The 112052-nt window shown below is 67.7% G+C and carries 106 protein-coding genes and 1 tRNA gene; 66 read left to right on the top strand and 41 right to left on the bottom strand.

Going from position 1 to position 112052, the window contains the following annotated elements; all coding sequences use genetic code 11:
• Positions 1 to 63: 63 nt before the first annotated feature.
• Positions 64 to 687 carry a PAQR family membrane homeostasis protein TrhA gene (gene trhA / locus DDE13_RS02415; protein WP_235868556.1) on the bottom strand — a complete coding sequence of 208 codons (624 nt, stop codon included), beginning with the start codon at positions 685 to 687 and terminating at the stop codon, positions 64 to 66.
• Between the two features lie 134 nt (positions 688 to 821).
• Entirely contained in the window at positions 822 to 1415 is a 594-nt protein-coding gene (locus DDE13_RS02410) for a DUF1285 domain-containing protein (RefSeq protein WP_111401163.1), read from the bottom strand.
• A gap of 83 nt (positions 1416 to 1498) precedes the next feature.
• On the opposite strand from DDE13_RS02410, the gene DDE13_RS02405 reads away from it, so the two are divergent.
• The 4 genes from DDE13_RS02405 to DDE13_RS02390 are packed head-to-tail and all read left to right on the top strand — an operon-like array spanning position 1499 to position 8275.
• Positions 1499 to 2506 (top strand): AAA family ATPase, encoded by a 1008-nt coding sequence (locus DDE13_RS02405; RefSeq protein ID WP_111401152.1) that lies wholly within the window; start codon positions 1499 to 1501, stop codon positions 2504 to 2506.
• Positions 2503 to 3396: a DUF58 domain-containing protein gene (locus tag DDE13_RS02400; protein WP_235868555.1), complete on the top strand. Its 894-nt coding sequence runs from the start codon at positions 2503 to 2505 to the stop codon at positions 3394 to 3396. Before DDE13_RS02405 ends, DDE13_RS02400 begins: the two co-directional genes overlap by 4 nt.
• The gene (locus DDE13_RS02395) at positions 3396 to 6188 is read left to right on the top strand and encodes a DUF4159 domain-containing protein (RefSeq protein WP_111401151.1); all 2793 of its coding nucleotides are present in this window, start codon (positions 3396 to 3398) and stop codon (positions 6186 to 6188) included. Before DDE13_RS02400 ends, DDE13_RS02395 begins: the two co-directional genes overlap by 1 nt.
• Positions 6188 to 8275, top strand: coding sequence for a hypothetical protein (locus tag DDE13_RS02390; protein ID WP_111401150.1), 2088 nt, complete (start codon positions 6188 to 6190; stop codon positions 8273 to 8275). The genes DDE13_RS02395 and DDE13_RS02390 overlap by 1 nt, the downstream gene beginning before the upstream one ends.
• Before the next feature lie 85 nt (positions 8276 to 8360).
• On the opposite strand, the gene DDE13_RS02385 is transcribed toward DDE13_RS02390, so the two are convergent.
• Both DDE13_RS02385 and DDE13_RS02380 read right to left on the bottom strand, forming a co-directional pair.
• Positions 8361 to 8723 (bottom strand): hypothetical protein, encoded by a 363-nt coding sequence (locus DDE13_RS02385; RefSeq protein WP_111401149.1) that lies wholly within the window; start codon positions 8721 to 8723, stop codon positions 8361 to 8363.
• A gap of 47 nt (positions 8724 to 8770) precedes the next feature.
• The gene (locus tag DDE13_RS02380; protein WP_111401148.1) at positions 8771 to 9469 is read right to left on the bottom strand and encodes a DUF599 domain-containing protein; all 699 of its coding nucleotides are present in this window, start codon (positions 9467 to 9469) and stop codon (positions 8771 to 8773) included.
• Between the two features lie 80 nt (positions 9470 to 9549).
• Between DDE13_RS02380 and DDE13_RS02375 the strand changes: the two genes are divergently transcribed.
• The 5 genes from DDE13_RS02375 to DDE13_RS02355 all read left to right on the top strand — a co-directional run bounded on the left by DDE13_RS02375 (position 9550) and on the right by DDE13_RS02355 (position 14832).
• A complete protein-coding gene (locus DDE13_RS02375; RefSeq protein WP_111401147.1) occupies positions 9550 to 10989 on the top strand; it encodes an FAD-linked oxidase C-terminal domain-containing protein in 1440 nt (479 codons plus the stop codon).
• Positions 10990 to 11012: 23 nt separating this feature from the next.
• Positions 11013 to 12140, top strand: a complete 1128-nt coding sequence (locus DDE13_RS02370; RefSeq protein WP_111401161.1) for an FAD-binding protein — start codon at positions 11013 to 11015, stop codon at positions 12138 to 12140.
• Positions 12141 to 12150: 10 nt separating this feature from the next.
• Positions 12151 to 13449 carry a glycolate oxidase subunit GlcF gene (gene glcF, locus DDE13_RS02365; protein ID WP_111401146.1) on the top strand — a complete coding sequence of 433 codons (1299 nt, stop codon included), beginning with the start codon at positions 12151 to 12153 and terminating at the stop codon, positions 13447 to 13449.
• A gap of 99 nt (positions 13450 to 13548) precedes the next feature.
• Entirely contained in the window at positions 13549 to 14247 is a 699-nt protein-coding gene (locus tag DDE13_RS02360) for a trypsin-like serine peptidase (RefSeq protein ID WP_162630830.1), read from the top strand.
• A gap of 117 nt (positions 14248 to 14364) precedes the next feature.
• Positions 14365 to 14832: an Hsp20 family protein gene (locus DDE13_RS02355; protein WP_111401144.1), complete on the top strand. Its 468-nt coding sequence runs from the start codon at positions 14365 to 14367 to the stop codon at positions 14830 to 14832.
• 79 nt (positions 14833 to 14911) lie between these two features.
• Here the strand turns inward: DDE13_RS02355 and DDE13_RS02350 are convergent, their stop codons facing one another.
• Positions 14912 to 17080 (bottom strand): esterase-like activity of phytase family protein, encoded by a 2169-nt coding sequence (locus DDE13_RS02350; RefSeq protein ID WP_111401143.1) that lies wholly within the window; start codon positions 17078 to 17080, stop codon positions 14912 to 14914.
• A 107-nt stretch (positions 17081 to 17187) separates the two neighbouring features.
• Here DDE13_RS02350 and DDE13_RS02345 point away from each other — a divergent pair, with 107 nt between their 5' ends.
• A complete protein-coding gene (locus DDE13_RS02345; protein WP_111401142.1) occupies positions 17188 to 17985 on the top strand; it encodes an alpha/beta hydrolase in 798 nt (265 codons plus the stop codon).
• A gap of 3 nt (positions 17986 to 17988) precedes the next feature.
• On the opposite strand, the gene DDE13_RS02340 is transcribed toward DDE13_RS02345, so the two are convergent.
• Positions 17989 to 18975, bottom strand: coding sequence for a P1 family peptidase (locus DDE13_RS02340; protein WP_111401141.1), 987 nt, complete (start codon positions 18973 to 18975; stop codon positions 17989 to 17991).
• 90 nt (positions 18976 to 19065) lie between these two features.
• Between DDE13_RS02340 and DDE13_RS02335 the strand changes: the two genes are divergently transcribed.
• From DDE13_RS02335 to DDE13_RS02325, 3 genes are read left to right on the top strand one after another with little or no spacing between them, the layout of a single operon-like run.
• The gene (locus DDE13_RS02335; protein WP_111401140.1) at positions 19066 to 19329 is read left to right on the top strand and encodes a hypothetical protein; all 264 of its coding nucleotides are present in this window, start codon (positions 19066 to 19068) and stop codon (positions 19327 to 19329) included.
• Between the two features lie 9 nt (positions 19330 to 19338).
• On the top strand, positions 19339 to 19995 hold the full coding sequence (locus tag DDE13_RS02330; protein ID WP_111401139.1) for a DUF1523 family protein: 657 nt from the start codon (positions 19339 to 19341) through the stop codon (positions 19993 to 19995).
• Between the two features lie 46 nt (positions 19996 to 20041).
• Positions 20042 to 20356 carry a Dabb family protein gene (locus tag DDE13_RS02325; RefSeq protein WP_111401138.1) on the top strand — a complete coding sequence of 105 codons (315 nt, stop codon included), beginning with the start codon at positions 20042 to 20044 and terminating at the stop codon, positions 20354 to 20356.
• A gap of 26 nt (positions 20357 to 20382) precedes the next feature.
• Here the strand turns inward: DDE13_RS02325 and DDE13_RS02320 are convergent, their stop codons facing one another.
• The 6 genes from DDE13_RS02320 to DDE13_RS02295 form a co-directional block, all read right to left on the bottom strand.
• Positions 20383 to 21561: an ABC transporter permease gene (locus DDE13_RS02320; RefSeq protein WP_111401137.1), complete on the bottom strand. Its 1179-nt coding sequence runs from the start codon at positions 21559 to 21561 to the stop codon at positions 20383 to 20385.
• A 3-nt stretch (positions 21562 to 21564) separates the two neighbouring features.
• On the bottom strand, positions 21565 to 23280 hold the full coding sequence (locus DDE13_RS02315; RefSeq protein WP_111401136.1) for an ABC transporter permease: 1716 nt from the start codon (positions 23278 to 23280) through the stop codon (positions 21565 to 21567).
• Positions 23281 to 23362: 82 nt separating this feature from the next.
• A complete protein-coding gene (locus tag DDE13_RS02310) occupies positions 23363 to 24475 on the bottom strand; it encodes an extracellular solute-binding protein (protein WP_111401135.1) in 1113 nt (370 codons plus the stop codon).
• 125 nt (positions 24476 to 24600) lie between these two features.
• A complete protein-coding gene (locus tag DDE13_RS02305; RefSeq protein ID WP_111401134.1) occupies positions 24601 to 25701 on the bottom strand; it encodes an ABC transporter ATP-binding protein in 1101 nt (366 codons plus the stop codon).
• Positions 25702 to 25908: 207 nt separating this feature from the next.
• A complete protein-coding gene (gene ygfZ, locus DDE13_RS02300) occupies positions 25909 to 26685 on the bottom strand; it encodes a CAF17-like 4Fe-4S cluster assembly/insertion protein YgfZ (RefSeq protein WP_111401133.1) in 777 nt (258 codons plus the stop codon).
• A gap of 52 nt (positions 26686 to 26737) precedes the next feature.
• Entirely contained in the window at positions 26738 to 27373 is a 636-nt protein-coding gene (locus DDE13_RS02295; protein ID WP_235868554.1) for a phosphatase domain-containing protein, read from the bottom strand.
• 192 nt (positions 27374 to 27565) lie between these two features.
• Between DDE13_RS02295 and DDE13_RS02290 the strand changes: the two genes are divergently transcribed.
• Positions 27566 to 28822: a pyridoxal-phosphate-dependent aminotransferase family protein gene (locus tag DDE13_RS02290; RefSeq protein ID WP_111401160.1), complete on the top strand. Its 1257-nt coding sequence runs from the start codon at positions 27566 to 27568 to the stop codon at positions 28820 to 28822.
• Positions 28823 to 28827: 5 nt separating this feature from the next.
• Here DDE13_RS02290 and DDE13_RS02285 read toward each other — a convergent pair whose 3' ends face one another.
• On the bottom strand, positions 28828 to 29940 hold the full coding sequence (locus DDE13_RS02285; protein WP_111401131.1) for a pyridoxal phosphate-dependent aminotransferase: 1113 nt from the start codon (positions 29938 to 29940) through the stop codon (positions 28828 to 28830).
• A 48-nt stretch (positions 29941 to 29988) separates the two neighbouring features.
• On the bottom strand, positions 29989 to 33183 hold the full coding sequence (locus DDE13_RS02280; RefSeq protein WP_111401130.1) for a valine--tRNA ligase: 3195 nt from the start codon (positions 33181 to 33183) through the stop codon (positions 29989 to 29991).
• A gap of 78 nt (positions 33184 to 33261) precedes the next feature.
• On the opposite strand from DDE13_RS02280, the gene DDE13_RS02275 reads away from it, so the two are divergent.
• Positions 33262 to 34353: a DUF2235 domain-containing protein gene (locus DDE13_RS02275; RefSeq protein ID WP_235868553.1), complete on the top strand. Its 1092-nt coding sequence runs from the start codon at positions 33262 to 33264 to the stop codon at positions 34351 to 34353.
• A gap of 151 nt (positions 34354 to 34504) precedes the next feature.
• Here the strand turns inward: DDE13_RS02275 and metF are convergent, their stop codons facing one another.
• Positions 34505 to 35377 (bottom strand): methylenetetrahydrofolate reductase [NAD(P)H], encoded by an 873-nt coding sequence (gene metF, locus DDE13_RS02270; protein WP_111401129.1) that lies wholly within the window; start codon positions 35375 to 35377, stop codon positions 34505 to 34507.
• Positions 35378 to 35471: 94 nt separating this feature from the next.
• Between metF and DDE13_RS02265 the strand changes: the two genes are divergently transcribed.
• Positions 35472 to 36383, top strand: coding sequence for a LysR family transcriptional regulator (locus tag DDE13_RS02265; RefSeq protein WP_111401128.1), 912 nt, complete (start codon positions 35472 to 35474; stop codon positions 36381 to 36383).
• Positions 36384 to 36413: 30 nt separating this feature from the next.
• On the opposite strand, the gene DDE13_RS02260 is transcribed toward DDE13_RS02265, so the two are convergent.
• Positions 36414 to 36743, bottom strand: a complete 330-nt coding sequence (locus DDE13_RS02260) for a high-potential iron-sulfur protein (RefSeq protein ID WP_111401127.1) — start codon at positions 36741 to 36743, stop codon at positions 36414 to 36416.
• Positions 36744 to 36849: 106 nt separating this feature from the next.
• Positions 36850 to 37467 carry an NAD(P)H:quinone oxidoreductase type IV gene (gene wrbA / locus DDE13_RS02255; RefSeq protein WP_111401126.1) on the bottom strand — a complete coding sequence of 206 codons (618 nt, stop codon included), beginning with the start codon at positions 37465 to 37467 and terminating at the stop codon, positions 36850 to 36852.
• A 162-nt stretch (positions 37468 to 37629) separates the two neighbouring features.
• On the opposite strand from wrbA, the gene DDE13_RS02250 reads away from it, so the two are divergent.
• A complete protein-coding gene (locus tag DDE13_RS02250; protein ID WP_111401125.1) occupies positions 37630 to 40002 on the top strand; it encodes a mechanosensitive ion channel family protein in 2373 nt (790 codons plus the stop codon).
• A gap of 127 nt (positions 40003 to 40129) precedes the next feature.
• On the top strand, positions 40130 to 40951 hold the full coding sequence (locus DDE13_RS02245; RefSeq protein WP_111401124.1) for an inositol monophosphatase family protein: 822 nt from the start codon (positions 40130 to 40132) through the stop codon (positions 40949 to 40951).
• Positions 40952 to 41036: 85 nt separating this feature from the next.
• Here the strand turns inward: DDE13_RS02245 and DDE13_RS02240 are convergent, their stop codons facing one another.
• A complete protein-coding gene (locus DDE13_RS02240) occupies positions 41037 to 41822 on the bottom strand; it encodes a rhomboid family intramembrane serine protease (RefSeq protein ID WP_111401123.1) in 786 nt (261 codons plus the stop codon).
• Positions 41823 to 42049: 227 nt separating this feature from the next.
• Here DDE13_RS02240 and DDE13_RS02235 point away from each other — a divergent pair.
• Positions 42050 to 42135 (top strand) — tRNA-Leu (locus tag DDE13_RS02235).
• A 280-nt stretch (positions 42136 to 42415) separates the two neighbouring features.
• Positions 42416 to 43093 (top strand): SDR family oxidoreductase, encoded by a 678-nt coding sequence (locus tag DDE13_RS02230; RefSeq protein ID WP_111401122.1) that lies wholly within the window; start codon positions 42416 to 42418, stop codon positions 43091 to 43093.
• A gap of 32 nt (positions 43094 to 43125) precedes the next feature.
• Here DDE13_RS02230 and cbiB read toward each other — a convergent pair whose 3' ends face one another.
• Genes cbiB through DDE13_RS02215 form a run of 3 tightly spaced genes read right to left on the bottom strand, consistent with a single transcriptional unit; the run spans position 43126 to position 45370 of the window.
• Positions 43126 to 44040 (bottom strand): adenosylcobinamide-phosphate synthase CbiB, encoded by a 915-nt coding sequence (gene cbiB / locus DDE13_RS02225; RefSeq protein WP_111401121.1) that lies wholly within the window; start codon positions 44038 to 44040, stop codon positions 43126 to 43128.
• On the bottom strand, positions 44037 to 44984 hold the full coding sequence (gene cobD / locus DDE13_RS02220) for a threonine-phosphate decarboxylase CobD (protein WP_235868552.1): 948 nt from the start codon (positions 44982 to 44984) through the stop codon (positions 44037 to 44039). The genes cbiB and cobD overlap by 4 nt, the downstream gene beginning before the upstream one ends.
• Complete coding sequence (locus DDE13_RS02215) at positions 44981 to 45370, bottom strand: DUF1636 family protein (protein WP_111401119.1); 390 nt, start codon at positions 45368 to 45370, stop codon at positions 44981 to 44983. Before DDE13_RS02215 ends, cobD begins: the two co-directional genes overlap by 4 nt.
• Positions 45371 to 45504: 134 nt before the next feature.
• On the opposite strand from DDE13_RS02215, the gene DDE13_RS02210 reads away from it, so the two are divergent.
• Positions 45505 to 45864, top strand: coding sequence for a response regulator (locus DDE13_RS02210; protein ID WP_111401118.1), 360 nt, complete (start codon positions 45505 to 45507; stop codon positions 45862 to 45864).
• Here the strand turns inward: DDE13_RS02210 and DDE13_RS02205 are convergent.
• The gene (locus DDE13_RS02205; RefSeq protein ID WP_111401117.1) at positions 45849 to 46835 is read right to left on the bottom strand and encodes a glutathione S-transferase family protein; all 987 of its coding nucleotides are present in this window, start codon (positions 46833 to 46835) and stop codon (positions 45849 to 45851) included. The genes DDE13_RS02210 and DDE13_RS02205 overlap by 16 nt on opposite strands.
• Positions 46836 to 47147: 312 nt before the next feature.
• On the opposite strand from DDE13_RS02205, the gene DDE13_RS02200 reads away from it, so the two are divergent.
• From DDE13_RS02200 to DDE13_RS02160, 9 genes are all read left to right on the top strand, one after another.
• A complete protein-coding gene (locus DDE13_RS02200; RefSeq protein ID WP_111401116.1) occupies positions 47148 to 48266 on the top strand; it encodes a sirohydrochlorin chelatase in 1119 nt (372 codons plus the stop codon).
• A gap of 109 nt (positions 48267 to 48375) precedes the next feature.
• Entirely contained in the window at positions 48376 to 49014 is a 639-nt protein-coding gene (locus tag DDE13_RS02195; protein WP_111401158.1) for a precorrin-8X methylmutase, read from the top strand.
• Complete coding sequence (cbiE, locus tag DDE13_RS02190) at positions 49011 to 50213, top strand: precorrin-6y C5,15-methyltransferase (decarboxylating) subunit CbiE (RefSeq protein ID WP_111401115.1); 1203 nt, start codon at positions 49011 to 49013, stop codon at positions 50211 to 50213. The genes DDE13_RS02195 and cbiE overlap by 4 nt, the downstream gene beginning before the upstream one ends.
• Positions 50210 to 50923 (top strand): precorrin-2 C(20)-methyltransferase, encoded by a 714-nt coding sequence (gene cobI / locus DDE13_RS02185; protein WP_235868551.1) that lies wholly within the window; start codon positions 50210 to 50212, stop codon positions 50921 to 50923. Before cbiE ends, cobI begins: the two co-directional genes overlap by 4 nt.
• The gene (cobJ, locus tag DDE13_RS02180; RefSeq protein ID WP_111401113.1) at positions 50914 to 52713 is read left to right on the top strand and encodes a precorrin-3B C(17)-methyltransferase; all 1800 of its coding nucleotides are present in this window, start codon (positions 50914 to 50916) and stop codon (positions 52711 to 52713) included. The genes cobI and cobJ overlap by 10 nt, the downstream gene beginning before the upstream one ends.
• A 223-nt stretch (positions 52714 to 52936) precedes the next feature.
• A complete protein-coding gene (locus DDE13_RS02175; RefSeq protein ID WP_111401112.1) occupies positions 52937 to 53581 on the top strand; it encodes a glutathione S-transferase family protein in 645 nt (214 codons plus the stop codon).
• A gap of 10 nt (positions 53582 to 53591) precedes the next feature.
• On the top strand, positions 53592 to 54803 hold the full coding sequence (locus tag DDE13_RS02170) for an acetyl-CoA C-acetyltransferase (RefSeq protein ID WP_111401111.1): 1212 nt from the start codon (positions 53592 to 53594) through the stop codon (positions 54801 to 54803).
• 4 nt (positions 54804 to 54807) lie between these two features.
• Positions 54808 to 55284, top strand: a complete 477-nt coding sequence (locus DDE13_RS02165; protein WP_111401110.1) for a cupin domain-containing protein — start codon at positions 54808 to 54810, stop codon at positions 55282 to 55284.
• A gap of 48 nt (positions 55285 to 55332) precedes the next feature.
• Positions 55333 to 57537, top strand: coding sequence for an FAD-dependent oxidoreductase (locus DDE13_RS02160; protein WP_111401109.1), 2205 nt, complete (start codon positions 55333 to 55335; stop codon positions 57535 to 57537).
• Positions 57538 to 57625: 88 nt separating this feature from the next.
• Here the strand turns inward: DDE13_RS02160 and DDE13_RS02155 are convergent, their stop codons facing one another.
• The gene (locus DDE13_RS02155; protein WP_235868550.1) at positions 57626 to 58573 is read right to left on the bottom strand and encodes a DMT family transporter; all 948 of its coding nucleotides are present in this window, start codon (positions 58571 to 58573) and stop codon (positions 57626 to 57628) included.
• A 238-nt stretch (positions 58574 to 58811) separates the two neighbouring features.
• Between DDE13_RS02155 and DDE13_RS02150 the strand changes: the two genes are divergently transcribed.
• On the top strand, positions 58812 to 59747 hold the full coding sequence (locus tag DDE13_RS02150; protein ID WP_111401108.1) for a hypothetical protein: 936 nt from the start codon (positions 58812 to 58814) through the stop codon (positions 59745 to 59747).
• 92 nt (positions 59748 to 59839) lie between these two features.
• Here DDE13_RS02150 and DDE13_RS02145 read toward each other — a convergent pair whose 3' ends face one another.
• Complete coding sequence (locus DDE13_RS02145) at positions 59840 to 60643, bottom strand: VPLPA-CTERM sorting domain-containing protein (protein ID WP_111401107.1); 804 nt, start codon at positions 60641 to 60643, stop codon at positions 59840 to 59842.
• Positions 60644 to 60915: 272 nt separating this feature from the next.
• Between DDE13_RS02145 and yidC the strand changes: the two genes are divergently transcribed.
• Genes yidC through yihA form a run of 4 tightly spaced genes read left to right on the top strand, consistent with a single transcriptional unit; the run spans position 60916 to position 64770 of the window.
• Complete coding sequence (gene yidC / locus DDE13_RS02140; protein ID WP_111401106.1) at positions 60916 to 62727, top strand: membrane protein insertase YidC; 1812 nt, start codon at positions 60916 to 60918, stop codon at positions 62725 to 62727.
• On the top strand, positions 62724 to 63467 hold the full coding sequence (locus DDE13_RS02135; RefSeq protein WP_111401105.1) for an MOSC domain-containing protein: 744 nt from the start codon (positions 62724 to 62726) through the stop codon (positions 63465 to 63467). Before yidC ends, DDE13_RS02135 begins: the two co-directional genes overlap by 4 nt.
• On the top strand, positions 63464 to 64105 hold the full coding sequence (locus tag DDE13_RS23660; RefSeq protein WP_111401104.1) for a CatB-related O-acetyltransferase: 642 nt from the start codon (positions 63464 to 63466) through the stop codon (positions 64103 to 64105). Before DDE13_RS02135 ends, DDE13_RS23660 begins: the two co-directional genes overlap by 4 nt.
• Positions 64102 to 64770 carry a ribosome biogenesis GTP-binding protein YihA/YsxC gene (gene yihA, locus DDE13_RS02125; protein ID WP_111401103.1) on the top strand — a complete coding sequence of 223 codons (669 nt, stop codon included), beginning with the start codon at positions 64102 to 64104 and terminating at the stop codon, positions 64768 to 64770. The genes DDE13_RS23660 and yihA overlap by 4 nt, the downstream gene beginning before the upstream one ends.
• Before the next feature lie 65 nt (positions 64771 to 64835).
• On the opposite strand, the gene DDE13_RS02120 is transcribed toward yihA, so the two are convergent.
• The 3 genes from DDE13_RS02120 to DDE13_RS02110 form a co-directional block, all read right to left on the bottom strand.
• On the bottom strand, positions 64836 to 66614 hold the full coding sequence (locus DDE13_RS02120) for an acyl-CoA dehydrogenase C-terminal domain-containing protein (protein ID WP_111401102.1): 1779 nt from the start codon (positions 66612 to 66614) through the stop codon (positions 64836 to 64838).
• 46 nt (positions 66615 to 66660) lie between these two features.
• Positions 66661 to 67062, bottom strand: coding sequence for a MerR family transcriptional regulator (locus tag DDE13_RS02115; protein ID WP_111401101.1), 402 nt, complete (start codon positions 67060 to 67062; stop codon positions 66661 to 66663).
• Positions 67063 to 67290: 228 nt separating this feature from the next.
• Entirely contained in the window at positions 67291 to 67671 is a 381-nt protein-coding gene (locus DDE13_RS02110) for a MerR family transcriptional regulator (protein ID WP_111401100.1), read from the bottom strand.
• A gap of 157 nt (positions 67672 to 67828) precedes the next feature.
• On the opposite strand from DDE13_RS02110, the gene DDE13_RS02105 reads away from it, so the two are divergent.
• Genes DDE13_RS02105 through DDE13_RS02095 form a run of 3 tightly spaced genes read left to right on the top strand, consistent with a single transcriptional unit; the run spans position 67829 to position 70111 of the window.
• A complete protein-coding gene (locus tag DDE13_RS02105) occupies positions 67829 to 68275 on the top strand; it encodes a PaaI family thioesterase (RefSeq protein WP_111401099.1) in 447 nt (148 codons plus the stop codon).
• Positions 68272 to 68790 (top strand): PaaI family thioesterase, encoded by a 519-nt coding sequence (locus DDE13_RS02100; protein WP_111401098.1) that lies wholly within the window; start codon positions 68272 to 68274, stop codon positions 68788 to 68790. Before DDE13_RS02105 ends, DDE13_RS02100 begins: the two co-directional genes overlap by 4 nt.
• On the top strand, positions 68783 to 70111 hold the full coding sequence (locus DDE13_RS02095) for an MATE family efflux transporter (protein WP_394340277.1): 1329 nt from the start codon (positions 68783 to 68785) through the stop codon (positions 70109 to 70111). The genes DDE13_RS02100 and DDE13_RS02095 overlap by 8 nt, the downstream gene beginning before the upstream one ends.
• Here the strand turns inward: DDE13_RS02095 and DDE13_RS02090 are convergent.
• Positions 70108 to 71166 (bottom strand): quinone-dependent dihydroorotate dehydrogenase, encoded by a 1059-nt coding sequence (locus DDE13_RS02090; RefSeq protein WP_111401096.1) that lies wholly within the window; start codon positions 71164 to 71166, stop codon positions 70108 to 70110. The genes DDE13_RS02095 and DDE13_RS02090 overlap by 4 nt on opposite strands.
• Complete coding sequence (locus tag DDE13_RS02085; RefSeq protein ID WP_111401095.1) at positions 71163 to 71501, bottom strand: DUF952 domain-containing protein; 339 nt, start codon at positions 71499 to 71501, stop codon at positions 71163 to 71165. The genes DDE13_RS02090 and DDE13_RS02085 overlap by 4 nt, the downstream gene beginning before the upstream one ends.
• Before the next feature lie 109 nt (positions 71502 to 71610).
• On the opposite strand from DDE13_RS02085, the gene DDE13_RS02080 reads away from it, so the two are divergent.
• The gene (locus DDE13_RS02080) at positions 71611 to 73170 is read left to right on the top strand and encodes a bifunctional metallophosphatase/5'-nucleotidase (RefSeq protein ID WP_111401094.1); all 1560 of its coding nucleotides are present in this window, start codon (positions 71611 to 71613) and stop codon (positions 73168 to 73170) included.
• Positions 73171 to 73177: 7 nt separating this feature from the next.
• Entirely contained in the window at positions 73178 to 73846 is a 669-nt protein-coding gene (locus DDE13_RS02075; protein ID WP_111401093.1) for an SOS response-associated peptidase, read from the top strand.
• A 4-nt stretch (positions 73847 to 73850) separates the two neighbouring features.
• On the opposite strand, the gene DDE13_RS02070 is transcribed toward DDE13_RS02075, so the two are convergent.
• Positions 73851 to 74243, bottom strand: a complete 393-nt coding sequence (locus DDE13_RS02070; RefSeq protein ID WP_111401092.1) for a RidA family protein — start codon at positions 74241 to 74243, stop codon at positions 73851 to 73853.
• A 233-nt stretch (positions 74244 to 74476) separates the two neighbouring features.
• Between DDE13_RS02070 and DDE13_RS02065 the strand changes: the two genes are divergently transcribed.
• The 15 genes from DDE13_RS02065 to trpB all read left to right on the top strand — a co-directional run bounded on the left by DDE13_RS02065 (position 74477) and on the right by trpB (position 88282).
• Positions 74477 to 75475, top strand: a complete 999-nt coding sequence (locus DDE13_RS02065; RefSeq protein ID WP_111401091.1) for an ABC transporter substrate-binding protein — start codon at positions 74477 to 74479, stop codon at positions 75473 to 75475.
• 65 nt (positions 75476 to 75540) lie between these two features.
• The gene (locus tag DDE13_RS02060) at positions 75541 to 76320 is read left to right on the top strand and encodes an ABC transporter ATP-binding protein (RefSeq protein WP_111401090.1); all 780 of its coding nucleotides are present in this window, start codon (positions 75541 to 75543) and stop codon (positions 76318 to 76320) included.
• Positions 76317 to 77168 carry an ABC transporter permease gene (locus tag DDE13_RS02055; protein ID WP_111401089.1) on the top strand — a complete coding sequence of 284 codons (852 nt, stop codon included), beginning with the start codon at positions 76317 to 76319 and terminating at the stop codon, positions 77166 to 77168. The genes DDE13_RS02060 and DDE13_RS02055 overlap by 4 nt, the downstream gene beginning before the upstream one ends.
• The gene (locus DDE13_RS02050; protein ID WP_111401088.1) at positions 77169 to 78434 is read left to right on the top strand and encodes a cytosine deaminase; all 1266 of its coding nucleotides are present in this window, start codon (positions 77169 to 77171) and stop codon (positions 78432 to 78434) included. It abuts the gene before it with no gap.
• Positions 78431 to 79831 carry an FAD-binding oxidoreductase gene (locus DDE13_RS02045; protein WP_111401087.1) on the top strand — a complete coding sequence of 467 codons (1401 nt, stop codon included), beginning with the start codon at positions 78431 to 78433 and terminating at the stop codon, positions 79829 to 79831. The genes DDE13_RS02050 and DDE13_RS02045 overlap by 4 nt, the downstream gene beginning before the upstream one ends.
• A 68-nt stretch (positions 79832 to 79899) precedes the next feature.
• Positions 79900 to 80478: an NAD(P)H-dependent oxidoreductase gene (locus DDE13_RS02040; protein WP_111401156.1), complete on the top strand. Its 579-nt coding sequence runs from the start codon at positions 79900 to 79902 to the stop codon at positions 80476 to 80478.
• A 3-nt stretch (positions 80479 to 80481) separates the two neighbouring features.
• Entirely contained in the window at positions 80482 to 81108 is a 627-nt protein-coding gene (locus tag DDE13_RS02035) for an NAD(P)H-dependent oxidoreductase (protein WP_111401086.1), read from the top strand.
• Positions 81105 to 82022 carry an isopenicillin N synthase family dioxygenase gene (locus DDE13_RS02030; protein ID WP_111401085.1) on the top strand — a complete coding sequence of 306 codons (918 nt, stop codon included), beginning with the start codon at positions 81105 to 81107 and terminating at the stop codon, positions 82020 to 82022. Before DDE13_RS02035 ends, DDE13_RS02030 begins: the two co-directional genes overlap by 4 nt.
• A complete protein-coding gene (locus DDE13_RS02025) occupies positions 82022 to 82816 on the top strand; it encodes a creatininase family protein (RefSeq protein ID WP_111401084.1) in 795 nt (264 codons plus the stop codon). The genes DDE13_RS02030 and DDE13_RS02025 overlap by 1 nt, the downstream gene beginning before the upstream one ends.
• A 52-nt stretch (positions 82817 to 82868) precedes the next feature.
• Positions 82869 to 83474 carry a (d)CMP kinase gene (locus tag DDE13_RS02020; RefSeq protein WP_111401083.1) on the top strand — a complete coding sequence of 202 codons (606 nt, stop codon included), beginning with the start codon at positions 82869 to 82871 and terminating at the stop codon, positions 83472 to 83474.
• Between the two features lie 198 nt (positions 83475 to 83672).
• Positions 83673 to 85352: a 30S ribosomal protein S1 gene (gene rpsA / locus DDE13_RS02015; RefSeq protein WP_111401082.1), complete on the top strand. Its 1680-nt coding sequence runs from the start codon at positions 83673 to 83675 to the stop codon at positions 85350 to 85352.
• 266 nt (positions 85353 to 85618) lie between these two features.
• Positions 85619 to 85900: an integration host factor subunit beta gene (gene ihfB, locus DDE13_RS02010; RefSeq protein WP_111401081.1), complete on the top strand. Its 282-nt coding sequence runs from the start codon at positions 85619 to 85621 to the stop codon at positions 85898 to 85900.
• A 9-nt stretch (positions 85901 to 85909) separates the two neighbouring features.
• Positions 85910 to 86266 (top strand): LapA family protein, encoded by a 357-nt coding sequence (locus tag DDE13_RS02005; protein WP_111401080.1) that lies wholly within the window; start codon positions 85910 to 85912, stop codon positions 86264 to 86266.
• A gap of 6 nt (positions 86267 to 86272) precedes the next feature.
• Positions 86273 to 86929, top strand: coding sequence for a phosphoribosylanthranilate isomerase (locus DDE13_RS02000; RefSeq protein WP_111401079.1), 657 nt, complete (start codon positions 86273 to 86275; stop codon positions 86927 to 86929).
• A gap of 132 nt (positions 86930 to 87061) precedes the next feature.
• Positions 87062 to 88282, top strand: coding sequence for a tryptophan synthase subunit beta (gene trpB, locus DDE13_RS01995; RefSeq protein ID WP_111401078.1), 1221 nt, complete (start codon positions 87062 to 87064; stop codon positions 88280 to 88282).
• 3 nt (positions 88283 to 88285) lie between these two features.
• On the opposite strand, the gene DDE13_RS01990 is transcribed toward trpB, so the two are convergent.
• Together DDE13_RS01990 and pth are read right to left on the bottom strand one after the other, a co-directional pair.
• Complete coding sequence (locus tag DDE13_RS01990) at positions 88286 to 88663, bottom strand: DUF2237 family protein (protein WP_111401077.1); 378 nt, start codon at positions 88661 to 88663, stop codon at positions 88286 to 88288.
• Between the two features lie 30 nt (positions 88664 to 88693).
• Positions 88694 to 89365, bottom strand: a complete 672-nt coding sequence (gene pth, locus DDE13_RS01985; protein WP_111401076.1) for an aminoacyl-tRNA hydrolase — start codon at positions 89363 to 89365, stop codon at positions 88694 to 88696.
• A gap of 74 nt (positions 89366 to 89439) precedes the next feature.
• On the opposite strand from pth, the gene DDE13_RS01980 reads away from it, so the two are divergent.
• Positions 89440 to 89760 carry an antibiotic biosynthesis monooxygenase family protein gene (locus DDE13_RS01980; RefSeq protein WP_111401155.1) on the top strand — a complete coding sequence of 107 codons (321 nt, stop codon included), beginning with the start codon at positions 89440 to 89442 and terminating at the stop codon, positions 89758 to 89760.
• A gap of 124 nt (positions 89761 to 89884) precedes the next feature.
• Positions 89885 to 90295, top strand: coding sequence for a BrnA antitoxin family protein (locus DDE13_RS01975; RefSeq protein WP_111401075.1), 411 nt, complete (start codon positions 89885 to 89887; stop codon positions 90293 to 90295).
• Between the two features lie 7 nt (positions 90296 to 90302).
• Here the strand turns inward: DDE13_RS01975 and DDE13_RS22745 are convergent, their stop codons facing one another.
• The 3 genes from DDE13_RS22745 to DDE13_RS01965 all read right to left on the bottom strand — a co-directional run bounded on the left by DDE13_RS22745 (position 90303) and on the right by DDE13_RS01965 (position 93867).
• Positions 90303 to 91652: a hypothetical protein gene (locus tag DDE13_RS22745; protein WP_162630829.1), complete on the bottom strand. Its 1350-nt coding sequence runs from the start codon at positions 91650 to 91652 to the stop codon at positions 90303 to 90305.
• Positions 91653 to 91978: 326 nt separating this feature from the next.
• Entirely contained in the window at positions 91979 to 92608 is a 630-nt protein-coding gene (locus DDE13_RS01970; protein WP_111401074.1) for a 50S ribosomal protein L25/general stress protein Ctc, read from the bottom strand.
• An 89-nt stretch (positions 92609 to 92697) separates the two neighbouring features.
• A complete protein-coding gene (locus tag DDE13_RS01965; protein WP_111401073.1) occupies positions 92698 to 93867 on the bottom strand; it encodes an alpha-hydroxy acid oxidase in 1170 nt (389 codons plus the stop codon).
• A 208-nt stretch (positions 93868 to 94075) separates the two neighbouring features.
• Here DDE13_RS01965 and DDE13_RS01960 point away from each other — a divergent pair, with 208 nt between their 5' ends.
• Entirely contained in the window at positions 94076 to 96421 is a 2346-nt protein-coding gene (locus DDE13_RS01960; RefSeq protein WP_235868549.1) for a Tex family protein, read from the top strand.
• A gap of 3 nt (positions 96422 to 96424) precedes the next feature.
• On the opposite strand, the gene DDE13_RS01955 is transcribed toward DDE13_RS01960, so the two are convergent.
• The 4 genes from DDE13_RS01955 to DDE13_RS22740 form a co-directional block, all read right to left on the bottom strand.
• Complete coding sequence (locus DDE13_RS01955; RefSeq protein WP_111401071.1) at positions 96425 to 97651, bottom strand: vWA domain-containing protein; 1227 nt, start codon at positions 97649 to 97651, stop codon at positions 96425 to 96427.
• A complete protein-coding gene (locus DDE13_RS01950) occupies positions 97648 to 98748 on the bottom strand; it encodes an AAA family ATPase (protein ID WP_111401070.1) in 1101 nt (366 codons plus the stop codon). The genes DDE13_RS01955 and DDE13_RS01950 overlap by 4 nt, the downstream gene beginning before the upstream one ends.
• Positions 98745 to 99437 carry a hypothetical protein gene (locus DDE13_RS01945; RefSeq protein ID WP_111401069.1) on the bottom strand — a complete coding sequence of 231 codons (693 nt, stop codon included), beginning with the start codon at positions 99435 to 99437 and terminating at the stop codon, positions 98745 to 98747. The genes DDE13_RS01950 and DDE13_RS01945 overlap by 4 nt, the downstream gene beginning before the upstream one ends.
• A gap of 67 nt (positions 99438 to 99504) precedes the next feature.
• Complete coding sequence (locus DDE13_RS22740) at positions 99505 to 100380, bottom strand: LysR family transcriptional regulator (RefSeq protein ID WP_162630828.1); 876 nt, start codon at positions 100378 to 100380, stop codon at positions 99505 to 99507.
• Between the two features lie 108 nt (positions 100381 to 100488).
• On the opposite strand from DDE13_RS22740, the gene DDE13_RS01930 reads away from it, so the two are divergent.
• The 6 genes from DDE13_RS01930 to DDE13_RS01905 all read left to right on the top strand — a co-directional run bounded on the left by DDE13_RS01930 (position 100489) and on the right by DDE13_RS01905 (position 106447).
• On the top strand, positions 100489 to 101556 hold the full coding sequence (locus tag DDE13_RS01930) for a D-cysteine desulfhydrase (protein ID WP_111401067.1): 1068 nt from the start codon (positions 100489 to 100491) through the stop codon (positions 101554 to 101556).
• Positions 101557 to 101586: 30 nt separating this feature from the next.
• Entirely contained in the window at positions 101587 to 102456 is an 870-nt protein-coding gene (locus tag DDE13_RS01925) for an amino acid ABC transporter substrate-binding protein (RefSeq protein WP_111401066.1), read from the top strand.
• A gap of 60 nt (positions 102457 to 102516) precedes the next feature.
• Positions 102517 to 103233, top strand: a complete 717-nt coding sequence (locus DDE13_RS01920; RefSeq protein ID WP_111401065.1) for an amino acid ABC transporter permease — start codon at positions 102517 to 102519, stop codon at positions 103231 to 103233.
• A complete protein-coding gene (locus DDE13_RS01915; protein ID WP_111401064.1) occupies positions 103233 to 103889 on the top strand; it encodes an amino acid ABC transporter permease in 657 nt (218 codons plus the stop codon). Before DDE13_RS01920 ends, DDE13_RS01915 begins: the two co-directional genes overlap by 1 nt.
• A complete protein-coding gene (locus tag DDE13_RS01910) occupies positions 103886 to 104614 on the top strand; it encodes an amino acid ABC transporter ATP-binding protein (RefSeq protein ID WP_111401063.1) in 729 nt (242 codons plus the stop codon). The genes DDE13_RS01915 and DDE13_RS01910 overlap by 4 nt, the downstream gene beginning before the upstream one ends.
• Before the next feature lie 162 nt (positions 104615 to 104776).
• A complete protein-coding gene (locus DDE13_RS01905; RefSeq protein ID WP_111401062.1) occupies positions 104777 to 106447 on the top strand; it encodes an L-lactate permease in 1671 nt (556 codons plus the stop codon).
• Between the two features lie 21 nt (positions 106448 to 106468).
• Here the strand turns inward: DDE13_RS01905 and DDE13_RS01900 are convergent, their stop codons facing one another.
• The gene (locus DDE13_RS01900) at positions 106469 to 107485 is read right to left on the bottom strand and encodes a 2-hydroxyacid dehydrogenase (RefSeq protein ID WP_328587831.1); all 1017 of its coding nucleotides are present in this window, start codon (positions 107483 to 107485) and stop codon (positions 106469 to 106471) included.
• Positions 107486 to 107640: 155 nt separating this feature from the next.
• Between DDE13_RS01900 and lysA the strand changes: the two genes are divergently transcribed.
• Positions 107641 to 108909, top strand: coding sequence for a diaminopimelate decarboxylase (gene lysA / locus DDE13_RS01895; protein ID WP_111401061.1), 1269 nt, complete (start codon positions 107641 to 107643; stop codon positions 108907 to 108909).
• Positions 108910 to 109074: 165 nt separating this feature from the next.
• The gene (locus tag DDE13_RS01890; RefSeq protein ID WP_111401060.1) at positions 109075 to 111663 is read left to right on the top strand and encodes a TIGR02302 family protein; all 2589 of its coding nucleotides are present in this window, start codon (positions 109075 to 109077) and stop codon (positions 111661 to 111663) included.
• 112 nt (positions 111664 to 111775) lie between these two features.
• Here the strand turns inward: DDE13_RS01890 and DDE13_RS01885 are convergent.
• Positions 111776 to 112052 (bottom strand): hypothetical protein (locus tag DDE13_RS01885; protein ID WP_222626008.1); only part of this gene is annotated, 277 nt, incomplete at its 5' end.

Here is a 112052-nt window from a genome sequence, read left to right as displayed (position 1 = left end):
CTCCGTTTTCGATCTTGAATCAGAAATGAGACCAAACGGGAATCCCTTGATTGCAGACACGGCCTAGAGCGTCGCCGGTGCCACGATGCCCGGCGCGGTCTGGGCCATGTGCAGCGTCACGGCGAAGAACAGAAGCGCGCTCGCGGCCAGCACGAAGCCGTGCCAGATCGCGGTATGGAACGGCAGGCGATCCCACAGGAAAAATGCGGTGCCCAGAGTGTAGATCACGCCGCCCGCCACGATCAGGGCCATCACGACAGGCGACAGCGTGTCGAAAAGCGCCCAGCCCGCCAGCAGTCCGGCCCACCCCATCGCAAGATACAGCGCGAAGCCCGGCCAGCGCGCGCGGCCATGGGCAAACACATGCAATCCGCAGCCCGCGACCGCCGCCCCCCAGAGCCCGGCAACCAGCCCGCTGCCCGCCCCGCCGGACAGCAGCGCAAAAGGCGTGTAGGTGCCTGCGATCTTGAGGTAGATCGCCGAATGGTCGAGCCGCAGCAGGATCGGCTTCCAGCCCGGACGGGGCAGGTGATGATAGGCCGCCGAACAGCCCAGCATCGCCAGCAGGGCCGCACCGTAGATGCCCACCGCCATGAGTGCCGTCACGCTGCCGTGCCAGACGGCAGCGAGGGTGACGAGAACCGGCACGCCGATCAGTGCCGCAAGCAGCCCTGCGGCATGCACCATGGCGTCGCCAAGTGTCTCGGCCCTGCTGGGGGTCGATGCGGTTGGTCCCAAATCGGTCATATGCCCAGGGTAGTCGATTCCATGCGGCGTTGAAACATTGTGGCGCAGGACTGGTGAACGGGTTCCGCGACCGCTCAATCCGCGGGCAGGTCCGCCGCGGGAACGAGCGGGAAGAACGTGCCCCCCGACCACAGGCCGAACCAGTCCGTGCCGTCGCGCGCCACCACGTCCCCGATATCCGCGAGCCGGTAGAACGTTTTGCGGTCGATCCGTGCCTCCAGCCCCGCGCGCACCATGACGTAAGGCACCGCGCCGCCGGTGTCGCGCTTGTGCGCCATTCGGATCGGGTGGTCCGCATCGGCGGTCACCGTGTCGCCCACATGGGTCGTGAAGGTCAGCCGCTGGTCCGCATCGCGGCCCGAAACCGCCACGTCCTGGGCGACAAAGGGTGCATCCTCGACGCGGATGCCCACCTTTTCCACCGGTGTCACGAGGAAGAAGTCATCGCCTTCTCGCTTCAGGATGGACGAGAACAGCCGCACCATCGCCGGGCGCCCGATGGGCGAGCCCATGTAGAACCATGTCCCGTCGCGCCGGATTTCCATGTCGATGTCGCCGCAGAACGGCGGGTTCCACAGGTGGACCGGGGCCGGACCCTTCGCTGCCGCGGCCCGCGCCGAGGCGGCGAGACTGTCGGCGGAGGGTTTCACGATGTTTTGTGCGGCCATGGTTTTCACCATTTGCGGTTTTGCCATTTGCGGCGGACGGGATAGGTTCAAGCCATCGATATATGCATAGCGGAGGCTTTGTCATGGCCCAAGACGGCGACCTCGTGGCCGAAATCGAAGCGCTCGGCGAAAAACTGGCGGAGGCGAAGGGCAGCATCACCCGCCGGTTCATCGGGCAGGAGCGGGTCGTCGATCTGACACTGTCGGCGATGCTGTGCGGCGGTCACGGGCTGCTGATCGGCCTGCCGGGGTTGGGCAAGACCCGCCTGATCGAAACCCTCTCCACGGTCATGGGCATCGACAGCGCGCGCATCCAGTTCACGCCCGACCTGATGCCGGCGGATATCCTTGGGTCCGAGGTGCTGGAAACGGCCACGGACGGGGCGCGCTCGTTTCGCTTCATCCGCGGGCCGGTCTTCACCCAGCTTCTGATGGCGGACGAGATCAACCGCGCCAGCCCGCGCACACAGTCGGCGCTTTTGCAGGCGATGCAGGAAAAGTCGGTGACGATCGCGGGCCAGCCCCATGCGCTCGACCTGCCCTTCCACGTGCTGGCGACCCAGAACCCGATCGAGCAGGAAGGCACCTATCCGCTGCCCGAGGCGCAACTTGACCGGTTCCTCGTGCAGATCGACGTCTTGAACCCGGACCGCGACACGGAACGCGACATCCTTCTGGCCACGACGGGGATCGAGGATGCACAGTCCCATCGCGTCTTCGACGGGCCGAGCCTGCTGGCCGCGCAGACGCTGCTGCGCCGGATGCCCGTGGGGGAATCGGTGGTGGAGACGATCCTCGATCTGGTGCGTGCCTGCCGTCCGGAGAACCCCGAAAGTCCCGCGCTGGTGCGCGAAAGCGTCGCCTGGGGGCCGGGACCGCGTGCTGCGCAGGCGCTGATGCTGACGGTGCGCGCGCAGGCGCTGCTGGAGGGCCGCCTGGTGCCCACCGCCGAGGACGTGGCGCGCATGGCCGTGCCGGTTCTGGTGCACCGGATGCAACTGACCTTTGCCGCAAGGGCACGGGGCGAAGGGCTGCGGCCGCTGATCGAACAGGTCGCGGCCATGGCGACCCGGTCCGAGGCGGCGGCGTGACGGCGGGCGCGGGCGTCTACGACCGCGGCACCCTGCGCCGCGACGGGGAGGCGCTGGCCGCGCCGCTGCCCGCGCTTCTGGCGGATGCCGAGCATCTGGCCTCTACCATGCTGCTTGGGGAACATGGGCGCCGCCGCCCCGGCATGGGCGAGGAATTCTGGCAATACCGCCCCGCTATGGCCAGCGACGAGGCGCGCCTGATCGACTGGCGCCGGTCGGCCCGGTCCGACACCCATTTTATTCGCGAAAAGGAATGGCAGGCGGCGCAGACCGTAGCGATCTGGATCGACCCGGGCCAGTCGATGGATTTCGCCGCCGAAGGCCGCGCGCCCAAGGCCGACCGCGCCAAGCTCCTGTCCATGGCCGTTGCGATCCTGCTGTTGCGCGGGGGCGAACGGGTCGGGTTGACCGGCCATGCCGTGCCGCCCCGGCGCGGCGACGTGCAACTGTTGCGGATCGCCGAGGGCCTGCTGACCCCGACCGCGGCGCGCGAAGATTTCGGCGCGCCGGAAACGACGGGAATGCTGCCCCGGTCGCGCGCGATGTTCGTATCGGATTTCATGGGCCCGCTGGTGGAGGTCGAACAGGCCCTGACCGAAGCCGCGGATATCGGGGTGAAGGGTGTGCTGCTGCAGGTGCTCGATCCCGTGGAAGAGGCGTTTCCCTTCGACGGGCGCACGGTGTTCGAAAGCATGGGCGGCGGCATGCGCCATGAGACTCTGGAGGCTGGTGCGCTGCGTGACCGCTACCTGCACCGGCTGGCCGAGCGCAAGGCGCGGCTGGCGGAGTTGGCGGCGCTGACCGGCTGGCAATGCCTGTGCCACCACACCGGTGACAGCGCGCAGGCGGCGCTCATGTGGCTTTACGGCGCGCTGGAGCGGCGTCGCTGATGTGGACGCTGGGTGCCATCGGGTTCGCCACGCCGTGGCTGCTGGGCGCATTGGCCGCGCTGCCGGTGCTGTGGTTCCTGCTGCGCGTGGTGCCGCCCGCGCCGGTGCGTCGGCGCTTTCCCGGTGTGGTGCTGCTGCTCGGTCTGCGCGATGACGAAACGCAAAGCGACAAGACGCCGTGGTGGCTGCTGTTGCTGCGGATGCTGGCGGTGGCGGCGCTGATCCTGGCCTTCGCCGGGCCGGTCCTGAACCCGCAGGCGCGCGATGGCGGCAGCGGGCCGCTCTTGGTGCTGGTGGATGCCACGTGGGCGGATGCCCCCGACTGGGCGGCGCGGATGGCGCGGGTGGAGCAGGCCGTGACCGATGCCGGCCGGTCCGGGCGTCCGGTCGCCGTGGTCGCGGCGACGGACCTGCCGCCGGGCGGGTCGGTCTTCACGGGGGCCGAGGCCGTTCTGCCCAACCTGCCGCAGCTTGCGCCCGCGCCCCATGCCCCCGACCCGGATGTGCTGGCCGACTGGGCTGCGGGGCTGGAAGGGCGCTTCGCCACGTTGTGGCTGTCGGACGGTCTGGCCCGCGACAGTCGCGCGCCCCTGCTGGCAGCGCTCGAGGATCGCGGACCGGTGCGGGTTGCCGAAACGCCGCGTCCGGTGATGGCCCTGCGCCCGCCGGTACAGGCGGACGGTGCGATCACCCTGACCGGCCTACGCAACCGCACCGGGCTGGAACAGGCGGTGACGGTGGTCGCGCGCGGGCTCGATCCGGCTGGGGTCGAGCGGGACCTGGCCGAGGCGGAACTGGCCTTTGCCGCCGATGCCACGCAGGCCGAAACGGTGCTCGTGCTGCCGCCCGAACTGCGCAACCGGATCACGCGCTTCGCCATCACGGGCGAGTCCTCGGCCGGGGCGGTCAGCCTGACCGACGACGCCCTGCGCCGCCGCGAGGTCGCGCTGATCGCCGGGCGGGACGACCGCGAGGGGCTGCAACTGCTGTCGCCGCTGCATTATCTTGAACAGGCGCTGGCACCGTCCGCCGACCTGATTGACGGCGCGCTCGAAGATATCCTGCTGGCGAACCCCGATGCGATCATTCTGGCCGATGTCGCGCGGCTGGCCGATCCGCAACCGCTTGTCGACTGGGTCGACAGCGGCGGGCTGCTGGTGCGCTTCGCCGGGCCGCGGCTGGCGGCGGCAGAGTCGCCCACGGGCGAAGCCGATCCGCTGCTCCCCGTGCGGCTGCGCGCGGGCGGGCGCAGCGTCGGCGGTGCCATGAGTTGGGGCGAACCCAAGCAACTGGCCCCCTTCCCCGAGGACGGGCCCTTCCGCGGCCTGCCCGTGCCGGATGACGTGTCGGTGTCGGCGCAGGTTCTGGCTGAGCCGGACCCGGAATTGTCCAACCGCACCATCGCGGCCCTTTCCGATGGCACGCCGCTGGTCACGCGGACCCGCATCGGCAGCGGGCAGGTGGTCCTGTTCCACGTCACCGCCAATGCCGAATGGTCCACGCTGCCGCTGTCGGGCCTGTTCGTGCAGATGCTCGACCGGCTGGCGGTGTCGTCGCAGGTGGCGGCGCCCGATCCCGGCGATCTGGCCGGGACCATGTGGCAGCCTGTGCAGGTCATGGATGCCTTCGGGCGCGTGTCGGAAGCCGGGCGGCTGACCGCGGTGCCGGGTGAACGGCTGGCCGCCGGCGTGCCGGGGCCGGACATGCCGCCGGGCGTCTACACGGGCGGCGATCGGCGCATCGCGCTGAACATCGCCGGCCCCGACACGGTGCTCGCTCCCGCCGCATGGCCCTCGCGCATCGCGGTAGAGGGACTTGCGGTGGCGCAGGAAACGCCGCTGGCCGGGGTGCTGCTGGCGCTCGTGCTGATCCTCGTCTGTGCCGATCTTCTGGGGTCGCTTGCGCTGTCGGGCAAGCTGCCACGGCTGTCCGGTCCCGCGCGGCGCGCGGCAGCCGTGGCGCTGGCGATGCTGCTGGTGCCGTTGGGGGCGACCGCGCCGCGCGCGCAGGACGGCGAAACGCGCGACACGGTGCCCGAGGATATCGCCATCGCGGCGACCTCGGACGTGGTGCTGGCCCATGTCATCACTGGCGATGCCCGCGTCGACGAGATCGCGCGCGCCGGGCTCGACGGGCTGTCTCAGGTGCTGTTTTCACGCACATCGATCGAACCGGCGGCACCGCGCGGCGTGAACCTCGAAACCGATGAACTGGCGTTCTACCCGTTCCTCTACTGGCCCGTGACCGATGCCCAGCCGATCCCGTCCGCCGAGGCTTATGCCCGGCTGAACACCTATCTGCGCACCGGGGGCATGATCCTGTTCGACACGCGCGACGCCGACGTGTCCGGGCCGGGGGGCAGTACCGCCACCGGGCGCAAGCTGCAACGGCTGGCCCGGCCGCTCGACATCCCGCCTTTGGAGCCGCTGCCGAACGACCATGTCCTGACGCGGACCTTCTACCTCCTGCAGGATTTTCCGGGTCGCTACACGGGCCGCGACCTGTGGGTCGAGGCCGCCCCGCCCGATGCTGAATTGGTGGAGGGGATGCCGTTCCGCAACCTGAACGACGGGGTGACGCCGGTGGTGATCGGCGGCAACGACTGGGCCGCGGCCTGGGCACTGGACGACCGCGGCGGGCGGATGTTCCCGGTCGGTCGTGGCTATGCCGGGGAGCGGCAGCGCGAACTGGCGTTCCGCTTCGGCGTCAACCTCGTGATGCATGTGCTGACCGGCAACTACAAATCCGACCAGGTGCACGTGCCCGCCCTGCTTGACCGACTGGGGAATTGATGACCCACGAGATCCTTTATGCGCCGCTGGTGCCCCTGCCGCTGCTGATCGCGCTGGCCGTGTTGATGGCGGTCGCCGTCGCCGTCGCGCTGTGGCGCGGGCTGTCGGGCTGGTGGCTGCGGGGTTTCGCGGCGCTGGCGGTGCTTGCGGCGCTCGCCAACCCGTCGCTGCAGTCCGAGGACCGCGATCCGCTAAGCGACATCGTCGTCGCCGTGGTGGACCGCAGTGCCAGCCAGCGGATCGCGGACCGGCCTGCCCAGACTGCTGCGGCCCTCACCTCGCTGGAAGCGGAGGTGGCGCAACTGGCGAACACGGACCTGCGGGTGGTGGAGATGGGCGACGCACCGGACAATGCGGGCAGTCTCGGGATGGCGGCCCTGTCGGGCGCGCTGGCGGATGTGCCCCGGTCGCGGCTGGCGGGCGTGGTGTTCCTGTCGGACGGGCAGTTGCACGACGTGGACGCGGCACCCGACCTGCCCGCGCCGCTGCACCTGCTGCTGAGCGGCCAGCCCGATGACTGGGACCGGCGGCTGATCGTGACCAACGCACCGGCCTATGCCATCCTGGGCGAGCCCGTAACCCTCACCCTGCGGATCGAGGACCAGGGCGCGGTGCCCGCCGATCTGGGCGGCCGCGCGCAGCTCAGCTATTCCGTGGATGGCGAGGAACCGCGCCAGATCACCGTGCCCGTCGGCCGGGATCTGGAGGTGCCCGTGACGCTGCCCCATGGCGGCATGAACGTGATCCAGTTCACCGTGGCCTCGGCGGAGGGCGAACTGACCGACCGCAACAACGCAGCCGTGGTGCGCATCAACGGCGTGCGCGACCGCCTGCGGGTGCTCTTGGTGTCGGGCGAACCCCATGCCGGGGAACGCACATGGCGGAACCTTCTGAAATCCGACAGCAGCGTCGATCTGGTGCATTTCACCATCCTGCGTCCGCCGGAAAAGCAGGACGGCGTGCCGGTGACGGAACTGTCGCTCATCGCCTTTCCCACGCGCGAGCTGTTTCTGGAAAAGATCGACGAGTTCGACCTGATCATCTTCGACCGCTACAAGCGGCGGGGGATCCTGCCGGGCATCTATCTCGACAATATCCGTCAATATGTCGAAGGCGGCGGCGCGGTGCTGGTGGCGGCGGGGCCGGATTATGCGTCGGCGGCGAGCCTCTATCGCTCCCCCCTGTCTGCGGTGCTGCCCGGCGAACCGACGGCGCAGGTACTGGAAACGGGCTACCGGCCAACGATCACGGATCTGGGGCGCAAGCATCCCGTGACGGCGGGACTTGACGAAGGCTACGCGGCGGACCGCGCCGACGAGGGGCCCGACTGGGGCCGCTGGTTCCGGCTGGTGGACGTGGCCCCGACGCCGGAGACCGAAGTCGTGATGGCGGGCACGGACGGACGGCCGCTCCTGCTTCTGGACCGGGTGGGCGAGGGGCGCGTGGCGCTACTGGCGTCGGATCACGCGTGGCTGTGGAACCGCGGGTTCGAAGGCGGCGGGCCGCAACTGGAGTTGCTGCGCCGGCTCGCGCACTGGATGATGAAGGAACCGGAACTGGAGGAAGAGGCGCTGATCGCCGAGGGCGATGGCGACCGGCTGACCATAACCCGCCGCACCCTCGGCGATGGGGTCGAAGGTTTCACCGTGACTGCGCCCGACGGGACCGAGACGACAGTCGCCCCGACCGAGGTGGCACCGGGCCGGTTCGAGGCTGTGCTGGAGGGGCTTGATGTCGGGCTCTACCGCATCGCGGACGGCGACCGGACGACGGTCGCGGCGCTTGGTCCCTCGGCACCGCGCGAATTCGAACAGACCATCGCCAGCGGCGCGGCCATGGACGAGGTAATCGCCGCGACGGGTGGAGGCGTGCGCGCCATGTCCGAGGGAGCGGTCGATGTGCGCCCGGTCCGCGAAGGCCGGCCGGCGGCTGGCCGTGGCTGGATCGGGATCACGCCGCGCGGCGCCTATGAAACCGCGTCGGTGTCGGTGATGCCGCTTCTGCCGGGCTGGATCTGGCTGATCCTCGCCGCCGGTCTGACGGTCGGCGCATGGCTTTGGGAAGGGCGCAAGCGGCACGCGGCCTGAGGAACGTTTCCCGGCCCCGTGCTGCTGTGGCTCGTCCGGATCGCGCAAAGGGCGGGGCGACCGATGTGCCGGTCGCGTGCCAGTCTCAGTCCGGCAGATTGACCGTCACGGTTTCCGTCGCCCAGCCATCGACATTGCAGCGCGCGCGGACCATCACCTGCGTCACGCCCTTCGGGATGACAACGCCGTCCAGCGACCGGGTGAAGGGCTGTTCGTTCACGTGGGGGTGGAACAGTTCGCGGAAACCCAGCCGCCTGCCGTCGGGGGTCAGAATCTCCCACCCGTCGGCGTAGTGGTCCCAGCCCGTGTCCGGGTGGCGGAGGGTCACGTCGATTCTCCAGATATCGCCCTGCCGGTCGGCGCTGACCGCGACAACCTCGGGCGCGTCGGCGACGACCGGCGTGGCAAACAGAAGGGCGACACAAAGAAGCGGGCGTAGAGGTTTCATGGGGTCAAGGTGCCAGCCCGGTCGTGCCACTGCCAGACACAACCGCGTCAGGGGCGCGCGCGCATCAGTGCAGCGCGCGTGAGAGAGTTGAATTCGCGTCGCCACAGCACTGTTGCGGTGATTGCCACCGCGATCAACAGCGCTACCGCCCCCAACAACCAGCCAAGTGACCCCAGCGCGAAATAGACCGATCGCAGCCCGCGGTTGAAGGCCCGCGCCGCGCTGATGTTCAGTTCTGCCGCCTGGTCCACGCGGACCATGGCCACCGGATCGTTGGGATCGTTCGGCACCGCCGCCATGACGACCGAGCAATAGCCGAACACACGGTGCGACCAGACGAATTTCAGGAAGGCGTTGGTGACGAGGAACAGAACGACCGCAAGCTTCGCCTCCCACACGATGGGGGGTGTCTGTTCCAGTGTGAGATCCGACGCCACTTCGGACAGCCGGTCGATATTGGCGATCATCGCCAGAAGGCCGCCCAGCACGAATACCGCCGTGGACGCAAAGAATGCCGTGCTTTGGCGCAATGACGTGATGATGAGCGCGTCATAGACCTTGGGGTCGCGGGTCACGGACTGGCGCATCCATTCGCGCCGGTAGTCGGACATCAGCATCGACACGGACGACCGCTTGCCGAGCCCGCGTTCGATCACGATGGTGATCCCTGCCCAGGTCAGGAAAAGGGCCGCGACCGCCGCGACATCAAGCGGTGTGAGCAGGTGGGGGAGCGACGTGATATCCATGATGCAGCTTTACAGCGCCATTTGAACGGTTGCCATAGCGATCAATTGGTAATATAAAGTGACCAATAGGGGGGATTGCCATGGAAATGCCGAAGCCGAGCGATCTTGTGATCGCTGGAAAGGAAGAGCTTGTCGCGCAGTTGCGTGCCGTGCTTCCGGGCGATGCCGTGATCGACGACCTGGCCGAAACGCGCGCCTATGAATGCGACGGGCTGGCGGCCTATACCTGTCCGCCCATGGCCGTGGTGCTGCCCCGCACCACCGACGAGGTCGCGGCGGTGCTGCGCATCTGCCATGCCGCGAATGTGCCGGTGGTGCCGCGCGGCGCGGGCACGTCGCTGGCGGGCGGGGCGTTGCCCACGGCCGATTGCGTGGTGCTGGGCGTGGCGCGGCTGAACGACATTCTTGAAACGGATCTGCCGAACCGCTTCATCCGGGTGCAGGCGGGTCTGACCAACCTGGCCGTGACCCAGTCGGTGGAGGATGACGGCTTCTTCTACGCGCCCGACCCATCCTCGCAACTGGCCTGCGCCATTGCGGGCAACATCGCCATGAACTCGGGCGGGGCGCATTGCCTGAAATACGGCGTCACCACGAACAACCTGCTGGGCGTGACCATGGTGCTGATGACCGGCGAGGTGGTGGAACTGGGCGGGCCGTTCTGCGATGCGCCGGGGCTCGATCTGCTGGGGCTCGTGTGCGGGTCCGAAGGGCAGTTGGGCGTCGTGACCGAGGCCACGCTGCGCATCCTGCCCAAGCCCGAAGGCGCGCGCCCGGTTCTGCTGGGATTCGACAGCGCCGAGGTGGCGGGCGCCTGCGTGGCCGACATCATCAAGGCCGGCATCCTGCCCGTCGCGATCGAGTTCATGGACCGCCCCTGCATCATCGCCTGCGAGGCCTTCACCGGCGCGGGATATCCCGATTGCGCCGCACTGCTGATCGTGGAGGTCGAGGGTGCGGACGCGGAAATCGACCACCAGCTGGGTCTCATCAAGCAAATCGCGGGCCGCCACAACCCGGTCGAGATGCGTGAAAGCAAGTCGTCCGCGGAAAGCGCCGCGATCTGGCTTGGGCGCAAATCGGCCTTCGGGGCCATGGGGCAGATGGGCGATTACATCTGTCTCGACGGCACGATTCCGGTCAGCGAACTGCCATACGTTCTGAAACGCATCGGCGAGATGGCGCAGGAATACGGGCTGGGGGTCGCCAACGTGTTCCATGCGGGCGACGGCAACATGCACCCGCTGATCCTCTACGATGCCAACAAGCCGGGCGACCTGGCGCTGGCCGAAGGGCTGGGCGCGGACATCCTGAAGCTGTGCGTCGAGGTGGGCGGCTGCCTGACCGGCGAACACGGCGTCGGCATCGAGAAGCGCGACCTTATGAGCACGCAGTTCGCCCCCGACGACCTTGAGGCGCAGATGCTCGTCAAGGACGCGTTTGACCCCAAGTGGCTGCTGAACCCGGCCAAGGTATTCCCGCTGGCATCCAGCGCCGCGCGCCGGGGTGCGGCTGCATGAGCGAGGTGATGGACCAGCCCGCACTGGCCCCCGCGAACGAGGCCGAACTGGCGCAGGCCGTGGCCGCGGCGACCGGGCCGCTGCGGATCGTGGGCGGCGATACGCGCGGCGTGGGCCGCCCGGTCGCGGGGCAGCCGCTGTCCACCGCGCGGCTGTCGGGTATCCGGCTTTACGAGCCGGGCGCGCTGACCCTGGTCGCGGGGGCTGGCACGCCGCTGGCCGAGGTAGAGGCGGCGCTGGCCGCCGAAAGCCAGCGCCTGCCGTTCGAGCCGATGGATCACCGCGCGCTGCTTGGCAGCCACGGACAGCCCACGCTGGGCGGCATGGTTGCCGCCAACGCTTCGGGCCCCGCCCGCATGGTGCGCGGTGCCTGCCGCGACAGCCTGATCGGCGTGCGATTCGTCGATGGGTCCGGGCGCGTGGTGTCCAATGGCGGGCGCGTGATGAAGAACGTTACCGGCTATGACCTCGTAAAGCTGATGGCGGGAAGCTGGGGCACGCTGGGCGTGCTGACCGAGGTGGCCTTCAAGCTGCTGCCCTGTCCGGAAACCGTGGCCGTGCTGCGGCGCGAGGGGCTGGACGATGCGACGGCAATCCGCGCGTTGACCGAAGCGCTTGGCACCCCGTTCGAGGTGACCGGCGCCGCGCATCTACAACGGGGCGAGGGCGGCGCGCCGGTGACGATGATCCGGATCGAAGGCTTCGCGGACTCGGTCGCCTATCGTGCCCGGCAGCTTCAGGCGGCGCTGGCGGAGTTCGGGACGTTCGACCTCGATACCGATCCGGCCCGCGTGGAAGCGGCCTGGGTCCATGTCTGCGACGTGCGGGGCTTTGCCGATGTTCCGGGCGACGTGTGGCACCTATCTACCGTTCCGGGCGATGCGCCAGGGCTGGTGGCGCGGGTGCCGGGCGCACAGGCACAATACGATTGGGGCGGGGGGCGCGTCTGGCTCCTGGTGCCCGACGGCACCGATATCCGCCCGCTTCTTGTGGGCATGTGCGGCCACGCCACCCTGATCCGCGCCAGTGCCGATACGCGCGCCGCGATCCGTTCGTTCCAGCCAGAGGCACCGGGCGTCGCTGCCCTGTCCGACGGCCTGCGCGCCCGGTTCGACCCGCGCGGCATTCTCAATCCCGGCCTGATGGCCTGAGGTCCCCACGATGCAGACGAATTTCACGCCACAACAACTGGCCGATCCCGGCATCGCGCGCGCCAACGAGGTGCTGCGCGCCTGCGTCCATTGCGGGTTCTGCACGGCGACCTGCCCCACCTACCAGGTGCTGGGCGACGAGTTGGACAGCCCGCGCGGGCGCATCTACCTGATCAAGGAGATGCTCGAGAGCGGGCGGCCTGCCGACGAAAAGACCGTCACGCATATCGACCGCTGCCTGTCCTGTCTGGCCTGCATGACGACATGTCCGTCGGGCGTGCATTACATGCATCTCGTGGACGAGGCCCGCGCCTATATCGAGAAGACCTACAAGCGGCCATGGCACGACCGGGCGCTGCGCTGGGTGCTGGCCTTCGTGCTGCCCCATCCCACGCGGTTCCGGCTGGCGCTGCTGGGGGCCAAGATCGCGCGACCCTTCAAGCGGTTGATGCCGGATGCGCGGCTGCGGGCGATGCTGGACATGGCGCCGAAGCAGGTGCCGCCGGTATCGCGCAACGACGATCCGCAGACCTTCGCGGCACAGGGCACGCGCGTGGGCCGCGTGGCTCTGATGACCGGCTGCGCGCAGCGCGCGCTGAACACCGAGATCAACGATGCCACCATCCGCGTGCTGACCCGTGCGGGCATCGAGGTCGTGATCGCCCGCGGCATGGGCTGCTGCGGCGCGCTTGTGCATCACATGGGCCGCGAACACGAGAGCCACGCGGCGGCGAAGAAGAACATCCGCGCCTGGATGGCTGCGCACAAGGCGGACCCGCTGGACGCGATCATCATCAACACCTCGGGCTGCGGCACGACGGTGAAGGACTATGGCCACATGCTGCGCAACGATGCCATGGCGGCGGAAGCGTCAACCGTGTCGGGGCTGGCGAAGGACGTGACGGAATACCTCGCATCGCTGGACCTGCCAGGGCTCGCCGCACCCGAACCGCTGCGCGTGGGCTACCACGCCGCCTGTTCGCTGCAGCACGGGCAAAAGATCAAGGCCGCCCCCAAGGACCTGCTGAAGCGCGCGGGCTTTACCGTTGTCGAACCGAAGGACCCGCATCTGTGCTGCGGCTCGGCGGGCACCTACAACCTGCTACAGCCGGAGATCAGCGGTCAGTTGAAACAACGCAAGGTCGCCACGCTGGAGGCGACGCAGCCGGACCTTATCGCCGCGGGGAATATCGGGTGCATGATGCAGATCGGCAGCGGCACGGCGGTGCCTATCGTGCACACGGTGCAGCTGATCGATTGGGCGACCGGCGGGCCGAAACCGGCCGAGATTGCCGCCCATCGGTCATGACCCCGCGACAGCGGGACTGGGCCGTGCCATAAGCGCGGCATGATCCCTGTTCGTTTCATTGTTGGTGCAGCGTCCCTGGTCTTGCTGATGGTCTGTGCCATGGTGGCCAGCGCGGCCGCGGTGGAACGGCGGATGACCTCGCCCACGGAACAGGCCGCGTGGAACGCCGTCGGGCGGCTCAACGTGACCGGGCACGGATACTGCACCGGCACGCTGATTGCCCCCGATACTGTGCTGACGGCGGCGCATTGTCTTGTGAACCGGCGCACCGGGCGCCTGGTGGATCCGACCGCCGTGCATTTTCTGCCGGGGTATCGTGTTGGCACCTATGCCGCGCACGGCACCGGCATGCGTATCGTCGTCATGCCGGGTTATGACCGGGAACGACAGACGGTGCATCGTGACCTCGCGCTCGTGCAGCTCGACGCGGCGATGCCCGCGGCGATCAACCCGGCGCGGCTCCATGTCGGTGTCCGCACCGACATGCCCTTCACGCTGCTGTCCTATGGGCTGGACAGGTCGCAGATCCTGTCGGCGCAGCGCGATTGCGGGTTCGAGGCCCGCGTGGGTCCACTGATCCGGACGACCTGCGAAGGGCTTCCGGGGGTGTCGGGTGCGCCGCTCTACCAGATGGTGGATGGCGCGCCGGTTCTCGTTGCCGTGGCGTCGTCGATCATCGCGCGGGCCAAGGTGCCCATCCCCAAGGGTCGTGTCCTCGCGGTCGAGGTGTCGCTGGACGCGATCGACCGCCTGCGACGGCAATTGGCGGACCAGCCGACTGAAGCACGATCCCCTTGAAATGCGCCACGGGGTTTCCCACCTCACCGATGCCGGACCGCCAGTCGGGGTCCGGCACGACAAGCGGCTGTCCATGACGGAAGCCGCGACGTGTTATCGCTTTGAGGAGGATGACCCATGCGTAACTTCGATCTTGCCCCGCTCTACCGTGCCACGGTGGGATTCGACCAGATCGCCGACCTGATGGATCGGGTGCTTGCATCCGATGTGCAAGCCCCCAGCTATCCGCCCTACAACATCGAAAAGACCGCTGATGACGCGTGGCGGATCACGATCGCCGTGGCGGGCTTCGGCGCGGACGAGCTGTCCGTTGAAGTGCGGGAAAACGCGCTGATCGTGAGTGGCCGCAAGGCCGAGGACGAGGATGGCAGCCGCGTCTACCTGCATCGCGGGATCGCCACCCGCGCCTTTGACCGGCGGTTCCACCTCGCCGATCATGTGCGCGTGACCGATGCGGCCCATGCCGACGGCCTGCTGCATATCGATCTCGTGCGCGAGGTGCCCGAGGCGCTGAAGCCGCGCCGGATCGAGATTGCCAGCGGCAACGGCAAGGCCATCGACGTTGCCGCCGAACCCGCGGCCTGATCAAAACGGCCCGTGACGGGCAACGCAAAGCCCCCGCCGGTCATCCCGGCGGGGGCGTTTTCTGTTCGGTGGGCGCGGTTCAGCCGTCGATGCGCCCGATGCTGAAGAACATCGTCTCGCCCGAATGGTCGTCCACGCCGTCATTGTCGGTGGACACCCACGCGGTGCCGTCCGACTGGATCGCCAGCCCTTCGACCTTGTCGAGCACGTAACCGCCCGTCGATGTCAGGTCGGGGATCAGGTCGCGCACTTCGGTCTTGGTGACCACGGGCAACGCGCCGCCCAGCGGGGCCGGGGTCATGTCGGACAGGGCCACGCGGTAGATCTTCTTGGTCACCGCCCGGTCGCCAAGCTGGTTGTCCCGCTCGATGATGTAGACATGATCGCCGTGCAGGGTGATTTCCGACAGGCCGACCCAGCCCGTCGCCGGTTCGGTCGTGGGATAGTGCACCGCGCCCCATTCCTCGGTTTCGAGGTTGTAGGCCAGCAGCTTCACGTGGTTCGCCGGGTCGTCGTCGAACGAACGCTGCAGCGCGATCCACAGCGTGTCGCCGACCTTCGCAATGCCTTCGGCGGCCCAGCGGCGTTCCACGGCCATGATCTCCTTCGGGAAGGGGATCGTCGCGGCAATTTCGCCCTCGGCGGTCACGTGGTTGATCGCGTGCAGGATGCCACGATCAAGACGGCCCTCGTTGACGACGTAGAAATTGCCTTCGCCGTCCAGCGTGATGCCTTCCATGTCCATCAGTTGCGCCGGACGTCCGCCGCGCGTCACCGGGATGGCATTGACGATCCGCGCCGGTGTCTGGCTCGGGTCGATGTGGAAGATCGTGGGCTGGAAGCCGTAGAAGCTGTCATTGACCGCCCAGATCGTGCCGTCGCTGTCGGCGACCATGCCGGAATTGGCACCCCAGCCGGTCAGCGTCTCCATCCCTTCGGACGTGAGATGCGGATAGACCGCCGGCGCGTCCTGGTATTCGAAGATCATCACGTGCGAGCGTGCCGCGCCGTCCTCCCCGAGGTCTTCCTCGTTCGCGGTCACCAGCAGGTTGCGCTGCGGGATGGCTACCGCCCCTTCGGGCCCGATGCCCGAGGGCAGAAGCTGCGCCAGCACCGGGTTCGCCGGGTCGCTCAAGTCGTAGACGCCGACGACCGACGACCGCTCTGCAAGCAGGAACACATACGGCGTGTCCCCGAACCTGGCGAATTCCATGCCTTCCGGCTCCACGCCCTTCGCGTCCGAGCGGCGGTCGGGATAGTGGCCGATCTGCACGATGGCATGTTCGAAGGACGCACCACTTTCATGGACGATGGTGCCATCCTTGCGGAACACGGTGAAGCCGCGCGACCCGCCATCCATGTCGCCTTCGTTGGCGGTGACGAAATGGTCGGTGTCGATCCACTGGATGCCATCGGGTTCACGCGGGATGCCCGTGGCGCTTTCGTCGAAAATCAGCGCCGCACGTTCGTCGGTCATGTCGATGTTGTCGAGGTCAACCACACCGGCGGAGAAATGGCTCAGCACCTCGCCCGCGGACGACAGCACCACGATGTGGTTGTTTTCCTGCAGCGTCACGACGATCTCGCCCGCGGGGTTCACGTCCACGAATTCGGGTTCCGGGTCTTCGGGCGCGACCTCGGCCAGACCCGTGACGTCGGCGCGCACCTGCGCGTCGCACTGCATCATGCCGTCTGCATCCAGCGGAATGATCGCCACGTAGCCCGCGGGCATCTGGGGCACGCGGCCATCGCCCGCGTCCTCGTCGCGCTCGTTCTCGATGGCGACCACGACGAAGGAGGCGTCGGGGGCGACGGCGGTGCTGTCGGGCTGGCCGCCCAGATCGCAGCGTCCGGCCTCGGCGCCCGTCGCCATGTCGATATGCAGCAGGTATCCCGACGGATCGGTGAAGCTTTCCGACGTGTTCACGCCCGCGAAAACCGTATTGCCAAGCGCAGACACGGCTGTCGGTTCGCCGTCCAACGCGATGCTGCCCATCGGCTGCGGGTTCGCCGGGTCGGTGATGTCGATCATGCCGATCACGCCCAACGGGCTGTCGGAATAGACCAGCGTCATGCCATCCGCACTGGCCGAGATGATCTCGGACGAGCTGGTGCGGCTGGTATCCGCGCCTTCGGCCATGTTCGCGGCGACCGGGAACGATGCGATGCGATTGAAATTCATCTCCTGCGCGTGGCCGACACCGGCCAGCAATGCGCATGCGGAGGTGAGACAGACGAGACGTGTCATCCGGGACTCCCTGTTGTACAAGCCCTCGGGTGCTGCGCCCGAGGGGTCACAGGCGCATGACAGATTTGTGACGCCAGCATGAAATCGCTGCGTCGAACGGAGGCGCGATGGAACTGGATGCGGCCTATGACAATGCCGGCCATATTGCGGGGGCGGCGGCGTATCCCGACCGCTGGGCAGACGCGGCCACGGAGTGGCGTGCCGTGGAAGCCGCGCTTGGGCGTGCACGGTTGAACCTGCCCTACGGATCCGGTGCGCGGCAGCGATACGACCTGTTCTACCCGGCGGGACGGCCGACGGGGCTGGCCGTCTTCGTTCATGGCGGCTATTGGCGCCGGTTCGGGCGCGAGGACTGGTCCCATTTCGCCGCCGGGTGCACGTCTGCGGGCTGGGCCTGTGCGGTGCCGTCCTACACGCTGGCGCCCGCGGCGCGGGTCGCGGCGATCACGACCGAAATCGCGGCGGCGGTGACGGCGGCGGCGGGACACGTCGCGGGCCCGATATCGCTGGCGGGCCATTCGGCGGGCGGGCATCTGGTGGCACGCATGGCGATGGCGGATGGGCCGCTGCCGGGCGATGTCGCGGCGCGTGTGCAGCGCGTGGTGCCGATTTCGCCGCTGTCCGACCTGCGCCCGCTGTTGCGGACCTCGATGAACACCGACCTGCGGCTTGACGCGGAAGAAGCCGCTGCGGAAAGCCCGGCGCTGGGGAAGAAGTGCGACAGCGTTGCCGTGGCGGTTTGGGTCGGTGCGAATGAACGACCGGCGTTTCTGGACCAGGCGCGTTGGCTGGGCGCGGCGTGGGGCGCGCCGGTGCGGCAGGCGGCGGGGCGCCACCATTTCGACGTGATCGATGCGCTGCGCGACCCGACCAGTGCCATGATTGCTGACCTGCTGGGGGCCTAGGCGTCAGCCATACAGCGCATGCCAGCAAGGTTTGGGATCGCCGGGCGCGGGACTGGCGTGGAACACCGCGCGGGCGATAGCGCGCGACAGGCACAGGGCGGCGGCGTGGCCCAGCTGGAACGGCGTCTCCAGCGGGTCGGGCAGGGGCTGCGCGCCGGTCGCTGCAGCGAACACGAGATCCCCGTCCAGCAAGCTATGGCTCGGCACCAGCGCACGGGCCAGCCCGTCATGGGCGGCGACGGCCAGCCGCGTGGCCTGCGCCTGCGTCAGCGCCGCATCGGTGGCAACGATGGCGATGGTCGTCGCCTGTCCCGGTCCGGCGGACAGGCGCGGCACGTCGGGCGCGGGCGGCGCGGGGCAGGGGCCGCGCCCGCCGAACTCGGCGCCGTGCTCGAATGGGGCGGCCCAGAAATGCGGACCTGTCCCCACCGTGGCACTGCCAAGCGCGTTGACCGCCACCAGCGCGCCCAGCGTGATGTCCCCGACCAAGATGGATGCCGACCCGATCCCGCCTTTCAGCGTGCCGGTCATTGCCCCCATGCCCGCGCCTGCGCTGCCCAGCGTGACCTCCGCCCCGGCGGCATCCAGCGCCGCCCGCCCCAGTGCGGCATAGGGATTGGCGTCCCACGACTTGTCGCCGCCATTGAGCAGGTCGAACAGGATCGCCCCCGGCACGATCGGCACGCGCTGATCGCCCACCGCGAAGCCGCGGCCCGCGGCGCGCAGACCCGCGCGCACCCCGTCGGCAGCGGCAAGCCCGTAAGCCGACCCGCCCGCCAGCACCAGTGCATCGGCCTGCTGCACCAGCCTGTCCGGAGCCAGAAGGTCGGTTTCGGTGGTGCCCGGCGCCCCGCCCATGACATGCACGGCGGCGGTGAAAGGCGCATCGCCCACCAGCACCGTGACGCCGGATTTCAGGTGCGCATCCTGCGCCTGTCCGACCGCCACGCCGGGAACGTCGGTGATGAGGTTGCGGGGGCCGGGGCGCATGGAGCGAGCCTGCTGCGTCCACCGCGGTGCGTCAAGCAGGGCTTTGTCCCGCGCCCCGCAGCCCCTAGATGTGGGTGAAAGGAGACCCCGATGGCCTTCGTGCGCCTCATACTTCTGCTGCTGATCCCGCTCGCGGTGATCTACGCCAGTCTGCTGGCGTGGCTCTGCGCGCGCCGCCGCGATCGGCTGGAAGAGGATTTCAACCCGGCGGCATCCCCGACGGAGCGACGGGCATTTGTGCAGGCCGGCGTTCGCGCCTATGCTGCGCGCATACGCGGGCGTCTGGCCGCGGTCGTTTTCGGGATACCGATCTTCGGCCTCATCGGATACGTGCTTGTCACGAACGGGATATAGAGGGCGCTCATGGCCTATGTGAAATGGACTTTCATCGCGCTTGTGGCCCTGCTGGCGGCGGGCTTCCTGCATTACACCCTGCCCCGGCACAACGTCATGCGCATCGTCGAGACCGAGGTGCGCCGCGTGGAAGTACCTGCGGGATCGCTGTTCTGGGGCGGGTCCGAACCGGGCGACAGCACCGGCAACCGGGACGTGAAGTTCATCAGCGGCGTGACCGAGAGCGGCACCGCCATCGTGTTCCGCAACGAGGACACGGGCTGGGGGTGGCCGCCGTATTACAAGTTCGATTCCGCCGATCTTCAGGCGCGGGCCGCCGACAGCGTGTCGTCGCGCGAGGCGCCGGAATGGATGCTCGTGCGCTACTACGGCTGGCGGAGCAACCTGTTCTCGATCTTTCCCAACGCGCTGGCGATAAGCCCCGCGACAGGACCGGACATGCGGGTGATCCCGTGGTTCAACATCGTGGTCCTGTCGGCGCTTGCGGCACTGGTGATATTCGTTCGCATGGCGCTGAAGCGCTTCTGGCGCAACCGGGTCGATCCGGTCGTCGCGCGTGTTGCGGAAGGGTTCGACAATGCGGACGATGCCGCCGATGCCGCGCATGCAAGGTTCCGTGGGACACGGCAGAAGTTCCGCGAATGGTGGACGGAAACGTTCGGGTGACGTGCACCCGCCCATTGCGCCCGTTCCGCCACCGAAAGGGCGCGGCATGATTCGCCATATCGTGCTGGTCAAGTTCAAGCCCCAGACGGCGGAATCCGAGATCACGGCGATCCTTGATGGCTTGGCTGCGCTGGTTTCAGCCCTGCCGGGCGCGCGCGGCTTCAGCGGGGGGCGTTCCGAAAGTCCCGAAGGCATGGAACGCGGTTACACGCACGGCTTCGTCATCGATTTCGACGGCTGGGCGGATCTCGAGACCTATGCGACCGATGCAACACATCGCGCGCTTGGCGCCCGGCTCGCCGAGAATGCGGTGGACGGACGCAACGGCATTCTCGTGATGGATATCGACATCGCAGGATGAGTGACGCGCCCTCGGGGCGCGCGGCGTCAGCCCGGTGACATGCCCCGCAGTTTCTCGGACCGCCGCCGCAGCAGTTCCAGCGTCGTCAGCAGCGCGATGGACAGGCACACGAGAATCGTCGCAACCGCAAGGATCGTCGGGCTGATCTGTTCGCGCAGGCCGATGAACATCTGCCACGGCAGGGTCTTCTGGCTGGCGGAGCCCACGAACAGCACCACCACAACCTCGTCGAAGGACGTGATGAACGCGAAAAGCCCGCCCGAGATCACGCCGGGCAGGATCAGCGGCATCTGCACCCGGAAGAATGTCGTCACCGGGTTCGCCCCCATGTTCGCCGCCGCGCGGGTCAGGGACCGGTCGAATCCCACGAGCGTCGCCGTGACGGTGATGATGACGAAGGGGATGCCCAACGCGGCATGGGCCAGCACGACCCCGACATAGGTCCCCTGTAAACCGATGCGGCTGTAGAAAAAATACATCCCCGCCGCCGAGATGATGAGCGGCACGATCATCGGCGAGATCAGGATCGCCATGATCGCCTGCCGGAAGGGCACGTGTTCCGAACTCAGGCCGATGGCGGCGAGCGTGCCGAAGGATACCGCCAGCAGCGTCGCCACCGGCGCGATGGTCAGCGAGTTGCGCAAGGCCGCCTGCCAATCGCTGTTGCCGAAGAAATCCTCGTAATGCTTCAGCGAATAGCCCGCGGGGTCGAGCGACAGCATGGCGGGCGTGAAGGTGAAGAAGTTCTCGGCATTGAAGCTGAGCGGCATGACCACCACGATGGGCGCGATCAGGAAGAAGAAGATCAGCCCGCAGATCACGCGGAAGGCGTAATGCCACAGCACCTCGCCCGGTGTCAGATAGGGCGGCAGGCCCGCCCGGTACCGTCCATCCGCGATCCACAGCGGGAACCAGCCGAAGAAGGCGCCGAACGCGGCCCCGACGATCAGCCCCATCGTGCCGCCGACCAGCAGCCCGACCAGGGCGGAGGACGCGGCTATGCCCCAGCGCATCGTGCGGCGCGGCAGCGGTGCCTGCATCAGCCCCCAGGCCAGCGCGGCCCCGAGGGCCGCACCCAGCAAGATACCCAGCAGCCCCGACCCCTGCGCCGTGCCGACGAACAGCCCCGCGAAAGCGGCTGCGGCGGCGGTGACCGGCCCGGTGAAGGAAAAGGGCTGCGGTTTGAGTTGGATCAGCGTCGCCATGGTTCAGCCCCCGAGCTTCACGTTGTCGATGCCCACGATGCGATCGTAAGCCCAGTAGAGAATCAGCACTGCCCCCAGCAGGATCGACCCGAGCGCCGCCGCCAGACCCCAGTTGAGCGAGCTGGAGATGTGATAGGCGATCCGGTTGGAAATGAACGTCCCCGAGGTGCCGCCGACGATCTCCGGCGTGATGTAGTAGCCGATGGCGAGAATGAACACGAGGATCGAGCCAGCGCCGATCCCCGGCACCGATTGCGGGAAATAGACCCGCCAGAAGGCAGTGAAGGGCGTGGCCCCCAGCGACTTCGCGGCACGCAGGTAGCTGGGCGGGATCGTCTGCATCACGGAATAGAGCGGCAGGATCATGAACGGCAGCAGGATATGGGTCATCGCCACGATGGTGCCGAACTGGTTGTTGATCATGATGAGCCGGCTTTCGTCGCCCACGACCCCGAGCCATACGAGAATGTCGTTGATGACGCCCTGCTGTTGCAGCATCACCTTCCACGCGCTGGTACGCACCAGAAGCGATGTCCAGAACGGCAACAGCACGAGGATCATCAGCAGGTTGGCGGTCCGCATGGGCAGGTTCGCCAGAAGCCACGCGATGGGATAACCGAGCAGGATGCAGCTTCCCGTGATCATGAGCGACATGAACATCGTGCGCTTGAACAGGATGCCGTAGATCCGTTCGTCTTCGGGCTGCATGCTGACGCCTTCGGCGTTCAACTGCATGTCCACGGCATTCAGGAAATAGCCCGAGGTGTAGCTGGGCGAGTAGACCTTGATCGTGGCCCAGATGTCCGGATTGCCCCAGCCGGCGTCCACCTCGATGAAACGGTCGCGGATGGAGACGGGCTGGAATTGATCGAGCATCCGCTTCGTTTCGAGAAGCAAGTCGGATTGTGGCCCGTCATAGGCTCCCAGGTCCGCTTCCGACACGTTGAGAAGGTCTTGGTAAAGGCGCAGGTAGAACAGGCTCCAGGGCTCTTCGTCGCCGACAACGGCGCTATTCTCCACGCGAACGTATTCGGCCCAGTCACGGAAGATCGCAGCGGCGCTTGGCAGCAGCTCGCCGATACCGGGATTGAGCCGGATGGGTTGGTCATAAGTCGCGCCGCCGCCGAAGGGACCGACGGGGTTCTCCTCGCGCCAGGCGCGGGCTGCCGCGAAATAGTCGGGGTCCGTCATCAGCGCAGCGAGCGTGCCGGGTTCGACCCAGCGCGGGTCCAAAGCTTCGAAGTTGTCCAGATAGGGCGCGGCGACATCGTCGATGTTGCGTCCGGTCTGCCGGAAGATCGACGACATGCCCGACTGTTCATAGTTCAGGCGGCTGCCCAGACGGGTATGTGTGTTGGCCGCCACGGCCAGCGTCAGGTCCGTCAGAAGCGCGCGATAGGTGTCCTCGGACGGCAGGTCGCCGCTGTCGGACTCCCACCCCTGCAATTCAGCGGTCGTGCGGGGCAGGGTCTGCGACACGATCTGGTTTTCGACCGACCGGAACAGCATGTCGGCGATGGGGGCCACGAACGTTACGAGGATGAATACCAAGAGCGGCGCAACCAGCATCAGTGCCCGCAGTTTCTGTGCCCTGAGCGCCCGCCGCAGACTGGCCTTCAGTGGTGTTCCGTCCGAGGCAAGAACCGGGCCGGTATCGGCCGCTTCGGCCCGCCGGTCGGCCCGTGTCGTCCCGGTGTTCGTGTCGATTGCGTCGGCCATGCTGTCCCCGCCTGTTCAGTCGCAGCGTCCTGCCGGACGCAAGGCAGGAAAGGGGCCTAATGGCCCCTTTCCGGTCGTGTCGTTACTGCACCAGCCAGGACTGGAACTTCGCGTCGATGTCGTCGCGATAATCCGCCCAGAACGTGTAGTTGTAGAGCAGCGTGTTCTCCGAGTTCGCCGGATCGGTCGGCATGTGCGGCCCCATGGCGATGCCCAGTTCCGCATGCTCGCCCACCAGCGGTGCCGAGGATGCCCGTGCCGGACCGTAGGAGATGTACGCCGCCTGGTCCGCAAGGCGCTGTGTGTCAGTGGCGAAGCGCACGAAATCGACCACGCGGTTCAACGCTGCCGGTTCCAGCCCCGCGGGGATGATCCAACCGTCAAGGTCGAACACCTGCATGTCCCACAGCATCTCGAAGGGCTGGTCCTGTTCCTCGATCGCCGAGAACCAGCGTCCGTTATAGGACGAGCCCATCACGATCTCACCATCGGCCAGAAGCTGCGGCGGCTCGGCGGCGGCCGACCACCACACGACTTCGTCCTTGATCGTGTCCAGCTTGGCGAGCGCACGGTCCTGCCCTTCGGGCGTGCCGAGCACGTCGTAGATTTCGTCCTTGGCCACGCCATCGCAATAGAGCGCCCATTCCATGTTGTTGATCGGGCGGCGTTCCAGCGTGCGCTTGCCGGGATAGGTTTCCAGGTCGAACATCGCGCAGATGGAGGTCGGCGCGGGCGCGCCTTCGGGCAGCAGATCCGGGCGATAGGCCGCGGTCGTCGAATAGACGATCTGCGGAATGAAGCAGTCGGACACGATCAGGTCGCCGAAATCCTCGGACGCGGGCGTGCCGTCATCGCCGGGCACCAGCAACTGATCCGGGTTGTATTCGAGCGCGAGCCCTTCGTCGCACAGACGAATGGCATCGGAGGCCACGACGTCCACGAGATCCCAGGTGATGTTGCCAGCCTCGTTCATGGCGCGCAGCTTGGCCACGGCCTCGTTCGAGGATTCGTCCCAGGTCACGCTCACATCCGGATTCATCTCCAGATAGGGCTTCACATAGGCTTCGTTCTGGCTGTTCTGATAAGCCCCGCCCCATGACACGATGGTCATGTCGGTGCTCATCTCCTGCGCGAGCGCTGGCGTCATCGCCAGGGCCATCGCCGTGCCAGTCATCAGGAAGGATGCGGCTTTCATTTGGTTTTCCCCTGTCTTTTCCCGTGATTTTAAGTGCGACGGGTGGGGCCACGGGTCTTGCCCGGCCCGCCGGTATCCGCGTGCGCCCATGGTGTCGGGCGGCATCGCGCAGTCCGCGCAGACGATCAGGCGTCGAGCGCGCGGCAATCTTCGGGCAGCCAGCCGATTTCGATCTGGGTGCCCGGTTTCAGCCGTGGCTGGTCGGGCGCGTTGCGGGTCTTCACGATGAAGTCGTCGCGGCCCGCCACCCTCAGCCGTGTCCTGAAGATATCGCCCATGTAGATGAATTCCAGTACTTCGGCCTTGAGCGTGTGCGCATCGGGGCTGAGCCGTTCGCGATTCGTCTCGACCCGCTCGGGGCGGATCGACACCAGCGTGCGCTCGCCGACCTCCGACACGTTGACCGGCTTGCAGTCGATGATCTCGCCGCCGTCCAGTTCCACGGTGGCAAGCCCGTTGCGGATTTCCTTGACCGTTCCGGCCAGCGTGTTGTTCTCGCCGATGAACTGCGCGACGAAGCTGTTCTGAGGGCTTTCATACAGCTCGTCGGGTGCTGCGAGTTGCTGGATGCGCCCGTCATCGAACACCGCCACCCGGTCCGACATGGTCAGCGCTTCGGTCTGGTCGTGAGTCACGTAGACCACGGTGATGCCGAGGTCATGGGCCAGCCGCGTGATTTCGAACTGCAATGTTTCGCGCAACTGCTTGTCGAGCGCGCCGAGCGGTTCGTCCATCAGCACAAGTTCGGGTTCGAACACCAGCGCGCGGGCCAGCGCGATGCGCTGCTGCTGTCCGCCCGACAATTGCGCGGGGCGGCGACCGCCGAAATCGCCCATCTGCACCATGTCGAGCGCGCGCTTGATCTTCGCTTCGCGGTCGGACTTGCCCATCTTGCGCACTTCCAGCGGAAAGGACAGGTTTTCGGCCACGGTCATGTGCGGGAACAGCGCGTAGTTCTGGAATACCATCCCGATGCCGCGCTTGTGCGGCGGAATGTTGTTGATGGGCTGCCCGTCCAGCCGTATCTCGCCCGTGGTGGCGGTTTCGAATCCGGCCAGCATCATCAGGCAAGTCGTCTTTCCCGAACCCGACGGCCCGAGCATCGTGAGAAACTCGCCCTTCGGCATCGACAGGTTCAGGTCCTTCACGACGAGGCTTTCACCGTCGTAGCTTTTCTGCACGCGTTCGAATTCGACGAACGCGGCGTTGCTCTGGTCCTGCGGCACGCAAGGCTCCCTGTGTGTCTATTTTGTTACACACATGAAAACCCGTGCGTGGCAAAATCGCAACCGCTTAGCGGCATAATTCGCCAAAATGCGACATCCGCGCCAAAAATACGCCGTCGCCACGGAAAATCCGTGCACGCGGCGCGGTGTTTGCGCACGAAACGAAACGCCGATGCATGCGAATCGCGACGCGGGTCCATTGTGTTTTCAGCCTTGGGTTGCAGGCTCCGCCAGCCGCAGCGTGGCCGATCCGGCGGACATCGGGCCAGCGGCGCGGTCGAACCGCAAATGCGCCAGCCCGAAGCCACCGGCCTGCGTAAAGAGCGTGCCGATGGTGCGTCCGGCGTCGTCCGCCACCGGCGTGCCCACGGGCGCGCCGCCCGTCACCGCGACCCGCACCAGGCCCTTGCGCAGTTCGGTCTTGTGGCGCATCCGCGCCGTGACCTCCTGACCGACATAGCATCCCTTGCGGAAATCGACGCCGTGGAGCCGGTCGAACCCGGCCTCGAGGATGAAGGTCCGGTCGGGGACAAGTTCCACGCCGGTTTCGGGCACCACGTGGTCCACCCGCAGCGCGTTCCATTCGGCCGGATCGATCCCGCCCGCTGGTCCGTCGCCATAGGCCCGCCAGCCAAGCGCGGGATGACGCGGATCGGCCACGGCCCCGGCGGGCATCTCTCCCAGACCCTGGGTCACCGTCAGACCCGCATCCGCGATCCGCACGTCAGCGCGCAGCTTGTACATCGACAGCCGCTTCGCCAGTCCGGCGGCCAGCGGTTTGGCCACGTCCAGCAGGATTGCGTCATCCGCATCCACGAGGAAGAAATCCGCCAGGTACTTGCCCTGCGGCGTCAGCATCGCCGTCCAGACCGCACCCGCCGAAAGCCGGTCCACATCGCTGGTCACCAGCCCCTGCAGGAACTTCGCCCGGTCCGCACCGGTGATGCGCAGCACGTGGCGGGGGGGCAGGACGGGATCGGTCATGGGAAGGCTCCTTTCCGGACCGATATAAGCGATTGCCCGCGCGGCGAAAGGGTCAGCCGCGGCGCGCGTCCCAGCTTGCCGTCAGGGCGTCGTGGTCATATCGGGTTGCGAACCAGTGCTCCAGCGACATCGGTTCTTGTGCCATCTCGGCCTCGTAGACGTCGAAGACGTGGTCGAGCACGCCCGTATCGGTCGATGCCAGATGCATGTATTTCCAGTGCAACTGCCGCCGCGCCTCGGCCACCGGGCGGCCTTCGATCACCGCCAGATAGATCGCCGCGGCAAAGCCCGCGCGGTCCGCACCGGACTTGCAATGGAGCACGAAGGGGCGTTCCACACTGCGCATCAGCGCGATCAGTTCGAGGATGTTGTCCCGCGGGACCAGCTTGCGCGCGCTCAGCGTGATGTTGTGCAGGGTCAGCCCGAGCTTCGCACAGGCCTCCTGCTCGAACAGGAAGGGGCTTTGCTGTACCGCACCGCGCAGGTTGATGACGCTGCGGATCCCCATGCGCTGGTAACGCTTCAGCCGCCGGGGGGAGGGCTGGTTCGACCGCCAGACGCCGGGTGCGATCTCGAACAGGTTCCACCACACGATCCGCAGGAAAGCATGGTCCAGAAGCTGGAAATGCCACCACGCCCGGCGCCGCGCGCGCGGCGTGGCGATGCTCCGGCCGTAGCGGTCGCGCAAGGCGTGTTCTATCGTTCGGAATCGGGACTTGAGCGACAAGACAGCGGCACCGGGCAGCGGGTTTCAGGTCCGCAGCATGTAGCCGCGTCGGCACCCTTACGCAATCGCGCCCGCGCCCGCGCTGCCACGTTGACCGCGCGCCGTTGCTGATCTAACTCGGCTCGGTTGTCGCCTCTTGCATGGATGCTGCCGATGTCGCTGTCCCAGGGTCGCCCCTATCTCGCCATTCCCGGCCCGTCGGTGATGCCCGATCGTGTGTTGCAGGCCATGCACCGCGCCGCACCCAACATCTACGAGGGCGCATTGCCCGACATGGTGGCTTCGCTGATCCCGGATCTGAAGGCCGTGGCGCGGACCGCGGGCGATGTCGCCATCTACATCGCCAACGGCCACGGTGTGTGGGAGGCCGCGCTGGCCAACACCCTGTCCCGAGGCGACAAGGTGCTGGTGCTGTCCACCGGCCATTTCGCGCTTGGCTGGGCCGCCGTCGCGCGGCAGCTTGGCGCGGATTTGGAGGTGATGGAGTTCGGCCACCGCGCGCCCGTGGACCCGGCGCAGGTTGCGGACCGTTTGCGCGCCGATGCGCGCCACGAAATCCGCGCGGTGCTGTGCGTCCAGGTGGACACGGCCACGAGCGTGCGCAACGATGTAGCTGCCCTGCGCGCAGCGCTCGATGCAGCGGGGCATCCGGCGCTCTTCATGGTCGATTGCATCGCCTGCCTTGCCTGCGACGAGTTCCGGATGGACGACTGGGGCGTGGACGTGATGGTCGCCGCCAGCCAGAAGGGGCTGATGACGCCGCCGGGGCTCGGGTTCGTGTTCTTCGGGCCGAAGGCTGCGGCGGCGCGGGTGTGCGCGGATTGCGTCACCGCCTATTGGGACTGGACCGCGCGGGCCGACCCGGCGGTGTTCTACCAGTATTTCTACGGCACCGCGCCGACCCACCACCTGTTCGCGCTGCGCGAGGCGCTGACCATGCTGGTGCATGAAGAGGGGATCGATGCGGCAATTGCCCGCCACGCGGTGCTGGCCCGCGCAGTCTGGGCGGCCTTCGCGGCATGGGAGGCACCGGGCGGCGTGTCGTTGAACATCGCCGATCCGGCGTGCCGGTCGCACGCGGTCACGGCGCTGCGTTGCACCGCGCCCGATGGCACGCGCCTGCGCGACTGGATGGCCGACGAGGCCGGGGTGACGCTCGGGATCGGGCTGGGCATGGCCCCGCTCGGCAGTCCCGACTGGCACGGGTTCTTCCGCATCGCCCATATGGGCCATCTGAATCCGCACATGGTGCTGGGCGCGTTGGCGTCGGTGCAGGCGGGGATGGCGGCGTTGGGGATACCGCATCGCAGTGGCGGGCTGGACGCCGCGACCGCCGTGATCGCGGATGCCACCCGGCCGGATCAGTCCCGGCCCGAGGCTGCCGAAACCGGCGCGCGCTGCGCCGGCTGATAAGATCAGCCCCCGTCGATCTCGCGCAAAGTCTCGCCGAGCGCCGCGTCGAACAGGGCATGGTCCTCGGGCAGGCCGCAACTGACGCGGATGCAGCGGTCGAGCGGGGCGACGCCGGGCATCCGCACGAACACGCCGCGCCCCTGTAGCCCGGCCAGCACGGCGCGCGCCCGGTCACCGTCGCCGCCACAGTCGATGGCGACGAAATTGGTGGCCGAGGGCAGGGTGCGCAGGCCGTGGGCGGTAGCGATCTCCGACAACTCCGCCCGCGCGGCGGCGACGCGGGTCTTGACATGGTGCAGCCATTCGACGTCGCGCAGGGATGCAAGACCGGCGGCCTGGGCGATCCGCGTCACGCCGAAATGGTCCCGGATGCGGTCGAACATGGCGATGGTGGACGGCGCGCCGATGGCATAGGCAAGCCGAAGCCCAGCCAGCCCATGCGCCTTGGAAAAGGTGCGAAAGCGGATCACCCGCGGGTCTGACGTGTCGAACAATGGTTCCGCGCCTGCGGGGGCGAGTTCGATATACGCCTCGTCCAGCGCGAGCATGCAGTCGTCGGGCAATGCGGCGATCATCCTGGCGATGGTGGCGGCGCTGTGCCAGCTGCCCATCGGGTTGTCGGGGTTGGCGATATAGACCAGTTTCGCGCGCGTTTCCCGGGCCTTGGCGATCAGCGCGTCGGGGTCTTCGTGGTCACCGGCATACGGCACCTTGTGGAGCGCGCCGCCATTGGCCGCGACGTGATAGGTAAAGGTCGGATAGGCCCCGTCGGAGGTCACGACCGGGTCGCCCGGCTCCACCAGAAGCCGCACCAGAAGGCCCAGAAGCCCGTCGATGCCGCTGCCCATGACGATGGCCTCGGCGTCGATATTGTGCAGTTTCGCAAGGGCTTGCCGCAGGTCGTAACTTTCGGCGTCGCCATACATCCACGCATCAGGGGCGGCCTGCACCATCGCCTCGACCGCGCGGGGGGAGGGGCCGAAGCGGGATTCGTTGGCCCCCAGCCGCGCGGCGAAGGGGCGGCCCATGCGGCGTTCGAGCGTGTCGGAGCCGACGAAAGGGACGGTCGCGGGCAGGGCCGCCACCGTCCGCGTGAAGCGGGGCGCGCGTGTCATGCCCCTTGCCTGCCACGGAAAAGCCGTTTCAGGCAAGGGGTTTGCGCGTCACGCAAGGCGAGCCAGCCGGTCATGGGCGGCGCGCAGCTTGGCGTCCTCGTCTTCCTTCTGGGCCAGCAGTTCGCGGGTCTCATGGATCACGTCCTCCGGGGCGCTTTCGACGAATTTGGGATTGTTCAGCCGCCCGCGCAGGCCGCCCATGTCCTTGGCCAGTTTGCCCAATGTCTTGTCGAGCCGGGCGAGTTCCTCGGCCACGTCGATCACGTCCGAAAGGGGCAGCGCGAAGGTGCCGCCATCGACCGGGATCGTCACGGCACCCTTCGGCAAGTCACTGACAATACTGCGTTCCGTGACACGGGCGAGGCGCAGGATCAGGGATTCGTTGCGGGTCCAGGCGGCGTCCCCGGCGGCGTCGAGATCGAGCTGCAGGAGCGGCAGTTTCGCCCCGGCGGGGACGTGCATCTGGGCGCGGAGGGAGCGGATGGATTCGATCAGGCCGATCACCCAGCCCATCTCGCGATCCGCTTTTTCGTTCGCGATATCAGCGGGTTGCAGGTCCGGCCAGTCCTCGTGGCACAGAAGGTTCGCGCGGTCGCCGGTGAGGGACCACAATTCCTCGGTGATGAAGGGCATGAACGGGTGCAACAGGACCATGCAGCGTTCGAGAACGAAGCGCATGGTGCGGCGGGTTTCCGCAACGATGTCAGCATCTTCCGAGGCGAGAAGCGGCTTGGCGAATTCGACATACCAGTCGCAGACCCGGCCCCAGACGAAGCCGTAAAGCGCGCCCGCCGCGTCGTTGAAGCGGAAGGCGTCGAGGGCGGTATCGACCTCGGCCCGTGTCCGGGCAAGCTCGCCCAATATCCAGCGGTTGGCCGTCTGGGCGGTGTCGGACTCGCGTATGACTCCCGTATGACTTTCATATGACTCGACGTCAGCGCCGAACACGCCGTTCATTTCCGCGAAGCGCACGGCATTCCACAGCTTGGTGCCGAAATTGCGGTAGCCCGCGATGCGGTCTTTCGACAGCTTCAGGTCGCGCCCCATGGCGGCCATGGCGGCGAGGGTGAAGCGGACGGCGTCGGCGCCGTATTCATCGATCAGGTCCAGCGGGTCGAGCACGTTGCCGAGCGACTTGGACATCTTCTTGCCCTTCTCGTCGCGCACGAGCGCGTGGACATAGACGGTGTCGAAGGGGCGTTGGCCGACGATCGCGTATTGCATCATCATCATTCGGGCGACCCAGAAGAAGATGATGTCGAAGCCGGTGACGAGCACGGAGGTGGGGAAGTAGCGTTTGAGTTCGTCGGTATCCTCGGGCCAGCCCAGCGTGCCGATGGGCCAGAGGCCGGAGGAGAACCACGTGTCGAGGACGTCGGGGTCGCGCCAGACCGGGTAAACCAGCCGTGTCGGGTCCTGGTTCAGATTGTAGTCCGCGATGGACGCCGCGAGCCGTTCGATGGCGGTTTCCCGGTCCGCGACCTCGATCACGCGCGCGGCGTGCAGGGGCGCGGGCAGGGCGGCGAGGTCGGCGTGGAACTTCGAAGCGACCCCGTCGAGACCTTCCGCGCAATGGTGGGTCGGGTCGGCATGGTTGAACGCGCCGCTCGCGAGCAGGCGCATCAGTTCGACCTCGTCCAGCGCGTTGTCGCCTTCGTCGTCGCGGAAGCCCGTGGCCCAGACGTCCAGACCATACCACACCGGGATTTGATGCCCCCACCAGAGTTGGCGGGAGATGCACCACGGCTCGATATTCTCCAGCCAGTGGAAATAGGTCTTGGCATCGCGTTCCGGCAGGATCTGCACCTCGCCCGACCGAACCGCGTCGATGGCGGGGCCGACAATCCGTTCGGCGTCCACGAACCATTGGTCGGTGAGCATGGGTTCGATGACGACCTTGGACCGGTCGCCGAAGGGCTGCATGATCGGTTTCGACTCGACCAGCGGGACGAGGGTGTTGTCCTGTTCCTCGCCGCCCTCTTCCGGCGCGGCCGGGGCCTTGGCCTTTGGCCCGAGCCGGGGGTCGCCCGGCGGGACCATGACGGCCAGCCCTTCGGCGGTGATTTCCGCGACGACCTTGTCGCGGGCGTCAAAACGGTCCAGCCCGCGCAGGTGGTCGGGGACGAGATTGATCGCATCCACCTCTGCCTCGGTCAGGGTGCGCTGGCCTTGCGCCACCTCCATGGCGATGGCGGCGGCCTCGGCATAGGGCGCGCCGTCGTCGCGCATCCGGCCCGCGGTGTCCATCAGCCGGTAGCAGGGGATGCCGCCGCGCTTGGCCACCGCGTAGTCGTTGAAGTCATGCGCGCCGGTGATCTTGACGGCCCCCGAGCCGAAATCGGGGTCGGGGTAGTCGTCGGTGATGATCGGGATGAGGCGGCGATGTTCCTTCGGCCCCACGGGGATCTCGCACAGCTTGCCCACGATGGGGGCGTAGCGCGCGTCGCCGGGATGGACCGCGACGGCCCCGTCGCCCAGCATGGTTTCGGGGCGCGTGGTGGCGATGGAGATATAGTCGCGGGTTTCGCGCAGGGTGACGTTCCCGTCCTCGTCCTTTTCGATGTAGTCATAGGTTTCGCCACCGGCGAGCGGGTAGCGGAAGTGCCACATGTGGCCGGGCACCTCGGTATTCTCGACTTCCAGATCGCTGATCGCGGTCTCGAAGTGGGGATCCCAGTTCACCAGCCGCTTGCCGCGGTAGATCAGGCCCTTGTCGTACATCTCCACGAACACCCGGATCACGGCGTCGTGGAAGTTCTGCCCGCCGGGCGTGCCCTCGGTGTCGCCCGGGGCACCGGCCATGGTGAACGCCTCGCGCGACCAGTCGCAGGAGGCGCCGAGCCGCTTGAGCTGCTGGCGGATATTGCCGCTGGAGCGGGCCTTTTGCTGCCACACGAGATCGAGGAAGGCATCACGGGTGAAATCGGTGCGGCGCTTGCCCTGCTTGGCGAGATCCCGTTCGACGACCATTTGCGTGGCGATCCCTGCGTGGTCCGTGCCCGGCTGCCAGAGCGTGTCGTGCCCGCGCATCCGGTGCCAGCGGGTCAGGATGTCCTGAAGCGTGTTGTTGAACGCGTGGCCCATGTGCAGCGCGCCGGTGACGTTGGGCGGCGGGATCACGATGGAGAAGGTGTCGGCCCCCGGCTTGGCGTTCGCGCCCGCCGCGAAGGCGTTCGCGGTGTCCCAGCGGGCTGCGATGCGGGCTTCGGCCTCGGCCGGGGTAAAGGTCTTGTCCATCGCCATGGTGTATGGGTCCGTCCTGATCCAAGCGGTTTGCGGTGGCATAGCGAATGCGCGGGGCGAGGCCAAGTGCGCGGGGGCGTGATCGCGCGCGTCCCGCGCGACGGCGTGATCGCGCGTGTGGGGCGGTTCGTGGCAGGATGGGGGCGGAGGGATGCGATGCGCGATCTGGTGGTGATCCTTGACGGCACGCTCGGGCGGCTCGACATGCGCGGGCTGACCCATGCGGGGCGGATCGCGCGGTTGCTGGCGAGGACGGATGCGGAGGTGTTCTATGAAGAAGGCGGCCAGTGGCAGGGCTGGCGCGACCTTGGCCCGGTGCTGACGGGGCGGGGGATCAACGGGCGCATCCGGCGGGCTTATGGGTTCCTGGCGGAGCGGTACCGGCCCGGCGACCGGGTGTTTCTGCTGGGCTATTCGCGGGGCGCCTATGCGGTGCGGTCGCTGGCAGGGCTGATCGACCGGATCGGGCTCTTGAAGCCGCGCCGGGCGAGCGGGCCGATGATCGAGCAGTTGTACCGGCTGTATCAGGGTGACCCGGACGGGCCGCGGGCGCGGGCCTTTACGCGGCGCTTCTGCGTGGCGGAGGCGGAGATCACGGCGGTGGGCGTGTTCGATACGGTCAAGGCGCTGGGCGTGCGGCTGCCGGGGCTGGCGGGCTGGACGGAGAAGGCGCACGCGTTTCATTCGCACCAGTTGGGCGACCGGGTGCGGCACGGGTTCCACGCGCTGGCGCTGGACGAGACGCGGGTGGCCTTCGCGCCGGTGCTGTGGGACTGCCCGCCGGGCTGGCGGGGGCATGTGGAACAGGTGTGGTTCCGGGGCAGCCACGGCGATGTGGGCGGGCAGCTTGTGGGCTGGGACGCGGCAAGGCCGCTGGCCAATATCCCGCTGGTCTGGATGCTGGGGCGGCTGGAGGGCTGCGGGATGCCGCTGCCCGCGGGCTGGCGGGCCGGGCTGCCCTGCGATGCGACGGCGCCGGGGCGGGGCAACTGGCGCGGCTGGGGCGCGGCCTTTGCGCTGCGCCGGCGGCGGGTGATCGGTGCGGACATGTCCGAGTTCGTGCACCCGTCGGCGGTGGATCACCCCTGGGCGGCGGGTCTGCCCGTGCTGGGCGGCGGCGTCGCGGGGGGTGGCGGTGCGACGACGGGGGCGGTGCCGGAGGGGGTGTAGGCGCAGACCCTGGCCGGGGCTGTGCGCCATGGGCCGGCGTCGGGCCGCACGCGTTGGGCGGCCCGGGTGGCCGCGCGTTCGGGCCGGACACGAAAACGGCCAGCCTGTTGTGGCTGGCCGTTGTCAGAAGCGTTCGCGCCGTCGCGGCGGGTCAGGCCACCTGTTCGAGCGTGGGGACGGCGCCGGGCACGCCGAGCGCGTGGCACACGTCGCGGGTCAGGTGCGGCTTGTTGAGCGTGTAGAAATGCAGCCGGTCGACGCCGCCGTCCATCAATTCGCTGCACAGTTCGGTGCACATGGCGACCGACAGGTCTTTTTCGCGCCCGTCGCGGATGGCCTTGTCATAGGCTTCGTCCACCTCGGGCGGGATGACGGTGCCGCAGGCGACGGCGAACTTGCGCACGCCCTTCCAGTTGTCGATGGGCACGATGCCGGGGATGATCGGCGCGGTGATGCCCGCCGCGGCACAGCGGTCGCGGAAGCGGAAGAAGGTTTCGGCCCCGAAGAAGAACTGGGTGATCGCGGAATGGGCGCCCGCGTCGAGCTTGCGCTTGAGGTAGTCCACATCGGCGGTGTCCGACGCGGCTTCCGGGTGGCGGTCGGGATAGGCGCCGACGCGCAGGGTGAACTTGCCGGTGGCGGCCAGCGCCTCGATCAGTTCGACGGAATTGTTGAAGCCATCGGGATGGGGGGTGAAGCCGCCCGACCCCTTGGGCGGATCGCCGCGCAGGGCGACGATTTCGGTCACGCCCGCGGCGGCATAGGCATCGGCAATGGCGAGGGTTTCTTCGCGGGTCGCGTCCACGCAGGTCAGGTGCGCGGCGACGTTCAGGCCGTAATTCTTGTGGATGGCTTCCACGGCTTCATGGGTCAGCTTGCGGGTGGTGCCGCCCGCGCCGTAGGTTACCGACACGAAATCGGGCGACAGGGGTGCCAGCGCCCGGACGGTTTCCGACAGCTTGAAGGATGCGTCCAGCGTCTTGGGCGGAAAGAATTCGAACGAAATGCGCGGGGCACGGGTCATTGTCACGGTCCTTCTGGCTTGACGGACCTCATGCCACGTCTTGCATCAACCGACAATTTCATAATCTTCAAGAAGATCATGAAGGAATCGCGGGATGTACCTGGAACTGAAGCACCTGCGCGCCGTGCGCGCGATCCATGACGCGGGCGGGCTGGCGCGCGCGGCGGAGCGGCTGAACCTGACGCAATCGGCCTTGTCCCACCAGATCAAGGGGTTGGAGGACATGGCGGGGGTCGAGTTGTTCATCCGCCGCGCCAAGCCCATGCGCCTGTCGCCGTCCGGGCAGAAGCTGTTGCGGCTGGCGGAGCGGGTGCTGCCGGAGGTGGAGGCCGTCGAGGACGACCTGCGCGGGGACGAATCCGGGCGGTCGGGACGGCTGCATATCGCTATCGAGTGTCACGCCTGTTTCGACTGGCTGCTGCCCGTGCTCGAATCGTTCCGCCGGACCTGGCCCGATATCGACGTGGATATCCGCCCTGGCCTGAGTTTCGGGGCGCTGCCCGCGCTGGCACGGGAGGATGTGGACGCGGTCGTGTCGTCCGACCCGGCCAACCTTGACGGGATCACCTTTTCGCCGCTGTTCGATTACGACGCGGTGTTCGTGTCGTCCTCGGCGCATCCGCTGGCGGGGCGGGATTTCGTGACGGCGGAGGATTTCCGGGACCAGACGCTGATCACCTATCCGGTGGACCGCGAGCGGCTGGACGTGTTCAGCCAGTTGCTGATGCCCGCGGGCGTCGCGCCGCGCGCGATCCGGCAGGTGGAACTGACCGCGGTGATCCTGATGCTGGTGGCGTCGAACCGGGGGGTTTCGGTTCTGCCCGATTGGGTGGTGCGGTCGGCGCGGGGCAACCCGGATTATGCCGTGCTGCCATTGACGGAACACGGTGTGACCCGGCGTTTGTACGCCGCAACGCGCAGCGCGGATGCGGCCAAGCCCTTTGTCGCGCAGTTCCTGCGGCTGGCGCGCACGGAGCCGGTGAAACTGCAACGTGCGGCGGAATGACCCGCCGCCCGTCTAAACCCTGACCTTTTGTCAGTTGCGGCCGCGCGCGTAGGCACTGCACCACCCGTTGGCGTTCACTTCGATGTTGCGGAACTGGGGGTGCCGACAGCCGCCCCATTCGCTGTCGCCGCCCTGCCAGAAGGTGCAATTGGAACACGCCGATCCGTCGCGGAACCGCGGATGGTCGACGCCGCCGCTTGCATCGTTGACATAGTCGAGCGCGTGCCCGTCTTCGGCGCGCTCCTGCGCAGCGGCGGGCCCCGCGTTGGCGATGGCCATCCCGGCGACAGGCGCGGCCGCCCACAACGCCGTCATGCGGCGCAGGAAAGCGCGGCGGGTCCGGTCGGTCTTGGTCTGCATTGGCTCGGGTCTCCCTTGGCTATGTGCGCCGCAGAAGCTAGGCGTCCGGCCGCCGCGATCAATTCACGCAAGGGCGGCGCCACGCGTGACGTGGCGCCAACCGAGATCAGGCCGCCTTGTCCGCGGCGTCCGCGGTGACAAGCTTTGCCGTCACATCCACCAGCCGGCGTGCCTGGTGGGCCAGCGCGGCGCGGGTGGCGTCGTCCACCTTGCCCGCGATGGCCGAGGTGCCGTAGGGGTTGCCGCCCGCCGCCGTCACCGCGTCATCGGTGAAGCCGGGTGCCACGACAAAGGTGCCCCAGTGCATGAAGGTCTGGTAGAGCGACAGCAGCGTGCTTTCGTGCCCCGAATGAGGGTGCGACGCGCTGGTGGCCGCGGTCACAGTCTTGTTCGCCAGCTTGCCCTGGAACCACAGCCCGCCGAGCGTGTCTATGAAGGCGCGCACCTGGCTGGGCATGCCGCCGAACCGCGTGGGCGCGATGAAGAAATAGCCGTCGGCCCAGTCCATGTCGTCGGCGGACGCTTCGGGGATATGGGCGGACTTCTGCTGCTGGTCCTTCCACGCGTCCTGCGTGTCGATGACCGATTGCGGCGCCGTTTCGGGGATGCGGCGCAGGAGCACGTCGGCCCCGGCGGCGCGGGCGGCTTCGGCGGCGGCCTCGGCCATCTGATGGTTGGTGCCGTAGGTGGAGTAGAAGGCGATGGTGAGCTTCGGCTTGGTCATGGTCCTGTATCCCTTGATTGGTCTGTGCGTGCACATATGGGATGGGCGCCCCCTTGTCCTGTGCGCTGCCGCAAGTGTCATGTGCGCCGCCGGCAGGGGTTGGACCGATGCGGACCGCGCGCTAGGAAGGGTGCGGGCGCGGACAGGGCAGGAGATCGGGGCATGACGACTGGGCGCGGCATCGCCGCAAGACTGGCGGCGGTTTTCTGGCTGGTCTGCGCGGGCGCGCTGGCGCATGCCCAGACGGCGGACAGGGACCCGATGTCCTGGTCGGGCGACTGGCAGACATTCTGGCGCAACGGGCTGGCAACGATGACCCTGCGCCAGGATGGCGCGACGGTGACCGGCAGTTTCAGCCCCGGCGAGGGCCGTGTGGAGGCGCAGGCCGACGGGGCGCTGCTGCGCGGCACGTGGCGCAGCACGGGCGGTGCGGGCGATTTCGTCTTCGCGCTGTCGGATGACGGCGAGACCTTCACCGGGCGCTTCGGCAACGGCGAATACTGGAACGGCGCGCGCAGCGGGGCGCGGGCGGCCTTTCCCGGCCTGCCGATCCGCAGGGGCACCCCGCGCGAGTTGTTCACGTCGCTGCTGCTACGGGCCAATGCCGCGACCTTCGAGGGCAACGCGGCGGCCCTGCGCGAAGCCGCGCGCCTGCTGACCTATGCCGAGGACCCGGCATCGGAGGATGGCGGGAGCGACAGCGCCCGGCGGCAGTACCTGTGGGACATCATGAACCTGTCCACGTTTCGCGCGACCGACGTGCCGGAGGCCCCGGATGCGGAGGGGGGCGACACCGCGGTCTTCACCATCTCACCTCTGGGCAGCGACGAAACCTTCGACGTGGTCTTCCGGCAGGGGATATTCGGCTGGAGCCTCGAGGTGCCGCCGCTTGGCGTGCTGGAGGACACGCGGGCGCGGTTCCTCGACAGTCTCGGGGCGACCAGCATGGCCAATTTCCAGACGCTGAACGCCTCGAGCCCGCGCGAGACCCTGTTCACCTTTCTGTCCGCGACGGAGGACTGGCGTGACGGCGGGCGGGAACGGGCGCTGGCGGTGATGGACCTGTCGCGCATTCCCGAACGGCTGCGCAGCGTCGAGGGCGACCTGCTGGCCGATTACCTGTGGGCGGTCATCAACCGGGTCGGGTTCATCCTGCGCCAAGAGGTGCCCAACCTGGCGGACCAGCAGGAACCGTATGTCTTCTACGCGCACCCGGTCGGCAACGTGGTGATCGAGCCGCAGTTCGATCCGGGGTCGGAGACGGTCACGTGGCGGTTCAGCAGCGATACGATGGCGCAGGTGCCGGGGCTGTACCTGGCGATGCAATCGCTGCCGGTGGCGCAGGGGCTGGAGGGCCGGCGCCCGCTGTCGGATTTCTTCGTCCTGCGCGAAGCGATCCGCGACACGGCGCCGACGCTTCTGACCCGGCGCGCGGGGCTGGAGTTGTGGCAATGGGCGGCGATCGGGCTGACGGTCATCCTTGCCGGGGTCGCGGCGTATCTTGCGCGGCGCATCGTGCCCTGGGTGGTCGGCCGGGCCTTGCGGCTTCAGGCCGGGCAGGGCGGGCCGGGCGCGGGCGGGCTGGCGCGGCCCGCCGGGGCGTTCGTCTTCCTGCTGATCCTGCTGCTGACCTATACGCGGCTGGGGCTGGCGCAGTCCGGGTCGGGCATGATCGGGCGGCTGGTCGCCGTCGCGGTCGTTATCGCCGCAGCGGCCGTGGTGTTCCGGCTGGTCGGCCTGGTCGGTTTCGCGCTGCGACGTGCGGCGAAGACACAGCGGTCCGGGCTGGACGAGATCGTCACCTCGCTGCTGATCGGCCTCGTCAAGCTGATCGTGGTCGTGATCGCGATCATCCTGGCCGCCGACGTGGTGGGGCTGCCTTATGAAGGGGTTCTCACGGGTCTTGGCGTGGGCGGCGTCGCGCTTGCCTTTGCCGCGCGCGACACGGTGTCGAACCTGCTGTCGGGGGCGATCCTGCTGGCGGACCGCCCGTTCAAGCGCGACGATTTGGTGGTGGTGGACGGGACATTCGCCATCATCGACGAGGTCGGGCTTCGGTCCACCAAGCTGCGCACGCTGGACGACGCGGTGCTGGTGTTGCCCAATTCGCACCTGTCGGACAAGGCTATCGAGAACTGGGGCAAGCGGCGGCGGCGGCGCACGATCATCACCATGGGTCTGACCTATGACACGACCGCCGACAAGCTGGACGCGTTCTGCAAGCAGGCGGCCAATGTCTATCGCGCGCAGGTCTGGACGGATGACAGCGAGGTCTATGTCGGCGTGGACCGGTTCGCCGACAGCGCGATCGAGGTGAAGATGATCGGGTTCTACCTCGTGACCGCGTTCGATCGGCAGGTGGAGGCGCAGCACAACCTGATCCTCGATCTCGTGCGGCTGGCGGAGCGGCTGGGCGTGTCCTTCGCCTTTCCGACGCGCATGGTGCACATGGCGCCGCCGCCGCCGGGGGCGTCCCCGGTGCTGTCAGGGCCGGATGTGCCGGATGCGCCGGGTGCCGCCCCCGCGGCCGACTGAGCGACCTGCCGCCGCGGCGGGCGGGGCGCCCTTGGCAAGCCGGAGGACGGCGCGTATACGCGCGGGCTGAACAAGGGGTGCGCTGCGGCTGTCGGCTTGCGCGCGCCCCGAACAAGGAGCACGAGCGATGCAGGGCAGCGCCAACCTGAACATCATGATCAAGGCCGCCCGCCGCGCGGGCCGGTCGCTGGTCAAGGATTTCCGCGAGGTCGAGAACCTTCAGGCGACGATGAAGGGCCCCGGCGATTTCGTGTCGAAGGCCGACATCGCGTCCGAGGCGATCCTGAAGGAAGACCTGATGGGCGCGCGCCCGTCCTATGGCTGGCTGGCCGAGGAAAGCGACGAGATCGCGGGACAGGACCCGACGCGCCGCTGGATCGTCGATCCGCTGGACGGCACGACGAACTTCCTGCACGGGATGCCGCACTGGTCGGTGTCCATCGCGCTGGAACACAAGGGCGAGGTCGTCGCGGGCGTGGTGTTCGACCCGGCCAAGGACGAGATGTTCTATGCCGAGAAGGGCAAGGGCGCGTGGCTGAACAACAGCCAGAGGCTGCGCGTGTCGGGTCGCGCGAAGATGGTCGAGGCGGTGTTCGCCACGGGCATCCCCTTTGCCGGGATCCCGAATCTGCCGGCAGCCCTGCAGGATCTCGCGCGGCTGATGCCGCAATGCGCGGGGATGCGGCGCTGGGGCGTTGCCTCGCTCGATCTGTCCTACGTGGCGGCGGGCCGGTTCGACGGCTACTGGGAACGGTCGATCCCGCCGTGGGACATTGCCGCCGGGCTGGTGATCGTGCGCGAGGCGGGCGGCTTCGTCATGCCGGTCCACGAAGGGCGCGAGATGCTGGACGGGGGCGGCGTGATCGCGGTGAACGACCCGCTGTCGAAGCCCTTCATGAACACGATCCGCAACATCGACGAGACGCGCCCGAAGGTCCTGCCGGTCTAGGGTGCGTGGCGCGGCTGGGGTAGCCGCGCTTGCAACCTTCGGCCGGGCGCGGGCGATCCCCCGATGGCGTCTGCATTCCGGCGCGCTAGCGACGGCGGCGGATGGTCGGCACGGCGCCCGGCGCCTTGCGCGTGCGCGGCACGGGCGGCACGTCGGAGCGGATGAACCGGTAGCGCGCAGGTGCATGGGCCGGTGCGCCACGGGTGCGGCGCCAGAAATCCGGTCCGCCCTGCCGCCACCAGTGCGGCGCCATCAGCGCGATGCCCGCGACGAAGCCGCCCGCATGGGCCCAATAGGCGACCCCGCCCGTTGCGGCGTCCGCGGCGGTCCCCCCCGCGATCTGCATGGCGAACCACAGCCCCAGCATCATCCAGGCCGGCACCGGCAGAATGCGCACGATCACGATGAGGAAGATCAGGATATCGATGCGCGCGCGCGGGAACATCAGCAGGTAGCCGCCCATCACCCCCGCGATGGCCCCCGAGGCGCCGACGACCGGAATGTCAGACGCGGGATCGGCCAGTACCTGGATCGCTCCGGCACCAAGCCCCGCGGCAAGGTAGAAAAGCGCATAGCGCCCGTGACCCAGCTGGTCCTCGACATTGTCGCCGAAGATCCACAGGAACAGCAAGTTGCCCAGAAGGTGCATCAGCCCGCCATGCAGGAACATGGAGGTCAGAAGCCCGCCCAGCTTGCTGCCCGCGGTGATGTTTTCGGGGATGATCGCGTAGCCGTCATAGAGAGCCATGAGCGCGCGCTCGTCGGCATAGAGCGGCAGCATCGCCGCGAACACGGCCATGTTGAGCGCGATGAGCGCGTGGTTCACCCATGGCCGTCGCGTGGCCGGGTTGTGGTCGCGGATGGGGATCATCGCCTTCAGGTGCGCCGGGCGCGCGCGGGGGTCAAGTGCGGCGGAGCGTTTTTCGCCTCGGCGGTGCCATGGGTCGTCGTGGGCGCAGGGTGAACCGGGAGACGGGGGTTACCCGGTGACGGGAGCGATCCGAAATTCAGTTCCCTCCCCCGGTGCGCGAATTGTTTTCGCCGCCACGGGGCGATAGGGAGATTCCGGTGGTCCGCATGGGCCACCCGACGCGTCGTGCGGGCGTGGTGGAATGGTAGACACATGGCACTTAAAATGCCTGGGCCGAAAGGCCGTGCCGGTTCGAGTCCGGCCGCCCGCACCAGCGCATCACCCGCGGCCCGGCGCGTCATGGGGGATGGAAGCGGCGTTCGCGCGGCGGATCGGCGGTTCCGTCCTCATGGTCCATCGGTCGGCGCGTGGCCCGGCCATCGCCGGTGGATTCGGGCGAATGCGGCGGGCGGTCCGGGGCCGTCACGTGCGTACCCGGCGATATCAACTGCGGGGGCGTGTCCTGTTCTGCCGGTGCGGACGCGATACAGGGGCGGGGGTGGATCGCGTCGTTCGGGTGCTTACGTGCATGGCAGACCCAACAGGAGCATCCCATGACCGATCGCAAGACACTCTTCATCACCGGCGCGTCCAGCGGCATCGGTGCGGCCACGGCGCGCGCGGCGGTGGCGGCGGGCTGGAATGTCGGGCTGATGGCCCGGTCCGCGGACAAGCTGGACAAGCTGCACGCCGAACTGGGCGAGGCGAGCCATGTGGTCCCCGGTGACGCCACCGACCTTGCCGCGCAGCAGGGCGCCATCGCCGCCACCGCGGAGCGTTTCGGGGGCCTGCACGCGGCCTTCGCCAACGCGGGCACGGGCCTTGAGACGCCCGGCACGGAGAACGGCGACCCGGAGGAGTGGCGCAGGCTCATCGACCTGAACATCATGGCGCTGCTCTACACCGCGAAGGCGAGCCTGTCAGAGTTGCGCAAGACGCGTGGCCACCTTGTGCTGACCGGGTCGGTGGCGGGCAAGATCCATATTCCCGGCTCGATCTACGGCGCGTCGAAGTGGTTCGTGCACGGCTATGGCGGAAACATGGCGCAGGAGATGCGCGAATGGGGCGGGCGCTGCACCGTCGTGGCGCCCGGCATGGTGGACACGCCATTCTTTTCCGAACCCAAGCCGGACAAGCTGAAGCCCGAGGACGTGGCGGATGCCGTCATGTTCGCGCTGAACCAGCCGGAGCGGGCGAACGTGCCGGAAGTCACGGTGATGCCGACCGGCTGAGATGCCTGCCGGCGCGCCGGCAGGCGGCGGGGCTAGACCGCAGCCGCAACGGCCATGCAGGCCAGCAGCACGGCCCAGCCGCGCCACAGCGCGTCGGCAGCAGCATCGATGTCGGCGGCACCGGCCATGCGGTTGCCATCCGGCCAGACCCAGGGGAAATCCCGCAGGGTTCCATCGTAGCTGCGCGGCCCGGCCAGCGCCACGTCCAGCCCCTGCGCCATGGCGGCCTCGGGCCAGCCCGCGTTGGGCGACCGGTGCAGGCGCGCGTCACGGGCCAGCAGCGCCCATCCTGGCCAGCGCCCGAAGGCGGCGCACAGGATCAGCGCCGACAGCCGCGCGGGCACCCAGTTCAGAAGGTCGTCGAAGCGCGCCGCCGCCCAGCCGAACTGTTCGAGCGCGGGCGTGCGATAGCCGATCATGCTGTCGGCGGTGTTCGTGATCTTGTAGACCATCAGCCCCGGCAGCCCCGCCAGCAGGAACCAGAAGGCCGGTGCCACAACTCCGTCCGAGAAATTCTCGGCCGCGCTTTCGATGGCCGCGCGGCTGATCGCGGGACCGTCCATGTCGCGCGTGTCGCGGCCCACGATGCGGGCGACGGCGGTGCGGCCCTCGGGCACCGACCGGCGCAGGGCGGTGGCCACATCGCGCACGTGATCGACAAGGCTGCGCTGCGCCAGCAGGATCGCGCCTGCCACGATCTCCACGGCCCAGCCCATGGGCAGACCGGCGAGGATCCGGCCCGTCAGCCAGGCCCCGGCCACCAGCAGGGCCATGGCGCCGATGCCGCGCACGCGCCGGGCCGGGCCATGGTTTAGCCGCCGTTCCAGTGCGCCCACGGCCCGGCCCATCAGGACAGCGGGATGGGGCAGCCGCCGCCAGAGCGCGTCGGGCTCGCCCACTACCGCGTCGAGCAGCAGCGCCAGCAGGACGATCAGCGCACCGCTCATGCCAGTCCGTCCAACCGTGCCCAGTCACCGGGGCCGGGAAGACCCAGCCGCAGCCAGCGGGTGGAGTATGGGAAGACGCGCGACCAGATGCGGCGCGCGGCGAGCCGGGCCTGCCAGCGCGCCGCGTCGTCCGTGTCGTAAAGCCGGAACAGCGCGGTGCCGCCCAGAACCTGCGCCCCCGCCGACGACATGATCCCGTCGAGCCGCGCCGCATCGGTGACCAGCCGCGCGCGGGTCGCCGCCGCCCAGCCCGCATCCCGTAGCGCCGCGGTGCCGATCGCCAGCGCGGGGCCGGATACCGGCCATGGCCCCAGCGTCTCGGCCAGTCTTGCCAGAAGCGCCGGGTCGCCGATGGCGAAGCCGAGCCGCAGGCCTGCCAGCCCCCAGAACTTGCCGAAGCTCTTGAGCACGATCGTGCCGGGCCGGTCCGCCATGGCGACGAGCGAGGCGCCCGGCATCACGTCGCAGAAGCTTTCATCGATCACCGTCAGCCGCGCGGCGGGCAGCGCATCGGCTGTCCAGAACCGACCATCGGGATTGTTCGGATGCACGACGACCGTGGCATCGCCCGTGCCTGTCGGCTGCACGGTCCAGCCCTGCGCGGCAAAGGCCGCGGCGTGTTCGTTGTAGGTTGGCCCCGGGATCGTGACGCGCCCTGCCGCGGCCAGCGCGGGAATGCGCGCGATCAGGGCCGAGGCGCCGGGGGCGGCAAGTAGACCCGCGCCGTCGGGCACCGCCCAGGCGGTGCGCGCGGCATCCGTCAACGCACGGGCTGCGGCGGCGTCGGGCAGCGTGGTCCAGGTGTCGGGGGGCAGCGCGGGGACAGGGTAGGGCACCGGATTGATCCCCGTGGACAGGTCGAGCCAGTCGGCCCGCGTGCCGCCGAAACGCGCCGCCGCGGCATCGATCCCGCCGCCATGGTCGCGTGTGCCCCCCGTGGTCACGGCTTGGGCAGGGGCGGATGGCGGGTGACGAAATGGCCCTTGATCGCGGCGGGCCATGTGCGGAACGGCACCTGCCCCGTGTCGCTGTCGGCATGCAGGGCGGCATAGGTCACGATGCCTTCCGCCGCCTCGGGCGTGGGGTCGAACCGGCCGAGCGTATAGGCGATCTTGCCCGCGGCCTGGATGGCCACGTTGCAGGCCCCGGCACAGCCCATCAGGCAACCATGGCGCCGCACGGTCACGCCGGTCCTGTTTGCCGCAGCGGCCTCCACCAGTGCCGCGAGCCGTTCGCCATCGGTGGGACCGTGTCCGGCCTGCCAGCCGTCGCGCTTGCATGTGTCGCAGACGGTAACCACCGTGGCGGTGTCTTCGCGCGGTTCGGTCATGGGCGGAATACCGCCGGCGCGGGCATGTCCGGGGTCTGCATTAACGCTTTTTCCACAGGTCTTAACGCAATCTTAGGCATTGGGGCCGATTCATCGCTGCTACCATTGCGCGATGCATCTATTTGGACCGTTGAATGACTTTGCTGATCGTCGAAAGCAACCCGCATCTGGCCGCATTGTGGCAGCGCCATGTCCTGCGCCACGGGCGCGCGGTCATCACCGCCCACGGGCAGGCCGAGGCGGTGGCCGCGCTGCGTGGGGGCGGCATCGCCATCGTGATCCTGAACGTGGTCCTGGCCGAGGGCAGCGCCTTCGCCGTGGCCGACTATGCCAGCTATCGCTGCCCCGGCGTGCGGGTGCTGTTCGTTACCTCGGCCAGCTTCTTCTCGGACGGGTCGATCTTCAATCACGTGGCCAATGCCTGCGCCTTCGTGCCGGTCACCACGCCCCCCGCCGACCTGGCGGCGATGGTGGAGCATTACGCGGTCAGGTGATCACGCCCGTGCGGTGCCGCAAGGTCCAAAACCGGCCCCACCGGAACGATCCGGTGCGGGTTTATGGTGTCGTGGCTGTAGTGATAGTGGCGCATGAAATGGTCGAAATGCACCGTGTCCGCGACGCCGGGCCATTGATACAGTTCGCGCGTGTAGGCCCAGAGATGCGGGTAATCCACGATCCGCCGGCGGTTGCACTTGAAATGCCCGTGATAGACCGCATCGAAGCGGATCAGCGTGGGGAACAGCCGCCAGTCGGCCTCGGTCACGCGCGGTCCCGCGATGTAGCGTTGGTGCGCAAGGCGGTCTTCCAGCCAGTCGAGCGTCTCGAAAAGCGGCCCGACGGCATCTTCATAGGCCGCCTGCGTCGTGGCGAAACCGGACTTGTAGACCCCGTTGTTCACCGTGTCGTAGACGCGCGCATTCACGCTGTCGATCTCGTCCAGCAGTTCGGCAGGGGCATAGTCGTCCGTGTTTCCGGTGATCCCGTCGAAGGCGCTGTTGAACATCCGGATGATCTCGGCGCTCTCGTTCGACACGATGGTGTTCTGCGCCGTATCATAGAGGATCGGCACGGTCGCGCGGCCAGACACGTTGGGATCGGTGTCGATATAGACCTCGCGCAGGAAATCGCGGCCCGCGAGGCTGTCGCCTGTGGCGCCGGGGAAATCGGTGGAAAAGGTCCAGCCGTCGCCCAGCATGTCGGGATGAACCACGGACACGCCGATATGATCCTCCAGCCCCTTGAGTGCGCGGAAGATCAGCGTGCGATGTGCCCAGGGGCAGGCGTAGCTGACATAGAGGTGATAGCGCCCGCTTTCCGCCTTGAACCCTCCCGCCCCACTGGGTCCGGCCGCGCCGTCGGGCGTGACCCAGTTGCGGAACTTAGACGTGTCGCGCTTGAATGCGCCACCCGTGGCCTTGGTGTCATACCACTGGTCCTTCCAGACCCCGTTGACGAGCAGTCCCATGATCTTCTCCTCTGTTTGAACTGATGTAGCGTACCGGTCCCGCGCATGCGTCCCCGATGGCGGCGCATGGCCCCTGCGCCTGCGCACAGCCCGGGGGCGGCCCATGGCGGGCGCGCGGCATCCCGATTGGCGATTGCACCGCGGGGCGCGGCTGATATACCGCCCGGGACGACGCCATCCGGCCAGAAAGGTTGGCAGCATTCGCATCCCGACCCAATCCGGGGGGATGCCGCTGCATCGTCGGGACCGCGGGAAATGCCTTTCCCGCGCGCCTCAACCCGCTGGCCGCCCGAGAACGGAGAGCCACGCGCCATGCACGACATTTCCCACAAGGCGGGTCACAAGACGGGCGTGATGATCTGCGGCCATGGTTCGCGTAGCCAGTCGGCCGTAGATGAATTCGCCACACTGGCGCAGAAGCTTCCGGCCTATCTGCCGCCCGACTGGCTATGTGATTACGGCTATCTGGAGTTTGCCAATCCCGTGATCCGCGACGGGCTGGACCGGCTGCGCGACGCGGGCTGCACGCGGATCCTTGCGGTGCCGGGGATGCTGTTCGCCGCGATGCATGCGAAGAACGACATCCCCACGGTGCTGAACACCTATGCCGCCCGGCATGGCATCGACGTGCATTACGGGCGCGAACTGGGCGTTGATCCCAAGATGATCGCCGCCGCGAGCGCGCGGATCGATGCCGCCGAGGCGCAGGCCAACGCGGCAAGCGGCGCGGTGGACCGGCACGATACCTGTCTTGTCGTGATCGGGCGCGGCGCGTCGGACCCGGATGCCAACGGCAACGTGTCCAAGATCGCGCGGATGCTGTGGGAAGGGATGGGCTTCGGCTGGTGCGAAGTGGGATACTCCGGCGTGACCTTTCCGCTGGTGGAGCCCTGCCTGACCCATGTCGCGAAGCTCGGCTACAAGCGTGTGATCGTCTTCCCGTATTTCCTGTTCTCGGGCATCCTGATCGACCGGATCTACGGTTTCACCGACCGGGTCGCCGCCGCGCATCCCGATCTGGAATTCGTCAAGGCCGGGTATCTTGGCGATCATCCCAAGGTGCTGGAAACCTTCGCGGAACGTGTGACCGAACAGGTGGGCGAGGTGCCGCCGCCCAACTGTGCGATGTGCAAGTACCGCACGCAGGTGCTGGGCTTCGAGGCCGAGGTCGGGGCGGTGCAGGAAAGCCATCACCACCATGTGGAGGGGCAGGGCGCGTCGGCGCCCGGGTCCAACGTGGCTGACTGCGCGTTGTGCGATACGTTCTGCACCGGGGAGTGCCGGCTGGACCATGCGGGTCACGCGCATCATCATCACCACGAACATGCCCACGGGAATGGCCACGACCACGGGCATCACCACCACCATCATGCGCCGTATCCCCATGCCGATCACCCGCACGGCCCCGAAAGCGCGCGGCGCAAGCGGTGAGCGCGCAGGGTGCGCGTCGGGCAGTGGCGCCGGTTGCGGCGGTGGTTGCCCCCGGCGGGGATATTTGCGGACGGAAGATGGCCGGCGCGTGCGCCTGGGACGGGGCATGATGCGCCCCTATGAACGCGACCCGGCGGCGATCTATGCCCAAAGCTTCGCCACCGTGCGGGCCGAGGCGCGGCTGGGACGGTTTGCCCCCGCGATGCAGGCGGTCGCGATCCGGCTGATCCATGCCTGCGGGATGATCGACGTGGCCGACCGGCTGGCGTTCTCGCCCGGTGCGGCGGAGGCCGGGCGCGCGGCCCTGTCCGCGGGCGCGCCGGTGCTCTGCGATTGCGAGATGGTCGCGGCCGGGGTGATCCGCCGCGCGCTGCCCGCGGAAAACCCGGTGATCGTCACGCTGAACGACCCGCGCGTGCCCGGGCTGGCGCGCGAACTGGGCACCACGCGGTCGGCGGCGGCGGTGGAACTGTGGCGCGACCGGATGGCGGGCAGCGTCGTCGCCATCGGCAACGCGCCCACGGCGCTGTTTCACCTGCTGGAAGCGCTGGAGGCGGGTGCCCCGCCGCCTGCGGTGATCCTCGGCTTTCCCGTGGGCTTCGTGGGTGCCGCGGAATCCAAGGCAGAACTGGCTGCGCGCCCCCGCGGCGCGGGCTTCATCGCGCTGCGGGGGCGGCGCGGGGGGTCGGCCATGGCGGCGGCGGCGGTCAACGCGCTGGCCGCGGGCCTGCCGGGGGAGGCCGGATGACGGCCCCGTGGCTCGACATCATCGGGATGGGCGATGACGGGCGCGAAAGCCTGCTGCCCGCCGCGCGCGACCGGCTGGCGGCGGCGGAGGTCGTGATCGCCTCCGCCCGGCTGCACGACCGGTTGCCCGACCTGGCCGCGGAGCGGATCGCCTGGCCCACGCCCTTCGACGCGCTGATCGACCGGCTGCGCGATTTGCGCGGGCGGCGGGTGGCGGTGCTCGCGACGGGTGACCCGCTGTGGTTTTCCGTGGGTGCGCGGATTGCGCAGGCGTTCGATCTGTCCGAGCTGCGCATCCACCCGCAGGTTTCCGCGTTCCAGCTGGCCTGTGCGCGGCTGGGCTGGCCGATGTCCGAGGTGGAAACCCTGACAGCCCATGGCCGCGCGCCCGAACGCATCCTGCCCTTTGTCGCCCGCGGCGCGCGGCTGCTGGTGCTGACCGCGGATTCCGGCACGCCGGCGCGGGTGGCCCGGCTGCTGACGGATCGTGGCTATGGCGCGTCGGTGCTGACCGTTCTGGCGCATATGGGCGGGGCGGACGAGGCCCGGGTGACGGGCCTGGCGTCGGGCTGGGACCGGGCGGTGCCGGATTTCCATGTGCTCGCGGTGGAATGCGTGGCGGATGCGGATGCCCAGATCACCAGCCGCGCGCCGGGGCTGCCGGACGACCTCTTCCAGCATGACGGCAAGATCACAAAGCGCGAGGTGCGCGCGATCACGCTGGCCAAGTTGATGCCCCAGCGCGGGGCGCTTCTGTGGGATATCGGTGCGGGTTGCGGGTCGGTCGGGATCGAATGGATGCGCGCCGCGACGGACGCCCGCGCCATCGGGATCGAGACGCGGGAGGACCGCCGCGACATGGCGCAGGAGAACGCGCTCGCGCTGGGGGTGCCCGATTTCGACATGGTACTGGGGCGCGCGCCCGACGTGCTGGCCGATCTGCCGCCGCCCGAAGCTGTGTTCATCGGGGGCGGGCTGTCGGACGCGGTGGCCGATGCGGCGCTGGCGGCGCTGAAGCCGCTCGGGCGGCTGGTGGCCAACGCGGTGACGCTGGAAAGCGAGGGCGTGCTGGCAGGGCTGCACGCGCGGCTGGGCGGCGAGTTGACCCGGATCGCCGTGGCCCGCGCGCGGCCCGTGGGCGGCATGACCGGCTGGGGGCCGCTGATGCCTGTGACGCAATGGAGCCTGATCAAGCAATGACCGCCCCAACCACCGGAACGATGTACGGCGTGGGTCTGGGACCGGGTGATCCGGACCTGATCACGCGGCGGGCGGCGCGTCTGATCGAAAGGGCCGCAGTGCTGGCCTATCCGACGCTGGCCGGGGCAGCCAGCTTCGCGCGGTCCATCGCTGCCGACCTGATCGCGCCCGGCACACGGGAAATCGTGATCGACCTGCCCATGACCACCGATCGCGCGCCTGCGCAGGCGGCCTATGACAAGGGGGCCGCGGCCATCGCGGCGGAACTGGACGCGGGCGCTGACGTGGTCGTGCTGTGCGAGGGCGATCCTTTCTTTTATGGCTCGTTCATGTATCTCCATGCCCGACTCGCGCCGCGATACCGGGTAGAGATCGTGCCGGGTGTGACCTCGGTCACCGCATGTGCCGCGCGGGCGGGCCTGCCGCTGGCGGCGCGGAACGAGGCGCTGACGGTGCTGCCGGGGCCGCTGCCCGACGACGCGCTGCTGGAGCGGTTGCGGGGGGCCGACACGCTGGTCCTGATGAAGGTGGGCCGCCATCTGCCCCGGCTGCGCGCACTGCTGGCCGCCGAAGGGCTGGCCGACCGTGCGGTCTATGTCGAACGCGCGAGCCTGCCGTCCGAACGGGTGCTGCCGCTGGCCGACGCGCCGGACGCGGCCCCCTATTTTTCCATGATCCTCGTGACCAAGGGGGCCGATCCGTGGCTGTGACACCCGTCGTCGTCTGCATCAATCGCGCGGGGTTCGCCGTGGCGCGCCGCGTGGCCGACCATCTGGGCGTGGCCCTGCACGGGCGGGCGAGCCGGGTGGAGGGCTGCGACGTGACGTTTCCCGACGCGCTGGTGCATGTGCGCGACCTGTTCGCCGCAGGGGTGCCGGTGGTGGGCGTCTGCGCCAGCGGCATCCTGATCCGGGCGGTGGCGCCGCTTTTGTCCGACAAGCGCGGCGAGCCGCCGGTGGTGGCGGTGTCCGACGATGGCGCGGTCGTGGTACCGCTTCTGGGCGGGCATCGCGGGGCGAACCGGCTGGCGCGGGATATCGCGGCGGCACTTGGCGGGGCGGCGGCTGTGACCACGGCGGGCGACGTGGCGCTTGGCGTTGCGTTGGACGAACCGCCCGTTGGCTACCGGCTGGCCAACCCCGATGATGCGAAAGGCGTCATGGCGGCGCTTCTGACCGGCACGGGCGCGCGGCTGCGGGGCGACGCGATCTTCGATCTGCCGGACGACCCGGCGGGCGGTGTCGAGATTGCCGTGACCGAGGGGCCCGAGACGGGCGGCGCGACGCGGCTCGTGTATCATCCGCAGCGCCACGCGCTTGGCGTGGGCTGCGCACGGGGCTGCCCGCCGGACGAACTGGCGGCGCTGGTCGCCGGCACGCTGGCCGAGGCCGGGATCGCGCCGGGGGCCTTGGCGGCAGTCGGCTCGCTCGACCTGAAGGCCGACGAAGGGGCGGTGACGGCGCTCGCGGCATCGCTGGGCGTGCCCTTGCGGTTGTTTACGGCGGCACAGCTTGAGACACAGGCGGGGCGACTGGAGACACCCTCCGACGTGGTCTTCGCCGAGGTCGGCTGCCACGGCGTGTCCGAAGGCGCGGCGCTGGCACTGGCGGGGGACGATGGGGCGCTGGTCGTGGCCAAGCGCAAGACGGCGAACGCCACCTGCGCGGTTGCCCGCGCGCCTGTACCGCTGGCGGGACCGCTGCCGGGGCGCGCGCGGGGCCGTGTCTCGCTGGTGGGGATCGGGCCGGGGGCGTCCGCGTGGCGCACGCCGGAGGCGAGCCGGCTGGTGGCCGAGGCGGATGAACTGGTGGGCTACGGGCTTTACATCGACCTGCTGGGGCCGCTGGCGGCAGGCAAGCCACGTGCCGATTTTCCGCTGGGCGGGGAGGAGGACCGCTGCCGCCATGCGCTGGAACGCGCCGCGACGGGCCGTGACGTGGCACTGATCTGTTCGGGCGACGCGGGGATATACGCCATGGGCGCGCTGGTGTGGGAACTGATCGCACGCGGTGATGGCCATGGCGGTGTCAGCGATGCTGCACGGCGGGTCGAGGTCGTCAGCGCGCCGGGCGTGTCGGCGCTGCAGGCGGCGGCGGCGCGGGCAGGGGCCCCGCTGGGGCATGATTTCTGCGCGATATCCCTGTCGGACCTGCTGACGCCGCGCGACGACATCGTGAAGCGCCTGCACGCGGCGGCGGCGGGCGATTTCGTGATCGCCTTCTACAACCCTGTGTCGCGGCGGCGCCGAACCTTGCTGGCTGAAGCGCGGGAGATCCTGCTGGGCCATCGCCCCGCCGAGACTCCGGTGCTGCTGGCCAGTTCGCTGGGGCGGCCTGAGGAAGCACTGGTCTGGCGCACGCTCGAAACGCTGGCGGTGGACGAGGTCGACATGCTGACCGTGGTGCTGATCGGATCGAGCCAGTCGCGCATGGTGACCACGGGCGACGGGCCGCGCATGTTCACGCCGCGCGGGTATGCCCGGAAGCTGGCCGAAGCCTGAGTCCGATTTGAAGCGGGGTGACCGAAAGGCCCCGCCTGCGGCGGGACACGATACTGCGCGCCCGCAGTGTGCGTGCGCGCGCGGCCCGCTACGCGGACCGGGCCAGTGCGTGCCGACGGAGATCGGGACGCAACGTCGAGTCTGACGCCCCTTGTGATGCGCCCCCCGCGTGGCCCAGATAGGTGATGACGGGGCAGGCACGCCCCGCTGGGGGGGACATGCCATGACCATCGAACTGCACTGCTTCGGGGAATCTGGAAACGCCTACAAGGCGGCGCTGCCGCTGTCGCTGTCGGGGCTCGACTGGCGGCCTGTCTTCGTCGATTTCTTCAACGGCGCCGCGCGGACGCCGGAATTCCGGGCGCTGAACCCGATGGGGGAGGTGCCCGTGATGGTCGATGGCGATGTCGTCCTGACCCAGTCGGGGGTGATCCAGCTTTACGTCACGGAGCGGTCGGGAGAGTTCGGCGGCGACACCGATGCGGACCGGCGCGAGGTGCTGCGCTGGATGTTCTGGGACAATCACAAATTGTCATCTCTGGCGGGCAACACCCGGTTCCTGATGAATTTCCTGCCGCCCGAGAAACGCCCCGCCGAGGTTATCGCCTTCCAGCAGAATCGCCTGCGGGCCAGTTACGACACGCTGGAGACGCATCTCGACGGGCGCGACTGGGTTGTGGGCGACGGTCCCACCCACGCCGATTTCTGCTGCTGCGGGTATCTTTATTACCCCGAGGATTTCGGCTTCGACCGGGGCGAGTGGCCCCGGATCGCCACGTGGCTCGACCGGATCGCGGACCTGCCCGGCTGGCGCCACCCCTATGACCTGATGCCGCCCGCCCGGGCGGAAAACCAACGCAACGCCTGAGGACACCCCCATGACCGAAGCCTATATCTACGACGCCGTGCGGACGCCGCGGGGCAAGGGCCGCAGCGATGGCACCTTGCATGAAGTCACGTCGCTGCGCCTGTCCGCGCTAGCGCTGGACGCGATCCGCGACCGCAACGGGCTGGACACGACGCTGATCGAGGACGTCATTTGGGGCAATGTCACCCAGGTCGGCGAACAGGGCGGGTGTCTTGCGCGGTCCGCCGTGCTGGCGTCGGGCTTTGATGAACGCGTGCCGGGTCTGTCGATCAACCGCTTCTGCGCGTCGGGCATGGAGGCGGTGAACCTGGCCGCCAACCAGGTGCGCGCGGGTGCGGGGCAGGCCTATGTCGCGGGCGGGGTCGAGATGATGAGCCGGGTGCCCATGGGCAGCGACGGGGCCGCCATCGCTGTGGACCCGAGTCTTGCCATGAAAGCCTATTTCGTGCCGCAGGGGATTTCCGCCGACATCATCGCCACGGAATACGGGTTTTCCCGTGACGACGCCGATGCGTTGGCCGTGGAAAGCCAGCGCCGGGCGAAGGCCGCGTGGGATGACGGACGGTTCGATCGCTCGGTGATCCCGGTGCGCGACGTGAACGGCGTGCCGATCCTGGCGCGCGACGAATATCTGCGCCCCGAGACGGACATGCAGAGCCTCGGCAGCCTCAAGCCCGCCTTCAAGGACATGGGCGAGACGATGCCCGGCTTCGATGCGGTCGCGCTGATGAAGTACCCGCATCTGGAGCGGATCAACCACATCCACCACGCGGGCAATTCGTCGGGCATCGTGGACGGGGCGGCGGCAGTGCTGATCGGCGACAAGGCGTTCGGGGAGGCCGCTGGCCTGAAGCCGCGCGCGCGTATCCGGTCCACCGCCAAGATCGGCACCGATCCGACGATCATGCTGACCGGGCCGGTGCCGGTGACGGAAAAGATCCTGCGCGACAGCGGGATGGCCATCGGCGATATCGATCTCTTCGAGGTGAACGAGGCCTTCGCGGCGGTCGTCCTGCGTTTCATGCAGGCGTTCGACGCGGACCCGGCGAAGGTCAACGTCAACGGTGGAGCGATCGCCATGGGCCACCCGCTGGGGGCGACGGGCGCCATCATCATCGGCACGCTGCTGGACGAGATGGAGCGGGCGGACAAGGAAATCGGCCTTGCCACGCTCTGCATCGCGTCCGGTATGGGGGCCGCGACGATCATCGAGCGGGTCTGACGCCATGCCGAAGATCGACCTCGCCAGCCTGCCGGTGCGGACCGGCTCCATCTATCCCGCGCCCTATGCGGCACAGATGGCTGGTCGATCCTCGCTCCGGCTGGGGCAGGCGGGCGGGTTGACTCAGTTCGGCGTCAATCTTGTCACGCTGGAACCCGGCGCGCGGTCGTCGATGCGTCACTGGCACCGGCACGAGGACGAGTTCGTGATGGTGACCGAAGGCGCGCTGGTGCTGGTCGAGGACGCGGGCGAAATCCCGATGGGTCCGGGCGATTGCGCGGCCTTTCCGGCCGGGGTCGCCAACGGCCATTGCCTTGTGAACCGGTCGGATACGCTGGCACGGTTTCTTGTCGTCGGCACCAAGGCCCCGCGCGAGGAAGCGACCTATTCCGACATCGACCTGAAGGTAACGCTGGCGGATGGCGGCGCGACCTTCACCCGCAAGGATGGAACCCCCTACCGCGACGGCGACGACGGCTGAGCGCGGACCCGAACCACGACGCCGGGCCACCCGGCAGGGAGACGAGACATGACCGATTTCACATACGATCTGCACGACGACGGCGTGGCCGTCATCATTTGGGACGTGCCGAACAAGTCCATGAACGTGATGAGCCGCGATGGGTTCGCTGAGCTTGACGCCTGCATCGACCGCGCGCTTGGCGACGATACCGTCAAGGGCGTGGTCATCACGTCTGGAAAGGACAGTTTCGCGGGTGGTATGGATCTGAACATCATCGCGCGGATGCGGGCCGAGGCGGGGGATGACCCGGCGGGCGGGCTGTTGGCCGGACTGATGCAGATCCACGGCATCCTGCGCAAGATCGAACGCGCGGGCATGGACCCCAAGACGCTGAAGGGCGGCAAACCCATCGCGGCGGCGCTGCCGGGCACGGCGCTGGGGATCGGGTATGAGCTGCCGCTCGCCTGTCATCGCATCTTCGCCGCGGACAACCCGAAGGCCAAGATCGGGCTGCCCGAGATCATGGTGGGCATCTTCCCCGGCGCGGGCGGCACGACGCGCGTGTCGCGCAAGCTGGGCGCGATGGCGGCGGCACCCTTTTTGCTGGAGGGCAAGCTGAGCGACCCGAAGAAGGCGCAGCAGGCCGGGCTGATCGACGAGGTCGTGGCCCCCGATGAGTTGCTGGACAAGGCCAAGGCGTGGGTGCTGTCCGCCACCGACAAGGACATCGTGAAGCCCTGGGACCAGAAGGGGTTCAAGTATCCGGGCGGTGCGCCCTACCACCCGGCAGGGTTCATGACCTTCGTGGGTGCGTCGGCCATGGTGCACGGCAAGACCAAGGGGGTGTACCCCGCGGCCAAGGCGCTGCTGTCGGCGGTGTACGAAGGCGCGCTTGTCCCGTTCGATACCGCGCTGAAGATCGAGGCGCGATGGTTCACGTCCGTCCTGCTGAACCCGTCGTCATCGGCGATGATCCGGTCGCTGTTCATCAACAAGGAAGCGCTTGAAAAGGGTGCCAACCGGCCCGAAGCGCCTGACCAGAAGGTGCGCAAGCTGGGCGTGATCGGCGCGGGCATGATGGGTGCGGGCATCGCCTATGTCTCGGCCAATGCGGGGATCGAGGTCGTGCTGATCGACAGGGATCAGGCTGCCGCCGACAAGGGCCGCGCCCATGCCGCGGGGCTGCTCGACAAGGGCGTGTCGCGCCGCAAGATCACCGAGGCGCAGAAGGCGGAGGTGCTGGGCCGCATCACCGCCACGCCGGACTATGCCGCGCTCGACGGCTGCGACCTTGTGGTGGAAGCGGTGTTCGAAGACCCGAAGGTCAAGGCCGAGACGACCGCCAAGGCCGAGGCACACCTGCCGCAGGACGCGATCTTCGCCACCAACACGTCGACGCTGCCGATCACCGAACTGGCCAAGGCCAGCCGCTCCGCCGAACAGTTCATCGGTATCCATTTCTTCAGTCCGGTCGACAAGATGATGCTGGTGGAGATCATCAAGGGTGCGCAGACGGGCGACCGGGCGGTGGCCAAGGCGCTGGATTTCGTGCGCCAGATCCGCAAGACGCCCATCGTGGTGAACGATGCGCGCTACTTCTATGCCAACCGCTGCATCCTGCCCTACACCAACGAAGGCATCCGGATGCTGCGCGACGGCGTGGCGCCCGCGCTGATCGAGAACGCGGCGAAGCTGGTGGGCATGCCACTGGGGCCGCTGCAACTGACCGACGAAGTGTCGATCGACCTCGGCGCCAAGATCGCGCGGGCGACGAAGGCGGCCATGGGCGACGCCTATCCGGACGACGCGGTGGATGAGGTTGTGTTCTGGCTCGAGGGCGAGGGGCGCTTGGGGCGCAAGGCCAATGCGGGTTTCTACGCCTATGACGAAAAGGGCAAGCGCGAGGGGCTTTGGGCCGGGCTGACCAAGCGCTATCCGATCGCCGATGCCCAGCCCGAACTGGCGGACGTTCAGCACCGGCTGCTGATGGCGCAGGTGCTGGAGGCCGTGCGCGCCTTTGAGGACGGCGTGCTGATGGACATCCGAGAAGGGGATGTGGCGGCGATCCTCGGCTGGGGTTTCGCGCCGTGGTCGGGCGGGCCGTTCGGCTGGCTCGACATCATCGGGGCGGCGAAGGCCGTGGAAATCTGCGATGGGCTGGAGGCTACCTATGGCGCGCGGTTCAAGGCACCGGACCTGCTGCGCGATATCGCGGCCAAAGGCGACAGCTTCTACGGGCGCTTCGGCCCGGCGTCGCAGGACGCGGCCTGATCTTCAGGCGGGGGCGAATGTGCCCCCGCCACCCGGTTTCACGTGTCCCGAACGCGCGAATCCCGTGCTCGGCTTTGCGCGGCATTCGTCAGCCCTCCGGCACTGGCGCGGGTGGTTCCGGGCTGCGCAGCGCGATCACGGCGCCCGACCCGAGGATGAGCGCGATTCCGGCGGCGGCCAGCCCGTCGATCCCGTTGCCCAGCAACAGCCAGCCCCAGAGCACCGCGAAAACCAGGAGCGCGTATTCGAAGACGGCGTTCGTGGAGGCCTCGCCCAGCTGGTAGGCGCGGATGATGAAACCGACCGCCACCATCGAGAACACGGCCTGCGCCACCGTCCAGGCCCAGGCCACCGGCGCCATGTCGCCCCAAAGCCGCATTGCCCAGCCTGCGGCACCGTCGGGCACAGGCTGGGGAAACAGCGCCAGCCAGGCCAGCCCACCGATGCCCCACAGTCCCATGGCCACGAAGAACCCCGCCAACAGCGTGGGTGCGCTTTCGGCGGCGCACCAGCGCCGGGTCGCCAGTTGCGCCAGCGCGTAGAGGAACCCCGCCAGCACCGGCAGCACAGTCAGCACGCCTATGGACCCCGCATCGGGGCGCAGCACCATCAGCACGCCCGCGAAGCCCGCGGCGACCGCGGCCAGCCGTGCTGCGCCCACCCGTTCGCCATAAATGAACATGGAAATCAGCACGATGAACATCGGCGCGGTAAAGAGCCCCGCCACCGCCTGCGCGATGGGCAGCACGGCCAGCGCCGCGAAATAGATCATCAGCCCGGCGGACAGCACGGCGCTGCGTGCCGCGACCCGCGCCCAACTGACCGGGCGCAGCCGCCAGCCCGCGGCGCGCGCGATCCCCGCCAGCATCGCCATCGCCATCGCCGACCGGATCACCTGGAACTGCCAGAGCCCGGTGGTGTCGGCAATCACCACGACATAATTGTCCACGAGCCCCATCAGCGCCATCGCCGTCAGGATCAGGGCGGCGGCAAGCTGCGGGCGGGCGGTCTGCAATGCAAGGCCGGGAACGCGCATGGCACCGTTAGGGCCTGCCAGCGCGTTCCCGTCAAGTCGCCGCGCGGGACCATGCCAGCCGCCGCCCCGCGTCGCACGCGCCGTTCCCTTGCGGATGTCGCTGCCCGCACCGCTGCGCTCGGACCCTGACCGGTTTCGAATGCCGCGCTACGGGCGCGCGTTTGCCTGATTGTGCCGCATCGGGTGCTGGCCTAGGGTGCGTCCAGTCAAGAAACCAGAGCAGGCCGAAATCCGTCCGATGACGGTGCTATCCAAGTATCAGCGGCTCGAATGTCCGGGCATCTGGCACCCCGCGGCGGATGCCCAGCGGCAGGACGTGTCCGTGTCGCTCGGCAAGGCGTCGCTGATCATCATGGATGCGAACGACACGGCGCTGGCGCACTGGTCTCTTCCGGCCGTGGAGCGGACGAACCCCGGCGTGCGGCCCGCGCTGTACCGGCCCGGTGCGGATGCGGACGAATTGCTGGAACTCGACGACGACACGATGATCGACGCGATCCGCACCGTCGGGCGGGCGCTGGGGCGCGCGCGGGCGCGGCCGGGCCGGGTGCGGCGCGCGGTGCTTGGGCTGAGCCTGCTGGCGCTGGCGGGGCTGGGCGTCTGGTGGCTGCCGGATGCGCTGACGCGGCATACCGCGTCGCTGATGCCCGCGGGGCTGCGCGGCGAGATCGGCCAGCGGCTCTTGCGGGAGATCGAACCCTATGCGGGGAGGCCGTGCACAGGGCGGGCGGGACTGGCGGCATTGTCGGCGCTGAACGACCGCATCCTGCCGGGCGAGGGGTGGTCGATCGTCGTGCTGCCGGGCGGACCTGCGGCCAGCGCCCATCTGCCGGGGCGGATGATCCTGTTGCGCCGCGACACGCTGGAAGAGGCGCGCGACCCCGCCGCGCTGGCGGATGTCGTGCTGCTGGAAGCCGCGCGGCTTCGGGCGCACGATCCCATGCAGGACATGATGGCCGAGGCCGGACTCGTGGCGACCTTTGCGCTGCTGACCCGCGGCGCAGTGTCGGCCGAGACGTTGCGCGCCCATGCGGGGCGGGTGCTGGTTGGCGATCCTGTGACGCTGCCTGCCGGGACGCTGGCGGCGGAACGTGCCCGTGCGGGACTGGATGGCACCGACCCAGTGCTGAACGACCCGGCGTGGCTGCGGTTGCAGGGCATCTGCGAGGGTTGAACGAAGATGCGGGCGCAGTCGCCTGCGCCCGCAAGGGTAGCATTCTTGGATCCGGAGTGCGCCGCCGCGTTACGCGCGGCGGCGATGCCGTGTCAGGCGGTCGTGCGGCGGCGGCGCAGCGCGGCCAGGCCGGCGATCGCGCCGACCAGCAGGCCGCCCGCGGCAGGCACCGGTACGGGCGCCGTGTAGGTGACGAGGTTCTGGCTGCCGCCCGCGGTCAGGAAGCTGACACGGTTCCCGGCGAGACGGGTCCATTCACCGTTGCCCGCGTCGCCGTCAAGCTGGTCGAGCCAGCCCTGCGCCAGCGCGAAGACGCCCGCCGAGTTGTCGTCGAAAGTGGTCGACACGTCGCTGTCGTTGAAGCTCAGGAACGTACCGCCGGGCAGGTTCTCGAAGCTGCGCGCAGTCACGTCGAAGGCGTCGCCCGACGGGCTGGAGATGTCGCCGTAGCCGATCTTCCACAGGGCAAGCTGCGTCGCCGCGTGATGCTGTGCGCCCTGCGACGGGTCGAACGCCGTGCCCAGCAGTGTCGCCATCAGTTCGCGGCGGTCGCCGCCGAACAGGCTGTTGTCCTCGGTATAGCTCACCGGCGTCGAGGTGTTGGTCGTGATCGACTGGGTCACCTCGATGCAGAACGCGATGAAGTCCTCGTAGGGATCACCGCTGCCGGTTTCACGCCGGGACAGGTGGAAGGACCCGGCGGTCGTGCTCACGACATCCTGAAGCGTCGGATTGGCCGTGCTGATCTGGCCGGAGACGGATTTCACCCCCGTCCCGTCATTGCTGATGTTCGCGCGCTGCTGGAGCACGTCGAACGTGGCTGCGAACCCGGCTGCGGGCACGACTGTAAGGACAAGCGCCGCCGCAAAGGCGCGCCCGGTATGAATGGCAAACATTGTACAAAACTCCTGCAACTGGACCCGACGGGGTCCGATGATCTCTTGATGGCCCCGGTGCGGTCATGCGCGCCGCTCGGGAAACCGGCTCCTCCGGACACGGTGTTGTTACCACCCGCGCCGGGAGCGGAGCCATTTGATTCAAGATCGAAGGTTAATCGGTTAACTCCGACGCGGCGGCGCAGGCCGGGTTGCGCAGGGGGAAAACCGCTTGACCTTCCATGCCTGCGCCTGTTGAACGGCGACCATTCCCTTCCCTGCCGGTGTGAGACATGGACGACCAAAACAAGAACCTGATCCTGGCGACCGCACTCAGCTTTCTGGTCATTCTCGTCTGGTTCCTGCTGTTCCCGCCCGAGCCGCCCGTGGAGACTGCGGATGCCCCGCCCGCACAGGTCATGGAGGAGGGGGGCGACGCGTCGGCGCTGCTGCCGCCGGCTGCCCCCGGCGCCACGCAGGCCGCGCCGACGGGAGGTGCGACCGCACTGGCCGAGACAGAGCGGCTGAGCATCGACACGCCCGAGCTTGCAGGCAGCATCGCGCTGACCGGCGGGCGGATCGATGACCTGTCGCTGTCCAAGTATTACGAAACCCTCGATGACGACAGCCCGCATGTCCGTCTGCTGGCCCCGGTCGGCGGGGCTGGGGCGTATTACGCATTGTATGGCTGGGCCCCTGGCGGCGCGCTCGGATACGCGGACGTGCCCGGCGCAGAGACCCCGTGGCAGATCGAGAGCGGCGAGTCGCTGACCATCGGCAGCCCCGTTACGCTGCGCTGGGAGAACGGGTCCGGCCTGATCTTCCGCCGCACGCTCAGCGTGGACGACAAGTTCATGCTGACCGTGACGCAAAGCGTCGAGAACACCACTGGCGAAGAGGTCCGGCTGGCCCCCTACGGCATCGTCGCGCGGCATGGCCAGCCCGATACGGTGAACTTCTTCATCCTGCACGAGGGCGTGGTGCGCATGTCCGACGGCACCCTGCAGGAGATAGACTACAAGAGCATGCCGGACATGGATCCGAATCCCGCCGAGGGCGCGGTGACGGAGATCATCGACGTGACCGAGAACGGCTGGATCGGCTTCACCGACAAGTACTGGATGACCACGCTGGCGCCGATGCCGGGACAGTCCTTCCGGTCGGTGGCGAAATACGTCCCCGGCGCGAACATCTTCCAGACGGAGGCGCGGCTTCCGACGCAGGTCGTGGCGCCGGGCACGACCGCGCAGGTGGAAACCTATCTCTTCGCGGGCGCCAAGGAATGGGAAACCATCCGTGGTTACGAACGCGATCTGGGCATCGACCGCTTCATCGACAGCATCGACTGGGGCTGGTTCTTCTTCCTCACGAAGCCGATCTTCTGGCTGCTGCACGAACTGAACGCGTTGATCGGCAACATGGGCTGGTCGATCATCCTGCTCACGCTCATCATCAAGGCGGTGCTGCTGCCGCTGGCGTGGAAATCCTATGCCTCCATGGCGAAGATGAAGGAACTGCAGCCGCAGATGGAGGCGCTCAAGGAGCGTTGCGGCGACGACAAGCAGAAGATGCAGCAGGAGATGATGGCGCTCTACAAGGCGGAAAAGGTGAACCCCGCCGCGGGCTGCCTGCCGATCCTCTTGCAGATCCCGATCTTCTTCTCGCTCTACAAGGTGATCTTCGTCACGATCGAATTGCGGCACGCGCCGTGGTTCGGCTGGATCCGTGACCTGTCCGCGCCGGATCCGTCGTCGATCCTGAACCTGTTCGGCTTGCTGCCCTTCGCGCCGCCGGACCCGGGGTCGATCCTTGCAATCGTGTCGCTTGGCATCCTGCCGATCCTGCTGGGCATCTCCATGTGGCTCCAGCAGAAGCTGAACCCGGCACCCACCGACCCGACGCAGGCGATGATCTTCGCATGGATGCCGTGGGTGTTCATGTTCATGCTGGGCACCTTTGCCAGCGGGCTCGTGCTCTACTGGATCGCGAACAACGTCATCACCTTCGCGCAGCAGTACTACATCATGCGCAGCCACGGGTATAAGCCGGACGTGTTCGGCAACATCAAGTCCGGGGTGAAGAAGACCCGCAGCAAGGACACATGACGGCGCGGCTGGCCGCGATCTGGCGCCACCCGGTCAAGGGGATCGGGGCGGAGGCGCTGGGCGGGGCGGCGTTGGCCCCGGATCGCCCGGTGCCGGGAGATCGCGCATGGGCGCTGCTGCGCGAGGGTGTGGCGGCAACGGGCGGCTGGCAGTCTTGCTCCGGGTTCCTGCGCGGGGCAAACGGGCCGTCGCTGATGGCTGTCACCGCCCGCACCCTGCCAGACGGGCTGGAATTGACTCATCCCGACCGTCCGCTCCTGCGTTTCGATCCGGAGACCGAGGGCGCACGGCTGGCGGACTGGGTCGCGCCGCTCTGGCCCGATGGCCTGCCGCGTCCCGCGGGGCTCGTGCGCGCACCCGAGGCGGGCATGACCGACATGGACTATCCGTCCGTGTCCGTGCTGAACACCGCGTCGCTGGATGCGCTTGCCCGTGCACTGGATCTGCCCGCACTCGACCAGCGGCGGTTCCGGGGCAACCTTTGGGTCGAAGGCTGGGATGCCTGGGCCGAGTTCGACCTGCTGGGGCGACGCATCGCCGTGGGCGACGCGGTGCTGGAGATCGTCGAGCGTAATACACGCTGCCTTGCGACCCATGCCAACCCCGACACCGGGGAGCGCGACGCCAACATCCTTCCGACGCTTTCCGCGCAATGGGGCCACCGGGATTTCGGCGTCTATGCCCGCGTGGTGCAGGGCGGCGACATCGCGCCCGGCGTACATGTCACCTTGCTGCCATGACCGGTCCGGATCCCGCCGCGCTGCATCCGCTGGCCGTGACCGACCAGCTCGTGTTCCTCAAGCCGCTGGCCGAGGGACGGGCGAATGTCACGGTCGGTGACTACAGCTATTACGACGACCCGGACGGGGCCACGGCCTTCTTCGACCGCAACGTGCGGTATCATTTCGACTTCGTGGGCGACCGGCTCGTCATCGGGCCGTTCTGCGCGATCGGGCGCGGCGTCCAGATCATCATGAACGGCGCGACCCACGCGATGGGCGGTTTTTCGACCTTTCCGTTCAACATCTTCGGCCATGGCTGGGAAGACGGCTTCGACCCGGCCACATGGGAAGCGGAGAACCGCGGCGACACGGTGATCGGCCCGGATGTCTGGATCGGGACGGAGGCGATGATCCTGCCCGGCGTCACCATCGGCGCAGGGGCCATCGTCGCCGCGCGCGCGGTCGTGACGGGCGATGTGCCGTCCTACGCCGTGGTCGGCGGCAACCCAGCGCGCGTGCTGCGGCAACGCTTCGACGCGGACACCGTGGCGCGGCTTCTGGCGGTGGCGTGGTGGGACTGGCCGCGGGACAGGCTGGCGCGGAACCTTGATGCCGTGCGCGGGGCGGATATCGGCGCGCTGGAGACCGCCACATGACCGCGCTGCCCTTTCCGCTTACCCCTGATCCCGACGACGCCACGCGCGAAGCCGGGCGGCGGTTCTTCGCGGCGGAAACGACCTTCGTGAAGGGGGTCGTGGCCATGTCGGGCCTGCCGCCCGCTGACCGGGTGGAGGTGTGCTTCGCGGGTCGGTCGAACGTGGGCAAGTCGTCGCTGATCAACGCGCTGACCGGGCGCAAGGCGCTGGCGCGGGCGTCGAATACGCCCGGCCGCACGCAGGAGATCAATTTCTTCGAACGCGGCCCGCTCTATATCGTGGATTTGCCGGGTTACGGCTTTGCCAATGCACCCGTGGCCGTAGTCGAGAAATGGCAACGGCTCCTCAAGTCGTATCTGGCCGGGCGCGTAACACTCCGCCGGGCCTTCGTGCTGATCGACAGCCGCCACGGGGTGAAAGCCGTGGACGAGGAAATCATGGCCCGGCTCGACAGTGCGGCGGTGACGTTCCAGTGCGTGCTGACCAAGGCCGACAAGATCAAGGCGTCCGAACAGGACAAGGTGCTTGACCAGGTGCGCGGCGCGCTGGTGCGGCACCCGGCCGCCTTTCCGGAACTGCTGCTGACATCGTCGGATACGGGCGACGGGATCGCGACGCTGCGCAGTACGATCCTTGGCCTGATCGACCCCGCCGATCTGGCCTGACGCTGCCAAGGACGCACCGGCGCCCCGGGCTTGACCCGGGGCCTCCTGGTATCCCTGTGGCGGATTTAGAACTGTGCGGCGTCCAGCGCCATCACCGTGTCGCCGCCGGATTCGATCCGCGCACGGTGCAACGCCGTGGCAGGCAGTTGCCGTGCCATGTAGTAGCGCCCGGTCGTCAGCTTGGCCTTCAGGAAATCCGCATCCCCTTGCCCCGCATCCAGCATGGCCTGCGCGGTCTTCGCCATCCGCGCCCACATCAGGCCGAGGCAGACATGGCCGAACAGGTGCATGAAATCGTAGCTGCCCGACAGCGCGTCGTTGGGCTTCTTCATGCCGGACTGCATGAAGAACATGCCCGCCGCCTGAAGATCCTTGGACGCGGCCTTCAGCGGGTCGAGGAAATCGGCCTTCAACGCCGCCTCGCCTTCGTTCTCCTTGAGGAAGGTCTTCACCATCTCGAAGAACGCCATCACCGCTTTTCCACCATCGGCCGGCAGCTTGCGGCCCACCAGATCGAGCGATTGCACCCCGTTCGTGCCCTCGTAGATCATGGTGATCCGCGCATCGCGCACGAACTGCTCCAGCCCCCAGTCGCGGGTGAAGCCCGATCCGCCCAGCGTCTGCTGCGCGAGCACGGTCGTCTCGTACCCCTTGTCGGTGAGGAAGCCCTTGATGACCGGCGTCAGCAGGGAAATCATCGCCTCGGCGTCCGCGTCGCCCTTGCGGTGGGCCTCGTCGATCAGGGTGGCACCCCACAGCGCGAAGGCCCGCGCCCCTTCGACGAAGCTTTTCTGGTGCATCAGGTTCCGGCGCACGTCCGGGTGCACGATGATGGGGTCCGCGGGGCCATTCGGGTTCTTGGTGCCGGTCACGTCGCGGCCCTGCAGGCGATCCTGCGCGAAGGCGGCGGCGTTCTGATAGGCGACGACCCCCTGCGCATAGCCTTGCAGGCCCACGCCGATCCGCGCTTCGTTCATCATGGTGAACATCGCGCGCATGCCCTTGTGCAACTCGCCCACGAGGAACCCGGTGGCCCCATCGTAGTTCATCACGCAGGTGGCGTTGCCGTGGATGCCCATCTTGTGCTCGAGCCCGCCGCAGGACACGGCGTTGCGGTCGCCGAGGCTGCCGTCGTCGTTCACGAGGAATTTGGGCACGATGAACAGGCTGATGCCCTTCACGCCCTCGGGGCCGCCGGGCACCTTGGCCAGCACGAGATGGACGATGTTGTCCACCATGTCGTGCTCGCCCGCCGAGATCCAGATCTTCGACCCGGTGATGCGGTAGTTTCCATCGTCCTGCGGCTCGGCCTTGGTGCGGATCAGGCCCAGATCGGTGCCGCATTGCGGCTCGGTCAGGTTCATGGTGCCGCCCCACTTGCCCGCGATCATGTTGGGCAGGTAGGTCCGTTTCTGGTCGTCAGACCCGTGCGCGGCGATGGCCGAATAGGCGCCGTGGGTCAGCCCCCAGAACATGTTGAGCGCCATGTTCGCGGACACGAACATCTCGCCCACCGCCGTCGCCAGCACATAGGGCATGCCTTGCCCGCCATATTCGGGATCTGCATCCAGCCCGATCCAGCCGCCTTCGGCCACCTGGTCATAGGCGGCCTTGAATCCCGTGGGCGTGCGCACAACGCCGTTTTCCAGTGTGCACCCTTCGGTGTCACCCACGGGGTTCAGCGGCGCCAGCACGCCTTCGGCCAGCTTGCCCGCTTCTTCCAGAACGGCGGCGGTCGTGTCGCGGTCCAGTTCGTCATAGCCGGGCGTGTCGGACCCTTCGAGCCCGAGCACATCCTGCAGCACGAATTGAAGATCGTCGGTCGGGGCGGTGTAGATCGGCATCGCGTGCTCTCTCCCATGAACGTCACCGCCCCGGGAATGGAGCGGGTTATTCCGCCGCGTTTCGCGCGGCTTCGATTTCCGCCAGCTGCGCCCGCCCGGATTCGAGCTGGACCTGCAATTCCGCGATCGCCTCGTCCAGCGCCGCACGCTGGGCGATCATCCGCTCCAGGTGCCGCTCCCCGATCGTGCAGGCTTCACGAAGCTGCGGGTGCGGGTCCCCGTCCGGACGATAGAGATCGAGGATCTGGCGAATTTCCTCCAGGCTCAGACCAAACCGCTTTCCACGCAGAATGAGCTTCAGCCGCGCGCGGTCACGCCGGGTGAACAGACGTTTCTGTCCCTGCCTGATCGGGCTGAGCAGCTCCTTGGCTTCGTAGAAGCGAAGCGTCCTCGGCGTCACTTCGAACGCGTCGCACATTTCGCGGATGGTCATCGTTTCAGTCATCATCGGTTCCGTCGGTCTCGGGTTCGGGGACCGCCAACCTCGGGATGGCGGTGAGATACACCAGCTTTGACGTGCACGTAATCAAGACGTGGCGTCACGGCCAGAGAGTTCGGGCACATGTAATCGATTTGACGCCGGGGGAAAGCGAGGTTCCTTCATTTCAAGAAAAAATGAGCGGCGGATCGCTTGCGCGCTGTGCGCGCGAACGCCGATGCCCGGCGGGCGTTCAGGTCAGTCCAGCGAGCGCGCTACGCTGTCGCGCAGATCCTGAAGATCGGCAATGGCCGCCTCCAGCTGCGCCTTCTGCTCGTCCAGCACCACCAGTTGCCGGTCGGCGAGCTTGATCCATTCAGCCATCTGCGCGGCGGTGCCGGTCTTGTCGTAGATGAGCAGCCACTGGCGGATTTCCTCCAGGCTGAAGCCGAACCGCCGCCCGCGCATGATGAGCTTCATCCGCGCCACCTCGCGCGGGGTATAGTACCGCGACCGGCCTTCCTTTTCGGGTTGCAGCAGCTCGATGTACTCGTAGTAGCGCAGCGTGCGCGGGGTCACGTCGAACGCCGCGCACATTTCCTTGAAGGTCAGGCGCTCCGATGCCTTGTCCGCAGTCATGGCTCACTCCTGCCCATCTCGTGGGCGGAAAGGAAACCGCAAATCGGCGTCCCGGTCAACGCATCCGGCGCCACGTGCCGGCAGTTTCCGGCGCGGCCCCCTCTGGACGTTGCGTCCTCCTCGGGTCAAGAAGGGGCACAGCAATGAAAGTCCCGCCATGACGGATGCGGATACCGAAGCGCGGATCGCCGCCGTGCGCGCCTTCATCACCGATCTGCCCTATGCCCGCGCGCTCGGGCTCGATATGCTTGGCGTCGGTGCGGGCTGGGCGGAGCTCGCGTTGCCCTACCGTGCCGATCTGGTGGGCGATCCGGCAACCGGCGTGATGCATGGCGGTGCGGTGTCGGCGCTGATGGACACGACCTGCGGCGGCGCGGTGATGAGCCATCCGGATGCGGGCGTGGCCACCGCGACGCTCGATCTGCGCATCGACTACATGCGCGGGGCGCAGCCGGGGCAGACCGTGCGCGCTCGGGCCGAATGCATCCGCGTGACCCGCACCATCGCCTTCGTCCGGGCGACGGCCCATGACGATGATCCCGACACGCCCATCGCCACCGCCGCGGGGGCCTTCACCGTGTCCCGTCCGGAGGGCGACGGATGACCGGCCGCACCCGCCCCGAACCGATGCAGGTGGTCAAGCAGCGGCGCGACGCGACGCTGGCCGCACTTGTGGGGCGGGTGCCCTTTATCGGCACGCTGGGCGTGGTGTTCGAACGCCGCGGGGACGAACTGACCGCGATCCTGCCCTTCCGCGAGACGCTGATCGGCAACCCGGTGCTCCCCGCGCTCCATGGCGGTGCGACCGCGGGCTTCCTGGAAGTCGCGGCACTGGTGGAACTGACATGGTCGGGGCTCTGGCCCGAGATCGAAAGCGGGCGCCTGACACCCGAGCAGGTGGCGCAGGACAACCGCCTGCGGATGCCCAAGACGGTGGACTTCACCGTCGATTTCCTGCGCTCGGGCCTGCCGCGCGATGCCTATGCGCGGGCGCGGGTGAACCGGTCCGGGCGGCGCTATGCCAGCGTCCATGTCGAGGGCTGGCAGGACAATCGCAACCGCCTGTTCGCTCAAGCGACCGGCCATTTCGTGATGCCGGAGCCGCCTGTCCGTGACTGATCTTGCCGCCGGACCCGTGCGGCTGTCGCACCGCCGGGTGCTGCATATCGCGCTGCCCATCGTTCTGTCGAACGCCACCGTCCCGATCCTCGGGCTCGTGGATACGGGCGTCGTGGGCCAGATGGGTGAGGCCGCGCCCATCGGGGCCGTGGGGCTGGGTGCCGTCTTCCTGACCGCCGTCTACTGGGTGTTCGGCTTCCTGCGCATGGGCATGACAGGGCTTGCGGCGCAGGCCCGTGGCGCGGGCGATGACGCGGAGGTCGCCGCCTTGCTGGCGCGCGGGCTGATGCTGGCGGGGTTTGGCGGTGCCGCGCTGATCGCGGGGCAATGGCTGCTGTTCTCGGGGGCCTTCGCACTGGCGCCCGCGTCGGACGAGGTCGAAACGCTGGCCCGTGCCTATATGGGGTTGCGCATCTGGTCCGCCCCGGCGGCCATCGGGATCTTCGCCGTCACCGGCTGGCTGATCGCGCAGGAACGCACGCGCGCGGTGCTGGTGATCCAGCTGGCCATGAACGGGCTTAACATCGGGCTGGACCTTCTGTTCGTGCCGGTCATGGGCTGGGGGGTCGAGGGCGTGGCGGCGGCCACCCTGATCGCGGAGTGGTCCGGGCTGGCGCTGGGGCTCTGGTTCTGCCGCGACGCGCTGGGGATGCCAGCCTTCCGCGACTGGCCGCGGGTTTTGGACCGCGCGCGGCTGGTGCATCTGGCGCAGGTCAACGGCGACATCCTGATCCGGTCGCTGCTGCTGGAGGCGGTGTTCCTGTCCTTCCTGTTCCTTGCCGCCGGGTTCGGGGATGTGCGGCTTGCGGCGAACCAGGTGCTGCTGCAGTTCATGTATGTCACCGCCTATGCGCTGGACGGCTTCGCCTTTTCGGCAGAGGCGCTGGTGGGTCAGGCCATGGGCGCGCGGGCGCGGTCAGACCTGCGGCGGGCGGCGCTGCTCACGGGGATATGGGGCATCGGCAGCGGTGCTGCGCTGGCGCTCGCCTTCGCGGTCGGGGGCGGGGCGCTGATCGACCTGCTGACCACGTCCGAGCCGGTGCGCGACGCCGCGCGCGCCTACCTGTCATGGATGGTCGCGGTGCCCGTGATCGGGGCGGTGGCCTGGATGCTCGATGGCGTCTTCATCGGTGCGACCCGGACAGCCGACATGCGCAACATGATGATCCTGAGCACGCTGGTCTATGCCGTGGCGGCGGCGCTGCTGGTGCCCGCCTTCGGCAATCACGGGCTCTGGGCTGCGTTCATCGTGAGCTTCGTTGCGCGCGGCGCGACGCTGGCGGCGCGATACCCGGCGCTGGAGCGGCAGGCCGAAGCCTAGAGCCAGTCGTCGCGGCCCGTGCCCACCGCGTCTGCCACGGTGGCATAGCCGTCGCGGGCCAGCAGGTCGTCGAGGCCCCGCGCGATCCGCGGCACCAGCGACAGTCCGTGATAGACCAGCGCGGAATAGAGCTGCACCGCCGACGCGCCCGCGCGGATCTTCGCATAGGCCTGTTCGGCGCTGCCCACGCCGCCCACGCCGATCAGCGGCAGCCTGCCGCCCGTCAGCTGCGACAGGCGCGCAAGCACGCGGGTGGAGCGGTCGAACAGCGGTGCGCCCGACAGCCCGCCCGTCTCATGCGCGTGCCGGCTGGTCAGCCCGTCGCGCGCAATGGTGGTGTTGGTGGCCACGATCCCGTCGATGGCGCTGGCCAAAGCAACCTCGGCGATATCGGCAAGCTCTGCATCGGTCAGGTCGGGCGCGATCTTGACAAAAACGGGTATGCGGCGGTCGAGCCGTGCGCGTGCGTCCATCACCCCGGTCAGAAGCGCCCAGAGCGCCGCGCGGCCCTGCAGGTCGCGCAGGTTCTCGGTGTTGGGCGAAGACACGTTGACGGTCACATAATCGACGAAGGGTCCGCAGGTCTCCAGCACCTCGACGTAGTCCTGCGCGCGGTCGGCGCTGTCCTTGTTCGCGCCAAGGTTCAGTCCCATCACGAAGCCCTTCGGCCTGTCACGCAGGCGTGTCGCCATGGCCGCGGCCCCCGCGCCGTTCAGCCCGAAGCGGTTGATGACGGCCTCGTCCTCGGCCAGCCGGAACAGGCGGGGCTTCGGGTTTCCGGGCTGCGGGCGCGGTGTCACGCCTCCCAATTCGGCGAAGCCGAACCCCGCCCGCGTGATCGGCGCCATGGCGCGCCCGGTCTTGTCGAAGCCCGCCGCCAGCCCGACGGGGTTGGGCAGGTCCAGCCCCGCCAGCCGCGTGCGCAGCCGGTCGGATGTGACGGGGCCGGGCAGCGGAACCATGCCCCGCGCCAGCGCCGCCAGCGCCATGTCATGAGCGCGCTCCGGGTCCATGCGGTGCAGCAGCGCCAGCCCGATCCGCTCTGCGACGTTCATGGCAACATGGGGAACGCGTGGCTGCCGTCCGGGCCGACGGGCAGCGGTGCGGTCCATGCCACTTCGTCCCGGCGCAGGCGGCGATAGAGATGCGGAAAGAGCGCACCGCCGCGCGACGGCTCCCATCGCAGATCGTCGCCCAGTGCATCGGTCTCGACGGCGGCGAGCACCAGCCCCTCGACCCCGGCGAAATGCTTCGCCGCCGTCTCGGCAGCTTGCGTGCCGGTGGAGAAATGGATGAACCCGTCATCGATGTCGATGGGCGCGCCAGCGGTGTCGCCTGCGCTGTCGAGGGCGGACCATTCCGCCGCACGGAAAATCTTGTAGATCAGCATGCCGCCATCTGACCCGAACGGCGCGGACCGTCAAGCGCACGGCGTTTGCAGCCTGTCCGTTTCGTGCCATGCTCGCCTTGGCCTTGTTTGCCCCCACACGGAGTAACCCATGAAAACATGCCTGTTCGCCACCACCGCGCTGATCGCCGTCACCACCGCCGCACAGGCGGATTTCGATCTCACGATCCTGCACACGAACGATTTCCATGCGCGGTTCGAGCCGATCAGTGCGTATGACAGCGGCTGTTCAGCCGAGGACAACGCGGCGGGCGAGTGTTTCGGCGGATCGGCCCGTCTTGCCAGCGCGATCGCGGAGGCGCGTGCGCGCGCAGGTGCATCAATCCTCGTGGATGGTGGCGACCAGTTCCAGGGCACGCTGTTTTACACCTATTACAAGGGCAAGGCCGCGGCCGAGATGATGAACCGGCTCGGCTATGACGCGATGACGGTGGGAAACCACGAATTCGACGACGGCCCCGAGGTGCTGCGCGGTTTCATGGACGCGGTCGATTTCCCGGTGCTGATGTCGAATGCGGATGTCTCGGCCGAGCCCACGCTGGCCGATGTGCTGATGAAATCCACCGTGATCGAGCGTGGCGGAGAACGGATCGGTCTGATCGGCCTGACGCCCGAGGATACCGACGAACTGGCAAGCCCCGGCCCGAATGTTACTTTCACGGCGCCGGCCCCGGCCGTCCAGACCGAGGTGGACCGGCTGGAAGCCGACGGGGTGAACAAGATCATCGTGCTGAGCCATTCGGGCTATCGCGTCGATCTCGCCATCGCGGAAGAGGTTACCGGGGTGGACGTGATCGTCGGCGGCCACTCCAACACGTATCTGTCGAACACCGCGGAGGACGCGGTCGGGCCGTACCCGACAATGGTCGGCGATACGGCCATCGTGCAGGCCTATGCCTATGGCAAGTTCCTTGGCGAACTGGTCGTGAGCTTCGACGATGCCGGGCGGGTGGTGTCTGCGGTGGGCGATCCGCTCATCATGGATGCTGCCGTGGTCGAGAACGAGGCCGTGAAGGCGCGCATCGCGGAACTCGCCATGCCGCTGGCGGAAATCCGGCAGCGCGTCGTGGCCGAGACCGCGGCGCCGATCGAAGGCGACCGCAGCGTGTGCCGCGCAATGGAATGCGAGATGGGCAACCTTGTCGCCGATGCGATGCTGGCGCGTGTGGCCGATCAGGGGATCGCCATCGCCATCGTCAATTCCGGCGGTCTTCGCGCGTCCATCCCGTCGGGCGAGGTCACCATGGGCGACGTGCTTACCGTGCTGCCGTTCCAGAACACGCTGTCTACCTTTCAGGTAACGGGCGCGACGATTCTGGCCGCTCTGGAAAACGGCGTGAGTCAGGTCGAGGAGGGCGCCGGCCGCTTCCCGCAGGTCGCGGGCCTGCGCTTTGCCGTGGATCTGTCGCAGCCCGTCGGATCCCGCGTGTCGGATGTGACGGTGGGCGGCGAACCGCTGGATCCCGACCGCGTCTATGGCGCCGTGTCGAACAACTTCGTCCGCAATGGCGGTGACGGGTACGCGATGTTCGTCGACGCGATGAACGCTTACGACTTCGGTCCCGACCTCGCGGATGTGACGGCGGAATACCTTGCCGAGAATGCGCCCTACCAGCCCTATACCGACGGGCGCATCCGCATGGTGCAATGATCCGGCCATGTGCGGGCGGTTCGCGATCACCCTGCCGGTGGACGCCATGGCGCGGCTGTTCGATGCCGCGCCCGACAACGATCTGCCCGTGCCGCCTGACTACAACGTCTGTCCGACCGTGCCGATCCATGTGGTGCGGTCGGGCCCCGCGGGGCGGCGGCTGTCGGCGCTGCGCTGGGGCCTGATACCGCACTGGTACAAGACCCCGAACGATGGCCCGTTGCTGATCAACGCGCGGGCCGAGACCATCGCGGACAAGCCCGCCTTTCGTGCTGCCGCGCGGGAACGGCGCTGCCTGATCCCCGCGACGGGTTTCTATGAATGGACCAAGGACGAAGCGGGCAACCGTCTGCCATGGTTCATCGCCCGCGCGGACGGCGCCCCGCTGGTCATGGCGGGCGTCTGGCAGGACTGGTCCGGGGCGGATGGCACGCATCTGGCCACCTGCGCCATCGTCACGACGGCTGCGAACCCGGCCATGGCCGAACTGCACCACCGGATGCCGGTCATCCTCGACCCTGCCGATTGGCCGCTCTGGCTGGGGGAGGCCGGGAAGGGGGCCGCGCGGCTGATGCAGGCCGCGCCCGAGGATGCGCTGGTCTGGCACCGGGTCGGCACGGCAGTCAATTCCAACCGCGCGACCGGCCCGGACCTGATCGAACCGCTGGCGGCGTGAACCCTCAGCCGGGAAGGGCGGCGAGCATCTCGATCTCCACCACGAATTCGGGCTTGGTGAAGCCCGACACGATCATCAGGGTTGAGGCAGGCAGCACGGGCACCCCGTCAAGCCACGCGTCGCGGGCCGCCATGTATCCCGCCATATGCGCGCGGTCGGTGACATAGGCGTTCAGCCGCACGACATGTTCCCGGCCGCCGCCCGCCTCCGCCAGCAGCGCGTCGAGATTGCCGAAGCAAATCCCGGCCTGCGCCTGTGCATCCGGGGGCACCGTACCATCGGCCGCGAGCCCCAGTTGGCCGGACGTGGCCAGAAGCCGCATCCCCGGCGGCAGCATGACGCCGTGCGAATAGCGGGCGAAGGGCGGGGCGATGCTGGTGGGGGCTAGCGAAATCATGGCGGCTCCTGTTGCGAGGTTTCCTGATAGCCCCGATCTGTTCGTCCGGGCTGGGAAACGCCGAATTTCCGGGCAAGGATACGAAGGTCCGCTCATATTGCGGGCATACTTGCCTGGTCTTGCCTGAATTTTGCGCAAATCGACACCGGTACCATGGCTCAACGCGGTTGTGTCTTTGCCATCGGGCCGCGTCTCGGGAAGGTCTGCGCACAACAGGGCGCACGGAGACGACAATGACCAAGACCTTCCTTTGCACGACTGCACTCGGGCTGGCTCTGGCGGGCGCTGCGACGGCGCAGAACGCCAGCGTCGTGTTTGGTACCAATTGGCTTGCCCAGGCAGAGCATGGCGGTTTCTATCAGTCCGTGGCGGACGGCACGTATGCCGAATGCGGGCTCGACGTGGAAATCGTGTCGGGCGGCCCGCAGGTGAACAACCGCGCGCTGATGCTTGCCGGTCGGATCGATTACCACATGGGCGGCGACATGCTGCAGGCGTTCAACGCGGTGAAGGAAGGCATTCCGGTGGTGATGGTCGCGGCGACCTTCCAGAAGCACCCGCAGGTCATCATCTCCCATCCCGGCGAGGCGGACAGCTGGGAGGAATTGAAGGACCTGACGCTGCTGATCGGCGACAACGGATTCACGAGCTACTACCAGTGGATGATTTCCGAATGGGGCTTCACGGTGGAACAGCGCCAGCCCTACACGTTCAACCCCGCGCCGTTCCTTGCGGACAAGCGGATGGGGATGCAGGGTTACCTGTCGTCAGAGCCTTACGTCATCATCCAGGAAGGCGGCTTCACCCCGAATGTGTTCCTGATCGCCGATGCGGGCTTCACCAGCTACGCCACCACGATCGAGACGATGGCCGACACGATCGCCGACAAGCCCGAGGAAGTGAAATGCTTCGTCGAGGGGTCGATCAAGGGCTGGTACAACTATCTCTACGGCGACAACGCTGCGGCCAATGCGATGATCCTCGAAGCCAACCCGGACATGACGCAGGACAAGATCGACTATGCCATCGAACGGATGCTGGCCGAGGGGATCGTGGACAGCGGCGATGCGCTTGAAATGGGGATCGGCGCCATCAACCCTGACGTGGTCGCGGATTTCTACGGCAAGATGGTGGCCGCGGGCGTGATCGAGGACGGGATCGACATTGCCGCCTCCTACACGATCGAGTTCGTGAACCAGGGACTCGGAATGGACCTGAAGCCCGCCAACTGATTTTCCGGATTATCGAGCAGCCGGGGGCCAGCGTGCCCCCGGACATTTTCGTGCGAAGGAATGCGATGACCCAGCCGCCGATTTTCGACCGGGCCCCCGTGATGACCCTGCAAGGGATCAACAAGACCTTCGCGGGCGGGGTCACGGCACTGGACGGGCTGACCATGTCGGTCAACGCGGGCGATTTCATCTCTCTGCTCGGCCCGTCCGGCTGCGGCAAGTCCACGGCCCTGCGCATCATGGCCGGACTGACCCAGCCCACGGCGGGGCGAATGGAATGGCATGGCGGGCAGCAGGCGGGCGATCTGGGCGTCGTGTTCCAGGAAGCGACTCTGATGCCCTGGGCCACCGTGGCCGACAATGTCTGGCTGCCCTTCCGCCTGCGCGGGCAGACATACAACGCCGTGAAGGACGAAGTGCTGGAAGTGCTGCGGCTGGTGGGGTTGGAGAAGTTCCAGACCGCCTATCCGCGTGAATTGTCGGGCGGCATGCGGATGCGCGTGTCCATCGCGCGGGCGATGGTGACGCGGCCGCGGCTGATCCTGATGGACGAGCCTTTCGCCGCGCTGGACGAGATCACGCGGTTCAAGCTGAACAACGATCTTCTGGCGCTGAAGGACCGGATCGGCTGCACCGTGGTCTTCGTCACCCATTCGGTGTTCGAAAGCGTGTTCCTGTCGGACCGGATCGTCGTGATGGCCGCGCGGCCCGGCCGCGTGGTGCGCGAACTGTCGGTCGATGCGCCCTATCCGCGGGACGAGGAATTCCGGACATCAGCCGACTATGCCGCCCATTGCCGCGCGGCGTCGGATGCCCTGCACACCGCCATGGAAGCCGCCGCATGACCATGGCCGACCGCGCCCCCGCCCTTCTGGACGCCGAGGAATCGCGGCGGCAGGCCCGCGCGCGGGCCGAGCGGATCGCCAGATGGGCGCTGCCGCTGGTGATGCTGCTGGGTACGCTGTGGCTGTGGGACCGGATCGTCGCGTGGAACGAGATCCCCCATTACATCCTGCCCGGTCCTGGGCGCGTGTGGGACAGCCTGACCGGCGACTGGGCGATGCTGTGGGAAGCGGCACTTCTGACGGGCAAGATCACCCTGATGGCGCTTGCGCTTGCGGTGGCGGGCGGTGCGGGGCTCGCGATCCTGTTCAACCAGTCCAAGCTGCTGGAACTGTCGCTCTACCCCTATGCGGTGATCCTTCAGGTCACGCCCGTGGTGTCCATCGCGCCGCTGATCTTCATCTATGTCGAAAGCAAGACCGCAGGGATGCTGCTATGTGCGTGGATCGTAGCGTTCTTCCCGGTGCTGTCGTCGACGACGCTGGGGCTGAATTCCGTCGATCACAACCTGCGCGATCTCTTCCGCATCTACGGTGCCACGCGCTGGCAGAAGCTGTGGCTGCTGCAACTGCCCTCGGCACTGCCGTATTTCCTTGGCGGTCTCAAGATCGCGGGCGGGCTGTCACTGATCGGCGCGGTGGTGGCTGAACTGGTCGCCGGCACGGGTGGCGTAGGGGCAGGGCTCGCCGCGCGGATACAGGAGGCCGGGTACCGGCTGAACATCGCGCGGATGTTCGCGGCGCTGTCGATGATCGCCGCCATGGGCGTGGTGATCTTCGCGGCGCTGTCGCTGCTGGCGCATCTTCTGCTACGCAAGTGGCACGACAGTGCCATCAAGCGAGAGACCTGAATGGATTTCCGTGCCCTGCCCAGCGGCGACTATACCCTTGCCAACGTGACCGTGCCCGCCTGCCTGCTGGGGCAGGAGGGCGATCTGGTCCGCACCGAGATATCGGTGGTCGATGGCCGGATCGGCCCGCCGCAGGCCGTGGCGGTGGACATGGCGGGCGCGATGGTCCTGCCGTGCTTCACCGACATGCACACCCATCTTGACAAGGGGCATATCTGGGGCCGTGCGCCGAACCCGGACGGCACTTTCATGGGGGCGCTGAACACCGTCGCCGCGGACCGTGCCACGAACTGGTCGGCCGAGGACGTGCGCAAGCGGATGGATTTTTCGCTGCGCTGCGCTTTTGCCCATGGCACGCGGGCGGTGCGCACGCATCTCGACAGCCTGCAGCCGCAGGACGCGATCTCGTGGCCCGTGTTCCGCGAGTTGCGGGACGACTGGGCCGGGCGGATCGACCTGCAAGGCGTGTGCCTTGTCGGCTGTGATGCGGCGGACATGGACGGCGCGTTCCGCGCCACCGCCGATCTTGTGGCGGAGTCGGGGGGTGTGCTGGGCATGGTGACATATCCCGTGCCGGACCTTCGCGTGCGGCTGGAGGGCCTCTTCCGCCTCGCCGCCGACCGGGGGCTTGCGGCCGATTTCCACGTGGACGAGACGATGGACCCTGCCAGCGAAACCCTGCGCATGATTGCCGAGGTCGCGCTGGACATGGGCTTCGACGCACCCATCACCGTGGGCCACCTGTGTTCGCTGTCCACGCAAGAAGAGGACCGTGCGCTCGACACGCTCGATCTGGTGGCGCGCGCGGGTTTGAACATCGTGTCGCTGCCCATGTGCAACCTCTACCTGCAGGACCGGCAGGCCGGGCGCACCCCGCGCGGGCGCGGCATCACGCTGGTGCAGGAAGCGCGCGCCCGCGGCATCAACGTCAGCTTTGCGTCGGACAATACCCGCGATCCGTTCTACGCCTATGGCGACATGGACATGATTGAGGTGATGCGCGAGGCCACCCGGATCGGGCATCTCGACCACGGACGCCCCGACTGGGTGGAGGCGTTCACGGTGAACCCGGCCCGCGCCTGCGGTTTCGACGTGCCGTCGCTGAATATTGGTGCGCCGGCCGATCTGGTGATCTGCCGCGCCCGAAGCTGGACCGAATTTTTCGCCCGCCCGCAAGCCGACCGGATCGTGCTGCGCGCCGGGCAGCAGATCGACCGCACCCTGCCGGATTACGCCGAGCTTGACCCGCTGATGAGGACCGCATGAAACCCAACGTCGCCGCGGCCAAGGCCGCCCTGTCGCATCTGGACATCGAACAGAAGGACAGCGCCATCAAGGCGAAGTCGCGGGATTTCTTCTGGTATTCGCCGGTGCTGAAGGACCGGCTGGATCATGTCGTGGCCGATTTTGTCGTTTCGCCCCGCACGGAGGCCGAGGTGATCGAGGTGCTGCGCGTGTGCTACGCCCATGACGTGCCGGTCACGACCCGCGGCGCGGGGACGGGCAATTACGGGCAGGCCATGCCGCTGGCGGGTGGCTGCGTGATGCACCTGCACCACATGAACGCAGTAAAGGAAATCCATCCGGGCCGGGTGATCGTGGAACCGGGCTGCCTGCTGAAAGACGTGGACGCCGCGACCCGTGCTGACAGCGGGCAGGAATTGCGCATGTTCTCCTCCACTTGGGCGACGGCGTCCATCGGCGGGTTCATCGCGGGCGGTTCTGGCGGCGTAGGCTCCTGCACTTGGGGCTCTCTGCGTGATCTGGGCAACATCATCCGCCTGCGCGTGGTGACGATGGAAGAGGAACCGCGCGTGCTCGACTTCCGCGGCGAGGAACTGGCGCGCGTCAGCCATGCCTATGGCACCAACGGGATCATCACGGAGTTGGAACTGCCGCTCGCCCCCGCATATGACTGGGTCGAGATGTTCGTGGCCTTCGACGATTTCATGCCCGCCGCGACCTTCGCGGAGGAATTGGCGAACCAGGACGGCATCCTCATCAAGCTCGCCAGCGTCTACGAGGCCCCCATAGCGCATGACTATTTCCAGCGGGTCCGCCCCCATGTGACCGAGGGCCAGACGCTCGTGGGGCTGATGGTCGCGCCCCATTCGATGGACGGGTTCGAGACCTTCCTGAACCGCCGTCCGCAGGCGTCGCTGATCTATCGCTCCGATGCCAGTACATGGGGCCGGACGCCCGGCGCGGTGTTCGAATACGGCTGGAACCACACGACCCTGCGGGCGCTCAAGGTTGATCCGGACATCACGTATCTTCAGGTGCGCTACGGCTTTCCCGAGCATCTGAAGCTCGTCGAGAAGATCCGCGATGAATTGAGCCCCGAGGTACTCCAGCATCTCGAGGTTCTGCGCGAGAACGGCAAGGTCATGTTCGCGGGGCTGAGCCTTGTGAAATTCACCACCGAGGCACGGCTGGACGAGATCGTGAAGATGCACGAGGACGCGGGCGCGATGATCTTCAACCCGCATCGCTACACGCTGGAAGAAGGCGGGCGGCAGACCGTTGATGACCGGCAGTTGCGCTTCAAGCAGGAGGCCGATCCGAAGGGCCTGCTGAACCCCGGCAAGATGATCGCCTGGGACGATCCCGACTGGGGCTATGACCGGATGTATGCCTATCCGAAACTGCAGGCGGCGGAATAGCGGCGCGGGAGAGATTTCATGCCTCCGGCGGGGATATTCGCGGACAGAAGATGTGCGGGCCGGGCGCAATGACCCGCGCGCTGGTCCTGTTCGCGCATCCATGCGCCGAAAGCTTCTCGGCTGCGCTTCACGGGCGGGTGGTGGACACGCTGACCGCGCGCGGCTGGGACGTGGACGATTGCGACCTGAACGCCGAGGGGTTCCAGCCCGTGCTGACCGAGGCCGAGCGGCGCGGCTATCACGACCCCGGCAACATCGCCCCGGTGCAGGACTACGTCGACCGGCTGCGTGCGGCGGAGGCGCTCGTGATGGTGTTCCCGGTGTGGAATTTCGGCTACCCGGCGATCCTGAAAGGGTTCCTCGACCGGGTCTTCCTGCCGGGCGTGTCGTTCCGGCTGGAGGACGGCAAGGTGCGCCCGAACCTGACGCATATCCGCAAGCTGGCCGCCGTGACGACCTATGGCGGCACGCGGCTGCGGGCGCTGCTGGTAGGCGACCCGCCGCGGCGCTGCGTGACGCGCGCGGTCTGGCATGTGTGCCGCCCCGACCGGATGCGGTACCTGGCGCTCTACGACATGAACCGGGCGGATGACGCGGTGCGGGCCGGGTTCCTCGACCGTGTAGACCGCGAAATGAAAGTGTTGTGACCGATGCGTGCCCTTGTGATCTATTGCCATCCCAACCCTGAAAGCTTCACGGCGGCCGTGCGCGATACCGTTGTGTCCGGGCTTGAACGCGGCGGGGCCAAGGTGCGGGTTATCGACCTCTATGGCGAGCGGTTCGAGGCCAGCCTGAGCGCCGCGGAACTGGCGGATTACGAGGACGAGGCGGTGAACTGCGCCCCCGTGCAAGCGCATGTGGATGCCTTGATGTGGTGCGATACGCTGGTCTTCGTCTATCCCACATGGTGGTACGGGCTGCCCGCGCGGCTGAAAGGGTGGCTCGACCGGGTGCTGGTGCCGGGCGTCGCGTTCCTGATGCCGGACGCGGATCACGCAGACATTCGCCCCGGTTTGACGAATGTCACGGCGATCGCGGCCTACACGACATGCGGAGCGTCGCGCTGGCTGACGGCGCTGGTCGGCGCACCCGGCAGGCGGACTTTGCTGCGCGGCGTGAGGGCGATCTGCGCGCGGCGCTGCCGGACAAGTTTCGCGGCCCACTACCTGATGGACAGCTCGACCCCCGAAAGCCGGGCCGCCCATCTGCGAACCGTGGCGGCGCGGGTGGACCGACTGGTGAGCATACCTGCACAGCGCGAAGAGGCCACGGCATGATCCCGGTCCTCGACTTCCGGCGGTTTGGCACGGACCCGGACGGGTTCGTGCGCGATCTGGGTGCTGCCTGCCGCGAGACCGGTTTCTTCCTGCTGACCGGGCATTGCATCGCGCCCGGCTTGACCGCCGATGTGTTCACGCAGGCTGATCGGTTCTTCGCGCAGCCGGACGACGCCAAGGCGCCGCTGTCCATCCTGAAGGATGGGTCGAACCGGGGCTGGGTGCCGCAGGGGGCGGAAAAGCTCGACGACACCGGCGCGCGGGCCGACCGGAAGGAGGCGTTTAACATCGGGCTCGACCTTGCCGCAGACGATCCGCGCGTGCTGCGGGGGGAGCCGTTCCGCGCGCCCAATCGCTGGCCCGACCTGCCCGGCTTCGCGGACACGATGCGCGCCTATTTCGATGCCTGCCTGTCGCTGGGGGCTGAACTGCATCGCGCTTTCGCCCGCGATCTCGGGCTGGCGGAGGATCATTTCGCCCTCCATTTCCGCGCGCCGATGGCGACGCTGCGGCTGTTGCACTACCCGCCCGCCAGCGGTGCCGAAGACGAGATCGGCGCGGGCGTGCACACCGATTACGGGTCGATCACGCTTCTGACGACCGATGGCGAGCCGGGTCTGCAGGTGCGTGCGCGCGGGGGCGACTGGACGGACGTGCCCCATGTGCCCGGTGCCTATGTCGTGAATATCGGCGATTGCCTGATGCGCTGGACCAACGATATCTACGTGTCCACCCCGCACCGGGTGCTGCCGCCCCGGAACCGTCGCCGGTCGGTGGCGTTCTTCCTCGACCCGGACCCGGACGCGGTGATCGCGGCACTGCCGGGCACGGGTGTGCCGAAATACCCGCCTGTGACGGGCGCAGATTACCTGCGCGGGCGGCTCGCTGCGACCTACAAGATGGGGGACGCGTGATGGTAAGGCGACTGGACTGGGCGGAGTATCGCACGACCGAGTTCGACGGGATCGACCCGGAACGGGTGATCGCGGTGCTGCCGACGGCGGCGATCGAACAGCACGGGCCGCATCTGCCGGTGGGCACGGACACGATGATCGCCACGGGGATGCTGAACGTACTGCGCGCGCGCTGCCCCGATGATCTGGACCTGCGCATCCTGCCCGTGCAGGCGGTGGGCAAGTCGAACGAACACCTGCACGCGCCGGGCACCCTGACCCTGACCGCCGAGACGGCCCTGAAGGCCTGGGTGGAGATCGGCCTGTCCGTCGCGCGGGCGGGCGTGCGCAAGATCGCCATCGTCAACAGCCATGGCGGGAATCTCGACCTCGTGTCGATCCTGTCGCGGGAATTGCGGGTGCGCGCCGGGATGCTGGCGGTAAAATGCCAATGGGGCAGCTTCGGCCATCCCGACGGCATGTTCCCGGCGGACGAACTGCGCTTCGGCATCCATGGCGGGGATGTGGAAACCTCGCTCATGCTGGCGTTCCGGCCCGACACGGTGGACATGGGCGCGGCGCTGAACAACCGGTCGAGCGCGCAGGATGGCGGCATATCGCCCATCGGCCCGGTCAGCTACGGCTGGATCTCGTCGGACCTGAACCCGGTCGGGACGGTGGGGGATGCGTCCATCGCCACGCCGGACAAGGGCCATGACACGGCCGTGCATCAGGTTGACGGGTTCGTGGCGCTCTTGCGGCAGATACGCGACACGCCACTGGCGGGGCTGGTGCCGGTGCGGCCCGAATTCTGATTGCGCCGCCGCGTCGGCCTTGCGATGACCGGTCACGGCAAAGGGGGCGGGCATGGCAATCACGGTGGCGATCGATGGACCGGCTGCGGCAGGCAAGGGCACCATTGCGCGTGCAGTGGCGGCGCGGTTCGGCCTTGGCTATCTCGACACCGGTCTGTTGTATCGGGCAACCGGGGCCAAGGTGGCAGAGGGCATGGACCCCGTCGCAGCCGCCGAAAGCCTGACCGAAACAGACCTGGCCCGCGGTGACCTGCGCAGCTCGGCGGCCGGACAGGCCGCAAGCCGGGTTGCGGCCATGGCCGACGTGCGGGCTGCCCTCGTCGCGTTCCAGCGCGACTTCGCCCGGCGCGACGGCGGTGCCGTGCTGGACGGGCGGGATATCGGTACGGTGATCTGCCCGGCGGCCGAGGTGAAACTGTTCGTGACGGCCAGCGACGCGGTGCGTGCCCAACGGCGCTGGCGCGAACTGGCCGACCCGGATCTGACGATCGACGCGGTGCTTGACGACCTGCGTGCGCGCGACCGGCGGGACAGCGACCGTGCCGCCGCGCCCCTGCGTCCGGCGGAAGGTGCGGTGATCATCGACACGTCCGAAATGGATATCGACGCGGCCGTCGCGGCCGCCGCCGCCCATGTGCAGGCCGCTCTGGCGCGATAAGGCTTGCCCGGACAGGTCGGAGCCGTTATAGCGCGCAGCGTCAACACGGCGTCAAGCCGGAATCGGAACATGCGGGCAGGGTCGGCACTTCACCGGCCCTTTGCGTTTTTCCGGATGCCGGGTGACGGCACGACCAATCCAAGACCGGCGGAGACAACCGCCCGGCCAGCAAATCGAACCCAAGGAACCCTAAGACATATGTCGCAAAACACATCCATGGAAGAATTCGAAGCCCTTCTGCAGGAGAGCTTCGAAATCGACACGCCCGACGAGGGGTCTGTCGTCAAGGGCCGCGTGATCGCCATCGAGGCGGGCCAGGCCATCATCGACGTCGGCTACAAGATGGAAGGCCGTGTCGATCTGAAGGAATTCGCATCCCCCGGCGAGGCGCCCGATATCGGCGTCGGCGACGAGGTCGAGGTCTACCTGCGCCAGGTCGAAAACGCCCGCGGCGAGGCCGTGATCTCCCGCGAGATGGCCCGCCGCGAAGCCGCTTGGGATCATCTCGAAAAGGCCTATGCCGACGAAAACCGTGTCGAGGGCGCGATCTTCGGCCGCGTCAAGGGCGGTTTCACCGTCGATCTCGGCGGTGCCGTGGCCTTCCTGCCCGGTTCCCAGGTCGACGTACGCCCCGTGCGCGACGCCGGCCCGCTGATGGGGCTCAAGCAGCCGTTCCAGATCCTCAAGATGGATCGCCGTCGCGGCAACATCGTCGTGTCGCGCCGTGCGATCCTGGAAGAATCGCGTGCCGAACAGCGCGCCGAGGTCATCGGCAAGCTGAACGAAGGCGACACCGTGGACGGCGTGGTCAAGAACATCACCGAATACGGGGCCTTTGTGGATCTGGGCGGTGTGGACGGCCTGCTGCACGTCACCGACATGGCATGGCGCCGCGTGAACCACCCGTCCGAGATCCTCGCGATCGGCGAGACGGTCAAGGTGCAGGTCATCAAGGTCAACAAGGAAACCCACCGCATCAGCCTCGGCATGAAGCAGCTGCAGGAAGATCCTTGGGAAACGGTGCAGCACAAGTTCCCGCTGGAATCGGTGCATACCGGCCGCGTGACCAACATCACCGATTACGGTGCCTTCGTGGAACTGGAAGCGGGTGTCGAGGGTCTCGTGCACGTGTCCGAGATGTCCTGGACCAAGAAGAACGTGCATCCCGGCAAGATCGTGTCCACCAGCCAGGAAGTGCAGGTCATGGTCCTCGAGATCGACCCGGCCAAGCGCCGCGTGTCGCTCGGGCTCAAGCAGTGCATGCGCAACCCGTGGGAAGTCTTCGAAGAGAAGTATCCCGTGGGCACCGTCGTCGAAGGCGAGGTCAAGAACATCACCGAATTCGGCATGTTCATCGGTCTCGACGAAGACATCGACGGCATGGTGCACCTGTCCGACCTGACATGGGAAGGCCGTGGCGAGGATGTCATCGGCAACTACCACAAGGGTGAGATGGTCAAGGCCGTCGTCACCGAGATCGACGCCGAGAAGGAACGCATCTCGCTGTCGATCAAGGCACTGGACGGCGACCCCTTCACCGAAGCGACGAGCGGCGTGAAGCGCGGTTCCATCGTGACGGTGGAAGTCACGGCGATCGAAGATGGCGGGATCGAGGTGTCCTATGATGGCGCCAAGTCCTTCATCCGCCGCAGCGACCTGAGCCGGGACCGCGCCGAACAGCGCCCCGAGCGGTTCCAGGTCGGCGACAAGGTCGACGTGCGCGTGACCAATATCGACCCCAAGACCCGGCGTCTGGGCCTATCGATCAAGGCGCGCGAGATCGCCGAGGAAAAGGAAGCCGTGGAACAGTACGGCTCGTCCGACAGCGGCGCGTCGCTGGGCGACATCCTGGGTGCGGCGCTGCGCAACAACGACTGATCGCGCGGCGGTTCCGTTACGGGAACATGGGGCGCGTCCTGCGGGGCGCGCCCTTTTTCATCGCGAATCGATGCGGGCTGGCGGCTCGCTGTACTACGGCGCGTCCACCCTGACCCGCGAAAGGCGCGCCCGTGGCTGGAAAATGGGCGAAGCCCTGCGCGAAATGCCGGCCCGTTCGCATTTATGCTTCTCAAATCAGGCCGCTAACCTGTAGAGTGATGATAACCTTCACGACAAGAAGAAGGGGCCACGGAAGGGATGCTGCCATGATCCGCTCGGAACTCATCCAGAAGATCGCCGACGAGAACCCGCACCTGTACCAGCGGGACGTGGAGCGCATCGTCAACACCATATTCGAAGAGATCGTGGAGGCGATGGCCCGCGGCGACCGGGTCGAGCTGCGCGGCTTCGGGGCTTTTTCGGTCAAGAAGCGGGATGCGCGCGTGGGGCGCAACCCGCGCACAGGCGATGCCGTCGAGGTCGAGGAAAAACACGTTCCGTTCTTCAAGACCGGCAAGCTTCTGCGCGACCGGCTCAACGGCAAGTAAGAGGTTCCCATGCGTTTCGTCACCTATCTCGTGCTCGCGCTCATCGCCATCGCGCTGGTCATCGTGGGCTTCGCAAATCGCAGCGTCGTGACGCTGACGCTTCTTCCGGCCGATCTCGTGCCCTTCACGAAGTACAATTTCTCGATCGACGTGCCGCTCTATGCGGTGGTGTTCGGCGGTATCGCGGTGGGGATCCTGCTCGGGTTCTTCTGGGAATGGATGCGGGAGTACAAGCATCGCTCCGAAGCCGTGGCGCAACGCCGCGAGCGCGCAATGCTGGCCAAGGAGGTCGAGAAGCTGAAATCCGACCGCAACGAGGGCAAGGACGAGGTGCTCGCCCTACTCGAAGACGGGCGCCCGACCTGACCTGCCATGCGTGACGATGTGCGGGTCAAGATATGCGGTCTGACCCGGCCCGGGGACGTGGCGGTGGCCGTTGCCGCGGGTGCGTCCTATGTCGGCTTCGTGTTCTTTCCGAAATCGCCGCGGCATCTGTCGGTGGACGCGGCGTCGGTGCTTGCGGATGGGGTGCCGCCGGGCGTGGCCAAGGTCGCGCTGACTGTCGATGTGGATGATGCGGGGCTGGACACTCTGCTTGCACGCGTGCCGGTCGATATCCTGCAGCTCCATGGCAACGAGACGCCGGACCGCGTGCGCGAGGTTCAAGCCCGCAGCAGGCTGCCGGTGATGAAGGCTGTGGGCGTGGCCGATGCCAGGGATCTGCGCGCGCTCGACGCCTATGCGCAGGTGGCGGACATGCTGCTCGTGGATGCGAAACCGCCCAAGGGCGCGGCGCTGCCCGGCGGCAACGGTCTGGCCTTCGACTGGCGCCTGATCGCAGGCCGCCGCTGGCCGGTGCCCTGGATGCTTGCGGGCGGGCTCGATGCGACCAACGTGGTCGAGGCGGTGCGACTCACGGGCGCGCGGCAGGTCGACGTATCCTCGGGGGTGGAAAGTGCGCCGGGGCATAAGGACGGCAAGAAGATTGCCGCGTTCTTGAGGGCGGCTTCGGGGTGCGGGACGTCGTGAACCGTCCGGGGCTTGTCCCCACGTCCACGCCGCGCACGCGTTTTCATGGCTGATGGCCAGGCCCGCGCTGTCACGCTTTACGCCCGCCCGCTGTCGCGGTATCGACGGGCTTCAGCGCCAGGAGGTTTTCCGATGCCCGACGATCTGATCAACAGCTTCATGAGCGGACCCGATGACAAGGGCCGTTTCGGTGATTTCGGCGGGCGTTTCGTCAGCGAAACGCTGATGCCGTTGATCCTCGAACTTGAAGAGCAGTACGAGCACGCCAAGACCGACCAGAGTTTCTGGGACGAGATGAAGGATCTCTGGACCCATTATGTCGGGCGACCTTCGCCGCTCTATTTCGCGCAGCGACTGACCGACTATTGCGGTGGGGCGAAAATCTATCTCAAGCGTGACGAGTTGAACCACACCGGCGCGCACAAGATCAACAATGTGCTGGGCCAGATTCTGCTGGCGCGGCGCATGGGCAAGACCCGGATCATCGCCGAAACCGGCGCGGGCCAGCACGGCGTGGCGACGGCAACGGTCTGCGCCAAGTTCGGACTTGAATGCATCGTTTACATGGGCGCCCACGACGTGGAGCGTCAGTCGCCCAACGTGTTCCGGATGAAGCTGCTGGGGGCCAAGGTCGTTCCGGTCACATCCGGGCGCGGCACGCTGAAGGATGCCATGAACGACGCTCTGCGCGATTGGGTGACCAATGTGCGCGACACGTTCTACTGCATCGGCACGGTGGCGGGGCCGCATCCCTACCCGGCGATGGTGCGCGACTTCCAGTCCATCATCGGCAAGGAAGCGAAGGAACAGATGCAGGCTGCTGAAGGTCGTTTGCCGGATACTCTCGTCGCGGCGATCGGCGGCGGCTCGAACGCGATGGGTCTGTTCTATCCATTCCTCGATGACCGAAGCGTGAACATCATCGGCGTCGAGGCCGGCGGCCATGGTGTCGACGACCGCATGGAGCATTGCGCGAGCCTGACCGGTGGCCGCCCCGGCGTCTTGCACGGCAACCGCACCTACCTTTTGCAGGACCGCGACGGGCAGATCCTCGAAGGCCACTCGATCTCGGCCGGGCTGGACTATCCGGGGATCGGGCCGGAGCATGCGTGGCTGCACGAGATCGGCCGAGCGAAATACGTCTGGATCACCGACCGGGAAGCACTGGACGCATTCCAGGTCTGCTGCGCGCAGGAAGGGATCATCCCCGCACTGGAGCCTAGCCACGCGCTGGCCCATGTGCTGAAGATCGCGCCCGAATTGCCTGCGGATCACCTCATTTGCATGAACATGTGCGGGCGTGGCGACAAGGACATCTTCACCGTGGCGAAGGCGCTCGGGACCGATATCTGAAACTCAGCTGTCGGTGCGGGCGTACTGCGTCAGCACCGACAGCGGCACGATGTCGAGGGCACGTTCGTGCGTCGCTTCGAGATTCACCTCGGGCGCGCAGCCGTCGTCGTGGGCCTGCAAGAAGCGCCCGGCGCAAAGACACCAGCGGTCGCCGGGTTTGAGTCCGGGAAAGCCGAATTCGGGCCGCGGGGTCGAAAGATCGTTGCCGACGTATTTCGAGAAGGCGAGGAACTCGGCGGTCATGATGGCGCAGACCGTGTGGCTGCCGCGGTCGGCGGGGCCGGTGTCACAGCAGCCATTGCGGAAAAATCCGGTCATCGGCGCTGTCGAACAGGGCTGGAGCGGATCGCCGTTCACGTTGATCGATGGCAGCTTGGACATGGGAACTCCTTGTCTTTCCAGAAGGATAGCCTACCGGAACCGATCGGCAAGCCGTTGTAGCGGTGAGCGGTCGTCGGGCGCTGGCGCTGGTGCGGGTTCGGGCTTGGCCGCAGGGGCGGTTCCGGTGGATGGGCGGGGCGGATTGGTTTTGAGGGCTACGGTGTTTTGGAAACGGGGGAAATCGCCGGCGGCGAGGTCGGGGGCGCCTTGGGCGATTCCGCGCAGGAGATCGTCGAGCCAGTCGTCGGATTTCGCAAAGTTTCCAAGCACGTAGGGCGACACGGCGTCCTTGTGGCCGGGGTGGCCGATGCCCAAGCGGACGCGAGTGAAATCGGGGCCGAGATGGGACTGGATGGAGCGCAGGCCGTTGTGGCCGGCGTGGCCGCCGCCTTTTTTCACTTTCAGCTTGCCGGGGGCGATGTCGAGCTCGTCGTGGAAGACGATGATATCATTGACGGAAATCTTGAAAAACTTGGCACATTCGGCGACGGATTGGCCGGAGAGGTTCATGAAGGTCTGGGGTTTCAGGAGAAGGGTTTTCGTGCCACGCAAGCTGCCTTCTGACAGTAAGCCGTTGAATTTGCTGCGGAACGGCGCGAAGCCGTGGTCTTCGGCGATGCGGTCCACGGCCATGAAGCCGATATTGTGGCGGGTTTTGGCGTATTGGGGGCCGGGGTTTCCGAGGCCGACGAGCAGGCGCATGGGGACTCCGTAGGCTGGAAGTTGTTGATTTACCGCCTAAATCTGACAGGATGCGACGGGCTATGGAGGGCAGTATGTATCTGACGATGAACCGGTTCAAGGTGGTCCCCGGACAGGAGGACGCGTTCGAGGACATGTGGGTCCAGCGCGACAGCCATCTGCGGCAAGTGCCTGGATTCAAAGCGTTTCACCTACTGAAAGGGGAGGTGAAGGACGGCTATCGGCTCTATGCGTCGCACACGGCGTGGGCGTCGGAGGCGGAGTTCCGGGCCTGGACCAAGTCGGAGGCGTTCCGGGCGGCCCATGCGGGCGCAAATACCAACAAGAACATGTATTTAGGCGCGCCGGAGCTGGAGATTTTCGAGACCGTGCAAGAGATTTCCGCCGACGACTGATCGGATCATATGACTCGCATATGAATTCCATATGACTCCCATAGGACCGCTGCGCGCGGGTCCGTAGGGGCGCGTTAACCGTGTCGGGGCAGGGTGGACACCGACCGAGACACCGGAGATTGCCATGCCCCGCCGCGCGCCGACGAAAACCCCGACCCGCAACCTGCACCGCACCGCCCCGGAGCCGGGCCAGACCAAGGCGGCGCGGCTGGCGTTCGAGCGGCTGATGGGGGAGGTGCGGGACCTGGAAGCCGACGACCTGCTGCCGTTCTGGATCGACAAGCACATCCCGCAGGCGTGGGACACGCTGGAGCGGGACGTGGACGTGACGGAGAAGAAAGTGCGGGTGACGCTGCTGCTGGACGAGAGCGTCGCCAAGTTCTATCGCGGGATGGGACAGGGATACCAGGCGCGGATCAACCGGGTGCTGGCGACCTTCGCCCAGATGCGAATCGCGCAGGTGAACGTGGCCGAGGCGCGGATCGCGAAGTTCCGGGCGGAGGAGCGGGAAAGGTTGAGGGCGGAGGGGGAGTAAACCAGACTTAAAGTTCGCCTAGTCTCAAATCTCTAATAATACGATGGTGCCAAATTCGATTGAGGCCGTCATTTGTTACAGTGAGGTCAGCCAAGGTTAGCATAAAACACGTCGCCTCTAAGGCTAAAATTGCGCCGTTACAATCCTTAAAGGAATCTTTCCCAGAAACATCGAGGACGCTATGCGCGGCATCGCCGCGAAGCCGTCGCCCTCTAACGATGTGCCTCACAATTAATTCTGGATTGATCGGCGCTGAAGTTTTTTTCCACGCGAGTGAAACAAGCCTTTCGACTTGGCTGCGGAACGTTTCATTGGCTATTTTGCTAAGGCTAGATTTAATGCGGTCATTTAGACTTGGGTCTATCCTTGCGGCTACATTACTTGCTGCTTCAACTATTTCGTTGAGCTGAGCAGCTTCGAGCGAAGCTTCTGGGCGGGCATTTGGTAGATTTTCGAACCATTTGAAGGCTGACAACAGCCGCTCACCACTCACTTCCTGTGACTTTGCGAGGCAACTAAACATGTTGCCGTAAGCTTTCATCCAATCTTGCCTCCGTGAAATCCAAGCAGTCAAGGAACGGGTTAGAGCATTTAGTTCTTCTTGGTCAAAAGATAGAAAGGGGCTGCTGTAGTTTTGGTGCTGATCGGGTTGCAATTGTTCAAATTGCCATTCGCCCATCACATAGAAAAAATAATCGCGCGCGGCAGCCTGTGGTGTTTCTTGCTCGCGGGTTATGTGGCTTATTCCAATCCTAGCTGGTTTAATGCGGCGCCCTAACGAAATTGAGAAGAAAGATACCAAGAGGAAAACGTGTTCGGAGATGGAGTGTATGCTTTGCCCTCTATCAAATTCCATCTCTATGCGGGGAACTTCGACTACTTCTGCGCCTGAGTGGCTTGCAGAAACGGTGCAATATGCTCTGGTGGTTAGACCGGCAGAGCTTAGTGTGAAGATGTCATCATTGTTGATACCTGTTGCGCCTGTTGTCCTGTGATTTAACAAGATGCGAGTTTCGGGCAAATCAAAGGCAATACGCCTGATAGTCATCTTTTCTGTCCATCGTCCTTCTCCGATTAGGGATAGGTTCGACATGATTCGAGAAAATTGCACTCCTGCATGATTGAATTGGGAGCGCGTTCGAGCCTGAGAGAAGACTTCGAAAGAATCGTATAAAGAGATAGTATCAAGGTGTTCAGTTAGCGCGAAAATTGGCTCAGAAATTTTAAGTGGAGCTTTTGCGCCAAAGCGACAAATGTCAAGTTGAGTTCCAAAGTCTGTGTGAGTGATTGTCCCTCTTTCTATTTTTGTGTCAAAATTTGCTTCGCACTGTAGAGTGCTGCCCTCGGGAAAATGCATGGCCCGTGCTCCTCATGGATCCTCGTTTTTTATCGGGTTGCGACTCCATGGGCCAGTGTGTTCCCGGGCCAACGGCCCGGGTCGCGCCCGACCCGCCCCCCAGGGCGGGCGCGAGCGCCCACCCTCGGGCCGGGCGCGACCCTGATGGTGTGCGCCGGGGGCGATGGCAGGGCGTGTTGCGGCGGGATGATGCGGGCGATGGGCCGGGGGCAGGCGGCGGGCAGGCTTTGGCGTTATCGAACGCGGTTCGGTCTGTCGGATACGCACACAAAAAACGGGGCCCGAAGGCCCCGTTCTGTCGTCGCGTCCGCGGCGGTGGGCCGGGATCAGGCCTCGGCTTCGGCCTCGGTGTCTTCGTCCTCGTCCGTGTCGGCGCCGGCGCCCAGCACGGTCGGGGCGGCGATGTTCGCGATCACGAAGTCGCGGTCGATGGTCGGCTTCGCGCCCGCGGGCAGGGGAATGTCCGAGATCGTCAGCGTGTCACCGATCACCGATTTCGAGATGTCGAGCGTGATCTTTTCGGGGATCTCGCCCGCGGTCACGACCAGTTCCACCTCGGGGCGGATGGTGTTCAGCATGCCGCCCTTCTTGAGGCCCGGGCAGACCTCGGCCCCGACGATCTCCACCGGGATGAAGAGGTTGATCTTGGTGTGCCGGCGCAGGCGCATGAAGTCCACGTGGGTCGGCAGATCCTTGACCACGTCGCGTTCCACGGCGCGGCAGATCACGCGCACGTCCTCCTGCCCTTCGACCTTGAGGTTGAAGAGTGTGGAGAGGAAGCGGCCCTGTTTCAGCCGCTTGATGAGCGCGTTGTAGGGGAGCTGGATCGGGAGCGGGTCCTTGTCGCCCCCGTAGACGATGCCGGGCACGAAATGTGCGCGGCGCGTTGCACGGGCGGCCCCCTTGCCCGTCCCCGTGCGTGGTTCGGCGTGAAGATCCGGGATCTCGCCTGCCATGATGTTTCTCCTAGCTATGGGCATCCTCCAAGGGTGTATGCCCGGTTGAAGCGGTGCCCTTACAGGGGAACGGCGCGGAAGGGAAGGGGTCAGTTGGCGGACCAGCGGCCCGGGAAGTCCTCGGGGATGAGGAGGATGTCGCGGCCCACGTCGTTGATGTCGCGGTGGCCGCAGAGGGCCATGGTGGTGTCGAGTTCGCGGTGGAGGGTTTGCAGCGCGGTGGTGACGCCCTGCTGGCCCATGGCGCCGAGCCCGTAGACCCAGGCGCGGCCGATCATGGTGCCGTGGGCGCCGAGGGCGCGGGCCTTGAGGATGTCCTGCCCGGTGCGGATGCCGCTGTCGAAGAGGATTTCCATGCGGTCGCCGACGGCGTCGAGGATGGCGGGGAGCGCGCGGAGCGAGGAGATGGTGCCGTCGAGCTGCCGTCCGCCGTGGTTGGAGACGACGATGGCGTCGGCCCCGAGATCGGCGGCGCGGCGGGCGTCGTCGGGGTCCATGATGCCCTTGAGGATGACCTTGCCGCCCCACATGTCCATGAGCTGTTTCACGCGGGTCCAGTCGAGGGCGTGGTCGAAGGCCTCCGCCGTCCATGAGGAGAGGGAGCCGGGGTCGGTGACGCCCTTGGCGTGGCCCACGACATTGCCGAAGGTGCGGCGTTTCGTTTGCAGCATGCCGAGGCCCCAGCCGATCTTGGTGGCCATGTTGGCGATGGAGGCGGGGGTGAGTTTGGGCGGGGCGGAGAGGCCGTTCTTGATGTCGCGGTGGCGCTGGCCCTGCACCTGGAGGTCGAGGGTGATGACGATGGCGGAGCAGCCGGCGTCGCGGGCGCGGCCCATGAGCCGTTCCATGAAGTCGTCGTCCTTGAGGGTGTAGACCTGGAACCAGAAGGGTTTCTTGGTGTTCTTGGCCACGTCCTCGATCGAGCAGATGGAGAGGGTGGAGAGGGTGAAGGGGACGCCGAATTTCTCGGCGGCGCGGGCGGCGAGGATTTCCCCGTCGGCGTGCTGCATGCCGGTGAGTCCCACGGGGGCGAGGGCTGTGGGCATGGCGACGGGTTCGCCGATCATGGTGGTGGCGGTGGTGCGGTTGGTCATGTCCACCGCGACGCGCTGCTTGAAGTAGAGCTTGTCGAAATCGGTGGTGTTCTCGCGGAAGGTCTGTTCCGTCCAGCTTCCGGTTTCGCAATAGTCGTAGAACATCTTGGGCACGCGGCGCCGGTAGATTGTCTTGAGATCGTCGATGCAGGTGATCTTGGGCATGGCAGCTCCCCCCGGATTGGTTGGCATGGCTTACCAATCGCCCCCGTGGCGCGCAATGCGGCGCGGTGCGCGGGACGGGCAACGCGACGGGACCGCGGGACCGCAGCGCGGGGCCCCTGCGGCCCCCCTTTCGCGCGGCGCGGTGCGGGGCTATCACCGGGGTCCGTGCATGACAGGGCCAGCCGGGGCCAGACGGGAGACGCCGCACTTGACCCAGACCGCCACCCAGACCGCAACGCCGATCATCCGCCGCATCGCCGCCGACATCTCCGCCCGGCCCGAGCAGGTGGCGGCAGCCATCGACCTGCTGGACGGGGGCGCGACCGTGCCCTTCGTCGCGCGCTACCGCAAGGAGGCGACCGGGGGGCTCGATGACACGCAGTTGCGCAATCTGTCCGACCGGCTGTCCTATCTGCGCGAACTGGAGGCGCGGCGGGCGGTCATCCTGGGGTCGATCAAGGAGCAGGGCAAGCTGACCGACGCGCTGTCACGTGCCATCGCGGCGGCCGACACCAAGGCGACGCTGGAGGACATCTATCTGCCGTTCAAGCCCAAGCGCCGCACCAAGGCGATGATCGCCCGCGAGCGGGGGCTGGACGGGCTGCTGCAGGCGATCATGGCCGACCGCGCGGCGCGCCCCGAGGCGCTGGCCGCCGGGTATCTGGGTGACGAGGTGCCCGACACGAAGGCCGCGCTGGAGGGCGCGCGCGACATCCTGACCGAGATGCTGGCCGAGAACGCCGACCTGCTGGGCCGGCTGCGCGGGTTCATGCAGGCCGAAGCGTTCGTCGTCGCCCGCGTGCAGAAGGGCAAGGAAGAGGCCGGGGCGAAGTATTCCGACTATTTCGACCACCGCGAAAAATGGGCCAGTATCGCGTCGCACCGGGCGCTGGCGATCCTGCGCGCCGCGAAGGAAGAGGTGCTGACCGTCGATATCGCGCCCGACCCCGACACCGGCGTGCCGCGCGCCGTGGGCATGGTGGAGGCTGCCATCGGCATTCCCGGACGCGGCCCCGGCGACGACTGGCTGCGCGGAGTCGCGGCCTGGGCGTGGCGCGTGAAGCTGAGCCTGACGATGTATACCGACCTGATGGGCGATCTGCGCAAGCGCGCCCATGAAGAAGCCATCGCCGTCTTTGCCCGCAACCTGAAGGATCTGCTGCTGGCCGCACCGGCGGGGGCGAAGCCGACGCTGGGGCTCGATCCCGGTATCCGCACGGGGGTAAAGGGGGCAGTCGTGGACGGCACCGGCAAGCTGGTGGCGACCGCGACGCTCTATCCGTTCCAGCCGAAGAACGATCTGCGCGGGGCGCAGGCGGCGATCCTCGATCTGGTGGCGCGGCACGGGGTGGCTTTGATCGCCATCGGCAACGGCACCGCGAGCCGCGAGACGGAGCGGCTGGTGGCGGACACGCTGAAGGCGCTGCCCGCCGGCACGGCGCGGCCCGCGAGCGTCGTGGTGTCGGAGGCGGGCGCATCGGTCTATTCGGCGTCGGAACTGGCGGCGCGGGAATTCCCCGATCTCGACGTGTCGCTGCGGGGGGCCGTGTCCATCGCGCGGCGCCTGCAGGATCCGCTGGCGGAACTGGTGAAGATCACGCCGCAATCCATCGGGGTGGGGCAATACCAGCATGACGTGGACCAGCGGCGGCTGGCTCAGGCGCTGGATGCCGTGGTCGAGGATGCGGTGAACGCGGTCGGGGTCGATCTGAACATGGCCTCTGCGCCCTTGCTGGCGCGGGTGGCGGGGCTGGGCCCGTCGTTGGCGCAGGCCATTGTCGTGCAGCGCGATGCGCAGGGGCCGTTCGGGTCGCGCAAGGCGCTGTTGAAGGTGCCCGGTCTGGGGCCCAAGGCGTTCGAGCAATGCGCGGGCTTCCTGCGGCTGCGCGACAGTGTCGAGCCGCTGGACGCGACATCTGTCCACCCCGAAGCCTATGTCGTGGCGCGGCGGATCGTGAAGGCCTGCGGCAAGGATATCCGCGCGATCATGGGGTCGGGGGATGCCCTGCGCGGGCTGCGGGCAGAGGATTTCGTGGACGACCGGTTCGGGCTGCCCACGGTGCGTGACATCCTGTCGGAACTGGAAAAGCCGGGCCGCGACCCGCGCCCGGCCTTCGTGACCGCGAAATTCGCGGACGGGGTGGACGACATCAAGGATCTGCGGCCGGGGATGCTGCTGGAGGGCACGGTGACGAACGTGGCGGCCTTCGGGGCCTTCGTCGACATCGGGGTGCACCAGGACGGGCTGGTGCATGTCAGCCAGCTGGCGGACCGGTTCGTGAAGGACCCGCACGAGGTGGTGAAGGCCGGGCAGGTCGTGAAGGTGCGCGTGACCGAGGTGGACGTGCCGCGAAAGCGCATCGGGTTGAGCATGCGCAAGGATGGCGGTGCGGCGCGGGACGGCAGCGCGCAGGCGCCGCGCGGTGGTGCGAAGGCTGCGGCGCACCCCGCGTCGGGCAAGGGCGGCGGGCGGGCGGTCCCGGCGAAGGACTCGCAGGACAGCCCCGGTGCGCTGGGTGCGGCGTTGCGCGACGCGATGCGGGGCAAGCGCTAGCCGTCAGGCCGGGACCGCGTCGCCGATGCGCAGGGTCCGGCCCCATGGGGGCGTTTCGGTGGCCCGCGGCACGGCCCAGAGCACCGGGAAGCGCGGGCGCGGCGGCAGGGGCGCGTCGAGATCGGTGAGGATCACGGCGATGGAGGGGGCGATGCGCGCCGCACGGGCGAAGAGATCGGCATAGTCGGTGCCGCCGCCGGTGCGCCATGGCAGGTCCTGCAGGCTGTTCCAGCGGTCGGGGTCGAGCCTAGTTTCCTGGAACACTTCGGTGTCGAAGGCCATCAGATGCGTCTCCGCCCCGGTGCGGCGGGCGATGGCGCGGGCCTCGGTCGTGAACAGGCGCAGGGTCTGCGGGTCGATGGACGACGAGGTGTCGAGCCCCACGACGATGCGCGGGCGGTGGTCCATGCGCTGGGTGCCGGGTTCGAAGACCGGGGTGGGGCCGCCATGGCGCGCGGCTGCGTCGATGCGCGCGATCCATGCGCCGGACGGGCGGCGCCAGCTTTGCCTTGGGCGGTCGGTCAGGGCGCGCGCCAGAAGCCCGCGCAGGTGGATTTCCCACGGGGTGCTGTCGGGGGCGAGGTCCGCGAGGAACGCACCGAGCCGCCCGATGCCGGTGCCTGCCTTGCGGCCCGCTTCGAGGGCGCGCAGGACGTGGTTGCGCCAGTCGGCGGTGGACTGGGCGCGGCCCTCGTCCGGCGTGCCCGCGGCAAGATCGACGGAGAAGCCGCGGGTCTTGCCCCAGTCGCGCAGGCGTTGGGCGCGCTTGGGGTCCGCGTGCAGCGCCATGGCGAGCCGGTCCGTGTCCCAGCGTTCGAGCGCCTCGACCGCGCTGCGGGCTTCGATCCCGGCTTGATCCAGCAGTTCGGTGAGCGTCACGGCGGGGCGGGGGATCGCGTGACCCGCGAGGATCAGGGTTTCGTTGACGATGCCGTCGGCGGCCAGCCCGAAAAGCGACGGGTCGACGCTGTCGCCCAGCCGTTCGGCCAGCGCCGCCTGCCGGTCGGAATGGCGCAGGGCGACGTGCAGGACGTGGTGCGCCACCAGCCCGACCTGTTCGGGCAGGCCGAGGCTGTCGAAGCCGGGGCCGATGGTGATCGTGTCGCCTGCCGTGCGCGTCGCGCCGTCGCCGTCGCGGATGCGGCACCAGAGCGCGAGGACGGCGAGGGCCGGGTCGACTTCGCCGAGATGGGCCAGCGCGCGGGTGGCCCGGTGCGCGGGGGCGGTCACGGCAGGCCCGCGGCCTGCCGGTCGGCGGCGTAGTCCGCATAGGCGGGGGATGCCGCGAAGGCGTCTTCCCAGCCGTTGTCCAGCGCGCGGGCGATCAGCAGTTCGAACCCGAAGCTGGCGAGTTCCGCCATGGGCAGGCCCGCATGGCTGGCGCCAAGGTGGCGCAGGTCGGCCATGATCTCGATGGTGGCGGGGAGCGTGTCGCGTGTGACCCCGCCGACGAGACCGTAGACGAGCGCGGTCAGCCCGTGCAGCGTGCGCGGGGTGAGGCGCGCGCGGTCCGCGCGGGGGGCGGCCAGCAGGGCGTCGATCTGCACGGTCGCCGCGATTTCATCCGCCAGCAGCGCGAATTCCGCCGCCGGGGCCTCGCCCACCGTGCCCGCCACCATGACCTGCCGCAAGGCGCGGTCGGGGACGGCGTGCAGGATGGCGCTGACGCGGGTCCAGGATCGCGGTGTGCAGGCGATGGTCTGGCCCCGGCGGAGCGCATCCTCGGTCGTGTCGAGAAGGTCGGGGCGCGTGCGGATGAAGGCCGCCACGGTAGGGTGGATGCCCGCCGGGACCGCGTAGTGTTTCAACCAGTCGTCGGCGCTGGCCTGCACGTTCATGTGGATCAGCCGGTCGCTGAGCGCGGTGCCCATGTCATGGGCGATGGCGCCGTCCTCCACCCTGTTGCCCGCGGCGACGATCATGACGCTGTCGGGCAGGCGGTGGCGCCCGACGCGCCGTTCCTGCAGAAGGCCATAGACGGTGGGTTGCAGGGTCGGCGACGCGGCGGTCAGTTCGTCGAGGAACAGGATCGCGGGCGCGTCGGTGTCGGGCAGATCCTCGGGGCGGTACCAGACCGTTTTCGCGCTGTCGTGGTCGTAATAGGGCAGGCCGCGCAGGTCCTGCGGTTCGATGGTCGTCAGGCGCAGGTCGAACAATTGCGCGCCGATGCGGGTGGCGAGGGTCTGGACCACTTCCGTCTTGCCGACGCCGGGACGGCCATGGAGCATCCATGACGCGGTGAGCTGGCCTGCGCGCTGGGCGTCCCACCCAGCGGTCAGCACGCGCAGCGCCTCGCCCGCCGACACGGTGGTGGCGTTGACGGTCATGACGCGGCTGCCGCGCGCTGGTCGAGCCGGGCGGCGAGGCGGGCATGGGCGGAGACGGCGCGCGCCTGTTGGGTGATGTCGCGCAGGTAGGTGCTGTCGCTGTGGTTCACGGCCAGAAGGTCGCGCTCGGTGAAATCGGCGTCGAACAGCCCTTCGGCCAGAACGGCGCGGTCGTCCGCGTCGAGCGGCAGGACGCGTGGCTTGGGGTGATCCGCCTGCACCGACACGAGCGTCAGGGGCGCGATGCGGGCCAGTTCGGACTGCTCCACCACCAGCCGCAATTCCCCTTCGGCCATGTCATGGCGGGCGGCGATGCGGCGCAGGCAGGCGCGGGCGCGGAAGGCCAGCGTGTCAAGCCGCCGGGCGGCCTCGTCCGCGCCGACGGCCCGGCTGCGTGCGGCGGCGGAGAGGCGCAGCAGCTTGAGTTCCACAACGGCGACCGTGATGACCATGAGCGCGGGGGCCTGCATGACCTGCGTGGCAAGATCGCGGACCATTAGCGGTGCCACGATGAAGGGCAGCAGTTCCGCCGTGTAGCGCAACGGCTGGATTTCGACCGCGAGCCGCAGCCAGAGACCCGCCCCCGCCCCGCGCGGCACGGGCATCACCCGGCCGAGGAATTTCTTCGGCAGGCTGCGCGTATCGAGGATGCCGGGATTGGCAAGGGTGTCGTGGGTGACGATCAGCATGGGGACAGCATGGGCGCTCCGGTCTGTGCGGGGAAGGTAGCACCGGGGGGCAGGGCGGCAAACCGGGTCACAGGCGGGCGAGCAGGCGCCGCGCCTCGGCGTTGCCATCGGCGTGGAACAGGCTGACATCGAGCCCGATCTGCCCGTAGATCGCGCTCAGATTGACCAGATCCCCCGATGCGATCTGCGCCACGCACATGCTGTGCGGCACCCATGCGACGCCGAGGCCCGCCTCGGCCAGCCGCAGGGCGGCGACGCTGAACGCGGTTTCCACGGCCACCCGCCCGCCATGATCCGCCAGCGCGGCCTCGGCCCCGTGACGCTGCACGAGTCGGGCGAAATGGCTGTCGGGCGGATAGGCGATCACCGGGAAGGGACCGGCCAGGCGGCCATCCGGCCCCAGCCGATGGCGCAGCGCGCCGCCGCAGACGGGCACCAGCGTGTCGCGCATCCATGTGCGGCGCACGATGGTGTCGTCGAAGGGCAGGGGCGGGAAACCGCGCGCTTCATAGATCATGAGGATGTCCGCGTCGCCGCGCACGAAGAAGGACAGGCAGTCCTCGCGGTTCATGGTGCGCAGGCGGGTGGTCAGGTCCGGCTCTAGCCGGTGCAGGGCGGCGAGCGCGTCGGGCGTGATCCGCGCGGCGAGCGCGTGCTGGGTCACGAGCACCAGCCGCCCGCCCGTGGTGCCGTCGCGCAGGCGTGCGCGCAAGCCTTCGATGCGCTGGAGCGTCGCGCGGATTTCGGCGGCATTGGCGGCCAGCGCGGGGTGCAGGCCGATCCGGTTGGCGTCGCGGTCCAGAAGGGGGATGCCCACCCAGTCCTCGAAGCTGCGGATGCGGCGGGAAAAGGCGGGTTGCGTGACGTTGCGCCGGGCCGCGGCGCGGCTGAGGCTGCCTTCTTCCAGCAGGGTCAGGACGTCGTCCAGAAGTCGGGTATCCATGGCTTCACCCATACGAACGGTATGAGCGGTCAAAGATAGAAGCATTATCGCGCGGGCACCAGCGCTGCTAGGGGTCGGGAAACGCCCCTGAAGGAAAGGCCACGCACCATGAGTGCCGTTCGTCACGCCCCTGCCGCCCAAACCCCGATCAAGGACCGCTGCGACGCCGTCCGGCGCAAGCTGGAAGGGTTCCCGCGCGTGTCGCTGGCGCATCTGCCGACCCCGCTGGAGCCGATGGACCGGCTGAGCGCGCATCTGGGCGGGCCGCGCATCTGGGTCAAGCGCGACGACTGCACCGGGCTGTCGGGCGGCGGCAACAAGACCCGCAAGCTGGAATTCCTGATGGCCGACGCGCTGGCGCAGCGGGCCGATTGCGTCGTCACCCAAGGTGCCACGCAGTCGAACCACGCGCGCCAAACCGCGGCGGCGGCGGCGAAGCTGGGGCTCGCGTGCCATATCCTGCTGGAGGACCGGACAGGCTATACCGACCCGGCCTATACCGACAACGGCAACGTGCTGCTGGACCGGCTGCACGGGGCCACGGTGGATCGCCGCCCCGGCGGGGCCGACATGGCCGCCGAGATGGAGACCTTTGCCGAGAGCCTGCGCGCTGAAGGGCATCGCCCCTACATCATCCCCGGCGGCGGGTCGAACCCGGTGGGCGCGCTGGGCTATGTCAATTGTGCGGTGGAACTGCTGACGCAGGCCGACGCGATGGGCGTCGATATCGACCTGCTGGTGCACGCCACGGGCAGTTCCGGCACGCAGGCGGGGCTGGTGGCCGGGCTTGCGGCCGCGGAATCGGACCTCGACCTTTTGGGGATCGGTGTGCGCGCGCCGCAGGAAAAGCAGGAAAAGATGGTCCATGACCTTGCGCGCCGCACGATGGACCATCTGGGCGCGGGTTTCGAGATCCCGCGCGACCGGGTGCGGGCGAATTGCGACTATGTCGGCCCGGGCTACGGCCTGCCGACCGACGCGATGCAGGAGGCCGTCCGGCTTCTGGCGCGGTTCGAAGGACTGCTGTTCGACCCGGTCTATTCCGGCAAGGGGCTGGCGGGGCTGATCGATCTCGTCCAGCGCGGCGAATTCGGGGACGCGCGCAACGTCGTGTTCCTGCATACTGGCGGCAGTGCGGCATTGTTCGGGTATCCCGACCTGTTCACCGCCGCCTGAAAAAAACCTAACCAACGACAGGAGAGAGACATGACGCAACTGAGACATGCCCTTGCCGCCGCGGCGGCCATCGCGACGCTCGGCACCGCAGCCGCGGCGCAGGACATCACGCAAGGCCGGCTTGCCGCCATCGCCGAACGCGGCAGCATCGTGCTGGGGCACCGCGAAAGCTCCGTGCCGTTCGCGTATCTCGACGAGAACCAGACCCCCATCGGCTACAGCATCGACCTGTGCATGAAGGTCGTGGAGGCGGTCGAGGAGACGCTGGGCACGGATCTGGAGGTGCGTTTCGTGCCGGTCACGCCGCAGACGCGCATCGCGCTGATGGCGAACGGCACGATCGACCTGGAATGCGGATCGACCACCAACAACCTGACGCGTCAGGAACAGGTCGAATACCTGCCCGTGACCTTCATCACCGGCACGCAGATCCTGACCAAGGTGGACAGCGGCATCAACGGCATCGACGACATGGAAGGCAAGCGGATCGGGCTGGCGCAGGGCACCACGAACGAACGCGCCATCATGGCCGAGATGGAGGCCCGCGGGCTGAATATCGACATCCTGCCGGTGCGCGACCATGCCGAGGGGATGCTGGCGCTGGAAACCGACCGGATCGACGCCTATTCGACCGACCACATCCTGCTGCACGGGCTGATCGACAAGTCGCGCACACCCGAGGATTTCGCGGTCGTGGGCGATTTCCTGTCCTATGACCCCTATGCGCTGATGGTGCCGCGCAACGAGAGCGATTTCGAACTGGTGGGCAAGCGCGCGCTGGCCGAGGTCTTCCGGTCCGGCGAGATCGACGCGATCTACGAGAAGTGGTTCGGCCCGCTGGGCGTGGAACAGTCCGAACTGCTGCAAGCGGCCTTCCGCCTGAACGCGCTGCCGCAGTAAACGGAGCGTGCGAAGGGGGCGGGCAACCGTCCCCTTCCGCCGCCGGGGAAGGACGTCATCATGGACTACAACTGGAACTGGGGCGTCCTGTTCACGGACCCTTACCTCGGCTGGCTGATCATGGGGGTCCAGTGGACCTTCGCGGTGGCACTCGCCGCCTGGGTGCTGGCGCTGGTCGTCGGTATCCTTGTGGGGGTGGGGCGCACGCTGCCGTCGCGCCCGATCTCGTTCATCTGCACCGCCTATGTGGAGCTGTTCCGCAACGTGCCGCTGCTGGTGCAGATGTTCCTGTGGTATTTCGTGATGCCCGAAATGGTCCCGGAAAACATGGGCCTGTGGATCAAGCGCGACATGCCCAACCCGGAATACGTGACCGCGGTCATCGCGCTGGGCCTTTATACCGCGAGCCGCATCGCCGAACAGGTGCGCGCGGGCATCAACGCCGTGGGCACCGGGCTGACCAACGCGGCCTATGCCAACGGGTTTTCCGTCGGGCAGACCTATCGCTACATCCTGCTGCCGATTTCCTTCCGGCTGATCGTGCCGCCGATGACATCGGAATTCCTGACGATCTTCAAGAACTCGTCGCTGGCGCTGACCATCGGTCTTCTGGAACTGACTGCGCAAAGCCAGCAGATCGCCGAATACACGTTCAACGGGTTCGAGGCCTATACCGCGGCCACGGTGATCTACGTGTGCATCGCCCTTCTGGCGACCATCGTGATGCAGGTGGCCGAACGCTACACCCGCATCCCCGGATACATGGGGTCGAAGTGATGGGCGATTTCGATTTCGGCGTCATCGCGGGCAACCTGCCGTTCCTGATGCAGGGTTTGCAACTGTCGCTGCTGCTGACCTTCCTTGCCGTGCTGGGGGGCATCTTCTTCGGTACGATCCTCGCGCTCATGCGGCTGTCTGGCATCCTGCCGCTGTCGCTGCTGGCAGGGACATACGTCAACCTGATCCGGTCGGTGCCGCTGATCCTCGTGATCTTCTGGTTCTATTTCCTCGTGCCGCTGGCGCTGGGACGACCCATCGGGAACTTCTATTCCGCCCTGATCGCCTTCACCCTGTTCGAGGCCGCGTATTTCTCGGAAATCATCCGCGCGGGCATCCAGTCGGTGCGCAAGGGGCAGGTCCATGCCGCGCAGGCCACGGGGCTGAACTACTGGCAGACCCAGCGCTACATCGTGCTGCCGCAGGCGTTCCGCAACATGATCCCGATCCTCGTGACGCAGGGCATCATCCTGTTCCAGGACACGAGCCTCGTGTTCGTCGTCTCGCTGCGGGACTTCATGACCGTGTCGTCCATCGTCGCCCGCACCGAGGGGCGGCTCGTCGAAATGTACATCTTCGCCGCGCTCGTCTATTTCGCGATCTGTTTCGCGGGATCGCTGTTCGTGCGGCGCCTTCAGAAGGCCAGCACGATATGATCGAGATCGAGAACCTGTCGAAATGGTACGGCGACTTCCGCGTGCTGACCGACTGCAGCACGAAGGTCGCGTCGGGCGAGGTCGTGGTGGTCTGCGGGCCGTCCGGGTCGGGCAAGTCCACGCTGATCAAATGCGTGAACGGTCTGGAACCGGCGCAAAAGGGCCGGATCTCCGTGGACGGGATGGAGGTCATGGCCCGCGGGTCCGACCTGACCAAGCTGCGCGCGCGGATCGGCATGGTGTTCCAGCATTTCGAGTTGTACCCCCACATGACCGTGCGCGAGAACCTGTGCCTTGCCCAGCAGAAGGTGCTGGGCCGCAACCGGGACGAGGCCGTCGCCAAAACCGAGGCGCTGCTGCAACGCGTCGGGATGGCGCAGCATATCGACAAGCATCCCGGCGCGCTGTCGGGCGGGCAGCAGCAGCGGGTCGCGATCAGCCGCGCGCTGGCCATGGACCCCATCGCGATGCTGTTCGACGAACCCACATCCGCGCTCGACCCCGAGATGATCAACGAGGTGCTGGACGTGATGGTGGAGCTTGCCAAGGAAGGCATGACCATGATGGTCGTCACCCACGAGATGGGCTTCGCCCGCAAGGTCGCAGACCGGGTGGTGTTCATGGACGCCGGCGCCATCGTCGAGGACCGCCCGACCGAGGAGTTCTTCGGCAATCCCGAAAGCGACCGGGCCAAGGATTTCCTGAGCAAGATCCTCAACCACTGACCCCGGCCGTTCTGTCGCATTTCCCCTTGGGCATTTCCGCGCAGCGACAACGCGGCAAGCCTGTAGCGGTATCGGCGATCCCCCCTGCCGGCTTAGGGTTGCGCGTGTGACGGGCGGGGCCATCCCGGCACGGACATGCACGCCATTGGGGGGAACCGAACCATGGTACTGGGATTCCAAGCTGCACTCGCCTTTGCGCCCATAGCACTTGCGGGCATCCTGCTGGTGGGGCTGCGCATGCCCGCCCGCACGGCGATGCCCGCCGTCTATCTGGCCGCCGCGCTGATCGCACTTCTGTTCTGGGGCGTGCCCTTCGCGCGGGTCGCGGCCTCCACGGTGCAGGGACTGCTCATCACCGCCTCGGTCCTGTGGATCATCTTCGGGGCGATCCTGCTTCTGAACACGCTCAAGCACAGCGGTGCGATCCAGACGATCCGCGCGGGCTTCGCCGCGGTCAGCCCGGACCGGCGGGTGCAGATGATCATCATCGCCTGGCTCTTCGGCGCGTTCATCGAAGGCGCGTCGGGCTTCGGCACGCCCGCGGCGATCATCGCACCCCTGCTCGTGGCGCTTGGGTTTCCGGCCATGGCGGCGGTCGTGGCGGGGATGATGGTGCAAAGCACGCCCGTGTCGTTCGGCGCGGTGGGCACCCCCATCATCATCGGCGTCACCGGCGGGCTCGACAGTGCCGCGCTCGACATCGCGTTTCAGGCGGAAGGATCGAGCTGGGCCGCCTTCCTGCGCACGGTCACGTCCGAGGTCGCGATCATCCACGGCATCATCGGCCTGTTCATGCCGGTCCTGATGGTGATGATGATTACCCGTTTCTTCGGCGCACGCCGGTCCTGGACCGAGGGGTTGAGCATCGTGCCCTTCGCGCTCTTTGCCGCTGCGGCGTTCTCGATCCCCTACATCCTGACCGGCGTGTTTCTCGGCCCGGAATTCCCGTCGCTGATCGGCGCGCTCGTGGCGCTGGCCATCGTCGTCAGCGCCGCGCGCAAGGGGTTCCTGATGCCGAAGGACACGTGGGATTTCGCGCCGGCCGACCAGTGGCCGTCGGACTGGATGGGCGATCTGGAGATAAAGCTGGAAGAGTTGACGGACAAGGCGCCGATCAGCGCACGGCTCGCGTGGGTGCCCTATCTGCTGGTGGCGCTGATCCTCGTGCTCAGCCGGGTGAGCGACGGGTTCAAGGGGTGGCTGACCTCGGTGTCGTTCGGGATGTCCGACATCTTCGGGGAAACCGGCATCTCGGCCAGCATCCAGCCGCTGTACCTGCCCGGTGGCATCCTCGTGTTCGTGGCGCTGGTCACGGTGCTGTCGCACCGCATGAAGCCCGCGCAATTCGCGGAAGCGGTCGGCGAATCGGGCAAGCTGCTGTTGGGGGCGGGCTTCGTGCTGGCCTTCACCATCCCCATGGTGCGCATCCTGATCAATTCGGGCGGCAATACCGCGGGGCTGGACAGCATGCCGGTGGCGATGGCGACATGGCTCGCGGCGGCCGTGGGCGACATCTATCCGTTCTTCGCGGCGGCGACGGGGGCCTTGGGCGCGTTCATCGCCGGGTCCAACACCGTCAGCAACATGATGCTCAGCCAGTTCCAGTACGGCATGGCGGAACAGCTTGGCAACCCCACGACGCTGATCGTGGCGTTGCAGGCGGTGGGGGCCGCGGCGGGCAACATGATCGCCATCCACAACGTGGTCGCGGCCTCGGCCACGGTCGGGTTCCTCGGGCGCGAGGGCGCGGTGCTGCGGCTGACCATCATCCCGACGGTCTATTACCTTGTTTTCGCGGGCATCCTGGGGGTCGTGGGCCTGAGCATCCTGTAACGCTGCACGCGCCGGGGCCGGTCACGGCTTCGGCGCGAGTTTCTCCACCGAGATTTCGTGGACCGCCGCACCGCTGCGCGCGAAGGCGTCGATATTGGCGATGGTCGTCTCGGCGATCGCGGTCAGCGCCTCGTGCGTCAGGAACGCCTGGTGCCCGGTGATCAGCACGTTGGGAAAGGTCAGCAGCCGCGCGAACACGTCGTCCTGGATGGCCATGTCCGACAGATCTTCGAAGAACAGGTCCGCCTCTTCCTCGTAGACGTCCAGCCCCAGCCCGCCGATCGTGCCGTCCTTCAGCCCGGCTATGGCGGCGCGCGCGTCGATCACCGCCCCGCGGGATGTGTTCACGATCGTCACCCCGCGCTTCAGCAGCTTCAGCGTGTCGAAGCCGATCATGTGATGCGTGTCGGGCGTCAGCGGGCAGTGCAGCGACAGGATGTCGGACCGCGCGAAGATCTCGTCGCGGGGCACGTACTCCATCCCCAGCGCCACGCAGTCGGGATTCTCGGCCACGTCATGGCCCAAGATCGTGCAGCCGAAGCCCGCCATGATCCGCGCCAGCACCGCGCCGATGGTGCCGGTGCCGATGATGCCCACGGTCTTGCCGTGCAGGTCGAACCCCAGAAGCCCGTCGAGCGCGAAGTTGCCTTCGCGCACGCGGTTATGGGCGCGGTGGATGTTGCGGTTGAGCGCAAGGATCAGCGCGACGGTATGTTCGGCCACCGCGTGCGGCGAATAGGCGGGCACCCGCGCCACCGTCAGCCCGAGATCCCGCGCTGCGGTCAGATCGACATTGTTGAACCCCGCGCAGCGCAGCGCGATCAGCTTCGTGCCGCCGCGGGCGAGGATTTCCAGCACCGGCGCCGACAGGTCGTCGTTGACGAAGGCGCAGACCGCCTGCGCGCCCTCGGCCAGCACCGCCGTGTCGGGTGAAAGCCGAATGTCGAGAAACCGGATGTCATGGTCCTTGCCGTCGTTGGCGGCGGTCAGGAAATTGCGGTCATAGGACTTCGTGCTGAACACGGTGACGAACATCATGGTGCCTCTCGGATGGGTCGGCGTCAGGGCAGCATATCGCGCGGCCCGGTGCAAACCCGCCGTGCCGCAAGGCCGCCCGATTCCGGCGCATTGCAAAGCGCGGGCGCATTTGCCATGACCCGGCGCATTCCCCTATCGGCGGCAAAGGCACCGGCATGGACCATTTCACCTACCAGGGCGGCGCGCTGCACGCCGAGGATGTGCCCCTGTCCGCCATCGCGGCCGCGGTCGGCACGCCGTTCTACTGCTATTCCACCGCGACGCTGCTGCGCCATTACGGGCTGTTCGACGCGGCACTCGCGGGGCTGGACCACCTTGTCTGCTTCGCGATGAAGAGCAATTCCAACCAGGCGATCCTGCGGCTGCTGGCGCGTGCGGGCGCGGGGATGGACGTGGTGTCGGGCGGCGAATACGCCCGCGCGAAGGCCGCGGGCGTGCCCGGCGACCGGATCGTGTTCTCCGGCGTGGGCAAGACCCGCGACGAGATGCGCACCGCCCTGCAGGGCGGCATCCGCCAGTTCAACGTCGAATCCGAGCCCGAACTGCACGCCCTGTCCGAAACCGCCACCGCGTTGGGCACCACCGCGCCCATCACGATCCGCGTCAACCCGGACGTGGACGCCAAGACCCACGCCAAGATCGCCACCGGCAAGTCCGAGAACAAGTTCGGCATCCCCATCGCCCGCGCGCGCGCCGTCTATGCCATGGCCGCCGCCCTGCCGGGGATCGAGGTCGTGGGCATCGACGTGCATATCGGCAGCCAGCTCACCGACCTCGCGCCCTTCGAGGCCGCCTATGCCAAGGTCGCCGACCTGACCCGCGCGCTGCGGGCCGACGGGCACGATATCCGCCGGCTCGATCTTGGTGGCGGCCTCGGCATCCCCTACACCCGCGATAACGACGCGCCACCGCTGCCCTCGGCTTACGGCGACATGATCCGCCGCACGCTGGGCGATCTGGGCTGCGAGATCGAGATCGAACCGGGCCGGCTCATTTCCGGCAACGCGGGCATCCTCGTGGCGCAGGTGATCTACCTGAAATCGGGCGAGGGGCGCGATTTCCTGATCGTGGACGCGGCGATGAACGACCTCCTGCGCCCCGCGATGTACGACGCGCATCACGACATCGTCCCGCTGATCGAGCCGCCCGTCGCCGTCGACCAGGCGCCCTATGACGTGGTCGGCCCCGTCTGCGAAACCGGCGACACCTTCGCCCGCGCCCGCCCCCTGCCGCCGCTGGCCGAAGGTGACCTCGTGGCGTTCCGCTCCGCCGGGGCTTACGGTGCCGTGATGGCGTCGGAATACAACACCCGCCCCCTGATCCCCGAGGTGCTGGTGGATGGCGACCGTTGGGCGGTGATCCGCCCGCGCCCCGCCATCGCGGACATCATCGCGCGCGACACCGTGCCCGACTGGCTGGCCTGAGCGGTAAACCGCCCGATCCCGCGGCGCGGGCGGGCAATTTCACGCCGCCCGCAGCCGTGCCGGGCAATCGTGATCGCCGGATCCGGTCACAAGCCTTTGACCTGCGCGCCGCGCGCGATACCCTTCTTCCGACCGCCCATCCCGGCGGCCGGACCGGAGCGCCCCATGACGCCACCCGCAACGCCACCCACCCGGCGCCCCTTCGACCCCACGCGCCGCATCCGCGGCCCGCTCCTGCTGACCCGGATCGGGCTCGTGGCGGAAAGGCTGACACGGGCGTTCTGGCCGTTCTGGACCGTGATCCTCGTGCTGGCGGCGGTGCTGCTGTCCGGCGTCAGTGCCGACCTGCCGCTGGAGGCGTTCTGGTTCGGTGTGCTGGCCGGGGCCGCGGCGCTTCTGGCCGGCTTCGTGCGCGGCATCGCGCGCTTCCGCTTCCCCTCGGCTGCCGACGCGGCGCACAGGCTCGACGCGACGCTGCCGGGCCGGCCGCTCGCGGCGCTGGCGGATGCGCAGGCGATCGGGGCAGGGGACGCCGCGTCCGAAGCGGTGTGGAAGGCGCATATGCGCCGGATGATACTGCGGTTGGGCGATGCGCGGCCGGTGCGCCCCGACCTGCGGCTGGCACGCCACGACCGCTACGGGCTGCGCTTCGTCGCGCTCACCGTGTTCGTGGTCATGCTGATCTTCGGCGCGGGGCTGCGGCTGGGGCAGGGCGTGCCGCTGGCCGGACCGGGCACCACCGCGGTCGCCACCGGGCCAAGCTGGGAAGGCTGGGCCGAACCCCCGGCCTATACCGGACGGCCGAGCCTCTATCTCAACGATGTTCCGCCCGGCACGCTGGACCTGCCCGCGGGCAGCCGCATCGAATTGCGGCTCTACGGCGAACCGGGTGACCTGACCGTCGCGGAAACCGTGTCCGGTCGGACAACCGGTCTCGACGCGGCCAGCGACCCGCGGCAGGGATTCGAGATCGCGCAACCCGGCCGGATCGAGATCCGCGGCCCCGGCGGTGCTGCGTGGGACATCACGCTGACCCCCGATGCGCCGCCCACCATCGAACCCGAAGGCCCGCCCCAGCGCGCGGCGTCGGGCGAGATGACGCAGGCGTTTTCCGCGCGCGACGATTTCGGGGTGACCGGGGCCAATGCCACGATCCGGCTCGATCTCGACGCGGTGGACCGCCGCCACGGGCTTGCACCCGCGCCGGACCCGCGCGAGCCGATCGTCGTCGATCTGCCCTTGCCGCTCACGGCTGACCGCACCGACTTCACCGAGGCGCTGGTGGAGGATTTCTCGCAGCACCCCTTCGCCAACCTGCCCGTCACGATCACCTTCGAGGCGCGGGATGCGGGCGGCCAGATCGGCCAGTCCGTGCCGCTCGAGCTTGATGCGCTGCCGGGGCGGCGGTTCTTCGACCCGCTGGCACAGGCGATCATCGAACAGCGCCGGGACCTGCTGTGGGCGCGGTCCAACGCACCGCGGGTGGCGCGGCTGCTGCGCGCCGTGTCCCACGAACCCGAGGGGATGTTCCGCACCGAGACCGACTACCTGCGCACCCGCTTCATCGCCCGCCAGATCGAAGCGACCGCGCCCGAGGGGGTGGATGCCGACGAACAGGCCGAGATCGCGCAGGCGCTCTGGGATCTCGCGCTGCGGATCGAGGAAGGGGACCTGTCCGACGCCATGGCGCGGCTGCGCCGGGCGCAGGACCGGCTGTCCGAAGCGATGCGCGACGGGGCCTCGAACGAGGAAATCGCCGAACTGATGCAGGAACTGCGCGAGGCGATGCAGGACGTGATGCGCCAGCTGGCCGAGCAGATGCAGAACCAGGACGGCCAGCAGCAGGACCTTTCCGATGCGCAGGAACTGACCGGACAGGATCTGGAGGACATGCTCCAGCGTCTGCAGGAGCTGATGGAAGAGGGGCGCATGGCCGAGGCGCAGCAGCTTCTCGACCAGCTTGCGCAGATGATGCAGAACATGCAGATGGCCCAGGGCGGCCAGCAGGGCCAGCCAAGCCCGGGCCAGCAGGCGCTGCAAGGGTTGCAGGAAACCCTGCGCGACCAGCAGGACCTGTCCGACGACAGCTTTCAGGGGATGCAGCCGGGCCAGCAGGGTCAGCAGGGGCAACAAGGCCAGCAAGGACAGCAGCCGGGTCAGGGCCAGGCGCAGGGACAGGGCTCCGGCCAAGGACAGGGCCAGGGATCCGGTCAGGGGCAAGGACAGGGCCAGGGCAGTCAGCCCGGCGATCTAGGCCAGCAGCTTGCGGACCGCCAGCGCGCACTCCGACAGGAACTCGACCGCCAGCGCGACGGCCTGCCCGGCTTCGGCGAAGGCTCCGAAGATGCCCGCCGGTCGCTGGACGAGGCCGGCCGCGCCATGGACGACGCCGAGCAGTCCCTGCGCGGCGACGACCTTGCGGGCGCGATGGACAGTCAGGCCGAGGCGATGGACCGCCTGCGCGACGGTATCCAGTCGCTGGGGGAAGAACTCGCCCAGCAGCAGGGCCAGCAACAAGGGCAGGGTCAGCAGGGTCAGGCCGCGGGGCAGGCCGGTCCCACAGGCCAGCAGGACCCGCTGGGGCGCGACAGCGGCGGTCAGGGGCGGCTCGGCACGCGGGACAACCTGTTGCAGGGCGAAGACGTGTACCGCCGCGCGCAGGACCTGCTCGACGAGATCCGGCGCCGCTCCGGCGACCAGACCCGCCCGGACACCGAACGCGACTACCTGCGCCGCCTTCTGGACCGCTTCTGATCGACAGGGCCACGCCCCATAAAATTAGCTAATTTTGTGGAGGACCCCCCGTGGCGCCGGATCGCGCGCCGCGCGGCCCGTTCCGAGGGCTGGTCCCCGGTCGCGCTGCGCGTCATGACAGGGCCGGGACCACCACGCGGCGCAGCCAGTCCACCAGCGCCGCCTGAACCTGCCCGCCATGGTGCAGCACAGCGTCCAGCAGCGGGCCGTCGAGCGTCGTGCCCGCCCGCAGCGCCACCAGGTACACGGCCGGCGCGGCGATGCACAGCCCCGCCGTGGCCGCGAAGCCGAACCGGAAACCCCGGCGGCGCCGTTGAAGCGTCACGAGCGCGCGATGATCCGGCGATGCCTGGACCATGGGCAGTCCCGGTGCGGACCCGCCGGTGCCC

The organism is Meridianimarinicoccus zhengii (assembly GCF_003254465.1).
Taxonomy (GTDB): domain Bacteria; phylum Pseudomonadota; class Alphaproteobacteria; order Rhodobacterales; family Rhodobacteraceae; genus Meridianimarinicoccus; species Meridianimarinicoccus zhengii.
The sequence above is the reverse complement of the archived record's forward strand: the minus strand, read 5'-3'. Positions and strand labels throughout refer to the sequence as shown.

Bases quoted from the DNA above. Each gene is read 5' to 3' on its own strand.
- DDE13_RS01980 (WP_111401155.1), top strand. From the start codon at position 89,440: ATGTATCTGACGATGAACCGGTTCAAGGTGGTCCCCGGACAGGAGGAC.
- DDE13_RS02215 (WP_111401119.1), bottom strand. From the start codon at position 45,370: ATGACCGAACCGCGCGAAGACACCGCCACGGTGGTTACCGTCTGCGAC.
- DDE13_RS02005 (WP_111401080.1), top strand. From the start codon at position 85,910: ATGCGTTTCGTCACCTATCTCGTGCTCGCGCTCATCGCCATCGCGCTG.
- DDE13_RS02360 (WP_162630830.1), top strand. From the start codon at position 13,549: ATGGTGGCCAGCGCGGCCGCGGTGGAACGGCGGATGACCTCGCCCACG.
- DDE13_RS22740 (WP_162630828.1), bottom strand. From the start codon at position 100,380: ATGGATACCCGACTTCTGGACGACGTCCTGACCCTGCTGGAAGAAGGC.
- DDE13_RS02175 (WP_111401112.1), top strand. From the start codon at position 52,937: ATGACCATCGAACTGCACTGCTTCGGGGAATCTGGAAACGCCTACAAG.
- DDE13_RS02340 (WP_111401141.1), bottom strand. From the start codon at position 18,975: ATGCGCCCCGGCCCCCGCAACCTCATCACCGACGTTCCCGGCGTGGCG.
- DDE13_RS02240 (WP_111401123.1), bottom strand. From the start codon at position 41,822: ATGATCCCCATCCGCGACCACAACCCGGCCACGCGACGGCCATGGGTG.
- DDE13_RS02245 (WP_111401124.1), top strand. From the start codon at position 40,130: ATGCAGGGCAGCGCCAACCTGAACATCATGATCAAGGCCGCCCGCCGC.
- DDE13_RS02030 (WP_111401085.1), top strand. From the start codon at position 81,105: ATGATCCCGGTCCTCGACTTCCGGCGGTTTGGCACGGACCCGGACGGG.
- DDE13_RS02115 (WP_111401101.1), bottom strand. From the start codon at position 67,062: ATGATGACTGAAACGATGACCATCCGCGAAATGTGCGACGCGTTCGAA.
- DDE13_RS02200 (WP_111401116.1), top strand. From the start codon at position 47,148: ATGCACGACATTTCCCACAAGGCGGGTCACAAGACGGGCGTGATGATC.
- DDE13_RS02150 (WP_111401108.1), top strand. From the start codon at position 58,812: ATGACGGTGCTATCCAAGTATCAGCGGCTCGAATGTCCGGGCATCTGG.
- DDE13_RS02210 (WP_111401118.1), top strand. From the start codon at position 45,505: ATGACTTTGCTGATCGTCGAAAGCAACCCGCATCTGGCCGCATTGTGG.
- wrbA (WP_111401126.1), bottom strand. From the start codon at position 37,467: ATGACCAAGCCGAAGCTCACCATCGCCTTCTACTCCACCTACGGCACC.
- DDE13_RS02070 (WP_111401092.1), bottom strand. From the start codon at position 74,243: ATGATTTCGCTAGCCCCCACCAGCATCGCCCCGCCCTTCGCCCGCTAT.
- DDE13_RS02285 (WP_111401131.1), bottom strand. From the start codon at position 29,940: ATGACACGCGCGCCCCGCTTCACGCGGACGGTGGCGGCCCTGCCCGCG.
- DDE13_RS02390 (WP_111401150.1), top strand. From the start codon at position 6,188: ATGACCCACGAGATCCTTTATGCGCCGCTGGTGCCCCTGCCGCTGCTG.
- DDE13_RS02320 (WP_111401137.1), bottom strand. From the start codon at position 21,561: ATGGCGACGCTGATCCAACTCAAACCGCAGCCCTTTTCCTTCACCGGG.
- DDE13_RS02085 (WP_111401095.1), bottom strand. From the start codon at position 71,501: ATGCTGATCTACAAGATTTTCCGTGCGGCGGAATGGTCCGCCCTCGAC.
- DDE13_RS01925 (WP_111401066.1), top strand. From the start codon at position 101,587: ATGACGCAACTGAGACATGCCCTTGCCGCCGCGGCGGCCATCGCGACG.
- DDE13_RS02040 (WP_111401156.1), top strand. From the start codon at position 79,900: ATGACCCGCGCGCTGGTCCTGTTCGCGCATCCATGCGCCGAAAGCTTC.
- DDE13_RS02090 (WP_111401096.1), bottom strand. From the start codon at position 71,166: ATGAACGTCGCAGAGCGGATCGGGCTGGCGCTGCTGCACCGCATGGAC.
- lysA (WP_111401061.1), top strand. From the start codon at position 107,641: ATGGACCATTTCACCTACCAGGGCGGCGCGCTGCACGCCGAGGATGTG.
- DDE13_RS02035 (WP_111401086.1), top strand. From the start codon at position 80,482: ATGCGTGCCCTTGTGATCTATTGCCATCCCAACCCTGAAAGCTTCACG.
- DDE13_RS02265 (WP_111401128.1), top strand. From the start codon at position 35,472: ATGTACCTGGAACTGAAGCACCTGCGCGCCGTGCGCGCGATCCATGAC.
- DDE13_RS02325 (WP_111401138.1), top strand. From the start codon at position 20,042: ATGATTCGCCATATCGTGCTGGTCAAGTTCAAGCCCCAGACGGCGGAA.
- DDE13_RS02315 (WP_111401136.1), bottom strand. From the start codon at position 23,280: ATGGCCGACGCAATCGACACGAACACCGGGACGACACGGGCCGACCGG.
- DDE13_RS02290 (WP_111401160.1), top strand. From the start codon at position 27,566: ATGTCGCTGTCCCAGGGTCGCCCCTATCTCGCCATTCCCGGCCCGTCG.
- DDE13_RS02025 (WP_111401084.1), top strand. From the start codon at position 82,022: ATGGTAAGGCGACTGGACTGGGCGGAGTATCGCACGACCGAGTTCGAC.
- DDE13_RS01970 (WP_111401074.1), bottom strand. From the start codon at position 92,608: ATGGCAGGCGAGATCCCGGATCTTCACGCCGAACCACGCACGGGGACG.
- DDE13_RS01890 (WP_111401060.1), top strand. From the start codon at position 109,075: ATGACGCCACCCGCAACGCCACCCACCCGGCGCCCCTTCGACCCCACG.
- pth (WP_111401076.1), bottom strand. From the start codon at position 89,365: ATGCGCCTGCTCGTCGGCCTCGGAAACCCCGGCCCCCAATACGCCAAA.
- yihA (WP_111401103.1), top strand. From the start codon at position 64,102: ATGACCGCGCTGCCCTTTCCGCTTACCCCTGATCCCGACGACGCCACG.
- trhA (WP_235868556.1), bottom strand. From the start codon at position 687: ATGGTGCATGCCGCAGGGCTGCTTGCGGCACTGATCGGCGTGCCGGTT.
- DDE13_RS02375 (WP_111401147.1), top strand. From the start codon at position 9,550: ATGGAAATGCCGAAGCCGAGCGATCTTGTGATCGCTGGAAAGGAAGAG.
- DDE13_RS02230 (WP_111401122.1), top strand. From the start codon at position 42,416: ATGACCGATCGCAAGACACTCTTCATCACCGGCGCGTCCAGCGGCATC.
- rpsA (WP_111401082.1), top strand. From the start codon at position 83,673: ATGTCGCAAAACACATCCATGGAAGAATTCGAAGCCCTTCTGCAGGAG.
- DDE13_RS02250 (WP_111401125.1), top strand. From the start codon at position 37,630: ATGACGACTGGGCGCGGCATCGCCGCAAGACTGGCGGCGGTTTTCTGG.
- DDE13_RS01930 (WP_111401067.1), top strand. From the start codon at position 100,489: ATGAGTGCCGTTCGTCACGCCCCTGCCGCCCAAACCCCGATCAAGGAC.
- DDE13_RS01910 (WP_111401063.1), top strand. From the start codon at position 103,886: ATGATCGAGATCGAGAACCTGTCGAAATGGTACGGCGACTTCCGCGTG.
- DDE13_RS02080 (WP_111401094.1), top strand. From the start codon at position 71,611: ATGAAAACATGCCTGTTCGCCACCACCGCGCTGATCGCCGTCACCACC.
- DDE13_RS02335 (WP_111401140.1), top strand. From the start codon at position 19,066: ATGGCCTTCGTGCGCCTCATACTTCTGCTGCTGATCCCGCTCGCGGTG.
- DDE13_RS02405 (WP_111401152.1), top strand. From the start codon at position 1,499: ATGGCCCAAGACGGCGACCTCGTGGCCGAAATCGAAGCGCTCGGCGAA.
- DDE13_RS23660 (WP_111401104.1), top strand. From the start codon at position 63,464: ATGACCGGTCCGGATCCCGCCGCGCTGCATCCGCTGGCCGTGACCGAC.
- cbiE (WP_111401115.1), top strand. From the start codon at position 49,011: ATGACGGCCCCGTGGCTCGACATCATCGGGATGGGCGATGACGGGCGC.
- DDE13_RS02120 (WP_111401102.1), bottom strand. From the start codon at position 66,614: ATGCCGATCTACACCGCCCCGACCGACGATCTTCAATTCGTGCTGCAG.
- cbiB (WP_111401121.1), bottom strand. From the start codon at position 44,040: ATGAGCGGTGCGCTGATCGTCCTGCTGGCGCTGCTGCTCGACGCGGTA.
- DDE13_RS02165 (WP_111401110.1), top strand. From the start codon at position 54,808: ATGCCGAAGATCGACCTCGCCAGCCTGCCGGTGCGGACCGGCTCCATC.
- DDE13_RS02075 (WP_111401093.1), top strand. From the start codon at position 73,178: ATGTGCGGGCGGTTCGCGATCACCCTGCCGGTGGACGCCATGGCGCGG.
- DDE13_RS02020 (WP_111401083.1), top strand. From the start codon at position 82,869: ATGGCAATCACGGTGGCGATCGATGGACCGGCTGCGGCAGGCAAGGGC.
- DDE13_RS02155 (WP_235868550.1), bottom strand. From the start codon at position 58,573: ATGCGCGTTCCCGGCCTTGCATTGCAGACCGCCCGCCCGCAGCTTGCC.
- cobI (WP_235868551.1), top strand. From the start codon at position 50,210: ATGACCGCCCCAACCACCGGAACGATGTACGGCGTGGGTCTGGGACCG.
- DDE13_RS02170 (WP_111401111.1), top strand. From the start codon at position 53,592: ATGACCGAAGCCTATATCTACGACGCCGTGCGGACGCCGCGGGGCAAG.
- ygfZ (WP_111401133.1), bottom strand. From the start codon at position 26,685: ATGACCGATCCCGTCCTGCCCCCCCGCCACGTGCTGCGCATCACCGGT.
- DDE13_RS01915 (WP_111401064.1), top strand. From the start codon at position 103,233: ATGGGCGATTTCGATTTCGGCGTCATCGCGGGCAACCTGCCGTTCCTG.
- DDE13_RS02055 (WP_111401089.1), top strand. From the start codon at position 76,317: ATGACCATGGCCGACCGCGCCCCCGCCCTTCTGGACGCCGAGGAATCG.
- DDE13_RS01900 (WP_328587831.1), bottom strand. From the start codon at position 107,485: ATGATGTTCGTCACCGTGTTCAGCACGAAGTCCTATGACCGCAATTTC.
- DDE13_RS02380 (WP_111401148.1), bottom strand. From the start codon at position 9,469: ATGGATATCACGTCGCTCCCCCACCTGCTCACACCGCTTGATGTCGCG.
- DDE13_RS02160 (WP_111401109.1), top strand. From the start codon at position 55,333: ATGACCGATTTCACATACGATCTGCACGACGACGGCGTGGCCGTCATC.
- DDE13_RS02045 (WP_111401087.1), top strand. From the start codon at position 78,431: ATGAAACCCAACGTCGCCGCGGCCAAGGCCGCCCTGTCGCATCTGGAC.
- DDE13_RS02135 (WP_111401105.1), top strand. From the start codon at position 62,724: ATGACGGCGCGGCTGGCCGCGATCTGGCGCCACCCGGTCAAGGGGATC.
- DDE13_RS02395 (WP_111401151.1), top strand. From the start codon at position 3,396: ATGTGGACGCTGGGTGCCATCGGGTTCGCCACGCCGTGGCTGCTGGGC.
- DDE13_RS22745 (WP_162630829.1), bottom strand. From the start codon at position 91,652: ATGCATTTTCCCGAGGGCAGCACTCTACAGTGCGAAGCAAATTTTGAC.
- yidC (WP_111401106.1), top strand. From the start codon at position 60,916: ATGGACGACCAAAACAAGAACCTGATCCTGGCGACCGCACTCAGCTTT.
- DDE13_RS02330 (WP_111401139.1), top strand. From the start codon at position 19,339: ATGGCCTATGTGAAATGGACTTTCATCGCGCTTGTGGCCCTGCTGGCG.
- DDE13_RS02310 (WP_111401135.1), bottom strand. From the start codon at position 24,475: ATGAAAGCCGCATCCTTCCTGATGACTGGCACGGCGATGGCCCTGGCG.
- DDE13_RS02205 (WP_111401117.1), bottom strand. From the start codon at position 46,835: ATGGGACTGCTCGTCAACGGGGTCTGGAAGGACCAGTGGTATGACACC.
- DDE13_RS02280 (WP_111401130.1), bottom strand. From the start codon at position 33,183: ATGGCGATGGACAAGACCTTTACCCCGGCCGAGGCCGAAGCCCGCATC.
- DDE13_RS02410 (WP_111401163.1), bottom strand. From the start codon at position 1,415: ATGGCCGCACAAAACATCGTGAAACCCTCCGCCGACAGTCTCGCCGCC.
- DDE13_RS02385 (WP_111401149.1), bottom strand. From the start codon at position 8,723: ATGAAACCTCTACGCCCGCTTCTTTGTGTCGCCCTTCTGTTTGCCACG.
- DDE13_RS02000 (WP_111401079.1), top strand. From the start codon at position 86,273: ATGCGTGACGATGTGCGGGTCAAGATATGCGGTCTGACCCGGCCCGGG.
- DDE13_RS01965 (WP_111401073.1), bottom strand. From the start codon at position 93,867: ATGCCCAAGATCACCTGCATCGACGATCTCAAGACAATCTACCGGCGC.
- DDE13_RS02060 (WP_111401090.1), top strand. From the start codon at position 75,541: ATGACCCAGCCGCCGATTTTCGACCGGGCCCCCGTGATGACCCTGCAA.
- DDE13_RS02065 (WP_111401091.1), top strand. From the start codon at position 74,477: ATGACCAAGACCTTCCTTTGCACGACTGCACTCGGGCTGGCTCTGGCG.
- DDE13_RS02195 (WP_111401158.1), top strand. From the start codon at position 48,376: ATGCGCCCCTATGAACGCGACCCGGCGGCGATCTATGCCCAAAGCTTC.
- DDE13_RS02355 (WP_111401144.1), top strand. From the start codon at position 14,365: ATGCGTAACTTCGATCTTGCCCCGCTCTACCGTGCCACGGTGGGATTC.
- DDE13_RS02105 (WP_111401099.1), top strand. From the start codon at position 67,829: ATGACGGATGCGGATACCGAAGCGCGGATCGCCGCCGTGCGCGCCTTC.
- DDE13_RS02350 (WP_111401143.1), bottom strand. From the start codon at position 17,080: ATGACACGTCTCGTCTGTCTCACCTCCGCATGCGCATTGCTGGCCGGT.
- DDE13_RS01920 (WP_111401065.1), top strand. From the start codon at position 102,517: ATGGACTACAACTGGAACTGGGGCGTCCTGTTCACGGACCCTTACCTC.
- DDE13_RS01945 (WP_111401069.1), bottom strand. From the start codon at position 99,437: ATGCTGATCGTCACCCACGACACCCTTGCCAATCCCGGCATCCTCGAT.
- metF (WP_111401129.1), bottom strand. From the start codon at position 35,377: ATGACCCGTGCCCCGCGCATTTCGTTCGAATTCTTTCCGCCCAAGACG.
- DDE13_RS01905 (WP_111401062.1), top strand. From the start codon at position 104,777: ATGGTACTGGGATTCCAAGCTGCACTCGCCTTTGCGCCCATAGCACTT.
- DDE13_RS02110 (WP_111401100.1), bottom strand. From the start codon at position 67,671: ATGACTGCGGACAAGGCATCGGAGCGCCTGACCTTCAAGGAAATGTGC.
- trpB (WP_111401078.1), top strand. From the start codon at position 87,062: ATGCCCGACGATCTGATCAACAGCTTCATGAGCGGACCCGATGACAAG.
- DDE13_RS02145 (WP_111401107.1), bottom strand. From the start codon at position 60,643: ATGTTTGCCATTCATACCGGGCGCGCCTTTGCGGCGGCGCTTGTCCTT.
- glcF (WP_111401146.1), top strand. From the start codon at position 12,151: ATGCAGACGAATTTCACGCCACAACAACTGGCCGATCCCGGCATCGCG.
- DDE13_RS01990 (WP_111401077.1), bottom strand. From the start codon at position 88,663: ATGTCCAAGCTGCCATCGATCAACGTGAACGGCGATCCGCTCCAGCCC.
- DDE13_RS01950 (WP_111401070.1), bottom strand. From the start codon at position 98,748: ATGACCGTCAACGCCACCACCGTGTCGGCGGGCGAGGCGCTGCGCGTG.
- DDE13_RS02100 (WP_111401098.1), top strand. From the start codon at position 68,272: ATGACCGGCCGCACCCGCCCCGAACCGATGCAGGTGGTCAAGCAGCGG.
- ihfB (WP_111401081.1), top strand. From the start codon at position 85,619: ATGATCCGCTCGGAACTCATCCAGAAGATCGCCGACGAGAACCCGCAC.
- DDE13_RS02050 (WP_111401088.1), top strand. From the start codon at position 77,169: ATGGATTTCCGTGCCCTGCCCAGCGGCGACTATACCCTTGCCAACGTG.
- DDE13_RS02345 (WP_111401142.1), top strand. From the start codon at position 17,188: ATGGAACTGGATGCGGCCTATGACAATGCCGGCCATATTGCGGGGGCG.
- DDE13_RS01975 (WP_111401075.1), top strand. From the start codon at position 89,885: ATGCCCCGCCGCGCGCCGACGAAAACCCCGACCCGCAACCTGCACCGC.
- DDE13_RS02260 (WP_111401127.1), bottom strand. From the start codon at position 36,743: ATGCAGACCAAGACCGACCGGACCCGCCGCGCTTTCCTGCGCCGCATG.